The sequence below is a fragment of the Streptomyces sp. NPDC003697 genome (genome assembly GCF_053587115.1).
This window is the reverse complement of sequence record NZ_JBSFNN010000001.1, coordinates 1-115343: the sequence shown is the minus strand read 5'-3', so window position 1 is coordinate 115343 and position 115343 is coordinate 1. Positions and strand designations below refer to the sequence as shown.

Annotated in this window: 91 protein-coding genes and 7 pseudogenes; 46 read left to right on the top strand and 52 right to left on the bottom strand. The window is 73.2% G+C overall.

The features are described from left to right. Nucleotides 1-320: 320 nt before the first annotated feature. From ACWDNY_RS00490 to ACWDNY_RS00475, 4 genes are read left to right on the top strand one after another with little or no spacing between them, the layout of a single operon-like run. Nucleotides 321-692, top strand: a complete 372-nt coding sequence (locus ACWDNY_RS00490; RefSeq protein WP_451643459.1) for a hypothetical protein — start codon at nucleotides 321-323, stop codon at nucleotides 690-692. Between the two features lie 11 nt (nucleotides 693-703). Continuing rightward, nucleotides 704-2287 carry a peptidoglycan-binding protein gene (locus ACWDNY_RS00485; RefSeq protein WP_451643458.1) on the top strand — a complete coding sequence of 528 codons (1584 nt, stop codon included), beginning with the start codon at nucleotides 704-706 and terminating at the stop codon, nucleotides 2285-2287. Continuing rightward, complete coding sequence (locus ACWDNY_RS00480; protein WP_451643457.1) at nucleotides 2247-2780, top strand: protease inhibitor I42 family protein; 534 nt, start codon at nucleotides 2247-2249, stop codon at nucleotides 2778-2780. Before ACWDNY_RS00485 ends, ACWDNY_RS00480 begins: the two co-directional genes overlap by 41 nt. A 46-nt stretch (nucleotides 2781-2826) precedes the next feature. Continuing rightward, nucleotides 2827-3240, top strand: a complete 414-nt coding sequence (locus tag ACWDNY_RS00475) for a hypothetical protein (protein WP_451643456.1) — start codon at nucleotides 2827-2829, stop codon at nucleotides 3238-3240. 209 nt (nucleotides 3241-3449) lie between these two features. Here ACWDNY_RS00475 and ACWDNY_RS00470 read toward each other — a convergent pair whose 3' ends face one another. Beyond that, nucleotides 3450-4289 (bottom strand): MBL fold metallo-hydrolase, encoded by an 840-nt coding sequence (locus tag ACWDNY_RS00470; RefSeq protein WP_451643455.1) that lies wholly within the window; start codon nucleotides 4287-4289, stop codon nucleotides 3450-3452. A 133-nt stretch (nucleotides 4290-4422) separates the two neighbouring features. Between ACWDNY_RS00470 and ACWDNY_RS00465 the strand changes: the two genes are divergently transcribed. The 5 genes from ACWDNY_RS00465 to ACWDNY_RS00445 all read left to right on the top strand — a co-directional run bounded on the left by ACWDNY_RS00465 (nucleotide 4423) and on the right by ACWDNY_RS00445 (nucleotide 9696). Continuing rightward, entirely contained in the window at nucleotides 4423-4839 is a 417-nt protein-coding gene (locus ACWDNY_RS00465; protein ID WP_451643454.1) for a winged helix-turn-helix transcriptional regulator, read from the top strand. 311 nt (nucleotides 4840-5150) lie between these two features. Next, nucleotides 5151-5729: a TetR/AcrR family transcriptional regulator gene (locus tag ACWDNY_RS00460; RefSeq protein ID WP_451643530.1), complete on the top strand. Its 579-nt coding sequence runs from the start codon at nucleotides 5151-5153 to the stop codon at nucleotides 5727-5729. A 120-nt stretch (nucleotides 5730-5849) separates the two neighbouring features. After that, complete coding sequence (locus tag ACWDNY_RS00455) at nucleotides 5850-7028, top strand: GDSL-type esterase/lipase family protein (RefSeq protein ID WP_451643453.1); 1179 nt, start codon at nucleotides 5850-5852, stop codon at nucleotides 7026-7028. Between the two features lie 634 nt (nucleotides 7029-7662). Then, on the top strand, nucleotides 7663-8565 hold the full coding sequence (locus tag ACWDNY_RS00450; RefSeq protein WP_451643452.1) for a universal stress protein: 903 nt from the start codon (nucleotides 7663-7665) through the stop codon (nucleotides 8563-8565). Between the two features lie 132 nt (nucleotides 8566-8697). Next, a complete protein-coding gene (locus ACWDNY_RS00445; RefSeq protein ID WP_451643451.1) occupies nucleotides 8698-9696 on the top strand; it encodes an Acg family FMN-binding oxidoreductase in 999 nt (332 codons plus the stop codon). A 183-nt stretch (nucleotides 9697-9879) separates the two neighbouring features. On the opposite strand, the gene ACWDNY_RS00440 is transcribed toward ACWDNY_RS00445, so the two are convergent. Further along, a complete protein-coding gene (locus tag ACWDNY_RS00440) occupies nucleotides 9880-11559 on the bottom strand; it encodes an HAD-IC family P-type ATPase (RefSeq protein ID WP_451643450.1) in 1680 nt (559 codons plus the stop codon). A 236-nt stretch (nucleotides 11560-11795) separates the two neighbouring features. Beyond that, nucleotides 11796-11987: pseudogene (locus ACWDNY_RS00435) on the bottom strand (cation-transporting P-type ATPase); the annotation flags it as partial. 448 nt (nucleotides 11988-12435) lie between these two features. On the opposite strand from ACWDNY_RS00435, the gene ACWDNY_RS00430 reads away from it, so the two are divergent. After that, on the top strand, nucleotides 12436-13113 hold the full coding sequence (locus ACWDNY_RS00430) for an HdeD family acid-resistance protein (protein ID WP_451643449.1): 678 nt from the start codon (nucleotides 12436-12438) through the stop codon (nucleotides 13111-13113). 451 nt (nucleotides 13114-13564) lie between these two features. Here ACWDNY_RS00430 and ACWDNY_RS00425 read toward each other — a convergent pair whose 3' ends face one another. The 4 genes and pseudogenes from ACWDNY_RS00425 to ACWDNY_RS00410 all read right to left on the bottom strand — a co-directional run. After that, on the bottom strand, nucleotides 13565-13927 hold the full coding sequence (locus tag ACWDNY_RS00425) for a hypothetical protein (RefSeq protein ID WP_451643448.1): 363 nt from the start codon (nucleotides 13925-13927) through the stop codon (nucleotides 13565-13567). 312 nt (nucleotides 13928-14239) lie between these two features. Next, a complete protein-coding gene (locus tag ACWDNY_RS00420; RefSeq protein ID WP_451643447.1) occupies nucleotides 14240-14383 on the bottom strand; it encodes a hypothetical protein in 144 nt (47 codons plus the stop codon). Between the two features lie 526 nt (nucleotides 14384-14909). Further along, on the bottom strand, nucleotides 14910-16031 hold the full coding sequence (locus tag ACWDNY_RS00415; protein WP_451643446.1) for a hypothetical protein: 1122 nt from the start codon (nucleotides 16029-16031) through the stop codon (nucleotides 14910-14912). Between the two features lie 506 nt (nucleotides 16032-16537). Then, nucleotides 16538-16863: pseudogene (locus tag ACWDNY_RS00410) on the bottom strand (ISL3 family transposase); the annotation flags it as partial. A gap of 202 nt (nucleotides 16864-17065) precedes the next feature. Between ACWDNY_RS00410 and panD the strand changes: the two are divergent. Both panD and ACWDNY_RS00400 read left to right on the top strand, forming a co-directional pair. Further along, entirely contained in the window at nucleotides 17066-17491 is a 426-nt protein-coding gene (panD, locus tag ACWDNY_RS00405) for an aspartate 1-decarboxylase (RefSeq protein ID WP_451643445.1), read from the top strand. Nucleotides 17492-17515: 24 nt separating this feature from the next. Continuing rightward, nucleotides 17516-17863: a GNAT family N-acetyltransferase gene (locus tag ACWDNY_RS00400; protein WP_451643444.1), complete on the top strand. Its 348-nt coding sequence runs from the start codon at nucleotides 17516-17518 to the stop codon at nucleotides 17861-17863. A gap of 910 nt (nucleotides 17864-18773) precedes the next feature. Here ACWDNY_RS00400 and gndA read toward each other — a convergent pair. Next, nucleotides 18774-20213: an NADP-dependent phosphogluconate dehydrogenase gene (gene gndA / locus ACWDNY_RS00395; RefSeq protein ID WP_451643443.1), complete on the bottom strand. Its 1440-nt coding sequence runs from the start codon at nucleotides 20211-20213 to the stop codon at nucleotides 18774-18776. Nucleotides 20214-20513: 300 nt separating this feature from the next. On the opposite strand from gndA, the pseudogene ACWDNY_RS00390 reads away from it, so the two are divergent. After that, nucleotides 20514-21209, top strand: a pseudogene (locus ACWDNY_RS00390) (transglycosylase family protein); the annotation flags it as partial. Continuing rightward, a complete protein-coding gene (locus ACWDNY_RS00385; RefSeq protein ID WP_451643529.1) occupies nucleotides 21183-21839 on the top strand; it encodes a M23 family metallopeptidase in 657 nt (218 codons plus the stop codon). The pseudogene ACWDNY_RS00390 and the gene ACWDNY_RS00385, both read left to right, overlap by 27 nt. Here ACWDNY_RS00385 and ACWDNY_RS00380 read toward each other — a convergent pair. Then, a complete protein-coding gene (locus tag ACWDNY_RS00380) occupies nucleotides 21829-23103 on the bottom strand; it encodes a DMT family transporter (RefSeq protein ID WP_451643442.1) in 1275 nt (424 codons plus the stop codon). The genes ACWDNY_RS00385 and ACWDNY_RS00380 overlap by 11 nt on opposite strands. Nucleotides 23104-23482: 379 nt before the next feature. On the opposite strand from ACWDNY_RS00380, the gene ACWDNY_RS00375 reads away from it, so the two are divergent. The 7 genes from ACWDNY_RS00375 to ACWDNY_RS00345 all read left to right on the top strand — a co-directional run bounded on the left by ACWDNY_RS00375 (nucleotide 23483) and on the right by ACWDNY_RS00345 (nucleotide 35609). Then, nucleotides 23483-24250, top strand: coding sequence for a (2Fe-2S)-binding protein (locus ACWDNY_RS00375; protein ID WP_451643441.1), 768 nt, complete (start codon nucleotides 23483-23485; stop codon nucleotides 24248-24250). Between the two features lie 48 nt (nucleotides 24251-24298). Then, entirely contained in the window at nucleotides 24299-25471 is a 1173-nt protein-coding gene (glgA, locus tag ACWDNY_RS00370; protein ID WP_451643440.1) for a glycogen synthase, read from the top strand. 51 nt (nucleotides 25472-25522) lie between these two features. Then, nucleotides 25523-26743 (top strand): glucose-1-phosphate adenylyltransferase, encoded by a 1221-nt coding sequence (gene glgC, locus ACWDNY_RS00365; RefSeq protein ID WP_451643439.1) that lies wholly within the window; start codon nucleotides 25523-25525, stop codon nucleotides 26741-26743. 558 nt (nucleotides 26744-27301) lie between these two features. Next, entirely contained in the window at nucleotides 27302-29914 is a 2613-nt protein-coding gene (locus ACWDNY_RS00360; protein WP_451643438.1) for a PA14 domain-containing protein, read from the top strand. Between the two features lie 52 nt (nucleotides 29915-29966). Next, nucleotides 29967-32288, top strand: a complete 2322-nt coding sequence (locus tag ACWDNY_RS00355) for a GH92 family glycosyl hydrolase (protein ID WP_451643437.1) — start codon at nucleotides 29967-29969, stop codon at nucleotides 32286-32288. A 239-nt stretch (nucleotides 32289-32527) separates the two neighbouring features. Further along, complete coding sequence (locus tag ACWDNY_RS00350; protein ID WP_451643436.1) at nucleotides 32528-33901, top strand: wax ester/triacylglycerol synthase family O-acyltransferase; 1374 nt, start codon at nucleotides 32528-32530, stop codon at nucleotides 33899-33901. A 205-nt stretch (nucleotides 33902-34106) separates the two neighbouring features. Further along, nucleotides 34107-35609 (top strand): SDR family NAD(P)-dependent oxidoreductase, encoded by a 1503-nt coding sequence (locus ACWDNY_RS00345; RefSeq protein WP_451643435.1) that lies wholly within the window; start codon nucleotides 34107-34109, stop codon nucleotides 35607-35609. A gap of 16 nt (nucleotides 35610-35625) precedes the next feature. On the opposite strand, the gene ACWDNY_RS00340 is transcribed toward ACWDNY_RS00345, so the two are convergent. After that, a complete protein-coding gene (locus ACWDNY_RS00340) occupies nucleotides 35626-36084 on the bottom strand; it encodes a hypothetical protein (RefSeq protein WP_451643434.1) in 459 nt (152 codons plus the stop codon). Nucleotides 36085-36558: 474 nt separating this feature from the next. Between ACWDNY_RS00340 and ACWDNY_RS00335 the strand changes: the two genes are divergently transcribed. Both ACWDNY_RS00335 and ACWDNY_RS00330 read left to right on the top strand, forming a co-directional pair. After that, complete coding sequence (locus tag ACWDNY_RS00335; protein WP_361503177.1) at nucleotides 36559-36732, top strand: hypothetical protein; 174 nt, start codon at nucleotides 36559-36561, stop codon at nucleotides 36730-36732. A gap of 51 nt (nucleotides 36733-36783) precedes the next feature. Then, nucleotides 36784-37076, top strand: a pseudogene (locus ACWDNY_RS00330) (hypothetical protein). On the opposite strand, the gene ACWDNY_RS00325 reads toward ACWDNY_RS00330, so the two are convergent. Beyond that, nucleotides 37060-37602 carry a GNAT family N-acetyltransferase gene (locus tag ACWDNY_RS00325; RefSeq protein WP_451643433.1) on the bottom strand — a complete coding sequence of 181 codons (543 nt, stop codon included), beginning with the start codon at nucleotides 37600-37602 and terminating at the stop codon, nucleotides 37060-37062. The pseudogene ACWDNY_RS00330 and the gene ACWDNY_RS00325 overlap by 17 nt on opposite strands. Before the next feature lie 34 nt (nucleotides 37603-37636). Between ACWDNY_RS00325 and ACWDNY_RS00320 the strand changes: the two are divergent. Further along, nucleotides 37637-37760, top strand: a pseudogene (locus tag ACWDNY_RS00320) (VOC family protein); the annotation flags it as partial. Between the two features lie 108 nt (nucleotides 37761-37868). Here the strand turns inward: ACWDNY_RS00320 and ACWDNY_RS00315 are convergent. Then, entirely contained in the window at nucleotides 37869-39215 is a 1347-nt protein-coding gene (locus ACWDNY_RS00315) for an amidase (RefSeq protein ID WP_451643432.1), read from the bottom strand. 304 nt (nucleotides 39216-39519) lie between these two features. On the opposite strand from ACWDNY_RS00315, the gene ACWDNY_RS00310 reads away from it, so the two are divergent. Continuing rightward, nucleotides 39520-42540, top strand: a complete 3021-nt coding sequence (locus ACWDNY_RS00310; RefSeq protein ID WP_451643431.1) for an alpha-mannosidase — start codon at nucleotides 39520-39522, stop codon at nucleotides 42538-42540. Between the two features lie 40 nt (nucleotides 42541-42580). Here the strand turns inward: ACWDNY_RS00310 and ACWDNY_RS00305 are convergent, their stop codons facing one another. After that, complete coding sequence (locus ACWDNY_RS00305) at nucleotides 42581-44002, bottom strand: lipase maturation factor family protein (RefSeq protein WP_451643430.1); 1422 nt, start codon at nucleotides 44000-44002, stop codon at nucleotides 42581-42583. Between the two features lie 216 nt (nucleotides 44003-44218). Beyond that, nucleotides 44219-44332: pseudogene (locus tag ACWDNY_RS00300) on the bottom strand (TetR/AcrR family transcriptional regulator); the annotation flags it as partial. A 3-nt stretch (nucleotides 44333-44335) separates the two neighbouring features. On the opposite strand from ACWDNY_RS00300, the gene ACWDNY_RS00295 reads away from it, so the two are divergent. The 3 genes from ACWDNY_RS00295 to ACWDNY_RS00285 all read left to right on the top strand — a co-directional run bounded on the left by ACWDNY_RS00295 (nucleotide 44336) and on the right by ACWDNY_RS00285 (nucleotide 47642). Continuing rightward, entirely contained in the window at nucleotides 44336-44473 is a 138-nt protein-coding gene (locus tag ACWDNY_RS00295) for a hypothetical protein (RefSeq protein WP_451643429.1), read from the top strand. 96 nt (nucleotides 44474-44569) lie between these two features. Beyond that, nucleotides 44570-46660, top strand: a complete 2091-nt coding sequence (locus ACWDNY_RS00290) for a SpoIIE family protein phosphatase (protein ID WP_451643428.1) — start codon at nucleotides 44570-44572, stop codon at nucleotides 46658-46660. A 115-nt stretch (nucleotides 46661-46775) separates the two neighbouring features. Next, nucleotides 46776-47642, top strand: a complete 867-nt coding sequence (locus tag ACWDNY_RS00285) for an Fpg/Nei family DNA glycosylase (protein ID WP_451643427.1) — start codon at nucleotides 46776-46778, stop codon at nucleotides 47640-47642. Between the two features lie 216 nt (nucleotides 47643-47858). Here the strand turns inward: ACWDNY_RS00285 and ACWDNY_RS00280 are convergent, their stop codons facing one another. The 3 genes from ACWDNY_RS00280 to ACWDNY_RS00270 all read right to left on the bottom strand — a co-directional run bounded on the left by ACWDNY_RS00280 (nucleotide 47859) and on the right by ACWDNY_RS00270 (nucleotide 49865). Next, complete coding sequence (locus ACWDNY_RS00280; RefSeq protein WP_451643426.1) at nucleotides 47859-48509, bottom strand: zf-HC2 domain-containing protein; 651 nt, start codon at nucleotides 48507-48509, stop codon at nucleotides 47859-47861. A gap of 140 nt (nucleotides 48510-48649) precedes the next feature. Next, nucleotides 48650-49165: a hypothetical protein gene (locus tag ACWDNY_RS00275; RefSeq protein WP_451643425.1), complete on the bottom strand. Its 516-nt coding sequence runs from the start codon at nucleotides 49163-49165 to the stop codon at nucleotides 48650-48652. Nucleotides 49166-49316: 151 nt separating this feature from the next. Then, nucleotides 49317-49865, bottom strand: coding sequence for a sigma-70 family RNA polymerase sigma factor (locus tag ACWDNY_RS00270; protein WP_451643424.1), 549 nt, complete (start codon nucleotides 49863-49865; stop codon nucleotides 49317-49319). Between the two features lie 211 nt (nucleotides 49866-50076). On the opposite strand from ACWDNY_RS00270, the gene ACWDNY_RS00265 reads away from it, so the two are divergent. Next, nucleotides 50077-51243: a CapA family protein gene (locus ACWDNY_RS00265; RefSeq protein ID WP_451643423.1), complete on the top strand. Its 1167-nt coding sequence runs from the start codon at nucleotides 50077-50079 to the stop codon at nucleotides 51241-51243. 65 nt (nucleotides 51244-51308) lie between these two features. Here the strand turns inward: ACWDNY_RS00265 and ACWDNY_RS00260 are convergent, their stop codons facing one another. Together ACWDNY_RS00260 and ACWDNY_RS00255 are read right to left on the bottom strand one after the other, a co-directional pair. Further along, nucleotides 51309-52721: an amino acid permease gene (locus tag ACWDNY_RS00260; protein WP_451643422.1), complete on the bottom strand. Its 1413-nt coding sequence runs from the start codon at nucleotides 52719-52721 to the stop codon at nucleotides 51309-51311. A gap of 106 nt (nucleotides 52722-52827) precedes the next feature. Continuing rightward, nucleotides 52828-53292, bottom strand: coding sequence for a universal stress protein (locus ACWDNY_RS00255; RefSeq protein ID WP_451643421.1), 465 nt, complete (start codon nucleotides 53290-53292; stop codon nucleotides 52828-52830). Between the two features lie 177 nt (nucleotides 53293-53469). Between ACWDNY_RS00255 and ACWDNY_RS00250 the strand changes: the two genes are divergently transcribed. Then, on the top strand, nucleotides 53470-54303 hold the full coding sequence (locus ACWDNY_RS00250; protein ID WP_451643420.1) for a polysaccharide deacetylase family protein: 834 nt from the start codon (nucleotides 53470-53472) through the stop codon (nucleotides 54301-54303). A gap of 16 nt (nucleotides 54304-54319) precedes the next feature. On the opposite strand, the gene ACWDNY_RS00245 is transcribed toward ACWDNY_RS00250, so the two are convergent. From ACWDNY_RS00245 to ACWDNY_RS00235, 3 genes are all read right to left on the bottom strand, one after another. Further along, complete coding sequence (locus tag ACWDNY_RS00245) at nucleotides 54320-54994, bottom strand: class F sortase (protein WP_451643419.1); 675 nt, start codon at nucleotides 54992-54994, stop codon at nucleotides 54320-54322. A gap of 263 nt (nucleotides 54995-55257) precedes the next feature. Further along, nucleotides 55258-56391 carry a hypothetical protein gene (locus ACWDNY_RS00240; protein ID WP_451643418.1) on the bottom strand — a complete coding sequence of 378 codons (1134 nt, stop codon included), beginning with the start codon at nucleotides 56389-56391 and terminating at the stop codon, nucleotides 55258-55260. A 267-nt stretch (nucleotides 56392-56658) separates the two neighbouring features. Further along, nucleotides 56659-57423 (bottom strand): bestrophin-like domain, encoded by a 765-nt coding sequence (locus ACWDNY_RS00235; protein ID WP_451643417.1) that lies wholly within the window; start codon nucleotides 57421-57423, stop codon nucleotides 56659-56661. Between the two features lie 985 nt (nucleotides 57424-58408). On the opposite strand from ACWDNY_RS00235, the gene ACWDNY_RS00230 reads away from it, so the two are divergent. The 3 genes from ACWDNY_RS00230 to ACWDNY_RS00220 all read left to right on the top strand — a co-directional run bounded on the left by ACWDNY_RS00230 (nucleotide 58409) and on the right by ACWDNY_RS00220 (nucleotide 62639). Further along, nucleotides 58409-59374, top strand: a complete 966-nt coding sequence (locus ACWDNY_RS00230) for an SCO0930 family lipoprotein (RefSeq protein WP_451643528.1) — start codon at nucleotides 58409-58411, stop codon at nucleotides 59372-59374. A 314-nt stretch (nucleotides 59375-59688) separates the two neighbouring features. After that, entirely contained in the window at nucleotides 59689-60501 is an 813-nt protein-coding gene (locus ACWDNY_RS00225) for an SAM-dependent methyltransferase (RefSeq protein ID WP_451643416.1), read from the top strand. Then, nucleotides 60498-62639 carry a putative bifunctional diguanylate cyclase/phosphodiesterase gene (locus tag ACWDNY_RS00220; protein ID WP_451643415.1) on the top strand — a complete coding sequence of 714 codons (2142 nt, stop codon included), beginning with the start codon at nucleotides 60498-60500 and terminating at the stop codon, nucleotides 62637-62639. The genes ACWDNY_RS00225 and ACWDNY_RS00220 overlap by 4 nt, the downstream gene beginning before the upstream one ends. A gap of 5 nt (nucleotides 62640-62644) precedes the next feature. On the opposite strand, the gene ACWDNY_RS00215 is transcribed toward ACWDNY_RS00220, so the two are convergent. Then, complete coding sequence (locus tag ACWDNY_RS00215) at nucleotides 62645-63529, bottom strand: LysR family transcriptional regulator (RefSeq protein WP_451643414.1); 885 nt, start codon at nucleotides 63527-63529, stop codon at nucleotides 62645-62647. Nucleotides 63530-63612: 83 nt separating this feature from the next. Between ACWDNY_RS00215 and ACWDNY_RS00210 the strand changes: the two genes are divergently transcribed. The 3 genes from ACWDNY_RS00210 to ACWDNY_RS00200 are packed head-to-tail and all read left to right on the top strand — an operon-like array spanning nucleotide 63613 to nucleotide 67017. Next, the gene (locus ACWDNY_RS00210; protein ID WP_451643413.1) at nucleotides 63613-64320 is read left to right on the top strand and encodes a succinate dehydrogenase; all 708 of its coding nucleotides are present in this window, start codon (nucleotides 63613-63615) and stop codon (nucleotides 64318-64320) included. A 1-nt stretch (nucleotide 64321) separates the two neighbouring features. Then, the gene (locus ACWDNY_RS00205) at nucleotides 64322-66271 is read left to right on the top strand and encodes a fumarate reductase/succinate dehydrogenase flavoprotein subunit (RefSeq protein ID WP_451643412.1); all 1950 of its coding nucleotides are present in this window, start codon (nucleotides 64322-64324) and stop codon (nucleotides 66269-66271) included. After that, entirely contained in the window at nucleotides 66268-67017 is a 750-nt protein-coding gene (locus ACWDNY_RS00200) for a succinate dehydrogenase/fumarate reductase iron-sulfur subunit (RefSeq protein WP_451643411.1), read from the top strand. The genes ACWDNY_RS00205 and ACWDNY_RS00200 overlap by 4 nt, the downstream gene beginning before the upstream one ends. Nucleotides 67018-67207: 190 nt before the next feature. On the opposite strand, the gene ACWDNY_RS00195 is transcribed toward ACWDNY_RS00200, so the two are convergent. From ACWDNY_RS00195 to ACWDNY_RS00175, 5 genes are all read right to left on the bottom strand, one after another. Further along, complete coding sequence (locus tag ACWDNY_RS00195) at nucleotides 67208-69571, bottom strand: ATP-binding cassette domain-containing protein (RefSeq protein WP_451643410.1); 2364 nt, start codon at nucleotides 69569-69571, stop codon at nucleotides 67208-67210. 178 nt (nucleotides 69572-69749) lie between these two features. Continuing rightward, entirely contained in the window at nucleotides 69750-70301 is a 552-nt protein-coding gene (locus tag ACWDNY_RS00190; protein WP_451643409.1) for a GNAT family N-acetyltransferase, read from the bottom strand. 60 nt (nucleotides 70302-70361) lie between these two features. Next, entirely contained in the window at nucleotides 70362-71363 is a 1002-nt protein-coding gene (locus ACWDNY_RS00185) for an LLM class flavin-dependent oxidoreductase (protein WP_451643408.1), read from the bottom strand. Nucleotides 71364-71680: 317 nt separating this feature from the next. Continuing rightward, nucleotides 71681-72433, bottom strand: coding sequence for a DUF4142 domain-containing protein (locus tag ACWDNY_RS00180; protein WP_451643407.1), 753 nt, complete (start codon nucleotides 72431-72433; stop codon nucleotides 71681-71683). Nucleotides 72434-72564: 131 nt separating this feature from the next. Further along, nucleotides 72565-72798 carry a hypothetical protein gene (locus ACWDNY_RS00175; RefSeq protein WP_451643406.1) on the bottom strand — a complete coding sequence of 78 codons (234 nt, stop codon included), beginning with the start codon at nucleotides 72796-72798 and terminating at the stop codon, nucleotides 72565-72567. 161 nt (nucleotides 72799-72959) lie between these two features. On the opposite strand from ACWDNY_RS00175, the gene ACWDNY_RS00170 reads away from it, so the two are divergent. Continuing rightward, complete coding sequence (locus tag ACWDNY_RS00170) at nucleotides 72960-73451, top strand: phosphatase domain-containing protein (protein WP_451643405.1); 492 nt, start codon at nucleotides 72960-72962, stop codon at nucleotides 73449-73451. A gap of 25 nt (nucleotides 73452-73476) precedes the next feature. Here ACWDNY_RS00170 and ACWDNY_RS00165 read toward each other — a convergent pair whose 3' ends face one another. From ACWDNY_RS00165 to ACWDNY_RS00140, 6 genes are all read right to left on the bottom strand, one after another. Continuing rightward, a complete protein-coding gene (locus ACWDNY_RS00165) occupies nucleotides 73477-73692 on the bottom strand; it encodes a dodecin (protein WP_451643404.1) in 216 nt (71 codons plus the stop codon). Nucleotides 73693-74134: 442 nt separating this feature from the next. Continuing rightward, complete coding sequence (egtD, locus tag ACWDNY_RS00160; protein ID WP_451643403.1) at nucleotides 74135-75097, bottom strand: L-histidine N(alpha)-methyltransferase; 963 nt, start codon at nucleotides 75095-75097, stop codon at nucleotides 74135-74137. Further along, nucleotides 75094-75885, bottom strand: coding sequence for an ergothioneine biosynthesis protein EgtC (egtC, locus tag ACWDNY_RS00155; RefSeq protein WP_451643402.1), 792 nt, complete (start codon nucleotides 75883-75885; stop codon nucleotides 75094-75096). The genes egtD and egtC overlap by 4 nt, the downstream gene beginning before the upstream one ends. Then, the gene (egtB, locus tag ACWDNY_RS00150; protein WP_451643401.1) at nucleotides 75885-77204 is read right to left on the bottom strand and encodes an ergothioneine biosynthesis protein EgtB; all 1320 of its coding nucleotides are present in this window, start codon (nucleotides 77202-77204) and stop codon (nucleotides 75885-75887) included. The genes egtC and egtB overlap by 1 nt, the downstream gene beginning before the upstream one ends. Further along, on the bottom strand, nucleotides 77201-78574 hold the full coding sequence (gene egtA / locus ACWDNY_RS00145; RefSeq protein ID WP_451643400.1) for an ergothioneine biosynthesis glutamate--cysteine ligase EgtA: 1374 nt from the start codon (nucleotides 78572-78574) through the stop codon (nucleotides 77201-77203). The genes egtB and egtA overlap by 4 nt, the downstream gene beginning before the upstream one ends. 868 nt (nucleotides 78575-79442) lie before the next feature. Then, nucleotides 79443-79889, bottom strand: coding sequence for a type II toxin-antitoxin system PemK/MazF family toxin (locus tag ACWDNY_RS00140; protein ID WP_451643399.1), 447 nt, complete (start codon nucleotides 79887-79889; stop codon nucleotides 79443-79445). 159 nt (nucleotides 79890-80048) lie between these two features. Here ACWDNY_RS00140 and ACWDNY_RS00135 point away from each other — a divergent pair, with 159 nt between their 5' ends. Continuing rightward, nucleotides 80049-80180, top strand: a complete 132-nt coding sequence (locus ACWDNY_RS00135; protein ID WP_451643398.1) for a hypothetical protein — start codon at nucleotides 80049-80051, stop codon at nucleotides 80178-80180. Nucleotides 80181-80482: 302 nt separating this feature from the next. Here ACWDNY_RS00135 and ACWDNY_RS00130 read toward each other — a convergent pair whose 3' ends face one another. The 3 genes from ACWDNY_RS00130 to ACWDNY_RS00120 form a co-directional block, all read right to left on the bottom strand. Continuing rightward, on the bottom strand, nucleotides 80483-82033 hold the full coding sequence (locus ACWDNY_RS00130) for a flotillin family protein (RefSeq protein WP_451643397.1): 1551 nt from the start codon (nucleotides 82031-82033) through the stop codon (nucleotides 80483-80485). A gap of 137 nt (nucleotides 82034-82170) precedes the next feature. After that, entirely contained in the window at nucleotides 82171-82389 is a 219-nt protein-coding gene (locus tag ACWDNY_RS00125; protein ID WP_451643396.1) for a hypothetical protein, read from the bottom strand. Nucleotides 82390-82544: 155 nt separating this feature from the next. Next, a complete protein-coding gene (locus ACWDNY_RS00120; protein WP_451643395.1) occupies nucleotides 82545-83108 on the bottom strand; it encodes an NAD(P)H-dependent oxidoreductase in 564 nt (187 codons plus the stop codon). A gap of 119 nt (nucleotides 83109-83227) precedes the next feature. Here ACWDNY_RS00120 and ACWDNY_RS00115 point away from each other — a divergent pair, with 119 nt between their 5' ends. Further along, the gene (locus tag ACWDNY_RS00115; RefSeq protein WP_451643394.1) at nucleotides 83228-83890 is read left to right on the top strand and encodes a TetR/AcrR family transcriptional regulator; all 663 of its coding nucleotides are present in this window, start codon (nucleotides 83228-83230) and stop codon (nucleotides 83888-83890) included. A gap of 285 nt (nucleotides 83891-84175) precedes the next feature. Continuing rightward, on the top strand, nucleotides 84176-85237 hold the full coding sequence (locus tag ACWDNY_RS00110) for a LacI family DNA-binding transcriptional regulator (RefSeq protein WP_451643393.1): 1062 nt from the start codon (nucleotides 84176-84178) through the stop codon (nucleotides 85235-85237). Nucleotides 85238-85480: 243 nt separating this feature from the next. On the opposite strand, the gene trxA is transcribed toward ACWDNY_RS00110, so the two are convergent. Beyond that, complete coding sequence (gene trxA / locus ACWDNY_RS00105; protein ID WP_451643392.1) at nucleotides 85481-85927, bottom strand: thioredoxin; 447 nt, start codon at nucleotides 85925-85927, stop codon at nucleotides 85481-85483. Nucleotides 85928-86058: 131 nt separating this feature from the next. Here trxA and ACWDNY_RS00100 point away from each other — a divergent pair, with 131 nt between their 5' ends. After that, the gene (locus ACWDNY_RS00100; protein WP_451643391.1) at nucleotides 86059-87489 is read left to right on the top strand and encodes a dihydrolipoyl dehydrogenase family protein; all 1431 of its coding nucleotides are present in this window, start codon (nucleotides 86059-86061) and stop codon (nucleotides 87487-87489) included. 133 nt (nucleotides 87490-87622) lie between these two features. Here ACWDNY_RS00100 and ACWDNY_RS00095 read toward each other — a convergent pair whose 3' ends face one another. Next, nucleotides 87623-88267 (bottom strand): peptide deformylase, encoded by a 645-nt coding sequence (locus ACWDNY_RS00095; RefSeq protein WP_451643527.1) that lies wholly within the window; start codon nucleotides 88265-88267, stop codon nucleotides 87623-87625. Nucleotides 88268-88390: 123 nt separating this feature from the next. Next, nucleotides 88391-88601, bottom strand: a pseudogene (locus ACWDNY_RS00090) (tetratricopeptide repeat protein); the annotation flags it as partial. Nucleotides 88602-88760: 159 nt separating this feature from the next. Between ACWDNY_RS00090 and ACWDNY_RS00085 the strand changes: the two are divergent. Continuing rightward, on the top strand, nucleotides 88761-89726 hold the full coding sequence (locus ACWDNY_RS00085; RefSeq protein WP_451643390.1) for a pirin family protein: 966 nt from the start codon (nucleotides 88761-88763) through the stop codon (nucleotides 89724-89726). A 42-nt stretch (nucleotides 89727-89768) separates the two neighbouring features. Here ACWDNY_RS00085 and ACWDNY_RS00080 read toward each other — a convergent pair whose 3' ends face one another. Then, nucleotides 89769-90821, bottom strand: a complete 1053-nt coding sequence (locus ACWDNY_RS00080; protein ID WP_451643389.1) for a class I fructose-bisphosphate aldolase — start codon at nucleotides 90819-90821, stop codon at nucleotides 89769-89771. A gap of 183 nt (nucleotides 90822-91004) precedes the next feature. Between ACWDNY_RS00080 and ACWDNY_RS00075 the strand changes: the two genes are divergently transcribed. Beyond that, nucleotides 91005-91892 (top strand): universal stress protein, encoded by an 888-nt coding sequence (locus tag ACWDNY_RS00075; RefSeq protein WP_451643388.1) that lies wholly within the window; start codon nucleotides 91005-91007, stop codon nucleotides 91890-91892. 66 nt (nucleotides 91893-91958) lie between these two features. On the opposite strand, the gene ACWDNY_RS00070 is transcribed toward ACWDNY_RS00075, so the two are convergent. The 3 genes from ACWDNY_RS00070 to polX all read right to left on the bottom strand — a co-directional run bounded on the left by ACWDNY_RS00070 (nucleotide 91959) and on the right by polX (nucleotide 95929). Next, nucleotides 91959-92984, bottom strand: coding sequence for a 6-phosphofructokinase (locus ACWDNY_RS00070; RefSeq protein WP_451643387.1), 1026 nt, complete (start codon nucleotides 92982-92984; stop codon nucleotides 91959-91961). A gap of 241 nt (nucleotides 92985-93225) precedes the next feature. Beyond that, a complete protein-coding gene (locus ACWDNY_RS00065) occupies nucleotides 93226-93897 on the bottom strand; it encodes a CBS domain-containing protein (RefSeq protein WP_451643386.1) in 672 nt (223 codons plus the stop codon). A gap of 304 nt (nucleotides 93898-94201) precedes the next feature. After that, nucleotides 94202-95929, bottom strand: a complete 1728-nt coding sequence (gene polX / locus ACWDNY_RS00060) for a DNA polymerase/3'-5' exonuclease PolX (RefSeq protein ID WP_451643385.1) — start codon at nucleotides 95927-95929, stop codon at nucleotides 94202-94204. A gap of 233 nt (nucleotides 95930-96162) precedes the next feature. Here polX and ACWDNY_RS00055 point away from each other — a divergent pair, with 233 nt between their 5' ends. Both ACWDNY_RS00055 and ACWDNY_RS00050 read left to right on the top strand, forming a co-directional pair. Then, a complete protein-coding gene (locus ACWDNY_RS00055) occupies nucleotides 96163-97302 on the top strand; it encodes a site-2 protease family protein (RefSeq protein WP_451643384.1) in 1140 nt (379 codons plus the stop codon). 177 nt (nucleotides 97303-97479) lie between these two features. Beyond that, nucleotides 97480-99285, top strand: a complete 1806-nt coding sequence (locus ACWDNY_RS00050) for a bifunctional metallophosphatase/5'-nucleotidase (protein ID WP_451643383.1) — start codon at nucleotides 97480-97482, stop codon at nucleotides 99283-99285. A 756-nt stretch (nucleotides 99286-100041) separates the two neighbouring features. On the opposite strand, the gene sbnA is transcribed toward ACWDNY_RS00050, so the two are convergent. From sbnA to ACWDNY_RS00025, 5 genes are read right to left on the bottom strand one after another with little or no spacing between them, the layout of a single operon-like run. Then, the gene (gene sbnA, locus ACWDNY_RS00045) at nucleotides 100042-101100 is read right to left on the bottom strand and encodes a 2,3-diaminopropionate biosynthesis protein SbnA (RefSeq protein WP_451643382.1); all 1059 of its coding nucleotides are present in this window, start codon (nucleotides 101098-101100) and stop codon (nucleotides 100042-100044) included. Between the two features lie 37 nt (nucleotides 101101-101137). Beyond that, entirely contained in the window at nucleotides 101138-102205 is a 1068-nt protein-coding gene (sbnB, locus tag ACWDNY_RS00040; protein WP_451643381.1) for a 2,3-diaminopropionate biosynthesis protein SbnB, read from the bottom strand. Then, on the bottom strand, nucleotides 102205-103212 hold the full coding sequence (locus tag ACWDNY_RS00035; protein WP_451643380.1) for a TauD/TfdA family dioxygenase: 1008 nt from the start codon (nucleotides 103210-103212) through the stop codon (nucleotides 102205-102207). Before ACWDNY_RS00035 ends, sbnB begins: the two co-directional genes overlap by 1 nt. A gap of 33 nt (nucleotides 103213-103245) precedes the next feature. After that, nucleotides 103246-106557 carry a non-ribosomal peptide synthetase gene (locus tag ACWDNY_RS00030; RefSeq protein WP_451643379.1) on the bottom strand — a complete coding sequence of 1104 codons (3312 nt, stop codon included), beginning with the start codon at nucleotides 106555-106557 and terminating at the stop codon, nucleotides 103246-103248. A gap of 13 nt (nucleotides 106558-106570) precedes the next feature. Beyond that, nucleotides 106571-109156, bottom strand: a complete 2586-nt coding sequence (locus ACWDNY_RS00025; RefSeq protein WP_451643378.1) for a Pls/PosA family non-ribosomal peptide synthetase — start codon at nucleotides 109154-109156, stop codon at nucleotides 106571-106573. 725 nt (nucleotides 109157-109881) lie between these two features. Here ACWDNY_RS00025 and ACWDNY_RS00020 point away from each other — a divergent pair. Next, on the top strand, nucleotides 109882-110823 hold the full coding sequence (locus ACWDNY_RS00020) for an MIP/aquaporin family protein (RefSeq protein WP_451643377.1): 942 nt from the start codon (nucleotides 109882-109884) through the stop codon (nucleotides 110821-110823). Between the two features lie 222 nt (nucleotides 110824-111045). On the opposite strand, the gene ACWDNY_RS00015 is transcribed toward ACWDNY_RS00020, so the two are convergent. The 3 genes from ACWDNY_RS00015 to ACWDNY_RS00005 all read right to left on the bottom strand — a co-directional run. Further along, on the bottom strand, nucleotides 111046-111945 hold the full coding sequence (locus ACWDNY_RS00015; RefSeq protein WP_451643375.1) for an aminoglycoside phosphotransferase family protein: 900 nt from the start codon (nucleotides 111943-111945) through the stop codon (nucleotides 111046-111048). Nucleotides 111946-112128: 183 nt separating this feature from the next. Continuing rightward, a complete protein-coding gene (gene proP / locus ACWDNY_RS00010; RefSeq protein WP_451643374.1) occupies nucleotides 112129-113634 on the bottom strand; it encodes a glycine betaine/L-proline transporter ProP in 1506 nt (501 codons plus the stop codon). Between the two features lie 558 nt (nucleotides 113635-114192). After that, on the bottom strand, nucleotides 114193-115343 hold a 1151-nt coding region (locus ACWDNY_RS00005), incomplete at its 5' end, for an IS110 family transposase (RefSeq protein WP_451643373.1).

Below are 115343 nucleotides of genomic sequence, written 5' to 3'. Positions count from 1 at the left end.
TGCGGGTGCGACGGCGCAGTTCGACTACGTCCGCATCCAGCGCCCCTGACACCGTTCGAAAGCTCCCGCATTTCAGCAATCTGTGCCTCACCGGTTTGGTTGCGGTGAGGCAACCAGGTTGTCTGAGGGCAAGGGTGACGGCAACATCAGCGGGCGGCGGCTGGGCGTCGGGGCCGTTGCCCGTTGAACCGAGCGCTCAGGCATGTCACGGACCGGGTCATGTGAAGAAGGTATGTATGACGAACGAAGCGTGATCGTCCTCTTCACGCTGCGTGTTAGCCTGCCCGCGGCCGCGATCACATGCGTACGGGGGAGGCACGGTGGGCTCGGACGGCTACCAGGTCAAGGCAGGCATGACCGGGCAGGCCCGGCAACTCGACGACGCCGGCACGGACATGGACGCCGTCGGCTCGGCCGTCAAGTCACGCAGGAGCTACTCGTACGCCGACGTCGGCGGCGACGACGCCGCGTCGGCGCTGAACGCGTTCGTCAAGGCCTGGGAGGCGGAGGCCAGGACGCTGGCGTCGGCGCTGCACGAGCTGGGCGGCAAGGTGCAGTTGGCCCAGAAGACCTACCACGGCACCGACGGCGGGGTGAAGAAGCACGCGGACCGCGTCCACGTCGGCGGCACGAGCGGCCTCACCGGCACATCGACGCAGGGCGGGCGCACCTCGGTCCTGTCGAGCTACTGAGGAACGGGCCGGTGTCCTTCCTTTCCTCGCCCCTCGACTCCGCTTCGTTACGCCTTGCGTGGCTCGCCGGGCTGTCCAAGAAGATGCTCGGTGCCGGGAGCAAGAACGAACTCCTCGACCTGATCGACGACGCCCTCTCGGTGCCCGAACCGGGCGGCGACCCAGCCGTGCTGGAGGGCCTGGCGGGGCTGTACCGCGGCCAGACCGACCAGGTCGGCAGCGTCTTCGACCAGGTCGACCGGGTGGGCCGCAAGGGTCTTCCGGAGGTGTGGGTCGGCGACACGAGCGTCCTCGCCTCCGATGTGGTGAACGCCGCCGGACGGTCCGTGACCCAGATGAGCGAGGCGTTCCAGGGCTGCGCGACGGTGCTGCTGACGTTGGCCGACGCGATCGGCACCGCGCAGCGCAAGGACGAGCAGGGCCGCGGACAGTTGCTGGAGCAGAAGAAGACGCTCGGCGGCAGGGACGGTTTCTTCGACGACCTGTACGAGAACGACGAGGAGGAGTGGGACCGCAAGAACGCCGCCCACCTCGGCTCGTACGCGGTCGACCTGATGCACGCCGCCGTGGCCGACGCGCAGGAGGCCACCCGCGTCGCGGCCCGGGACCTGAACAAGTGGGCCGCCGAGGCACGGGCCGGGAAGATGGAGACGAGCGAACTCACCGCCGTCGACAAGCTGATGCTCGCCGACACCGGCGTCGCCGGCGCCGACCCCGAGCTGAACGAGATCCTCACGGCGGGCGACCTGGCGCGCGCCTCGACGCGTATGGACCTGCTCAGCCTCGACGACGAGACGGCCATGGAGCGGATGCTGGCGAAGTCGGACAGTCCGCAGGAGCGGGCCTACCTGATGAAGGCCCTGGCCGCGGGCCACAGCGTCGCCGAGATCAGGACGTTCCAGGACAAGATCCACGGAAAGGACCCCGACTGGCTGCGTCGGCACCTCACTCCGGTGGTCACCGACGCGGACAGCATGGACGACGAAGGCTTGGCACCGGACGGCTCGAACAACAACAAGGACTACGTCACGTTCGACGGCCAGCGGTGGGTCCAGGGCGGCGACGGCTCCGAGGGCACCTGCGTGGCCTCGTCCACCGTGACGTCCCGTGCCATGGTCGACCCCCTTTACGCGCTCGACCTCACCGGTGGCCCGGACGGGCAGCAGGACGACCCGGACGCCTTCAGACAGCGCCTGGTGGCCGAGCAGCACCGGCTGCACACCGAAGGCGACGGCGGCGAGAACTGGGGCGGCATGGGGCCCGAGGGGCAGGAACGGATCAACGACACCACCGTCGGCAGTGCCACCGGCAGCGACTACGAGCGCCAGGACTTGAGCAATGCCGCCGACCGCAGGGCGGTCCTCACCGAGGTCGAGAAGTCGGTGGCGCAGGGGCATCCGGTACCGGTTGACGTCTCGGGCAAGGAGGGCGCCCACGCGATGACCATCATCGCGCAGGAGGGTGACAAGCTCCAGGTGTACAACCCTTGGGGCTCGACCACCTGGGTCAGCGAGGACGACTTCATCAACGGCCGAATGGGCAAGGCTTCCGACAGTGAACTCCCCAACGCGTACAGCGTCTATCTTCCGCGGTAGCGGAGGCGGTGCCGCGATCGCGGCGGCCGCGCTCCTCGCCCTCGCCACGGGCTGCGGCTCGGGCACCGGCGAACCGGCCGATGACTCCACGAGCCGCCTGACGAGCCACCCGGTGGAGGACACCAGCATCACCGCCCGGCCGGGCGAGCGCTTCACGCTCACCGTCGAGCAGAACGCCTCCACCCGCGAGTACTGGTACCTGGTCGGCCCCGAGCCCGACAGTTCGGTGCTCGTCAGCCGCGGCCGGCACTACGCGTCGGACTCCGGCGACGAGCCGATGCCCGGCGCCGGGAGCCGGCTCACCTTCACCTTCGAGGCCAAGGGCAGGGGGAGCACCCGGTTCACGCTGCTGCACTGCACGTTCACCACCTGCCAGGGCAACACCTCCACCCGGCCGCCCGAGACGACCGGAGCCTCCGCCACCCCGACCACGGGTGCGGCCACCCCCGCCCAGACCCCCGAGCGCATCACCTACACCGTCACCGTCGACTGAGCCGCAGCGGACCAGTCGCATCGGACGAGACACCCGAGGCCCCGCCATGAACGACGACGCCCCGTACCCACCGGACCGCACCGACGACGAGCTGGCCCGGCTCGACGTCACCGTCCTGCTGCGCTACGGCCTCACCGCCGGACCCGGCGGCCGGCGCACCGCCCTGTTCGGCGACGGCGCAGCGGCCGCAGCCGTCATCCTCGACCGCCTCGGCACCGAGCCGCGCTCGGTCGCCTTCCTCGCCGACACCGTGCGCGCCGGCGGACTCGCCCGCGCCGCGGAGCTGCCCGAGCCCCTGCCCCGCCGGGAGGCGGCCGTCCTCGTACGGGAGTGGTTGCGGGCCGGCGCCGAACTCGCGGGCGGGATCCCCGCCGACGACACCGCGGCCACCTGGCTGCGCGCCGTCGCCACCATCATCGAACTGAAGCAGCTGACCCGGGCGCGGGACCGCCGTACATGATCCGGGTGGCCGGTCCGAGCACGGCGGCAGGTGTGCGGCCGGCCGGCGGCTGCCTCGGGCATCCCCCTGGAATCGCGGTCGCACTCAAGTGGTCAAGTGGTCAAGGGCAGTTCAATGACAGGCCCAGTGACGCCGGCCGGTTCAGCGGCCGGATCGTCGGAGTGCGGTTCACTTCCGGGGCGTCAGCCCATGTACTGCGATCGCTGTCTTCACGAGCGCGACGGCGGGCGCCGAAGCGGCCCGGGTCGGTGCGGCCCTGTCTCCGCAGGCCGGCCTTCTGGGGCGGCGAAGCGGGCAAACTCCCACGGGTCGTGAGCGCTGAAGACGGTGACCTCACCCCCGCGGTCGCGGCGCAGGCCGCGCAGTCGATCGCGGGTCACGAGGCGAGCCGCGACATCGACCTGTGCTCCCCGCTGGACCGGCTCGAGGACGGGGTGGGAAAGGGGCGGAGTGTGCTCGATCTCGCCGTGATACATGTACGCGTCGCCCGCGTGCAACAGCCACCGCCCGCTTCCGTCGCGCACGGCGACACCCGCGTGTCCCGCCGAGTGGCCGGGCAGCGGCACCAGCAGCAGCTCGACCGCCAGGCCCCGCGGCCGCGCCACGCCCGGGAAGCCGAACCACTCCATGCCCTCCTCCACGGGGGCGGGTGCCAGCAGCGGGTTGTGCGCCCGGTGTGCCGGCATGAAGCGGTCGAGGCTATGCCGGTGGTGCGCTGCCGCCGGGTCGGTGACGGCCCGGTACTCGTCCGGGTGCACATGCACCCGAGCATGAGGGAAGTCCGGCAGCCCCCCGGTGTGGTCGCGATGCAGGTGGGTGAGCACGATGTGCCGCACGTCCCGGGGCGCGTACCCGAGACGGACCACCTGGCGCAGCGCGCTCTGCCCGGGGTCCAGTACGGGCTGAGCGTAGGCCACCCAGCCCGCACCCAGCGAGCGGTCAGGACTCCGTAAGTCCGTGGTGCCGAGGCCGGTATCCACCAGGACCAGCCCGTCCGAGTCCGTCTCGATGAGCAGGCAATGACAGACAGTGGCCAGTTCGCGGTTCACGACGCCGGCCGTGGGTTCTTCCCGGAGCGGTGGAATCTTCCGCAGAGAGCCGCAGTTGAGATGGTGGATACGCACAACGCCTCCTGGAGGCAAGTCGGCGGGCTGTTCGCGACGGACGTTAGGAGGCCCCTTCGTGACTCACCAAACGGTTGGACACACACCGGCGAACAACCAGGGCGACCCGCTGGCGGACTGTCCGGACAGCGCCCTTGTTCCACCAGGCCCCGAACCGCGATGCCCTGTCGACATCACCCTCGCCACGCTGAGCGGCCGATGGACGCCGCTGGTACTCCGCGAGTTTCTACGGCGCGGCCAGGCCACATACTCCGAGCTGTCCGCCGCCCTGCCCACGCTCTCGGACAAGGTCCTCTCGGACCGGCTGGCCCAATTGACCCGTGCGGGCGTCATCGAGCGCCACCGCACTCCCGGCTGGCCTCCCCGCGTCCGCTACGTTCTGACCAGTCAGGGCCGGGCGCTGGAGTCAGTGGCGCAGAGCATGTGGGAGTGGGGCACGGCGCAAAGGCGCCAGCTGCCGTCGGACCAGCGGTAGGCCTCCACAGCACCCGGATCGGCTTCCGCCAGGTCGAGTACGGCCCGGGCGGGACGGCCGACCTTCGTCACGGAACACGCTCGCCCCTCGCTCCTCGCTCTCCTCGCACGGTTCAACATGTCACGAGCTCAGCGCCGCCGGCGGCACGCTGTGGACCTCGAGGGGCGAGGTGGATCTGCAACGCACGGCCGCGGTGGCGCCACCGCGGATCTCCCAACCGGACGCGCGGCAGAGGAGCGGCAGACGAAGCCGCGGTTGCCAAAAGGCTTTAGGCAAATACGCTATTGTTGTCGCTGGACAGGGGGATGATTATGGCAAGAGCGGGGCTGACTCCCGAGCGGCTGACCGTGGCGGGAGCGGAACTGGCCGACGAGGTCGGGTTCGACCAGGTGACCGTCTCGGAGCTCGCCCGGCGGTGCGACGTCAAGGTCGCGAGTCTGTACTCGCACCTGAAGAACTCCCAGGAACTCAAGACGAGGATCGCCCTGTTCGCCCTGGAGGAACTCGCCGACCGGGTCGCCGATGCCCTGGCCGGTCGGGCGGGCAAGGACGCCTTGGCCGCCTTCGCGGACGCCTACCGGGACTACGCCCGGGAGCACCCCGGCCGCTACGCCGCCGCACGGCTCCGGCTGGATCCCGAGACGGCGGCCGCCAGTGCCGGGGTCCGGCACGCACAGATGACGCGGGCGATCCTGCGCGGCTACGACCTGACGGAGCCGGACCAGACGCACGCGGTCCGGATGCTGGGCAGCGTCTTCCACGGCTACGTCAGCCTGGAACTGGCCGGAGGCTTCGAGCACAGCGCCCCCGACGCGCAGGAATCCTGGGACTGGATCGTGGACTCCCTCGACGCCCTGCTGCGGAACCTGGGCACGCCGCGACCAGGGTGAGGGCCGTGCCCTGACCGACGAGGGCCGGGCCTGACCAGGTGAGGGCCGGCCTGGGCGGTCCGACGCGTCGCGCACCGGCGCACCTGAACAACCCGGCACTTCGATCAACAGGTTGAGGCGATGAGCACCGAAAGCGACTGGATCACCACACCTGTCACCGTGGATATGCTGCGCGGCTTCCTCGATGTGGAAGCGACCGCGCACGGTCTGCTGCCACATCGGCTGCCCTCCCGGGCGCGCCGGCAGATCCCCGACGACCAACTGGCCCTGGCCGAGGCCCAGCCCTCCGGCGTGCGACTGGTCTTCCGCACCCGGGCCACCGTCGTCGAACTGGTCACGCTGCCCACCAAGCGGGTCTACCGAGGGTTCCCGGCCCCGCCGGACGGCGTGTACGACCTCCTGGTCGACGGCCGTCTCGCGGCCCAGGCCACGGTGCCCGGCGGCAACGTGCGCACGATCACCGACATGGTCACCCAGTCCTCCGAACTGTCGGAGGGCCCTGCCGGCACCGCCCGGTTCACCGATCTGCCCGCGGGCGACAAGGACGTCGAGATCTGGCTGCCCCATGCGGAGATCACCGAGTTGATCGCCCTGCGCACCGACGCCCCTGTCGAGCACGCGCCCGACAGCGGGCGCAGGGTGTGGCTGCACCACGGCAGTTCGATCAGCCACGGCTCGAACGCCGCGCATCCCACCGCCATCTGGCCGGCTCTGGCCGCCGCCCGGGGCGGAGTGGAGCTGATCAATCTGGGGTTCAGCGGCAGCGCGCTGCTGGATCCGTTCACCGCCCGTGCGATGCGGGACACACCCGCCGACCTGATCAGCGTCAAGGTCGGCATCAACGTCGTCAACGCCGACGTCATGCGCCTGCGTGCGTTCACCCCCGCGGTCCACGGCTTCCTCGACACCCTCCGCGAGGGGCATCCGACCACGCCGCTGCTGGTCGTGTCCCCCATCCTGTGCCCGGTGCAGGAGGACACCCCCGGCCCGCTCGCGCCCGACGTCGACGGCGGAACGTTGCGGTTCAGGGCGACGGGCGATCCGGCCGAAGTGGCCGGCGGGCGCCTGACGCTCAACGTCATCCGTGACGAGCTCGCCCGGATCGTCGAGCAGCGGGCGGCCGACGACCCGAACCTGCACTACCTGGACGGCCGTGACCTCTACGGCGAGAAGGACTACGCCGAAATCCCGCTGCCCGACGAAATCCACCCGGATCAGGCGGGACACCGCCGCATCGGCGAGAACTTCGGGCGGCTCGCGTTCGGCGAGGGCGGCCCCTTCGCCACCGCGAGCGGCTGACCAGGACTGCGGCACCCGGTCCGCCCGGACCGCACAGTCGGCTGAACGGCACAGCGCCCCGGTGCCCTTCGCGGCGCCCGGCCGACGCGCCCCGAACGGCCTCGTGGACAGGGACGTCGGGCCCCACCGCCGGAGCCGTTCGGCACCCGGCGCCGCACGGCGCACGGCGCACGTCACGGGAGTAGGGGGCGTCGAGAAAGACAGGCTCTGGACATGCCGTAAGGGGTCGGCACCATGGCCGTGCACGAGCACTCCCACCGCAGCCCCGGCCTCCGTCTGTCGTTCCGCAGCGACCGCACCGGCTCCGCGCTCGCCGCGTCGGCAGGCATGGACCCGCACACCGCGCGGGCCCGCGCCCTCGCGACCCTGCGCGGGCACGCGCCGCGGGAAAGAGGACCGACCGGCCCCACGAAACCTCCGGACAGCCCATGGGGTCACCTCGTGATCGGACCGATGATCGAAGCGGGGGGCATGGCGGAGGAGGCCCATGGCGGACGAGACGCCCGACCGGCGGACCGCTCACGCACGGCTCGCGGACGGCACGAAGGGCCCGCCGGGCGCCGCGCCGCGACAACCCCACGGGGCGATCGCACGCCTCCGGCACCGAGGAGCAGACCCCACACAGGAGGACACCATGCCCGCACCGGTCATCGCCAGAGTCGACGGATCCCCCGAAAGCCTCGCCGCTGCGGAATGGGCGGCCCGCGAGGCGGAGAGCCGCCACCGGCCCCTGCGACTGGTGCACGCCCGGGAGTGGAACCCGCGCCCGCACGACGGCGAACCTGCGAACGCCGCACAGCGTCAGCGCGCGCTGCGGGTCCTACGACAGGCGGAGGACCGGATCCGCGGCGCGGTCCCCGGTGTGCGGCTCGCCGCCGAGCAGGTCGAGGGCCCGGCGACCGCGGCTTTGCTGAAGGCGGCCGGACAGGCGCACCTGCTGGTCCTGGGCTCGCGCGGCCTGACCGGCCTCGCCGGGCTCATGGTGGGCTCCGTCGCCCTCGGCGTCGTCGCCCAGGCCACGGGTACCGTGGTGCTGGTCAGGGCGGGGGAGCAGGCCGAGGACGAGCACCTCCCGGCCGACGACGGCAGCGCCGGCGCGCGCACCGCACACCAGGACGTGGTGCTCGGTCTCGACGTCAAGGACCCGTGCGACGAGGTGATCGAGTTCGCCTTCGAGGCGGCCGTGCGGCGGCGGGCCCGGCTCCACGTGGTGCACGCCTGGCAGCCGCCGTCCCCCCTCGGGCTGGGTCCCGGTGACATCGCCCTGGTGGACGCCCCCTGCCGGGCGGAGGAGTGGCGGGGCTTCGTGTCCGCCGTGCTCCAGGTCTGGCGGGGCGAGTACCCCGGCGTCGAGGTCGTCGAGACGGTCGTACGGGAGAAGGCCACGACCGCGCTGGTGCGGGCCGCCTCCGGCGCCGGCCTGCTCGTCGTGGGCCGCCACCTCACCGGCCGGCCGGCGTTCACACGCACGGGTCCCGTCACGCACGCCGCCATCCACCACGTCGGCTGCCCGGTGGCCGTCGTCCCCCACCACTGAAAGGAGCCGACACCCATGAGCGCGCCGTGCCCGACCCGCCGCGACGCGCGGTGCGGCGCGCCGGGGCACACGCGCGGCGAGGGTACCCACAGCGGGCGAGCGGGAACGATCGGCAGGGCAAGGTGAGCACCAGTGGACGACACACTGCAGCCGGACGCGAAGACAGTGGCAGGCCTGGTCGCCGAGGCCGTGACCGCCCCCTCCATGCACAACGCGCAGCCCTGGCGCTTTCGCTTCGTGGCGAGCGAGCGGGTCCTGCTGCTGCTGGCCGACCTCGACCGCGCCATGCCCCGCTCGGACCCCGCCAACCGGGCCCTGCACATCGGCTGCGGGGCGGCGCTGTTCAACCTGCGCGTCGCCGCCGCGCAGGCCGGTCTCCCCCTTGAGGCCCACCTGTTGCCGGACCCCACCGAACCGCTGCGGCTCGCCGCCGTCCGGCTGCGTGAGGCAGGCGCCGCCGTTTCGGCCGAGGACGACCTGGCGCGTCTGTACCCCGCCGTCCGCCGTCGGCACACCAGCCGGTACCCCTTCGACGAGAAGGACATCCCGGAGGACGTCCGGACCGCGTTGCGCGCGGCGGCGAACGGGGAGGGGGCCGACCTGCAGTTCCCCGGACCCTGGCACGTGGAAACCGTCCTCGGGCTGGTGAAGGACGCGGAGAGCCGAGACGCCCTGGATCCCGAGAACATGGAGGATCTGCAGCGCTGGACCAGGCTCGGCGACGAGGCGGACATCGCCACCGACGGAGTGCCGGAGTTCGCCTTCGGACCACGGGTGCGGGACGGCAAGGCCCCGCTGCGCGACTTCGCCGGCCGCCGCCCGGTGGCCGACCGCGGCACGACCTCGTTCGAGAGGAACCCGCACCTCGCGCTGCTGAGCACACCGGGCGACGCCTCCGCCGACTGGCTGCGCGCCGGCCAGGCCCTGGAACGCGTCCTGCTGGAGGCGACTCTGGCGGGACTCGCCACGTCCCTGACCTCCCACGCCCTCGAGAGCCGGGACCTGCGCCTGCTGGCCCGTGAGCCGGTGACCGGCACAGGCCACGTCCAGATGGTGCTGCGCCTCGGTTTCGGACCCCAGGGCCCCGTGACGCCCCGCCGCCCCGTCCGCGAGGTCCTCGAGGTCGTCTAGACGCCTTTCGAGGGGGGCATGCGGGATCGGTGACGGTGGGGGAGCCGGGCCGGGGGACGGTGCCCGCGGGGGCGTACTGGGCTGCCTGCGCGCCGAACATCGCGGCGTAGCGCCCCTGGACGGCCATGAGCTCGTCGTGGCTGTCCGGGGACGTTGGTGACACGCGTGCAGGATTCCGGGGGATCAGGAGGATGAGGTTCGGGAAGTCGGCGAGGAGGGTGACGCGGTGCTGCCCGTCGGGTGTGGGCCGTTCGCCGGCGGACGGCGGAGGACTCGCGGGCGCGGCAGGCGGGTCATGGTGCTGAACCGTGCTGCGCGGCGACGCAGATGACGGTGGCCGAGAGCGGGTTCGGGGCGAGTGGGGGGCCGCGTGGTCCGGTAGAAGATCCGTTTCCCGAGTTCGACGAGGAGCAGGTAGACGGCCACCATGGCGGCCACGGCGGCGAAGAAGGCTGTCGGCAGGGGCTGGAAGCCGAGGACGTGGGCCAGGGGCGTGGCCGGCAGGGTGGCGCCGAGGGCGACGACTCCCAGCGCGGTCAGTGTCAGAGGCAGGCTGGGGCGGCTGCGCCAGAACGGTGAGCGGCGGGTGCGGATGGCGAAGATCACCAGGGTCTGTGTGGCGAGGGACTCCACGAACCAGCCGGTGTGGAACTGGGCGGCGTCGGCGTGGAAGACGCCCAGCATCACGGCGAAGGTGACGAAGTCGAACACGGAGCTGATGGGCCCGAAGCAGATCATGAAGCGCCGGATGAAGGAGATGTCCCAGTGCGCGGGGCGGCGTACCTGCTCCTCGTCGACCTCGTCGGTGGGGATGGCGAGCTGGCTGGTGTCGTAGAGAAGGTTGTTGAGCAGGATCTGGGAGGGCAGCATCGGCAGGAAGGGCAGGAACAGTGAGGCTCCGGCCGCGCTGAACATGTTGCCGAAGTTGCTCGATGTGCCCATCAGGACGTATTTGATGGTGTTGGCGAAGATCCGGCGTCCCTCGGCGACCCCGTCGGCCAGGACACCGAGGTCCTTCTCCAGCAGGATCACGTCGGCCGCGTCTTTGGCCACGTCGGTGGCCGAGTCCACCGAGATGCCCACGTCGGCTGCGTGCAGCGCGAGAGCGTCGTTGACGCCGTCGCCGAGGAAGGCGACGTCGCCGCCGGTCTTCCGCTGGATCCGCACGATACGGGCCTTCTGCTCGGGGCTGACCCGGGCGAAGACGGTGGTGTCACGGATCGCGGTGACGAGCCGCTCGTCGTCCAGGGCGTCGAGGTCGGAACCGGTCAGTACACCGGCGCTGGTCAGCCCCAGGTCGTGGCAGACCTTGACGGCCACCGCGGGGTTGTCCCCGGTCACGATCTTCGTCGTGATGCCGAGCGCGTCCAGTTGTCCCAGCGCCTCGGCCGCGTCGGATTTGGGCGGGTCGAGGAAGACAAGCAGACCGGTCAGACGGAGGTCCCGCTCGTCGGCGGCACCGGGTGCGGTCGCCGGGCGGGCGGGCCGAGTCGCCACCGCGACGACTCGGTTCCCGGCCGCGAACTCCGCGTCCAGTGCCTCACGGACCGGCTCGGGGACCTCCGCGCAGCGTTCCAGTACCGTCTCCGGAGCGCCCTTGGTGATGAGCAGGGTGTCACCGACGGGGTCGGTGACGGTGACGGAGACCATCCGCCGCTCATGGTCGAAGGGCAGGGTGCCGGCCCGCTTCCAGCCGCTGAGCGCCGGGCGCTGGGCTGCGGCGGCCGGTGAGTCCCACAGGGCGTCGTCGAGGGGGTTTCCGCCCATCGGCCGGTCTTGGCCGTCCACGTCCGATTCGGTGCACAGCAGCCCTCGCTGCAGCACTTCCTCCGCCGAGGTACCGGTGACGGGTACGGCGCGCATGAAGTCGATGCGGCCTGTGGCCGCCCGTCGCGCAGCACGACCGCGTGGTGCCGGATCTTCGCGTGCAGCGCCTGGGCGGTCTTCTCCGCCCGGAACTCGTTGACGAAACCGAGGCCGACGGAGAGCGCGACGATCACCCCGATGATCACGGCGTCGCTGTGCTCCCCGACGAAGTACGACACGACCGCCGCGGCCAGCAGCAGGCCGAGCAGCGGCGACCGGAGCTGATGCCACAGCACCAGCCACGCTCGGGCCCGGTGGGAGTGGACGGCGTTCGGGCCGCAGTGCTTCAGCCGTCGTGCCGCCTCCTCCGACGACAGGCCGCCTCCCGGCACCTGGAGGTCACGGAGCACTTGCGCGCTGGGCAGCGCGGCCGCCGAGACGGCACGCCCCCCGGCCACCGGCCTCGCCCCGACAGCGGTCACCATCGGCGGCCACCGCCCGGGCGTCTGCACTCTCGCACAGCCGAACGCGCCGGCACCGAGCCGGACGAACGTCCGGCAGCGCTGAGCGGACGGAGGGACGGGCCCATACACGGAGCACCTGGCAGCGGCCTCACTTCCCCACCTTCCACCCTTCGACGCTCACACCCCAATGGGGCCTTCGTCCTTCTGTCCGGGACCTGCCGCCCACCGTGCGGTGTGCTGGTGCATGTGCTGTGGCCGCTGGATCGGCCGGTCCGAGGACGTTGCACCTCGGGCGCCCGCAGAACGGAGCGTGACCACCGGGCAGCCACCTGTGAGCACCGCCCGGAGGAGATTGTTCGTGTCATGCCTTCCGCGCCGTGAACCCTGTCCTCTCCAGCGCGCAACGTGAGGCCCATCGGGTGACGATGGACATGTACTGACCACGCTCTCTCAGAAGGAGCTAGCTGCCATGACGTCTCCTTCCGCTTCCCCCGGCCCGGTTCCTTCACGCGGAGCCGAACCACAGGAGGGCCCCCTGACCGGAGGCATGGCCGCCCTGGCGAACGCGGGCTGGCAGCTCCTGTTCACCATGGGCGTCGCCACGACCGCCCTGGGCGTCATCGCCCTCGTCTGGCCGGGACCGACACTGCGCGTCATCGGCCTGCTCTTCGGCGTCTACCTGCTGGCCACCGGTGCCTTCCAACTCGCCGCCGCGTTCGGCGTCCACGTCCCCGGGCACCTTCGCGTCGTGCACTTCCTCGCCGGCGCGGCCACCATCGTGCTGGGACTGATCTGCTTCCGGAGCACCCTGGAGTCGCTCTTCCTGCTCGCGCTGTGGATCGGCTTCAGCTGGGTGCTGCGCGGCACCCTGGAGACGGTCGCCGCGGCCTCCGATCAGACCATGCCGGCGCGCGGCTGGCACGTGGCCTTCGGCATCATCGGTGCTCTGGCCGGCATCGTGATGATCGTCATGCCGTTCGTCTCCATTGCGGTACTCACCCTGGTAGTGGGCGTCATGGCCATCGTTCTGGGCCTGACCGAATTGGTCCGCGCCGTCATGACACGCATCGAGATCAGCCGCCTCACCGCAGGTACGGCCCGCGAGCGGCGGCCCCTGTTCCACGCACGTCCGCACGCCCAGCACTGATCGGCGAAACCCCCGCGTAAAGATCCCACAGCCGGCCGGGCCTCGGGGGCAGCCGCCGAACGGCCGCCCCGAGGCCCGCGGGCAGCAGAGCGGCGGCGGCGACCCGGTCGGTGTCGGCCGCGCGCCGGACGGACAGGGCGAGTGTCAGCGCCCGTCCGACGGATTGGCCGGGCGCCCCGCCGTGACCAGCCCACGACGTGCTGCGCAGCCGGACCGTGCCGTCCGCCGCCTCGTGGTCGCGCAGACGGTCCGTCAGGGTACGGCGGACACGAGCCTGCGCGGTCCGGTCGGCCTGGTGCAGCAGCCGGCGACCGGGTCCCGTCCCCAGCAGGAACTGTGCCGCGTCCTCGGCCCCACGCCCCCAGACCCCGTACGCCTGCACCTGCGGCACCAGCGCCACTGGACGACCCGTCGCCGGGGGCCGGGTGCGGGTGCACTTATCCCGGTGCTGTCACCGGTTCCCGGCCCGCCTGCCGTCCAGCATTCCGTGCAGGTGCGCGGCGGCGTTCTCGATGTCCGCGTATTTCTGCTGTCCGGCGCGTACCTCGGCAGAGAGCACACCGCAGCGGTGGACGCGCTCGAAATCGCCGTAGGGGAACTTGTACCGGCCCTTGGTCTCCTCTCCCATCTCGTCATCGATGCCCAGGTACCACCTGGCGTACTCGTTGAATCCGTGCTCCTCGAGGTAGGCATTCTCGTCCGCTGCCGAAGGCCGGTGCTCGCTCCACTCGTCCCGGTCGTCCAGGACGATCCGGCCTTCTTCGGTCAGTTTCTTTGCGTGGTTGAACGCCCTCGCGTTCAGTTTCACCGTCATGCTGTTCACCGCCCCATCGACAGTCGTGTTCAGGTGTCGGCTGCTGCCGCCCGGATATCCTGTCCAGCCTGCCCCATCAGCTCGTTCAGGTCGCCGACCTCAGGGGCGAGTTCCCGCGCGCGGCGCGATCTGCTGCAGCCATGCCGCAGCGGCCAGGGCCAATTCGACGGCCTCCCGGGTCCGCTCCTCGCGGAGCAGGTTCTCGACCTTGAAAAGCAATGCTCGCGAGCGTGTTGTCATCGGTGCAGGCACCAACTAGGGCTCCAGGCCCGGCGGATACAGTGTCCGCTCCCGGTACTCACGCATCCGCGGTCACGACCGCGGGCGCCGCGCTGTACCTGTCGGGAGGCCCATGAAGACGTACAGGCGGGCCACCAGCCGTGGCAGGCCGGGGTGCTGATGCAGCCAGGCCATCAGTTCGCGCAGATCACCGACGTGGCCCATGATCTGCGACATGCATATCTCGACCATATGCGCGAAACCCGTGATCGCGCCCGCTGGGCACATGGCCGGTTCCCATCGCCGTGTTTACCGCGAGGGCCGCCGCTTTCCTGACGACGCCCCCCCCAGGAGTCGTTGCCGGTGCCCATAGGCGAGCGTGCCGATCCGTATCAGGGGGCCTTCCGGTGCGGCCCGGGCCAGGCTCCGGATCGTGGGGTTTCGGTGAATGTCCTTAACGGACACGAAAGACATGTCCCTGCGCTTGCTGACCCGGGCGCAGACCGAGGGTGCGAAGAGCCTGACGCTCGGAAGTGCTGCGACGGAGTCCGTGGCTCCGGCACGCCTCTGCGGGCCGTTCACCTGGATCAGGTGGAACGGTCGTTTTGCCGCCGGCCCGCCAGGCGAGCTTCGGCGCTCCGGCGGCGTGCCGTGCGGATCCCCGTCGGCCCCCGAGGCGAGACAACCACGCACCGACCGATCAGCGCAATCTCCCGACCCGGACGACCACCAACCGACGGCACATCCCCGATGAGGTAACCCGCTAGTCACCGTGGTCGTCCTGCAGCACGCTGCGACGCTCCTGTTCGCGCTTGGAGTAGGCGGCTGCCCGGATCGCCTCCTCGCTCTCCAGGCCCGATCCCAGCGCGCCGCCCACCGTGGCGACCGAAGCGACGAACCAAGACAGCGTCCAGTACTCCGTGACGTGCAGCGGCGTTCGTGTCGCGGAAGCGTACAGGCGGTCGTTGAGGAGGAACAGCGCCCACCCCAAGTTGATGACCACCAAACCCGCGTAGCAGACGATCACCCCGATACCCACGGTCACGACCGTCGAGGCGTTGTAGAGAGCCGCCCTCTTCCTCGCCTCCGGCGAAACCTCATCCGTTCGATGCCACAGGTTCGCGTCCACGATCAGCCAGCCGATCATGAGCGCGACAGACCCGACCATGGCGATCACTAGGCGTGGCGTGCTCAGGGAGGTGGCCAGGGTCCAGATGGTGGAGTTCACGGTGGCGACTGCTCCCGTGGCGAGTGCGGCCGCCAGGGCTTTCGACAAGCCCGGCACCAAGCGCCACGGCCGGTTGGCGCGGACCATACCGCTGAGCACCCTCAGGTTGCCGCGCGGCCCACTGACGACGTACCGCAGGTCGGCGATCTCCTCCTCACCGACCTGGCCCGGATGGATGGGCGCGAGACGACGGATGAAGGGCCCCCGCAGCGGCTGACTTCCCGGAGGTCGTTCAGGCCCAGTGGCCTGCGGGCCCGCCAAGCTGAGCACGGCTTCTTCCACGGCCTGCCGGGCCCTGGTCTGCAGCCGGAAGCCCCCCAGCGCGGGAAGAGACAGCAGCGCCAAGCCGTGTTCGTGACTCAGATCCACCACGAGCTTGCGCCCATGTGAGTGCAGCGGAAGGTCGGTGAGGGCCACGACGATGTCCCAGTTCCCCTCACTTCCGCGGTCCATGACCCGGCGCGTCAATGTGGACAGGTCATCGGTCCCTGCTGTGAAGGGCTCACTGACCACCTCGACGTCGAACCGTCGTCCCTGGCCTGATCTGTTGGCGAGCCGATCAGGAAGCATCTGGGCCATGCGTTGCGCGATCTCCGTCGGCGCATCCGGATCCGCCAGAAGAGCCACGACTGTAACGTCCTGCGACGACACCCGCATGACTCCTTATCGTCGGCTGCCCCCGCGATCGGACGTGGCCACAGGATGCCTCCGAGGTAACGCCGACGCCGCGTGACACGCTGGCCCCTGCCGGCAGGTGTAGGAGGTACGGTCAGACCTCCTCGTCTTCCCCCGTGCAGGACCTGCCCCACCACCGGGCCACACGGTTGCGTGCGCCACCGCGATCAGCGGGTCCACCCGGTCGAGGAGGCGGTGCGCGCCGTGGCCGGCGGCTGACGCCGCATTCCGCCCTCGCCCGGGTGCGGGTGACTCACACCCGGGCGCTTTCGAAGGCGCTGCGCAGCGAGTCCGACACGGTGTGTTCCCGCAAGCTGAGGGACATCGCCGCGCCGAGCGGTACACCCTTCGAGCACCAGTCGTTCGGCCACACCTTCGGGCACGTTGAGGCGATGTTGGATAAAGGGGCACATCCAGGGGGCCCGGGACAAGCTGGACTGGCTGAATGTGGCTCCAGGTCCGTGATCTCCACAACCGCGACGGCGCGCCGGGGCAGCTTCCTCCGGCTCGCGCAGCAGGGCGCGGTGCTGGATGACCGTCTTCTTGACGGCCTCAACGAGGTTCTTCCAGATGTGCCAGCGTCCGCGACATGGACAGCGTCCGGGGCGCCGAGCCGTCCGGCCTCGGCATAGGCGGAGCGGCCCCGGCAGATCCCCTCGATGCCAGGATGATCGGCGAGCCACCCGGCCACCATCGAGGTGTCCCGGCCGGGCAGTAGATCGACCGGCTGGCGCGTCTCGATGTCCACAAGGATCGTGCCGTAGTTGTGCCCCTTGCGCAGCGCGAACTCATCCACCCCGAGCACTCTCGGCGTGGACATCGCAGCCGACCAAGTGGTAGCGGCCGTTGGCGACGGCATAGCAGCCTGGTTCGTGCGGAAGCGCAGGCAGGGAGCCTGCTGGCCAGAGTGAAGCGAGGTTCCTCACAATCATCGACTCCAACGCGTGCCCGTGTACAGTAAAGACCGCCCTTGACCTGCACAAAGCAGGCAGGGAGCCGTCTTAGAGGAGTCCACAGTGCTGCGTACTCTGTTCAAGTCCAAGATCCACCGGGCCACCGTCACCCAGGCCGACCTGCACTACGTGGGATCGGTGACCATCGACGCGGACCTGCTCGACGCCGCCGATCTGCTGCCCGGTGAACTCGTCCACATCGTCGACATCACCAACGGGGCCCGGCTGGAGACCTACGTCATCGAGGGGGAGCGCGGTACCGGTGTCGTCGGTATCAACGGAGCCGCCGCGCACCTCGTCCACCCCGGTGATCTCGTGATCATCATCAGCTACGCTCAGGTGACCGACGCGGAGGCGCGAGCGCTGAAGCCCCGGGTCGTGCACGTGGACCGCGACAACCGGATCGTGGCGCTGGGTGCGGACCCGTCCGCGCCGGTGCCGGGCTCGGACCAGGAGCGCAGCCCTCAGGCCGTCGCGGCGCGGCCGTAGCACCACCGGACCAGGAGCGGGCCCGTGAGCGACGACATCGAGATCCGCGACGACCGTGCCGCCGGGCGGCTGGAGGCGGTCGGCGGGGGCGAAGTGGTGGGCCGCATCGAGTACTTCGTCCTCGACAGCCCCGGGCGCGCCCTGGTCCCGGTTCACACGATCGTGGAACCGGCGCACGAGGGGAAGGGCATCGCCGGCTCGCTGGCACGCGAGCTGTACGGCCTCGCCCGGCGCGAGGGTGTCGCCGTGGCCCCGCTGTGCCCGTACGTGGTCAAGTGGGCCGAACGCCACCCCGACCAGGCCCCGCCGGCCGACCCCGGGTTGCTGCTCGCCGCGAAGGACTGGCTCAAGGCCCACCCGGGACGTTTCTGAGCCGGCCACCCTGCCGTGCTCGCCCTCCCGTACACCTCGCCCGCCCGCGTTCCGGACTTCGACGCCCATGGGAACACCCCGGCCCCGCTGGTGGCACCGGCGGCGGTTCCGCGCCGGCACGGGCCTCGTCAAGCACGTCCCGTGACCCCACCCGGGCCCTCGGGGTGGTGCTGCCGGGTGACCACCGGGTGACTGAGCGCGCCGACGTCGGGTAGGTGGAGGATGAGTCCAGAGCCGATCTCCACCGACTGGCGGGAGGACGCCATGACAAACCCGTATCCCGATCCCGTCCCGCCCTCGCCCACGCCGGGCCCGGGGCCGGAACCCACGCCGGGCGGCCCGGACCCCGAGCCTCCGCACCCGGTTCCGGCACCGGAACCGCCGCCGGCCCCGCACCCGCCGCCCATGCCGGGTCCGGTACCGACCCCGCCGCCGGGACCGCATCCCGGCCCGCCTCCGGAACCGTCCCCGTCCCCCATTCCGCCGGGACCGGAGCCGGTGCCGAACCCGGAGCCGGGACCGCCGTTGACCTGAGCCAGCACCGGGGCGGCCGGGTCGCGGCAGGGAGCACGTGCGCGCCGGGTCCCGGCCCAGTGCCCGGCTCATCGGCCTCGGCTCACCGGCCCCCGTGCGCCGGGAACGTGCCCGTGACGCCGGGTCCCGGCTCAGTGCCCGGTCCCCGTGCGCCGGGAACCGCCCCCGTCACGCCGGCCCGGCCCGCCGGCCCCGGCAGGGTCCGGCGCCCCGGCCCCGGTTCACCGATTCCCCGGCCGACCGCGTACAACAAGACGGTGGGCGTCCCAAGGGACGCCCACCGTCTTCCCTTACCAGAGGCCGATCGGCCTCAGCGGCCGCGGAGACCGATCGGCCTACCGGCCCGTCGTCGCCCGCAGGCCGCGGACCGCGGTGCTCACGCCTTCACCTCCGACCGGTCACCGCCCCACAGCGTGTGGAAGGTGCCGTCACGGTCGACGCGGCGGTAGGTGTGCGCGCCGAAGAAGTCCCGCTGCGCCTGGGTGAGGGCGGCGGGGAGGCGCTCTGCGCGCAGGGCGTCGTAGTAGGCGAGGGCCGCGGCGAAGCCGGGCGTCGGCACGCCCTGGCGGGTCGCGGCGACCAGCACCTCGCGCCAGTCGTCCTGCGCAGCGGCGATCTCTCGCGCGAACGTCTCGTCGGACAGCAGGCTCGGAAGATCCGGCCGGGCGTCGTACGCGGCGCGGATGCGGTCCAGGAAGGCCGCGCGGATGATGCAGCCGCCCCGCCAGATCGCGGACACGGCACCGAGGTCGATGTCCCAGCCGTACTCCTCGCTGCCCGCGGCGATCTCGTGGAAGCCCTGCGTGTAGGAGACGATCTTCGAGGCGTACAGCGCCTGTTCGACGCGGTCGGCGAACGCGGAGGCCTCCGCCTCGCCGAGCGGCGCGGCCTTCGGCCCGGCCAGGTCGCGTGAGGCCTCCCGCAGCTCGGCGTGCCCGGACAGGGAGCGGGCGAAGACGGCCTCGGCGATCCCGGACACGGGCACGCCGAGGTCGAGCGCGATCTGCACCGTCCAGCGGCCGGTGCCCTTCTGCTCGGCCTGGTCCACGACCACGTCCACGAACGGCTTACCCGTCTCCGCGTCCACGTGGGACAGCACCTCGGCCGTGATCTCGATCAGGTAGGAGTCCAGCCGGCCGGTGTTCCAGGTGCGGAAGATCTCCGCGATCTGTGCGGGGGAGTACCCGGCGACGTCGCGCAGCAACTGGTACGCCTCGCCGATCAGCTGCATGTCGGCATACTCGATGCCGTTGTGCACCATCTTCACGAAGTGCCCCGCGCCGTCCGGACCGACGTGCGTGACGCAGGGCGCGCCGTCCGCCGCCTTCGCGGAGATCTTCTCCAGCATGGGGCCCAGCGATTCGTACGACTCCGCCGAGCCGCCCGGCATGATGCTCGGCCCGTGCAGGGCGCCCTCCTCACCGCCGGAGATGCCCGTGCCGACGAAGTGGATGCCCTGCTCGCGCAGCTCGCGCTCCCGGCGCCGGGTGTCTGCGAAGTGCGCGTTGCCACCGTCGATGATCATGTCGCCGGGCTCCAGGAGCGGGGCGAACTCCTGGATCACCGCGTCGGTCGGCTCGCCGGCCTTGACCATAACGACCAGGCGGCGCGGCCGCTCCAGCGCCGCCACGAACTCCTTGGCGGTCTCGGCCGCGACGAAGTCGCCCTCGTGCCCGAACTCCTCGACCAGGGCGTGCGTCCGCGACGCCGTCCGGTTGTGCACGGCGACCGTGTAGCCGTTGCGCGCGAAGTTGCGGGCGAGGTTGCGGCCCATGACCGCGAGTCCTGTGACGCCGATCTGGGCTGTAGTGCTCATACCGCCTGCTCCCTTGAAGATCCTGTCCATCGCCTGCGTCCTGCCGGGGTGCCGGTCGTGCCGGTCAGTATCGCCTTCGACCATCCTGACGTGCCGCAACGGCGACCGCACCACGCCACCCCGTGGACTCCATTACGCGCGGGAGGTGCCGCACGCCTCAGCGCGGGCGCCACCGATCCGGACAAGGGGAGCGCCATACCGGCCAGTTGGGGCGGCCAGGCGGCGAAAACCCGTCTTGTGGTGGCCTGTTCGCCGCGTTTACTTTTGCCGCTCCTGACGCACGCCGAGGGGGCTTCAGACATGGCCGCACGCGGCCGGCACCGCCGGTACCAGCCCAACAGGATCAACCGCGCCTCGCTCACCGTCACGGCGGGCGGCGCGGGCATGGCACTCCCGCTCATCGGCGCCGGCGCCGCCCAGGCGGCGGACGTGGCCACCTGGAACAAGGTGGCGGCCTGCGAGTCGAGCGGCAACTGGGGCATCAACACCGGCAACGGTTACTACGGCGGACTGCAGTTCACCCAGTCCACCTGGGAGGCCTACGGCGGCACGAGGTACGCCCCGCGCGCCGACCTGGCCACCAGGGACCAGCAGATCGCCGTCGCCGAGAAGGTGCTCGACGGGCAGGGGCCCAGCGCCTGGCCGGTGTGCTCGGCACGCGCCGGACTCACCTCCGGCGGGGGCACCGGAACCCATCCGGACGGCGCACCGCCGCGCGGCACCAAGAGCGCCACGGACGGCCGGGACGCCGACACGGCCACGGCCCGGAGCACCAGGGCCGCGCGGACGTCCGTCCGGGACGTGCAGCCGCAGACCACGCCCCAGTCCCGGGCCGGGACCGCGCAGATGTACACGGTGGTCCGCGGCGACACCCTCTCCGGCATCGCCGACGAGCGGGACGTCGACGGCGGCTGGCGGCGGCTGTACGAGACGAACCGCGCGACGATCGGCGGTGACCCGGATTTGATCATGCCGGGGCAGCGGCTCGCGCTGCACGAGACCTCGGCCGTGTCGCGTGCGCCGCACACGGCGCACAAGGAGAGCAAGGCGCCCTCCGCGCACCCGCCGAAGACGGAGCGGCACGCCACCCCGTCGAAGAAGAGCGAGAAGCACACCGCTGCGAAGACGGAGAGACACCCGGCGGAGAGACACCCGGCGGAGAAACACACGACGGAGAGACACACCACGCCGTCGAGGACGAGCCGGTCGCATACCGCCTCGCACGCCCGTGTCGCCCCCGTGAGCGGCCCGCTGGGCACGTCCTACCACGCGACGGGATCGCACTGGTCGAAGGGCTACCACACCGGCGTGGACTTCGCCGTGGCCACCGGCACCTCGGTGAAGGCGGTCGCCGGCGGGCACGTGGTCGCCGCCGGCTGGGGCGGCGCCTACGGCTACCAGGTCGTCATACGGCACTCCGACGGCCGCTACAGCCAGTACGGGCACCTGTCCGCGATCGCCGTGCGCGACGGCCAGACGGTGACCGGCGGCCAGCGCATCGGCCGCTCGGGAGCCACCGGGAACGTCACGGGCCCGCATCTGCACTTCGAGGTGCGCACGGGGCCCGGATTCGGTACGGACATCGACCCGGTCGCCTATCTCCGGGCCGGGGGCGTCACGATCTGACCCGGGCGCGGACGCGGGCGCCGTCCCGGTCGTCGAGGAACGGCACCGGGACGTACGGGCCGCCGTGGAAGGGGCCGAGGACGAGGGCCCCCGCCAGCGGCTGGAGTTGGCGCGGCGGTGCCGGCAGGAAGACCGCCGGCACCGGGGTCCCGGGGTGCCCGCCGGAGGGGGCGGGAAGCACCGCCGACGGCTTCCGCGCGGGCCCCGGTCCGGCGGGACCCGCCGGAGGCGCGGCATCCCCGTCCGCCGGCTCCGCCGCGGACAGCGAACCCGTCCCGCCCGCAGGCTCCGCCACGGTCGGAGAACCCACCACGTCCGTGGGCTCCGCCGTGGCCGACGGCTCCGCCATCCCCGACAGCTCCGCGATGGCCGACAGCTCCGCCATCCCCGACAGCTTCGCGATGCCCGACAGCTCCGCCACGTCCGCGGCCTCCGTCCGGCTGAGGCGTTCGGTGGTGAGCAGGATCAGCCCGCCCGCCGCCACCACGCCGCAGCCGAGGGCCAGCACGGTGCCCGTGCTGCCGTAACGGAAGGTTTCTCCGAACATCGTGATGCCGACCGCTGCCGCCGCCACCGGGTTGACCACGGTCAGCGTGGCCAGCGGCGCCGCGAGGCCACCGCTGCGGTAGGAAGCCTGCGACAGCAGCATGCCGGCCGTGGCGAGGACGCCTATCACCGCGAGGGAGGGCAGCTCGGCCACCGTCACGCCGCCGGCGACGTCGACCGCGACGGTCTTGGTGAACACCGAGGACATGCCGAACGCGACGCCGGACGCGCCGGCGAGGAGCATGCTGCGCACCGCCGGGTGCCGGTGGGCGGCCCGGCTCATGATCACCAGGGCCACCACCGCACCGGCGGTGACCGCGGCCACGGACACGCGCTGGGGGCCGGTCAGCGACTGCGCGCCGGAGGCGCCCACCACGGACAGCAGGCCCGCGAGCCCCACCGTCGCCATGATCGCGCCGCGCCACGCGGCGGCCCCAGCCCGGCGGCCGACGAACAGCGCCGCCATGGGCAGCGCGCAGACGATGGTCAGGGCGCCCAGGGGCTGCACCAGACTCAGGGGACCGTAGGCCAGGGCCACCACGTGCAGCAGGCCGCCGAGTCCGTTCAGCCCGACCGCCGCCCACCAGCCGGGACGGCGCAGCGGCGCGTACCGTTCGTTGGGGGAGGACACCGCGACCCGTTCCTGCACGATCGCTCCGCCGGCGTAGGCGACGGCGGAGACGAGCGACAGCAGCACGGACAACGCGAGGGCGCTCATGGGCGGCTCCTCCGCGTGAGGCGGGGGCGGTGACCCCTGCATGACGAACGCTCGGCTTCCATGGGCAACACCCTGCCGCGCCGGGCCCTTCGCGTCGTCGTCCCTGAGCACCCACTGGGTCATACTGCCGATGGAGTACGGCCCCGGCGTCGTCATACCCGGGGTGGGGAACAAGGGGCGGCCGACCCCGAGGAACACGGGTCTCCGCGACGGGCGGACCACCTCGGCGGGCGCGTGCGTGCGATCGTCCGGTGCTCGGTGCTCGGTGCTCGGTACCTGGCGCCTCGTCGGCCGGCACCGCGCCGTCCCTCACGGCGCCCCCCGGTGGCCGGGCTCCGCCCGTCCGCCTCGCGGAGGGGCTCTGGTACTACTGCTCGTCGTGGACCTCGATCCTGATCTGGCGGCGCTGGCGCCCCTCGGTGGCTTCTTCGTGCTGCGCACCGGGCGGGCGCCCCACCGGCCGCTGCCCACGCTGGCCCGCGCCTACGGTTCCCCGCACGAGGACGCCGGCACCCGCGGCGGGGAGGGCCCGGACGCCCACGACGACCCGCTCGCGTTCCGGGTCCGGAAAGTGGCCGGCGCCCTCCGTACCGCCGAACCGCGCGTCGCCGCCTCCGTGGCGCACCAGGGGCTGGCGGCGCGGTTGTGGTCGGCCGCGCTGGGCTGCGCCGCGCTGTACGGCAGGGTTCCCGACCTCGACGCCGGTCTGCTCGGCTGGGACCCCGACGGCAGCGCCCCGGACGATCTGTGGCTCGCCGAGGTGCGCCCCCTGCCCGCCGACGCCGAGACGCTCGCGCGGGTCGTCCTGGACGGCCACCTCGCACCCCTGGCGGCGGCCGTGTGTGCCCGCCACCGGATCGCGCCCGCACTGCTGTGGGGCAACGCGGCGTCCGCGCTGGCGGCTGCGGCGCGCCTGCTGGAGCGGTGGGCGCTCGGCAGCGGCCACGCGGGGGCGGGCGCACACGCCCGCGACCTGTCCGCCCGCCTTCTGGCCCACCCCCGCCTCGCCGCGACCGGCACACTCACCCGCGGCGGGTTCCGGCGCCGCAGCTGCTGCCTCTACTACCGTGTCCCCGGGGGCGGTGTCTGCGGTGACTGCTGTTTCCCATGTGCCCCGGGCTCTTCCCCGCGCGCCGCATCTGGGTGACCATGATGACCATGAAGTGACCGGGCCGGTCGGACAGGGGGCACTGCTTTGCGAGTGGGACTGCTGACCCGTGAGTACCCGCCGGACGTGTACGGCGGCGCGGGCGTCCACGTCGAGTTCCTGGCGCGCGAGCTCAGGACGCTCGTCGACCTGGAGGTGCACTGCTGGGGCGAGCCGACGGCGGCGGAGCGGGCGGCCGGCGTGGTGCGCCACCGGCCCTGGCCCGCGCTGGACACCGCCAACGACGCGCTGCGCACCTTCTCCGTGGACCTGTCCGTCACCGCCGCGCTCCAGGGCCGCGAACTTCTCCACTCCCACACCTGGTACGCCAACCTCGCCGGCCACCTCGGCAAGCTGCTGTACGGCGTCCCGCACGTGATGACCGCCCACTCCCTGGAGCCGCTGCGTCCCTGGAAGGCCGAGCAGCTCGGCGGCGGATACGCCCTGTCCAGCTGGGCCGAGCGCACCGCGATCGAGGCCGCCGACGCGGTGATCGCCGTCTCCGGCGCCATGCGCGAGGACATCCTCGGCTGCTACCCCGACCTGGACCCGGACCGGGTGCACGTCATCCACAACGGCATCGACACCTCCCTGTACCGTCCCGACCACGACACCGACGCCCTCATCCGCGCCGGTGTGGACCCCGACCGCCCGTACGTGCTCTTCGTCGGACGCATCACCCGTCAGAAGGGCGTCCCGCACCTGCTGCGCGCGGTACGCGGCATCGACCCCTCGGCGCAGGTCGTGCTGTGCGCCGGCGCGCCCGACACGCCGGAGATCGACCGGGAGTTCCGCGAACTGCACGACGAGCTCAGCCGGGCGCGCGACGGCGTCCACTGGATCCCGAGGATGCTGCCCCGCACGGACGTGATCCAGCTCCTCACCCACGCCGCCGTCTTCGTGTGTCCCTCGGTGTACGAGCCGCTCGGCATCGTCAACCTGGAGGCGATGGCGTGCGGCACCCCCGTGGTCGCCTCCCGGGTCGGCGGCATCCCGGAAGTGGTCGAGGACGGCCGTACCGGGCTACTCGTGCCGCTGGACGGCGGCGACGAGGCGTTCGAGGCAGGTTTGGCCCAGGCGCTCGACCGGGTGCTCGGCGACCCGGAGGCCGCCCGGCGCATGGGCGAGGCCGGGCGGCGGCGCGCGGTCGAGGAGTTCGGCTGGGACGCGGTCGCCCGGCGCACGGCGCGGCTCTACGAGAAGATCGTCGGACAGGCTTAGTCCTCCCCGCCCAGGGGCACTAGTGGGTTCAACAGGGTGAGGGGAGCGGCCATGCGTCGTGGTGGACCTTCGGTCCTCGGGATCGTCCTCGCGGGCGGGGAGGGCAAGCGCCTGATGCCCCTGACCGCGGACCGCGCCAAACCCGCGGTCACCTTCGGCGGCACCTACCGGCTCGTCGACTTCGTCCTGTCCAACCTCGTCAACGGCGACATCCTGCGCGTCTGCGTGCTGACCCAGTACAAGTCGCACTCCCTGGACCGGCACATCACCACCACCTGGCGCATGTCCAGCCTGCTGGGCAACTACGTCACGCCGGTGCCGGCGCAGCAGCGGCTCGGTCCCCGCTGGTACCTCGGCAGTGCCGACGCGATCCTGCAGTCCCTCAACCTGGTCTACGACGAACAGCCCGATTACGTGGCCGTCTTCGGTGCCGACCACGTCTATCGCATGGACCCGCGGCAGATGCTGCAGCAGCACATCGAGGGCGGCGCGGGCGTGACGGTCGCCGGTATCCGGGTGCCGCGCGCCGAGTCGGCGTCCTTCGGCGTGATCACCCCGGCCTCCGACGGGCAGACCGTCGAGCGGTTCCTGGAGAAGCCGGCCGACCCGCCCGGGCTGGCCGACGACCCGGAGTGCGTCTTCGCCTCCATGGGCAACTACATCTTCACCACCAAGGCGCTCGTCGAGGCGCTGCACCGGGACGCCGAGGACGCGCACTCGGTGCACGACATGGGCGGCTCGATCCTGCCCCAGCTCACCGACCGCGGCGAGGCGCAGCTGTACGACTTCAGCGACAACCACGTGCCCGGCGAGACCACCCGCGACCAGGGCTACTGGCGCGACGTGGGCACGCTCGACGCCTACTACGAAGCCCACATGGACCTGATCGCCGAGCGTCCCGCCTTCAACCTGTACAACCGGGACTGGCCCATCTACACCCACTCCGCGCAGCTCTCGCCGGCCCGCTTCAACGCCGGTGGCATAGCCGGCGAGTCGATCATCAGCGCCGGCTGCCTGATCCGGGGGCAGGTGACGCGGTCCGTGCTCTCGCCGGGCGTCGTGGTCGACCCCGGGGCGGTCGTGCAGGGCTCGGTGCTGCACGACAACGTGCACATCGGCCGGGGCGCGATCGTCCGCGGGGCCGTCCTGGACAAGAACGTCGAGGTGCCGCCCGGCGCGACGATCGGGGTCAACCCGGAACGCGACGCGGAGCTGTACACCGTCTCCAAGGGCGGGGTGATCGCGCTGGGGAAGGGGCAGCGGGTGCCATAGTGCCGGCGGCCCCGCCGCGCAGGGCGGCCAGGTGCGCGCCCATGTGGGCCGGCTCGCCCCCGCGCCCTTCCCTTCGGTACCGGGACCGCCGGCCGCGCACGCCGGCCACCCACCGCCGACGCCGGCCGCGCCCGGGCTCGAGCCGCCGCACACGCCTGCGCCGGTGTCGCGGGTCTCAACACCGGTTACTCCAGGCACCGTTCGGAGCACGGGAACGCCTGTCGCGCCCGAATCAGGCGCCGGTGACGTCGCGACAGATCACACCACGCGGAAGCGACGTCCGCCCGGAGGCGACGTCCGCCCATGCACGCGCCCCGCGGTCGAACGGCCTGGGGGCGGCCCGGAGACGGCCGCGGGGAACCGGCCCGGAAGCCGACCGCGCATCCGCCCGTTGCGCCACCGGCCTGCCCGATCACCGTCTGTCTTGTCATGTCCCTGGACGGTAAGCGGATTCCGTGCTGTCATGCCCACTGCTGCCCATGACAACGTTGCCGGGACCCGGTCCCCGCCGCCAGGGCACGAGCAAGAGCCGCCCGTTCCTTCCGTCCAGGAGGATGTGTGCGCACTCAGCGCCTCAGAAACCGACTCGTGCTGCTGCTCGCCGGGGCCCTCGGCCTCGCCGGACTCACCGCGTCGCCGCCCGCCTCGGCGGCCGCCGACGATCCGGCCGAGGTCCACGGCCTGAAGGGCGAGTACTACACCCAGTCCGCCCCCGGCGCCTTCGACTTCCACACCCGCAAGGCCACCGCTGTCGACCCGGACCTCGACTTCGACAACCTGGAGCCGCGTCTTTCGTTCACCACCGGGCAGTCGGACGACGTGAGCGTCCGCTGGACCGGGCGGCTCGTCCCGGAGGAGACCGGCCCCCACACGTTCTCGATCACCGGCGACAACGGCTTCCGCCTGCTGATCGACGGCCGCACCGTCATCGACCACTGGGTCGACGACTGGGACCGCGAGCAGACGTCCGCGCCCGTCGAGCTGACCGCCGGCCGGTCCTACGACATCAAGGTCGAGTACTTCGAGCACTACGGCGGTTCCAACCTGCACGTCCGCTGGACCCCGCCCGGCGGGACCAAGGAGCCCGTCCCGCAGTCGGCCTTCCGGCTGCCCGAGGGCTTCGGCTACGACGGCGCGACCACGACCGCCGTCCTCGGCGACGGCCGCACCCTGAGGCTCGGCTTCGCGCAGCGGCTCGCGCCGCCACCCGCCGGCCTCGACGGCCACCTCCGGGCGGTGATCGGCGGCGCGGCCTGGCCGCTGGGCGCGGCCCGCCTCGACCCCGCCGACCCGCGCGCCCTGCTCGTCGCCCTGGAGGAGCCCGTCGTCGGCAACCGGACCGGCACCGCCCGAGGCACGGCGGACGTCCGCTACGACGGGAAGGGCGGCCTGGCCGCGGCCGACGGCAAGGCCGTCGGCGACTTCCTCAGCAGCGGCGCCAACCGCTCCACCCACGAACTGCGCACCCGCTGGGCCGAGCAGGTCGGCCCGGACAACGCCCTCCCCGAGTACCCGCGCCCGCAACTCACCCGCACCGCCTGGCGCAACCTCGACGGACGCTGGGAGTTCGCCGCCGCCCGGGCGGGCGAGCAGCCGCCCGTGGGCCGGACACTGCCCGAGCGCATCCTGGTGCCCTACCCCGTGGAGTCGCAGCTCTCCGGCATCGAGCGCCACGAGGACCGCATGTGGTACCGCCGCACCTTCACCGTCCCCGCCGGCTGGCACATCGGCGCGGGCAAGCGGCTGCGGCTCAACTTCGGCGCGGTCGACTGGCAGACCGAGGTGTACGTCAACGGCATCCAGGTGGCCCGGCACAAGGGCGGGTACGACAAGTTCAGCGCCGACGTCACCGACGCGCTGAAGCCCGGCCGCACCCAGGAACTCGTCGTCGGCGTGTACGACCCGACCGACGCGGCCGGCGGCGAGAACCCGCCGCTGGGCAAGCAGCGCCTGGATCCGAGCGGCATCTGGTACACGCCCACCTCCGGCATCTGGCAGACGGTCTGGATGGAGCCCGTCGCGCCCGACCACGTCGACTCGCTCAAGCTCGTGCCGGACGTGACGCACGGCCGGCTCACCGTGGAGGCCAGGGGCGTCCGGGACGGCGTGCCCGTCACGGCGACGGCGTACGACGGCCGGCGACCGGTCGCCACCGCGCGCGGACGCACCGGCGGCCCGCTCACCCTGGTGATCGACGACCCGCACCTGTGGTCGCCCGACGACCCGTTCCTGTACGGCCTGAAGGTGCGTGTCGGAACCGACGACGTGGGCAGCTACTTCGGCATGCGCTCCGTCGCCGTCGAGCACGTGAACGGCGTGCCGCGCACCCTCCTGAACGGCGAGCCCGTCTTCATGATGGCCACCCTCGACCAGGGCTTCTGGCCCGACGGCCTCTACACGGCGCCGACGGACGAGGCCCTGGCGTACGACCTGAGGGTGCACAAGGAACTCGGCTTCAACGCCGTGCGCAAGCACATCAAGGTCGAGCCGGACCGCTGGTTCTACTGGGCCGACCGGCTCGGTCTGATGGTGTGGCAGGACATGCCGGCGACGACCGCCGGGGTCGACCCGTCCACCGCCGCCCGCGCCGAGTACGAGCGGGAGATGAAGGAGGTCATCGACGAGCACGTCAGCAGCCCGTCGGTCGTCATGTGGGTGACCTTCAACGAGGGCTGGGGCCAGTACGACGTGGGCCGTGTCGCCGAGCAGGCGGCGGCCTGGGACCCCACCCGCCTCGTCAACAACCAGTCCGGCCTGAACCTCGGGGCCGACGGCGGCGCCGGCGACATCATGGACGAGCACGGCTACCCCAGCCCGGCCCTGCCGCCCCACCCGGACGGGCGGCGCGCCCTGGTCAGCGGCGAGTACGGCGGCCTCGGCCTCGCGGTCCCCGGCCACGCCTGGCCGGTGCAGCAGTCGTACGTCGACGTCGACCCGGCGACGTACACCGACGACTACCTGGCGAAGCTGGACGAGGTGCGGGCGCTGGTGTGCCGCGGCGGCAACGGCGCGGTCTACACCCAGATCAGCGATGTCGAGGGCGAACTCAACGGCCTGCTGACCTACGACCGCACGGTGCTCAAGCCGGATGCGGCCCGGCTGAGGGCGGCTCACCGGACGCTGATCCGCGACGCGTCCCGGGCGGCACCCGCGGGATGCCCGGCTGACTGACCCTCAGGCCTGATCATGCAGGGACCGACGTCCCCTTCCGGAGGTCCCCCGCATGAGATGGACCCGGCGCCTGCGCCTGTGCGTGGCGGGTGCGGTGGCAGCGTCCGCGCTGACCGCCGCACCCGCCACCGCACGGGCCGCCGCACCCCGTGACGGCAGGCTCACCGACCTGGTCGACCCGTTCATCGGGACCGCGCACGACGGCAACACCTTTCCGGGCGCGGCCGTGCCCTTCGGCATGGTCCAGCTCTCCCCGGACACCGGCCACTTCGCCGGGTACCACCACGCCCACGACCGGATCCGCGGCTTCTCCCTGGTGCACCTGTCCGGCGTCGGCTGCCGCATCGGCGGCGACCTGCCGGTGCTGCCGACCACGGGCGAGGTCACGCAGACGGACTACGCGAAGTACGCGGCCCGGTTCCGCCACGGGAACGAGACGGCGAGCCCCGGCTACTACCGCGTCGGTCTGGACTCCGGCATCGACGCCGAACTGACCGCCACCGCCCGCACCGGGGTGCAGCGTTACACCTTCCCCGCGACCGACCGGGCCAACGTCCTGCTGAACGCGGGGCAGGCCTCGCACCGCACGGTCGCCACAGAAGTCGAGATCCTCGACGACCGCACCGTGCGCACCGCCGTCACCGGCCGCGGCTTCTGCGTCGACACCCTGCCGTACACCGTGTACACCATCACCCGCTTCGACCGGCCCTTCACCGCGTACGGCACCTGGGACGGCAGCACCGTCACCGCCGGTGCCACCTCCGGGCACGGCGGGGCCTACGTCCGCTTCGACACGACGAAGGACCGTACCGTCGAGGCGACCACCGCCCTGTCGTACGTCGACGCGCGGGGCGCCGCCGGGAACCTGGCGGCGGAAGGCGGCCGTTCGTTCGACTCTGTGCGCCGCGCGGCCCGCGGGACATGGGAGCGGCGGCTCGGCGTCGTGCGCGTCCGCGGCGGCGACCACACCCTGAGCCGCACGTTCTACTCGTCGGTGTACCGGTCGTTCCTCGCACCCAACCTGGGCAGCGACGCCGACGGCCGCTACACCGGCTGGGACCGGCGCGTGCACCGGGCGCGGGGCTTCACGTACTACCAGAACTGGTCCCTGTGGGACACCTACCGCACCCAGGCGCAGTTCCTGTCCCTGTTCGCGCCGCGCGAGGCCCGTGACATGGCCGTCTCGGTCGTCCGCGTGGCCGAGGAGAGCGGCTGGCTGCCCAAGTGGGGCTACGCCACCGTCGAGACGAACGTCATGACCGGCGACCCCGTCACCCCGTACCTGACCAACGCCTACCAGCAGGGACTGCTGAAGGGGTACGAGGAACGGGCGTACCGGGTCCTGAGGAGGAACGCCGACGGCGTGCCGCCGGCCGTGTCCCCGGCCGTGGGCCGCGACGCCGGCCCGGACTACCTGGCCAAGGGGTACGTGCCGTACACGGCCGGCCACAAGCCGGTCAAGCCCGGCCACTCGGACTACGCGTTCGGGGCCTCGGCGACCCTCGAGTACGCCCTGTCGGACGCGATGCTCGCCCGGATGGCGCGCGGCCTCGGTCACCGCGCGGACGCCGAGCGCTACGCGGCCCGGTCCCGCTCCTACCGCAACCTCTTCGACCCCTCGACCGGATTCTTCCGGGCCCGCGACGCCTCGGGCGCCTTCACCGGCCCTGCGGACCCCGCCCGGAGCGTGGGCTTCCACGAGGGGACGGCCTGGCAGTACCAGTGGCTCGTGCCGCAGGACGTGCCCGGTCTGGTGGACCTGCTCGGCGGCGCCCGGAGCACCAACGACCGGCTGGACGCGTTCTTCGCCCACGACCGGCTGCTGCGGGACCCGGCCCGCACCGCGCGCGAGGTGTGGGTGCACGAGCCCTACGCGTACTACGGCAGCGCCACGTACAACCCGCAGAACGAGCCCGACCTGCTCGCCCCCTACACCTACCTGTGGACCGGGCAGCCCTGGAAGACGACCGACGTGGTGCACGCCGCGCTGACCCTCTTCACCGACGAGCCGGCCGGCCTGACCGGCAACGACGATCTCGGCACCATGTCCGCCTGGCACGTGCTGGCGGCCATCGGGCTCTTCCCGGTGCAGCCCGGCTACGCCACCTGGGGCCTGTCCACGCCCGTCTTCGAGCGCGTCGACCTGGTCCTGGACCGCCGCTCCTACCCGCGCGGCGGCCTGACGATCACCGCCCCGGGCACCTCGGACGGCGGCCGTTACATCCAGACGGCCCGCACCGACGGGGTGACACTCGACCGGACGTATCTGACCACCGGCGCGCTGCGCTCCCTGCGCAGGCTCGCCTACACCGTCGGCCCGCGGCCCTCGGTGTGGGGCACGTCCGCGCAGGCCGCGCCCCCGGCGCTGCGGTGACACCCGTCCGCACCGGCGGCGCCGCGGTGATGCCGAACGCGTGCCCGACGTGACGCGCCACCCGGCGGAGGCGCCCCCTCCGCCGGGGAAAGTGGCACCATCTGCCCCATCCGTCCTGTCTTCTCCCGCGGAGGGGACGTAATCTGCCGTTAACCGAGCGTAGCGTTTCCGCGCTTGACCGTAATCGGTCAAGAGCGGTTGACCGCAGGCTCACCCACCGTCGACGCGAGGCAAGCACATTGACTTCCGACCTGCTGGCTCCCCTCGACCTGGCGTTCTGGAACATCGAGTCCGCCGACCACCCGATGCACCTCGGCGCACTCGGGGTGTTCTCGGCCCACTCGCCGACCGCCGGTGCCCACGCGGCCGATCTGCTCGCCGCCCGCGCGGCCGCCGTCCCCGGCCTGCGCATGCGCATCCGGGACGTCTGGCGACCGCTCGACCTGCGGCAGCCGCTGACGCGCGGACTCAGGCAGCCGCTGTCCTTCGGCGGCGCGGCGCGCGAGCCCGACCCCGGATTCGACCCGCTGGACCACGTCCGGCTGCACGCCCCGACCGCCGACTTCCAGGCCCTGGCCGGCCGGCTCATGCAGCGGCCGCTGCAACGCAACCGGCCGCCGTGGGAGGCGCACGTGCTGCCCGGGGAGGACGGGGTCTCCTTCGCCGTGCTCTTCAAGTTCCACCACGCCCTCGCCGACGGCCTGCGCGCGCTCACCCTCGCCGCGGCGATCCTCGACCCGATGGACTGGCCCGCACCGCGCCCCCGCCCCGCAGAGCCCCCGCGCGGCCTGCTGTCCGACGTGCGCAGGCTGCCCGGGCTGCTGCCCGGACTGCTGCGCGGCGCGCTGTCCGACGTGGCCCGCGCCCTGGACATCGGCGCCTCCGTCGCCCGTTCCACCTTCGCCACGCGCTCCACGCCCGCCCTGACCGCCGAACCGACCGGCACCCGCCGCACCGCCGGAGTGGTCGTCGACATCGACGACGTGCACCTGGTCCGCAAGGCCGTGGGCGGCACCGTCAACGACGTGCTGATCGCGGTCGTCGCGGGAGCCCTGCGCCGCTGGCTGGACGAGCGGGGCGACGGCAGCGAGGGCGTCGCGCCCCGCGCCCTCATCCCGGTCTCCCGGCGCCGCCCGCGCAGCGCCCAGCCGCAGGGCAACCGCCTGTCCGGCTACCTGATGGAGTTGCCGGTCGGCGACCCCGACCCGCTGCGCCGCCTCGACGCCGTCCGCACGGCCATGGACCGCAACAAGGACGCCGGCCCCGACCGGGGCGCGGGCGCCGTCGCGCTGCTCGCCGACCACGTGCCCGCGCTCGGCCACCGGCTCGGCGGACCGCTGGTCGGCCAGGCGGCCCGGCTCTGGTTCGACATCCTGGTCACCAGCGTGCCGCTGCCCGGCCTCGGTCTGCGGCTCGGCGGACACCCGCTCACGGCGGTCTATCCGTTCGCACCGCTCGCCCCCGGCCAGTCCCTGGCCGTCGCCGTCTCCACGTACCGCGGGGCCGTCCACTACGGCCTGGTCGCCGACGCCAAGGCCGTGCCGGACCTCCACCGGCTGGCCGGCGCCGTGGCCGAGGAGGTGGAGACCCTGATCACCGTCTGCGGGCCCTGAGTACCCCGTTCCCGGGCGCTCAGCGGCGTCGCGGCCCGTGCCCGGGGCGGCCGCGCCGGGCCTCCCGGCGGTCACCGCGCGGCCGGCCCGTCCCCGGGCTGACCGCGATCGGGTTTGGCGGTGCGGCCCGGCGCTCCGTACAATCCCCGGTTCGAAAGCGGGCGCGAGTCGGAGCGCTGCGCGGGTGATCAGGAACGGCAGCGCGATGACGGTGACAGAGGACGGCCCGGCGACCACGGCGGACGTGGCGACGCCCACGCCGGGCGACGAGGCGGCGCACGCGCCGGGCATCGACCCCGAACGCCTCGCCGTGTGTCTCGGCGTGCTGGAGGAGCTCGACCGGCTCGACGTCGACCACCCCGACGCCGTCAGGGTGCGCCGGGCCACCTCGCACATCTACCGCACGGTCAAGCAGCGCCGCCGCCAGGAGCGCCGGGCCGCCAAGACCGCGCACGACCGGGCGGTCACGGAGGCCACCGCCACCGGCTCCGCCCAGCGCATCGACGACGAGACGGAAGGCGTCCTGCCCTCGTCGGCGACGCGCGAGGGCCAGATCGCGGGCATCCTCCAGCGCCCCCGCTCCTGCTACACCTGCAAGCAGCGCTACGTCGAGGTCGACTACTTCTACCACCAGCTCTGCCCGGCCTGCGCCGCCGAGAACCGCGCCCGCCGCGACGCCCGCGCCGACCTCACGGGCAAGCGCGCCCTGCTCACCGGCGGCCGCGCCAAGATCGGCATGTACATCGCGCTGCGGCTGCTGCGCGACGGCGCGCACACCACGGTGACCACCCGTTTCCCCAACGACGCGATCCGCCGCTTCAAGGCCCAGCCGGACAGCGGCGAGTGGATCCACCGGCTGAAGATCGTCGGCATCGACCTGCGGGACCCGGGCCAGGTGGTCGCGCTCGCCGACTCGGTGGCGGCCGAGGGCCCGCTGGACATCCTGATCAACAACGCCGCCCAGACCGTACGGCGTTCCCCGCAGGCCTACAGCGAACTGGTCGCCGCCGAGTCGGCCCCGCTGCCCGCCGGTGAGCTGCCGGCCGCCGAGGTGATCGGCACCTTCGGCTCCGGCGCCGTGGCGGAGCTGCCGGTCGCGGGCGGCGGCGCGCTGACCGCGCAGGACGTCACCGACCTCGCGCTGGTCTCCGGCTCGGCGTCCCTGGAGCGCATCGCGGCCGGCACGGCGATCGACGCGGGCGGCCTGGTGCCGGACCTGCACGACACCAACAGCTGGATCCAGACGGTGGAGGAGGTCACGCCCGTCGAGCTGCTGGAGGTCCAGCTGTGCAACTCGACGGCGCCGTTCATCCTCATCAGCCGTCTGCGCCCGGCCATGGCGGCCTCGTCGGCCCGCCGGACCTACATCGTCAACGTCTCCGCCATGGAGGGCGTCTTCGACCGCGGCTACAAGGGCGCGGGGCACCCGCACACCAACATGGCCAAGGCCGCGTTGAACATGCTCACGCGCACCAGCGCGCAGGAGATGTTCGACACGGACCGCATCCTGATGACGGCCGTGGACACCGGGTGGATCACGGACGAGCGCCCGCACCCGGACAAGATCCGCCTCGCCGACGCCGGCTTCCACGCCCCGCTCGACCTGGTCGACGGCGCGGCCCGCGTCTACGACCCGATCGTGCGCGGCGAGGCGGGCGAGGACCTGTACGGCGTCTTCCTGAAGGACTACGCGCCGGGCAAGTGGTGACCCTCGCGGTGGAGGGTCAGTCCATTGCGCCCAGCCGGGCGCTGCCGGCCGCCACCAGATCGAGGACCGTCCGCCAGTCCTCCAGGACCCCCGCGTCGAGCCCGGCCGTCCGGGCCTCCTCGCTCGCCTGGCGCAGGCTCTGCACGTCGTCGTCGGCCGGGCCGCCGCTCCCGTCCGCCGGGCATGCGCGCACGAGCCGGGCCACGCGGTCGCCGAGCAGGGCGCGCACCGCGGCGGCCGCCCGGTCCGCGCCACGCTCGGCCCCCGCGCCCGGCCAGAGCAGCCGGTCGATGCCGTGCACGAGCCCCGCGACCTGCAGTTCCTTGTCGGCGGGGCGGCGCCGACGCAGCAGTGCCGCGGTGCGCAGCGCGTGGTCGTGCAGGTCGGCCCCCCGGTCCCGGCCGTCCGGCGGCAGGGCGGCGCCCCGGCAGGTGTACAGCAGGTCCATCAGCTCCTCGACGCCGCGCAGTTCCATGCGTCAGTCCAGTCCTCTCGCGGGGCGGCCGTTGTGGTGGGGGCAGCAGAACAACACGGTGGGCTTGCGGCGCGGCCAGCGTCAGGCGAACGGCGCGACCTTCGCGGTGCTCCGCGCGACAGCCGCGCTCACGTAGCCCGAACGAGTGAATCCGGCCGAGTCGCCATCGGGTGAAACCGCCCGAAAGGGGTGCAATAAACACGGTTGACTTGGGATAGTTACCCATTGTTTGCAGCCCCATCGAGCGCGGGGGTGCTCATTTGGTTAATCTGGAGTAGACGGGCAGCATCAAAGGGGTTGCATCCACACCCGTGGTCCGTCCCGGGGCAAGCCGGTGCACAGCGGCCTGCCCGGACTCGAGTCGCTGGCGCCACCGCGTCCGACCCGCCTTGACCAAGACCCGAGCGGGCGTCAGGCGCCGGACAGTGAACTGGCCCCCCGCCCCGAGGGTGACCGACACATAAGGAGTGCGCGGTGACACCGGAGAAGACGAATCGCGAACAACGCCCCAAGGACCGTGCGGAGCGCGCGGGCCGCCGGCCCGGAGAACTCGGCAGCCTGGACGTGTGGGCCAGGTCCGCCCCCATCCGCCTGGCCGGATACGAGGACGACCTGGCCGAACCCCACATCCTGCCCAGCGTGGACTGACGGGCGGGACGCCGCGATCGCCGACCGCATGGGCGTGCGAGACTCGCGCCCATGCTGATCAGAGAGGCCGTGGCCGACGACTGGCCGCGGATCCGGCCCTTCTGGCACCGCATCGTCGCGGCCGGCGAGACCTGCACCCGGGACCCGGCACCTCGGACGCCGAGCACGCCCTGAGCGCGGCCAGGGCCGTCGGCTACCGGGGCATGGTCTTCAACACCGTCGTCGAGACGAGTCCGGCCGTCGGCCTGTGGACCTCGCTCGGCTTCCACGTGCTCGGCACCGACAAACCTGCGGTCCGCTACGAGGCTACCGTCCTCGTTGCCGCCGTCAACGAGTGGTTGTGACGTACTGGTCCGACAACTTCTCGAACACCCGTACTTGCCGGCCACCCGTGGGATTCACGGCCTCACGGAAAAGATGCATCCCCAGCTTGGTCATGATCCGTTCGGAGGCGCCATTGCCCACTTGAGCGATGCTGACGATCCGCTCCAGCCCGCGCTCTTCGAACCCGAACCGTACAGCGGCCGCAGCGGCCTCGGTGGCCAAGCCCTGCCCCCAGTGGGAACGTCCCAGCCGCCAGCCGACCTCAACCGCCGGCAGTACCTCCGGCAAGAAGTTGGGCACCGAAAGGCCGGTGAACCCGGCCAGCTCGCCAGTGGACCGGATCTCCACGGCGAACAGGCCGAAGCCCTGTGACTCCCACTCGCTCTCCCATACCTGGACCCTGCCGCGAGTCTGCCGTTCGTCAAGGACCCTGCCGTCGCGGATCCACCGCATGACCTCGGGGTCCGCATTGATGGCGGCCATGGGCGCAATGTCTTCCTCGCGCCAGCGACGCAGGATCAAACGGGGAGTCTCAAGCGTGACCATTTCATCATCCTGGATCTCAAATGGGCTCCGCAGTGATCCCTCAGGTGTGGGTCCGCGCCTTTACTTCCAGTGCGTCCCGGAAGGCAAGATCGTCAAGAATCGGGTGCATCTCGACGTCCGGGTCGGCAGGGCTCGTGGGGGACGAGCGCCTCGCCGCGAGGTGGTGCAGCCGGGCGGTGGGAGCACGGCTGTGTGAACGTCGTCGCCTGTCAAACGGCAGTCACGAAGGATCTTCCCCTCCCGGGTCCCGGGGACGAGCGGTCCGTTCAGCCGCCCAGTGGCGCCGTCCGCTGCCAGGGGTGCAGGTGCTCGATCTGCTCCGCCAGGTCCAGCAGGGCCGCCTCCGAGCCGGGCCGGCCCACGAGCTGGACGGCGCAGGGCGCACCCGAGGGCAGGGTGCCGAACGGGACGGCCATCGCGGGCCAGCCGGTCAGGTTCCAGGGCGGCGTCATGGGTGAGTAGGCCGTGTTCGCCAGGAGGTTGCGCAGCCAGCCCCGCTCGTGCCAGGGCCCGGCCTGCGGGGAGCGGCGGGCCAGCGCCGGAGTCACCAGCACGTCGTGCTCCGTGAAGAACGGCTCGAGGCGCCGCCGCAGCCGCTCCCGCGCCGTGCCGGTGCGGACCCCGCTCAGGAACCGGCGGCCGACCGCGGCGTGGACCCGCGTGCGCCGGGTCAGCCGCCGCGGGTCGAGCGCGGCCGCGTCCACCGCCGTGCCCGCCGTCCAGTGCCGCACGGCCGTGACGCCGAGGTCCGGCGGGTAGGGCGGGTCGGCGCGGCGCACCCGGTGGCCCGCCTCGGCCAGCAACCGGGCCGCCTCCCGGGCGGCGTCGGCGTAGGGCCTGCTGACCGTGACCCCGACGAGGGGACTGCGCAGGGACACGGCGATCGACCGTACGGGAGGATCCTCCTGGCGCACCACGTCGGTGCCCGCGAGGACCGACAGCATCAGCCGGGCGTCCGCGACCGTCGTGGCGAGCGGGCCGTTCTCGGACATGCCGAACCAGTCGCCCTCGCCGATGCCCGCCGGCACCACGCCATGGCCCGGCTTGATGGTGACCAGGCCGCAGTTGGCGGCCGGGATGCGCAGCGATCCCATGCCGTCGTTGCCGAGGGCGAGCGGCACCATCGCGGCGGCGACGGCCGCGGCGCTGCCGCCGGACGAGCCGCCCGCCGTGCGCGAGGTGTCCCACGGGTTGCGGGCGGTGCCGTGCACGCCCTCGGTGGTGCCGAAGACGCACAGCTCGGGCACGTTGGTCAGCCCGACGACCACCGCTCCCGCCGCCCGCAGCCGGGCCACGGTGACGTGGTCGTCCGTGACGGGCGTGTCCGGGGTGGCGGCCGACCCGACCCGCAGTGACTCGCCCCGGACCGCGAGGTTGTCCTTGACGGCCACCGGCACCCCCGCGAGGGGCAGTCCGTCCAGGTCGGGCCGGGCCCCGACCTCGTCGGCCTCGGCGAGGGCCGCCTCCGCGCGGACGGACCGGAACGCGCCGATCCGGCCGTCGAGCCGTGCGATCCGGTCGAGGTGCTCGGCCACCACCTCGCGCGGCGTGGCCCGCTTCTCGCGTACGGCGGCGGCGATCTCGGCGGCACTCCGGCCGACCCAGCTGGTCACGGGCGCTCCTCGGAAGGGGACGGGCAGGTCAGTAGGCCGCGAGGCCAAGGTCGTACTCGCGAGTACACAAGAGAACTGTGCCCCGTCGCGGGCGCCGCGTCGAGAGTTGCCGCACTCCCGCGTACGACGTTCCCGCCCTGCGGGCACGGCGCGCATCGGTCCGGGCGGCCCGGACCGGCACCGCGGGAGCCGGTGGCACGGTTCGCACGCCCCGTGGCGGGGGAGCAGTACACCTCGTCGGCCCCCGCGACCGTCGCCCCACCCCGGCAACCGCCCGCTGACGTACGACCTGTGGAGCAGCCGCATGCATGACGACCGCAGCCTGGTCGAGGCCCGCCTCCGGCGCGTGCTCGACGAACGCATCCGCCCCGCCGTCCATCCCGAGTCCGTGCCGCTGGACGTGGCGGTGTGGCACGCGCCCGGCGGCCCCGTCCCGGTCGCGGAGGGAATCGCGGCCGTGACCGAGCCGATCACGGTCGGCACCCGGTGGGGCGCCCCGTGGGGCACCAGCTGGTTCCTGGTGACCGGGACCGTGCCCGAGGCGTGGGCCGGGCGGACCGTGGAGGCGCTGCTGGACCTCGGCTTCGACGGCGGCATGCCCGGCTTCCAGTGCGAGGGCCTCGTCCACCGGCCCGACGGCACCCCGGTCAAGGGCCTCAACCCGCTCAACCAGTGGGTGCGGATCGGCGCGCCCGTCACGGGCGGCGAGGAGGTGCGGCTGCACATCGAGGCCGCCTCCAACCCCGTCGTCCTCGGCGGCCGCCCGTTCACGCCCACCCACCTCGGCGACCTGGCGACCGCGGGCAGCGAGCCCCAGTACACGCTCGCCCGCACGGACCTCGCCGTCTTCGACGAGACCGTGTGGCAGCTGGTGATCGACCTGGAGGTGCTCGGCGAGCTGATGGCCGAGCTCCCGGCCGAGTCGGGACGCCGCTGGGAGATCCTGCGGGCGGTGGAGCGGGCGCTGGACGCGGTCGACCTGCGGAACGTGGGCGGGACGGCGGCCCGCGCCCGGGCGTGCCTGGCCGGTGTGCTCGCCGCGCCCGCCTCCGCCTCCGCCCACCGCGTCAGCGCCGTCGGGCACGCGCACATCGACTCGGCGTGGCTGTGGCCGCTGCGCGAGACCGTGCGCAAGGTGGCCCGGACGGCGGCGAGCATGACCGCGCTGCTCGATGACGACCCGGACTTCGTCTTCGCCATGTCGCAGGCCCAGCAGTGGGCCTGGCTGAAGGAGCACCGTCCCGAGGTGTGGGCGCGGGTGAAGAAGGCCGTGGCGGGCGGGCGGTTCGTGCCGGCCGGCGGCATGTGGGTGGAGTCGGACACCAACATGCCCGGCTCCGAGGCCATGGCCCGGCAGTTCGTGCACGGCAAGCGGTTCTTCCTCGACGAGTTCGGCATCGAGAACGACGAGGCATGGCTGCCCGACACCTTCGGGTTCGCCCCGGGGCTGCCGCAGATCATCCGGGCGGCGGGCTCCACGCGGCTGCTGACGCAGAAGATGTCCTGGTCGCAGACGAACAGGTTCCCGCACCACACGTTCCTGTGGGAGGGCATCGACGGGTCACGCGTGTTCACCCACTTCCCGCCGGTCGACACCTACAACTGCGCCATGCACGGCCGCGAGATCGCGCACGCGGCCCGCACCTTCCGGGACAAGGGCGTCGCCCGGCACTCCCTGGCGCCCACCGGCTGGGGCGACGGCGGTGGCGGCACGACACGCGAGATGGTCGCCAAGGCGGCCCGGCTGCGCGACCTGGAGGGCTCGGCGCGGGTGGCGTGGGAGACACCCGCCGCCTTCTTCGCCAAGGCCGAGGCCGAGTACCCCGAGCCGCCGGTCTGGGTGGGCGAGCTGTACCTGGAACTCCACCGCGGCACGCTCACCAGCCAGGCCGGGACCAAGCGCGGCAACCGGCGCAGCGAGCACCTGCTGCGGGAGGCGGAACTGTGGGCGGCGACCGCCGCCGTCCGCACCGGCTTCCGCTACCCGTACGAGACGTTGGACCGGATCTGGAAGACGGTGCTGCTCCACCAGTTCCACGACATCCTGCCCGGCTCATCCATCGCCTGGGTGCACCGCGAGGCAAGGGAGGTCTACGAGCGGATCGCCGCCGAGCTGGACGCGATCGTCGTCGCCGCCCAGCGGGCTCTGGCCGGTGAGGGCACCGTCCCCCTGGTGTTCAACGCGGCGCCGCACGCCCGGGCCGGAGTGCCGGCGGGCGGCGCGGCGACCGGGTCGGCCGGGGGTGCGACGGCGCTCGCGCCCCGCGAGGGCGGCGGCTTCGTCCTGGACAACGGGCTGCTGCGGATCGAGGTGGACGGGCAGGGCCTCGTGGTGTCCGCGTACGACCTCGCCCGCGACCGCGAGGCGATCGCCCCCGGCGGCGCGGCGAACCTCCTGCAGCTCCACCCCGACCTGCCGAACAAGTGGGACGCGTGGGACGTGGACGCCTTCTACCGCAACACGGTCACCGACCTCACCGGCGCCGACTCGGTCACGGCCGGCGACGACGGCGTGTCCGTGCGGATCGTCCGGTCCTTCGGCGCCTCCCGGGCCACCCAGGTGCTGACGCTGCCACCGGGGGAGCGGCGCCTGGTGGTGGACACGGAGGTCGACTGGCACGAGACGGAGGCGTTCCTGAAGCTCGCCTTCCCGCTCGACGTGCACGCCGAACGGTACGCCTCGGAGACCCAGTTCGGGCACCACCACCGGCCCACGCACACCAACACCTCCTGGGACGCGGCCCGGTTCGAGGCGTGCAACCACCGCTTCGTGCACGTCGCCGAACCCGGCTGGGGCGTCGCGATTGTCAACGACTCCACCTACGGGCACGACGTGACCCGCTCGGTCCGCACCGACGGCGACCGGGGCACGACCACGACCGTCCGCGTCTCCCTGCTGCGTGCCCCGCGCTTCCCCGACCCCGGGACCGACCAGGGCGTGCACCGCTTCCGGCACGCGCTGGTGCCCGGGGCGGACATCGGGTCCGCCGTGCGCGAGGGCTGGCGCGTCAACGTCCCGGAGCGGCGGAGGACCGGCGCCGCCGAGGTCGCCCCGCTGGTGACGGTCGACGACGACGCGGTCGTCGTGACGGCGGTGAAGCTGGCCGACGACGGCGGCGGAGACGTCGTGGTCCGTCTCCACGAGGCCCACGGGGGACGCGCCCGCGCCACCCTGACGGCGGGCTTCGAGGTCGCGGACGTCCTGGTCACGGACCTGCTGGAGCGGCCGCTGCCCGACGTGACGGCACCCGAGAGGGACGGCGGCCGGATCGCGCTCCGGCTGCGCCCGTTCGAACTGGTGACACTGCGGCTGCGGCGCGGCTGAGCCCGGACGGCGGACGGCCCACGCCGCCGTGAACGCGGGCTCAGCCCCGTTCGGCCACCGCCGACAGCCGGGTCGGCGGCAGGTACTCCCGCACGTAGGTCCGGTCCCACCAGGCGCCCGTCGCGCGCAGCTCCTGCCAGGTGGTGAAGCGGTACCGGAAGAGGCGGGCGCGGATGTGGCGCGGCGGTTCACCGGGTGGGAAGGGGGAGCGGCGCAGCAGCCCGAGGGTGTCCCGGTCGTTCTCCAGCAGCCGCTCCACCAGGGCGCCGAACCAGGCGCCCGCGTACGCCGGGGACAGGGCGGCGAACCACATCATCCAGTCCAGCCGCAGGTGGTAGGGCGCGAACTGGCGCGGCAGGCGCCGTGGGTCCCCGGGCTTGCCCCTGAACTCGTACTCCCGCCAGTCCGAGTCCTCGCGGGGCACCTCGTCGAGCGTTCCCTCGATCACCACCTCGTAGCGGACGCGGCTGATGCTGCCGAACGCGCCGTAGGTGTTCACCAGGTGCAGCGGGTCGAAGGAGCGGTTCATGACCTGCCGGCGGGAGACCAGGTTCAGCGCGGGGCGGTAGCTGAGGAACAGCACGAGGGCGGCGACCGCGAGCACCACCACCTCGTACCACAGCGGGGGGCCGGCCACGGAGGGCGGCCGCGCCGGGAACCGGACCGCCGACAGCGCCAGCACGATGGTGATCCAGTTCAGCCAGGCGAAGTTGCCGGAGAGCACCAGCCAGAGCTGGGTGAGGATCATCAGCGCGGCGGCGGCCGTGGCGACGGGCTGGGGCGTGAACAGCAGCACCGGCACGACGAGCTGCGTCACGTGGTTGGCGGCGACCTCCACGCGGTGCAGCGGCCGCGGCAGCCGGTGGAAGAACCAGCTCAGCGGGCCGGGCATCGGCTGGGTCTCGTAGTGGTAGTACAGGCAGGTCAGCTGCCGCCAGCAGGGGTCACCGCGCAGCTTGATCAGACCCGCGCCGAACTCGACGCGGAACAGGACCCAGCGCAGCAGGAACAGCACGAGGACGGGCGGGGCCACCTCGTCGTTGCCGAGGAGGACGGCGAGGAAGCCGGTCTCCAGCAGCAGCGACTCCCAGCCGAAGGCGTACCAGGTCTGGCCGACGTTCACGATCGACAGGTACAGGGCCCACGGCAGGAGCCACAGCAGCATGGCGCCCCACAGCGGCAGCCAGGAGTCCAGCCCCGCCAGCAGGGCCGCCGACACGGCACACCCGGTCCACGCGCAGAGGGCGAAGAACCGGTCCGAGTAGTGCAGGTGGAACAGGCTCGGCGCCCGCCTGAACGGCACCCGCGCCACGAAACGGGGTACGGGCAGCATGCCGCGCTCGCCCAGCAGCGCCCGGAACTGCAGGGCCGCCGTCAGGAACGCGACGAGGTACACCGCCGCCAGGGCCCGCTGGAACACCAGCCGGGTCAGCCAGTAGTCGGGTGCGGTGAACCACTCCACGGCCGTGCGCTCCTTTCCCGACCGGCCCCGGCCGGCCCGCCCGCCTCGTCCGGTGGGGCCCGAGTGCCCGTCCCGACGTCACCCCTACCCCGTCGCGCGACCGGTCTTCGGGCCCGCGCCGCGTCGCACGAGGTCGGCGGCCCCCGGGACTCCGGGCCGCGCGCCGAGCGGCCCCCGCGCCCGGCTGCCCGCCGACGGCCGGGCGGGCGGCGCCTGCTCCGCCGCCACGATGCGCTCGACCGCGGCCGTCACCAGTTGCTCGCGTTCCGCCTCCGTGAAGACTTCCGGCAGGGTGAGCTGCTCGACGATCAGCCAGTTGATCACGACCAACCGGTGATCAGGAACCACCCGGTGGGGGCCGGCGCCGGCATCCCGCTCTTCGACGGCGCCCTCGACCCCACCGTCCTCGACGTCCGCGAGCGCACCGCCTTCGCCGCCGGCGTCACCCTCACCCGCCGCCCCCGCCGCTGAGGCGGCCGGCGGGCCCTCACCCGCCGCGATCCGTGCCCCACGACCCGCTTCCGGCCACCACTCGAAGATTCCGGCAAACCCTGGCAAGGTGGCTCCATGACCGAACGGGGAGCGAGCGCCCTGTCACTCCCGGAGGACTGGCCCGCCCACCCGGACCCGATCCTGGCGCTCAACCGCATGGGCAGCTTCGACTGGGACCTGGACACCGGTCTGATCGCCATGGACGCCCAGGCGCGGGAGATCTTCGACCTGTGCCCCGGCGAGTTCGACGGCCGCCCCGAAGCGTTGTCCGTCCGGATGCCGCGCGCCGAGAGCCACCGCCTCGACACCCTGATCGCGCAGGCCATCAAGAACGGCCGGGAGAACTACGGCGCCTACTTCCGCCTCCGGCGCCGCGACGGCACCCTGCGCTGGGCCCACACCCAGGGCTACATCCGGCGCGACGAGACGGGCCGGCCCCGCCGGATCATCGGAATCATCCGGGACGCCACCCAGGAACTCATGGAGGGCGCGGCCCGCGGGCACGAGGCCGCGCCGGGCGTCCGGCGCGACCAGACCGGCGTCGTGGAGGTCGCCACCGCCGCCCTCGCCCACGCCCGCACCGTGCAGGACGTCGTCGACGTCGTCACGGAGGCCCAGGGGCTGACCCTGCTCGGCGCCAAGAGCCTGGTCCTCGGCCTGGTCGAGGCCGGCCGCATCCGCATCATCGCCGAGGGGCCCGCGGGCAGCTCCGTGCCCGGCACCGAGCTGACCGGGATCGAGGAGCCGTATCCGATGAGCGTGGCGGTGCGGACGCTCAGTCCCTGCTTCATCGAGTCCCCGGAGGACTTCGCCGAGCGCTTCCCCGTGCTGTGGCCGCACATCACCGGCCTGGGCATCACCTCGGCCGCCTATCTGCCGCTGATCGCCCAGGCCCGCCCGATCGGTGCCTTGGGCCTGCTCTACGACGACCGGCGCGGCTTCTCCCCCCAGGAGCGCAACGTCCTCGTCGCCCTCGGCAGCAGCATCGCGCAGGGCCTGCAGCGGGCCATGCTGTACGAGCAGGAGAAGGACCTCGCCCAGGGCCTTCAGCAGGCCATGCTGCCGCGCACCATCCCGAGCGTGCCCGGCGCCGACGTCGCCGTCCGCTATCGCGCCGGCCGGGCGGGCGGCGTCCCCGGCCGCGACATCGGCGGCGACTGGTACGACCTGATACCGCTGCCGGGAGGCCGTGTCGGTGCCGTCATCGGCGACGTGCAGGGCCACGACACGCACGCCGCGGCCGTGATGGGCCAGCTGCGCATCGTGCTGCGCGCCTACGCCGCCGAGGGCCACACACCCGCCACCGTGATGGCCCGGGCCTCGGTCTTCCTCCACGAGCTCGACACCGACCGCTTCGCGACCTGCCTGTACGCGGAGGCCGACCTGTCCACCGGTGTGGTGCAGGTGGTGCGGGCCGGCCACATCGACCCGCTGGTGCGCGGCACCGACGGCACCTGCCGCCGGATCGCCGTCGAGGGCGGTCTGCCCCTCGGCCTGTCCGCGGAGTTCGGCAGCCTGGAGTATCCGGTCTCCACGCTGGAACTGGACTCCGGAAACACGCTGGTGCTGTGCACCGACGGCCTCGTCGAACAGCCCGGCGCCGACCTGGACGACGGCATACGCGAGCTCGTCTCGCTCGTCGCCGGCGCCCCGGAGGACGTCCACGACCTCGCCGACCGGCTCATCGACGTGGCCGAGGAGCGCGAGGGCGACGACGACGTGGCACTGCTGCTCCTGCGCCGGCGCGGCCTGGCCGAACGGCGGCCCGTCGGCCGGCTCCAGCAGCACGTCGCACCCGGTGACCCGCAGGCCCTGGCCGAGGCCCGGCACACCATCCGCACGGCCGTCCGCGCCTGGGGCGCCCGGGAGCGCTCCGAGGAGATCGAGCTCGTCGCCGACGAGCTGATCACCAACGCCCTGATGCACACCGAGGGCGCCGCGACCGTCACCCTGCGGGTCCTCACCGGCATCCACCGCGAACGGCGGCTGCGGATCGAGGTCGAGGACTCCTCCAGCGTCCTGCCGCGCCGCCGGGAGCCGGGGGAGGCCGGTGTCTCCGGCCGGGGACTGCTCCTCGTCGACCGGCTCACCGACGTGTGGGGCGTGGAGGCCCGGGGCGGCGGCAAGTGCCTGTGGTGCGAGTTCACGGTGCCGGACCGGGACTGAGCACGCCGGTCTCGCCCCACGGTGCACACGCCGGGCCCGCCGTACGCCGCGTGCACCGGCTCCGTGCGCGCCCGGCTTCCGTGGCGCCGGCGGCGCCGGGTGGCACTCTGGACGTATGCCGGAGCTGCCCGAGGTCGAAGCGCTGAAGGACTTCCTGGCCGAGCACCTGGCCGGCCACGAGGTGGTCCGCGTGCTGCCCGTCGCCATCAGCGTCCTGAAGACGTACGACCCGCCCGTGACCGCCCTGGAGGGGCACAAGGTCACCGCGGTGGCCCGGCACGGCAAGTTCCTGGACATCGGCACGGACGGCGGCCTGCACCTCGTGACGCACCTGGCCCGCGCGGGCTGGCTGCGGTGGAAGGACCGGCTGCCGGACGGCCCGCCCCGGCCCGGCGGCAGGAACCCCCTCGCCCTGCGCGTCGCCCTGGAGACCGGCGCCGGCTTCGACCTCACCGAGGCGGGCACCCAGAAGCGGCTCGCGGTGTACGTCGTCCGGGACCCGCGAGAGGTGCCGGGCGTGGCCGGCCTCGGTCCCGATCCGCTCGCCGACGGCTTCGACGAGGCGCGCCTGGCGGGCCTGCTCGCGGGGGAGCGGCGCCGGATCAAGGGCGCGCTGCGCGACCAGAGCCTGATCGCCGGTGTGGGCAACGCCTACAGCGACGAGATCCTGCACGCGGCGCGGATGTCCCCGTTCAAGCTGGCCGCGTCCCTGACGCCGGAGGAGACCCGCCGGCTGCACGAGGCGCTGCGGACCACCCTCACGGAGGCGGTCGACCGCTCGCGCGGCCTGGCCGCCGGACGGCTGAAGTCGGAGAAGAGGAGCGGCCTGCGGGTGCACGGCCGCACCGGCGAGCCCTGCCCGGTCTGCGGTGACACCATCCGCGAGGTCTCCTTCAGCGACTCCTCGCTGCAGTACTGCCCCACCTGCCAGACGGGCGGCCGGCCGCTGGCGGACCGCAGGATGTCCCGGCTGCTGAAGTGACCGCCCCCGCCGGGCCCTGTCGTCGAAGTCGCGTCGTCGCCGGAAGGGGCCAAGGGCCGTCCCGTGATCCCCGGCGGGCGCACGACGACAGCCACGGCACCTCGCCGCGTTGCCGGATCGCCCTGATACGCCCCGTATGAGGGCGACTCTCCGCCCTGCGATGCACCGCGCCCGATGCCGCGCGCCGACCCACCGCGGATCACGGGACGACAGCCCTCAGGGGGAGGTGAGCGTCACCAGGGAGTGCCCGTCCTCGGTGCGGACCTCGAAGCGGGCGATCTGGTCGGGGTGCATCGCCGCACCGCCTGCCATCGTGTTCGGCCGGGTGTCGTGCGAGGGCACGGTCCAGCTGGTCACCGTCTGCTCCGAGCCGTCCCGGCCGACGGCGACGAGCCGGCACGGGCGGGGCCCGGCCCCGTCCCTCACCTGGACCTCCACCGAGCTGCCCCAGTCCGCGTCCTCGGCCCTGACCTGCGCCCACACCCCGGTCGTCGCGTCGGTGGCCGCCACCCGGACCGGTCCGTCCCCGTGTCCGGCGGTGACCGCGATCGCGGGCCCGCCCACGGCGAGCACCACACAGGCGGCCAGGGCCCACAGCAGGCGCCGGCGGCCGGCCCGGTGCTGCCGGGCCACCTCGCCGACCAGCCGTTCCAGCAGCCGCGGACCGGGGTGGGCCATGGGGTGCACGAAGCGCGGCGTCGCCCGCCGGTACAGCAGCAACTGCCGTGTGGTGGGACCGAATTCGGTCACGTGCGCCGCGCAGCGAGGGCACTCCATGAGGTGGTCCTCGAAGCGGAAGGCCTCCGCCTCGTCCAGCACGCCGAGCGCGTACGCGCCGACGTCGCGATGCCTTTCCAGGGACCTCATGCCGAATCCTCGTGCCTATGGGTGCGGGTGGGGTTACTCCTTGCTCCCACCCGTACGCAGCCGACGGCCGAATCACTCAAGGCCCCGGGGAATCGCGGCCAAGATGTTCGGAGCGGCCCGGCCCGCGGATTGGTCGGGTTCTAGAAAAGGTGGATGGCGAGGTGACCGAGGGGCAGTCCGAGCTGCCACGCGGGGGTCCAGACCTGCGGTCCTTCGTCCTCGCCGGCCAGGCCGGCGCCGTCGGGGACCGCGTTCAGGTCGGGGGCCAGCAGCTCGGTCTCCTCCAGCCAGCGCCAGGCCGCCTCGGCCAGCGCCAGGTCCGGCGACGGCTCGCCGCAGGCGCGCGCGTCGGCCGTGAGACGGGCCATGCGCTCCGCCACCCAGTCCTGCCACGGCTGTTCGTAGGCGGTCAGTGACAGCCAGGTGTCCAGCTGCGAGACCACCCGGATGCCGGGCAGCTCGCCCCCGGTGTCCGACAGGAAGATCGTCAGCGCCAGGGCGTCCCGCCCCGCGCGGAACTCGAAGGACGTCGGCGGCATCAGATCGCCGGTGCGCAGCAGCTCGTCGGCGATGTACTCGGCGTAGAACCACGCCATGGGGACGGCCGGTTCACCGTCACCGGTGCCCTCCGTGCTCTCTTGCCCTCTGTGCAGCATCCCTTCCTGCCTCTCCTCCGGTGCGCGCGCGTCGCCCGACTCCCGGGCCCTGGGGAGCAGGGCCCCGTCCGGAACACGGATGAGGACAGCCGATTACTCAACCCCGGTCCTCGGCAAGGGGCTTTACGGAGGCTTGACCCGAGGGCCGGTTTCACCGCAGGTCGGCCGTGTATCCCGGAAGCACCCGGCGCAGGGCGCGCAGCGCGTAGTACGCGCGGGACTTCACGGTACCGGGCGGGATGCCGAGGGCCTCGGCCGCTTCCGCCACGCTCGCCCCCTGGAAGTACACCAGCACCAGGACCTCACGGTGCTCGGGGGTGAGTGTCTTCACAGCCTCGCGCACGTCCAGCGTCGCGGCGGCCCGCTCGGCGTGGTCGGCGATCACCCGCGCGTTCTCGAGCACGGCGTCCCCGACCTCCGGAGGCCGGGCCTGCCGGGCCCGGCGCGCGTCGATGGCGAGCCGGCGGGCCACGGTCAGTAGCCACGGCCGGACCGAGTCGAAGGCGTCGGCGCGCAACGCCTCGGGGTGCTGCCAGGCGCGCAGCAGCGTCTCCTGCACGAGGTCCTCGGCGCGCTGTCGGTCGCCGTCGCACAGCCGCAGCAGCAGTGCGAACAGCGGCCGGCCGTGCTCGCGCTGCAGCGCGGCGAGCTCGTCCTCGGCGGTCGTCGTCCCGCGGGCGGGGGAGGCTGTGGCCGTCATGGCCGTATGGCAGCGCAGGGCGGTCGGCGGGGACAGGGCGTGCGCACGGCTGTGCGGCGGACGGTCGATCGCGTCGGCGAACGGTACGACGAACGGTCCCCTCCGCCGGGTCACCGCACCCGTACGGGTTAACCCGGATGCCCATTCCGTTTGCGGAGGGCCGCGATTTCGTACCCATGTGTCTGTCCTACGACCGCAGTGAGGTGAACTGATGATCGCACGCAGACGGCAGGCGGCCCTGCTCGTGACGGCCCTCCTCGCCGCGGCCGCCGCCTGCCAGGCCCACAACCGGGCGCACGACGACTCCGCCGGGCACCTGGGGCCGTCGGCGGGCCGCGGCTTCACCCTCGTCGCCACCGGCGACGTGATCCCGGACGACTCGGTCCTCGAGCGGGCCTCCCACGACGCGAGGAGCGCGACGGGACCGGCGGGCGCGGGCCACGACTTCGGGCCGATGCTCGCAGGGGTCAGGCCGCTCGTCTCCCGTGCCGACGTGGCCCTGTGCCACATGGAGACCGCGTACGGCGCGCAGGGCGCCTACAGCGGAGCCCCCCTCTACAAGTCCCCGCCCGAGGTGGCACGCGCCCTCGCCGCGACCGGCTACGACGGCTGCTCCACCGCGTCCGAGCACACCCTGGACGACGGTGCCGCGGGCATCCGGCGCACCCTGGACGCCCTCGACCGCGCGGGCGTGCGGCACGCCGGATCGGCGCGCACCGAGGCCGAGGCAGGCCGCGTCACACTCCTGCGCGCCGGACGGGCGCGGCTGGCCCACCTGTCCTACGGCTACGGCTCGAACCGGCCCCTTCCGCCGGGACAGCCGTGGGCCGTCGACCTGATCGACGAGGCGCGGATCGTCGCCGACGCCCGGGCCGCCCGGCGGGCCGGCGCCGACGTGGTGGTGGTGTCGCTGCACTGGGGCACGGACCGGCAGGAGGCCCCCGACCAGCAGCAGCTGGCCCTGGCCCGGCGGCTGACCGCCTCCCGCACGGACGGCCGTCCCGATGTCGACCTCCTCCTCGGCACGCACGTGCACGTCCCCCAGGCCTACGAGAAGGTCAACGGCACGTGGGTGGTCTACGGCATGGGCGACCAGATCGCCGGGCAGCTCACCGACGGCCGGGGCACCCCGGACCCGCGCGGCAACCAGAGCACGCTGGCCCGGTTCACGTTCGCACCGCCCGCGCGGCCCGGCGGCCGCTGGGAGGTCACCAGGGCGGAGTTCGTCCCGCTGGTGTTCGACCCCGGCGCCGGCCGCGTGGTGGACGTGCAGGAGGCCCTCACCCGGGGCGCCGGCCTCGCGGGCGTACGTGACCGGATCCGCGCGGTCGTCCTCAGCCGGGGCGCGGCGAAGGACGGTCTGACGGCGGGCCGGTGACCGGGGGCGGCGTCGCCGGCCCGCCGGGCAGGACTGCCGCCGGGCAGGACTGCCGCCGGGCAGGCCTAACGCCGCGCCAGCGCCGACCGCTTGTACGAGTAGCCGAAGTAGATCACGCACCCGACGAGGAACCACACAGCGAAGCGCACCCAGGTCTGCCACTGCAGGAACGTGATCAGCCAGATGGAGAAGACGGCACCCAGCGCGGGCACGAAGGGCATCCACGGCGTGCGGAAGGTGCGTGGCAGGTCCGGCTGCCGGTAGCGCAGCACGATCACCGCGGTGCACACCACCACGAATGCCAGCAGGATGCCGATGTTGGTCAGTTCGGCCGCCTCGGCGATCGGCAGGAACCCGGCGATGGCGGCCGACGCCGCCCCGACGATCCACGTCACGCGCGTCGGCACGTGCCGCGTGGGGTGCGTCTTGGCGAACCACCGGGGCAGCAGCCCGTCCCGGGACATGGCGAACCACACCCGGGTCACGCCGAGCATGAACGTGAACATCACGGTGAGGATGCCGATGATGGCGCCGACCGCGACGACGTCCGCCAGCCCGCTCAGGCCCACCGACTCGAACGCGGTCGAGAAGCCGCTCTCCTTGTCGATGTCCTTGTAGTTCTGCATGCCCGTCAGCACCAGGCAGGCCGCGACGTACAGCACCATCGAGATCACCAGGGAGTAGATGATCGCCTTCGGCATGTGCCGCTGTGCGTCCTTCGACTCCTCCGCCGCCGTCGACATGGCGTCGTAGCCGAAGACCGCGAAGAACACCGTCGCCGCCCCGGTGAACACCCCGCCGATGCCGTACGGGAAGAAGGGGTGGTAGTTGGCCGTGGTGATGTGGAAGACGCCGACGCCGATCACCAGCAGCACGACCAGGACCTTCAGGGCGACCCCGAACGTCTCGAAGCGGGCCGCGCTGCGGATGCCGAGGTTCAGCAGCCACGCGATGAGCAGGCACAGCACGGCCGCGAACAGGTCCACCCGGTGCCCGCTGCCGGTTCCCGGCGCCCCCAGCATCCACGGCGGCAGGTCGGCGCCCAGCGCGTCGACGAGGAAGCCGAAGTAGCCCGAGATGCCGATCGCGACCACCGCCACGATCGCGGTGTACTCCAGCAGGAGGTCCCAGCCGATGAACCAGCCGGCGAACTCGCCGAGCACCGCGTAGCCGTAGGTGTAGGCCGAGCCGGCCTTGGGGATCAGGCCCGCGAACTCGGCGTACGACAGGGCCGCCGCCGCGCTGGCGAGACCGGCGACGAGGAAGGAGACGACCACCGCGGGACCGGCGGTGCCGTTGGCGACCGTCCCGGCCAGGGTGAAGATGCCCGCGCCGATGATGCCGCCCACGCCGATGGCCGTCAGCTGCCACAGTCCGAGCGACCGTTCGAGCCGGGGGCCCTCGCCGACTTCCGTCTCCTCGATGTGTTCGATGGGTTTGCGGCGGAGAACGCCTTCACCCATCCGGAGCCCGGCCATGCGCCTCACCTCTTCGCGGACGGCAAACGGCTGACGGTCGGATCATGCCCGCGTACGGAAGACGGCACGCACCACCCCTCCGCCGCGGCCGGACCGGTGCGACGGCTCAGGGCACCACCGTCACCGGCCACCGCCCGGCCTTCACCAGACGGACCGCGACCGAGCCGATGATGCGGTGCCCGGCCTGCTCGGAGGCACCCACCACCACGGCGTCCGCCTTCAGCTCGTCGGCCGCCCGCACGAGGCCGTTGTAGGGGTCGCCGCGGAACGTGTGGAACTCCCACCGGACCTCGAATATCCCCTTCAGCCGCCGGGCCGACTCGCGGATGTGCTGGACGAGTTCCTCGGCGATCTCGTCGGTCGTCCCGGACACCGGCGCGCCGAGCGCCGCCCCGGCCGTCATCACCGGCTGCACGTAGACCACGGCGAGCAGCGCCCGCTGCCGGCGGGCCAGACCCGCGGCGTAGGCGGCGGCCCGCATCGAGGACTCGGAGCCGTCCACCCCGACGACGATCACCTTCGGGCCGTCCGTGCCCCGCTCGAACCGGTGCGAGTGCTGCTGTTCCGTCACGGCGGTGAGGCTATCGGAGCCCGCGGAACGTCCCGCTCCGCGGGGACGCGCGGCCCGCCCGCGGGGGACACGGCCGGCCGCCGGGTCCGGCGCCGCGCGGCCGTGATCGCTGGGCCGGGCGGGTACTTCCCGTCGCCGCACCGGTGCCGTGACGGCCCATCGGGCGAGTGATTAATCATGAAAGAGGATCAGATGCTAACGCGGCGCCGGGCATTGCTGGCCGCGGCCGCCGCCCTCGGGGCGGCCGGTACGGCCGGGGCCCTGCTGTCTGGTTTCGGCTCTCCCGCCCGGCCGGCCGCCCCGGCCGCGGGCCCCCCGGCGCGCGGCGTCCCCCGGCCGTCCGCCTACCGCCTCCGGCCGCTGGCCGGTGCCGGCCCGGGCGAGTCCCTGCCCGGACCGGCCCGCGTCCGGCACGAACCGGTCATGCGCGTGTCCGGACGCGGCCGCAGCATGCTCCTGACCTTCGACGACGGCCCCGACCCCCACTACACCCCACAGATCCTGGAGACCCTCGCGAGGTACGACGTCCGCGCGACGTTCTTCGTGTGCGGCGAGATGGCCGACTGGAACCGGAAGCTGCTGGCTCGGATGGCCGACGAGGGACACGTCGTCGGCAACCACACCTGGTCCCACCCGCTGCTCACCCGGCTCGGCCGGGCACGGATCCGCTCCGAGATCGAACGCACCAGCGAGCTCATCGAGAAGACCTGCGGCGAGCGGCCGCTGTGGTTCCGCGCCCCCTACGGCGCCTGGAACCGGGCGGTCTTCCAGTTCGGCGCCGAGCTCGGCATGGAGCCGCTGGCCTGGACCGTCGACAGCCTCGACTGGACCAGACCCGGCACCCGCACCGTCGTCGACAACGTCCAGAGCGGCGCGGCGCCCGGGGTGATCGTGCTCTCCCACGACGCCGGCGGGGACCGCTCGCAGACCGTCCGTGCGCTGCGGACCTACCTTCCGCGGCTGCTGGACGACGGCTACCACCTCACCGTGCCGCGCCGCGCTTACCTGTGACGGATCCGCGGAGCGCTCAGCAGACCCCCACGAGACGGGCGAAGACGACGACGTTCCCGTCGTACCCGGTCCCCTCGGAGAAATCGCCGCCGCAGGTGATGACCCTCAGCTCCGGAGTCCCCCTGGAGCCGTAGACGCGGTCGCCGGGGAAGCCGTCCTTGGGGACCACCTCGACGCCGTAGACCTCGAACACGGCCGTCTTCCCGTCCCGGCGCGCGATCTCGACGTGACGGCCCTTCCCCAGCGCCCCGAGTCCGTAGAACACGGCGGGCCCCGCAGCGTTGTCGACGTGTCCGACGACGACGGCCGTCCCCTTCTCACCGGGGGAGACCGCGCCGGTGAACCAGCCCGCCAGACGGGGATCCTCCGGCGGGGGCGCACTGATCCAGCCGTTGGCGTCCAGACCCACCGGCGTGACGGGCGCGTCGACGTGGATGGCGGGGATCCTGACCCGGTCGGGCACCGCGTACGGCAGCGGACGCGCGGCGGCGGCCGTGGCGCCCGGTGAACGGCCGCTGTCCGGGGCGACCGCCGTGACGGGCTGCGGCGGTCCCGCGCCGAACCCTCCCGAACCACTCCTGACGAGCGCTATTCCGCTGATCAGAACCAGCGCTGTCACACCCCACGAGACCCGCTTCCCGGGCGGCTCCCGACCCTCCTCGGTGGTTGCGGACAGCTCGCTCACAGACATGCGCCATCCCTTCCCGGCCCGCCGGCACCCGTCCTCCGCGACGCATACCGGAACGCTAGACCGGGCGCGGGGGACCGGCGACGGGGCGGATGCGAACGGGTGGACCGGTTGCGCGGTGCGGTGCGGTGCGCTGCGGTGCCGTGCGGTCCGGGCCGGACGGCCGTCGCGGGGCCGTGCGGCGCCGGTGCCGTCCTGACGCCGGTGACCCGCGGTGCCGTCCGCCGGCGCCATGCCGGGCGTGCCGTCCCAACGGGCCGGGCTGCTCAGACGCCGTCCGTGTCGCCACGGCGGCGTGCGAGGTAGTACGCAGCACCGAGCGACCCCCCGACGAGCGCGGTGCCCATGCCGACCTCCCCGAGGTCGAAGCCGGCGAGGGTGCCGCCCTCACCGGCTTGGACGTCGTGCCGGGAGGGCCCGGGCCCGCCGCCGTCCTTGCCGGTGCCGCCGACGATCCTCAGATCGGCCGAGCGGGTGCCGCCGTCGCAGACGAACGTGACCTGGTAGACGGCACCCGGCCTGGCGTCCGGGTCGACCCGCGCCGACTCCGATGCCCGGCCCGGCGGAACGGGAACGGTGTCGAAGACGCCCGAGGACACCGTCGCCGCCCCCCGGCAGCCGTCGCGGCCGCGCTCGACCCGCAGGGTGACCTGCCCGCCGGGCGCGACGCTGGACGGCAGGACGCCGAAGCCGAACGTCCCCCGGTGCAGACCGCCGTCACCACCGTCGGGCGAACGGCTGCCGCCACCGCCCTCCGCCGAAGGGCTCTCGCCGCTTCCGTCTGCGCCGCCGCTTCGGTCTCCGTCCGTGCCGCCTTCGCCGCCGTCTGCGCCTCCGCCCGTGGCGCGGTGGCTGCCGTCACCGTCCTGCGCCGAGCGGCTGCCGCCGCTTCCGTCTGCGCCGCCGCTTCTGCTTTCGTTCGTGCCGCCTTCGCCGCCGTCTGCGCCTCCGCCCGTGGCGCGGTGGCTGCCGTCACCGTCCTGCGCCGAGCGGTCTTCGCCGGAGCCGTCCGGCGAACGGTTCCCACCCCCGTGGCTGTCGCCGTCCTCCGTCCACGGACGGCCCTCACCCCCGTCCTGCGCCGTGCCGCCGCCACTGTGGCCACCGGCGCCGCTTCCGCCCCGGTGACCGCCTCCGCTGCGGTCGGAGCCGCTGCCTGGGCCGTCCCCGAAACCGCCCGCATGGCCGTCGGCTCCGCCCGCGTCGCCACCGCCCCCCGAGCGGCTTCCGGCGCCGCCGGGGTGGCGGAGGCCGTGGCCGTGGGGCCCGTCGGAGGGGCCGTGCGGGCCGAGCGAGGGGCCGTACGAGGGTCCGTCGTCGTTAGCGATGACGGCAGGGGCGCACAGGGCGAGGGCGCCGACGCCCAGCAGCGCGGCCGCGGCACCGCGGATCACCCGCATGATGTGTCCTCCGGGTCCCCGAGGAGCCGCTGCGGACCTGTTCCGCTCGCGCCGGATGTGCACCTCGACGTTCGGAACGCTAGGAAGAGGCGCACTCCGGCGCGATCGCACCGGGGCGAACGGCGCAACGGCGTCGGCCGGACGGGGGAGACGTTCACACGCCCGGAGCACCCCGGCGCGACATCCCGCGGACGGGCGTCCGGGAGGCGCCGGCGGTGACGCCGGACCGGACGCGGCCCACCGGCGCGGGGCTCGCCCGTCAGCCCGTCACCCCGTCACGTGCGGGAAGAAGCTCAGGAAGGCGTCGGCCGACGCGGACACCCCCCGGCTGTAGGGGGCGTCGAAGTCCCAGATCAGGAAGAGCAGGAAGGCGATCAGCGCGGAGAACAGCCCGGCGAGGATCAGTTCCCGTGCCGTGCGCCTGATCTGCAGCGCGAACACCATGCCGATGGTGACCACGGCCCCCGCCACCAGGCCGAACCACACCACGCCCGGCATGGTCGCCCCCGTCGAGTCGGCGCGTGCGGCGCGGGCCTGGTCCGCCGCGGTCACCTGGTCCACGAGCGGTTGGTAGGCCTGTGCCTCGAAGTCCGAGGCCGGCCGGTAGTCCGTCACGTCCGCGCGGACCCGGTCGAGCAGTTGGCCGCCCCGCGCGGTGACCCGCCCTTCCTCGGCCATCGCTTTCCACTCGGTGGTCACGACGTGTCCGACATAGGTGTTGACGTCGGAGCGGATGCGGTCACGGACGTCGGCCGGGTAGACCCGGACCCGCTCGGAGATCTCGTGCAGCGCCTGCGCCTCCGCCTGGACGTGGTCCTGGGCGGCGACGCGTGCCTCCCAGACCCCCGCGATGGCCAGGCCCAGCACAATGGCGTACACGACGCCGATCCACATCGTCATGTACTCGATGACGTCCGGGGTCTCACTCGGGTCCTCGTCCTCTGCCGCCGTGCGGTGCCGTACCAGCGTGACGACGACCACTACGGCACACGCGGCCAGCATCGCGAGCGTGAGAACAAGCCATTCCGACAACGGGTGCCTCCAGGAATCAGCGCGGACGGAGCGCGGCGACCGCCGCGAGGGCCGGGATCGCCACGAGCAGGACGTAGGTGAGGGGCGACGGACCGTGGTGCGGCGGCCGGCCGTGCGGCCGCGGGTGGTACCGCGGATAGGCCACCTGTGAGGCCGGGGGACTCGGACGGGGCGCACTGGACGGCCGGGCCGGGGCCGGCGCAGGCGGCGCAGGCGCGACGGCCGGCCGGGGCGGAGGCGGCGGCGGAGCCGGCCGCGGCGGCGGTGGGGGCTTCTGCCTGGGCTCCGGCGTCGGCGTGGGTGGTGGTGCGAGCCGGGGAGGGGGTTCCGGCGGCGGAGGCGGGGATGGCGGGGGTGGCGGCGGTGGCGTGGTGGGGGTCGGGGTGGGCGGAGGCGGTGGAGGCGGTGTGGGGCCGGGACAGGGCGGTGGCAGGGGCATCCCGCGCGCGGTGAGCTCGGGGAACGGCCGCAAGCCGCTGCCGGCCACCGCCACCGTGCCGTCCGGGCCGGTGGAAGCGGCGGCGAACTCGGGGAACGGCCGCAAGCCGCCGCCGGCCACCGCCACCGCCACCGTGCCGTCCGGGCCGGTGGAGGCGTACGCGCAGGCGTCGGCCGCGGCCGGTCCGGCCGGCGCGCCCACGCAGGTCCACACCAGCGTCAGCGGCGCCAACAGCCTCGCCGCCAGGCCGAATCGGTTCGGTTCGGGTCGATGCACGACGAAGATCATGAGCCCCGGACCCGGCCGGGCGTGCCGGGATGCCCGGCGTTTGCCCCGAAGGTGGGGCGTGTGGCGCCCGCCGGTTTGACCGGCCGGACGGTGGCCCCCCGGGACCACGCACACATGTGCGCGTCGACGGCCCTCCCACAGGTTCCGGAAAGAAAGTCCCGCCGCGCTTGAACACAACCAGCGTCCCCGTGCGTACCCAGTGTCGTGCGGCGGCGCAGCAGGGCGCTGCGACACCCTTGGGATCATGGGGAGTTGACGATGAAGACCTCCTGGCGGAGCGCCTCACTCGTGGCGGCGGCCGCGGCCGTGCTGGCATTGACGACGGCGTGCGGTCAGGACAACGGCAGCCAGGCGGCGGGCAGCCAGAACGTGGGTGCGACCGCCGCGGCCGGCGGCTACGGCAACTCAGGCCTCGGCAGTGCCGGCGTCGGGACCGGGACGGGCGCCGGCAACGGCTACGGAGCCGACGGGCAGGCCGCCGGCGGCTCGAAGTCCGCGGGCCGCCTGGGGGTTGCCGCCAACGCGGAACTGGGCAAGGTGCTGACGGACGGCGCGGGGATGACGCTGTACCGCTTCGACCAGGACACGGCCGAGCCCGCCAAGTCCAACTGCGACGGCGACTGCGCCAAGGCCTGGCCGCCGGTGCCCGCGGACGACGCCACCGCCGGGGCGGCGATCGACAAGGCGCTGCTCGGCGAGGTCACCCGCTCCGACGGCACCAAGCAGCTGACGGTCAACGGCTGGCCGGCGTACCGCTACGCGAAGGACACCAAGGCCGGTGACACCACCGGCCAGGGCGTCGGCGGCAAGTGGTACGCCCTCGCCCCCGACGGCAAGAAGGCCTCGCTGGCGAGCCTGCCCGGCCTGTCGGTGAAGAAGAGCACCGAGCTCGGCGACATCGTCGTCGACAAGAACGGCATGACGGTCTACCGCTTCCTGAAGGACAAGGCGTGGCCGAAGTCGGTGTCGGCCTGCACGGGCGCCTGCCTGGAGAAGTGGCCGGCGGTGGCTCCGGTGAAGGCGGAGGACACCAAGGGCGTCGTGAAGAAGGGCCTGATGAGCTTCACCCGGCCGGACGGCGTCAAGCAGATGACCGTCGACTGCTGGCCGATCTACACCTTCTCCGGGGACAAGGCCGCCGGGGACATCAACGGTCAGGGCGTCGGCGGCACCTGGTACGCCGTGTCCCCCGACGGCAAGCCGGTCGGCGCGCCGGCGAAGTAGGGATCGCCTCCCCAGGGTCGATCACCACCCCCCCGACTCGTGCCGGGACACAGCAGGGACAGTCGCCACAGGCAGGGCCTGCAGGACGAGAAACCCGGCGCGCACGGACCGGACCGCCCCCTCCGCACCGCACGGAGGGGGCGGTTCGCCGTGCCGTCGTCCTTCCGCGGTCCGCCCGCGGCGGGCCGCCGGCCGCTCTGCGCCGCAGGTGATGACCGGGAACGGATGGTCAATTTCCGGTTCGGCTACCCCCTTTGGCGGGCGATCAGTAGCCTCTGCTCGAACACCGGATCGCCTACGCCTTGGAGAGAGAGATGGAGCGTCCCGCCTGGGCCCCACGGAGCATCGACATCTCGGTGCCGAGCGTCGCTCGCATCTACGACTACTACCTGGGCGGTTCGCACAACTTCGAGGTGGACCGGGAAGCGGCCCGCCGGGCCATGGACTTCATGCCGGGCCTGCCCAAGGTCATGCAGGCGAACCGGGCGTTCATGCGCCGCGCCGTGCGCTACGCCGCCGGTGAGGGCGTCACCCAGTTCCTGGACATAGGTTCCGGCATCCCGACGTTCGGCCCCGTCCACGAGACGGCCCAGCGGACGAGTCCGGGTGCGCGGGTCGTCTACGTCGACCACGACCCGGTGGCGGTCGCGCACAGCCAGGCGGTGCTGGCGGGCAACGACGGCGCGGACGTCGTCGCGGCCGATCTGCGCAAGCCGCAGGAGATCCTGACGAGCCCCCAGGTGCAGCGGCTGATCGACCTGAATCGGCCAGTGGCGCTGCTTCTCGTTGCCATACTTCACTTCGTGGAGGACGAGGACGACCCGTACGCTGCGGTGGCCGAGTTGCGTGACGCGCTCGCGCCCGGCAGCCTGCTCGTGCTCACGCACGCCTCGTACGAGGGGATCCCGCTGCCGCCCGAGCGGAGCGAGGGCACGGTCGACGTGTACAGGGACATCCGCAATCCGCTGATCATGCGCTCGCGCGAGGAAATCGCGCGGTTCTTCGAGGGGTACGACATGGTGGAGCCCGGACTGGTGCCGATGCCGCACTGGCGGCCGGAGACGGCACCGGAGGACGAGGATCCCTACGCGTTCTCCGGTTTCGCCGGCGTGGGGCGTACCGCGTGACCGCGGAACCGGACGGACCGGAGGACAGACTGCGCCGGTTCGCGACCATCTGGAGCCGGGCGGTGTTCCCGGTGACCTCCACCTCGCTGACCCGCGTCGAGCTCGAGGAACGGCTGCTGCCGCTGGCCCGGCGGCTGAGCGACGCGCTGCGCGCCCGGGCCTTCGAGGCCGGGGAGGGCGAGGCGGTCGGCGCCGGGCTCGTCGACGCGCACTGCACCGCCCCCGACGCGCTCAGCCGGTCCCTGGACTGCGTCGACGCCTACCTCGTCCTCTACTGCGGCGAGGGCCGCTCCCAGGAGGACCTGCGCGCCCGCTCGGCACGGCTCCAGCACGCCATGGCCGCCGGGTTCGCGCGGGCACTGCGCGAGCGCACCCTCGCCGAACAGGAGTCGATCGCCCAGGCCGCGCTGCGCGCCCAGGGCGTGGTGGCACAGGCGCTGCACGCGAGCGAGGCCCGCTTCCGCGCGGTGTTCGAAGGCGCCGCGATAGGCATCGGGATCGCCGACCTGGAAGGCAACGTCCTGCAGGTCAACGGGGCGTTGCTGCGCATGTTCGGCGGCTCCGAGCACAACGTGCGCGGCCGCAACGTGCGGGAGTGGACCCACCCCGACGACGCGCCGCAGGTCTGGCGGCTGTACGAGGAGCTCGTGCGCGGCGAGCGCGAGCACTACCACGTGGAGAAGGCCTACTACCGGCCCGACGGAACGGTCCTGTGGACCAACCTCACCGTCTCCCTGCTGCGTGACGCCGACGGCGCCCCGCAGTACCAGCTCGCCCTCGTCGAGGACACCACCGAGCGGCGGCTGCTCAACCTCCGGCTGCGCTACGAGGCCACGCACGACGCGCTGACCGGACTGCCCAACCGCACCCTGTTCTTCGAGCGTCTGGAGAAGGCGCTGAACGCGGGGGAGGGCCGGCGCTTCGGCCTGTGCTACCTCGACCTCGACGGCTTCAAGACCATCAACGACAGTCTCGGCCACGCCGCCGGGGACCGGCTCCTCGTCGAGGTCGCCGACCGCCTGCAGTCGTGTGCGACCGCCGCCGGGGAGATGGTGGCCCGGCTCGGCGGCGACGAGTTCGTCGCTCTTACCACCGGCCCGGACACCCGGCGCGAGGTCGACGACCTCGCCACCCGCATCCTGAACGCGCTGGCCTCGCCCGTCAGCGTCGAGGGCCGGCAGCTGAGCGTGCGCGGCAGCATCGGCGTCGTCGAGGGACCGGTGGGGGAGCGCAGCGCCGCGGAGGTGCTGCGCAGCGCCGACATCACCATGTACCGGGCCAAGTCGGCCGGCGGCAACCGCTTCGAACTGGCCGACCCGGAGGCCGACGCCCGCGCCATCACCCGGCACGGCCTGACCACGGCACTGCCGACGGCCCTGGACCGGGGCGAGTTCTTCATCGAGTACCAGCCGCTGGTGCACCTCGGCGACGGCAGCGTGCGGGGCGCGGAGGCGCTGGTGCGCTGGCTGCACCCGCAGCACGGCGTGCTCGGGCCCGACCGGTTCATCCCGCTCGCCGAGCACACGGGACTGATCGTCCCGCTGGGCCGCTGGGTGATGGAGCAGTCGGTGCGGCAGGCCCACGAGTGGCGGGAACGGTTCGGCGACCGCGGCGGCGCCCCGCTGCGCATCAACGTCAACGTCTCCCCGTGCCAGCTCACCCACCCCGGCCTGGTCCAGGACACCGTCGACATCCTGGAGCGGGCGGGCGTCGCGCCGGACGCGCTGTGCCTGGAGGTCACCGAGTCGGCGCTGATCGGCGCCGACGACGACCTGCTCAAGCCGCTGCGCCGGCTGGCCGAGATGGGCGTCGACATCGCCCTCGACGACTTCGGCACCGGCTACTCCAACCTGGCCAACCTGCGGCGCCTGCCGGTCAGCGTCCTGAAGCTGGACCGGTCCTTCACCCAGGGCATGCAGCAGTTCCCGGCCGACCCGGTCGACCTCAAGATCGTCGAGGGGATCGTCTCCCTCGCCCACAGCCTCGACCTGGCGGTGACCGTCGAGGGCGTGGAGACCGGCGCCCAGGCCGAACAGCTGCGCATACTGGGCTGCGACACGGCGCAGGGCTGGTACTACGCCCGCCCCGGCCCGCCGGAGCGCCTGCACGAGCTGGCCCTGGTGGACGCGGCGGGCTGAGCCGCTCAGCGCTCCAGCAGCATCCGCTGCAGCTCCCGCGCGGCCCTCGGCGGGGCCACGTCACTGCGGTGCGCCAGGGCGATCGTGCGGTGCAGTCCGGGCCGTTCGAGCGGGGTCACACGCATCCCCCGGCCCGACCGCGCGGCCACCATCCTCGGGACGACGGCCACGCCAAGCCCGGCCCGGACGAACCCCAGGACCGCGTCCATCTCCCCGCCCTCGACCGCGAAGTCCGGCTCGAAGCCCTCCGCACGGCACGCCGCGACGGTCAGCTCGCGCAGGTCGTAGCCGTGCCGGAACATCACCAGGCGCTCGCCCTCCAGATCGGAGATGCGGACGGCGCGCCGCCCCTGCCCCGGCCCGGGCGCCTCCGGCGAGGACACGACCACCAGGTCCTCGCGCAGCAGCTCCACCGTCGTCAGCGCCGGGGACGGCGTCGGCAGCGGCAGGACGACCAGGGCGAGGTCCAGGGCGCCGCGGGCGAGCTCCCGCACGAGGTCGTGCGAGCCGCCTTCCTCGATCAGCAGACGGATGCCGGGATACCGGTCGTGGAAGGCGCGCAGCACGTCAGGAAGCAGGCCGGTGCACAGGCTCGGGGTGGCGCCCAGCCGCACCCGGCCACCGCGCAGCTGCACCAACTCCTGGACCTCGTGCCGGGCCGTGTCCGCGTCGGCGAGGATGCGCCGCGCCAGCGGCAGCAGGGCCTCACCGGCGTCGGTCAGCGTGATGTTGCCGCGCGCCCGCAGGAACAGGTCCGCGCCCAGCTCCCGCTCCAGCGCCTTGATCTGCTGCGACAGCGACGGCTGGGCGACATGGACCCGCTCCGCGGCCCGGGTGAAGTGCCGGGTCTCGGCGACCGCCACGAAGTACTGGAGCTGCTGGAACTGCACCCCCTCATCATAGGGCAGGACTATCGAAACGAGCCGGACCATGTCTTGGACCGATGAGGTCGTTCGGCCCTAGCGTCAGCAGCATGGCTCTGGCAACGCGGACGGACCGACGGCCGTCCATGGCGCGCACCGTGTGGGACTCGACCGTCGGCAAGAAGACCGTGATGGCGGTCAGTGGGCTTGTCATGCTGCTGTACCTCGTCGCCCACATGATCGGCAACCTGAAGATCTTCTTCGGGGCCGGTGAGTTCAACCACTACGCCCACTGGCTGCGCACCGTCGGCGAGCCGTTCATGCACTACCAGTGGATGCTCTGGCTGATCCGCGTCGTGCTCGTGGCCGCGGTCGTCGCCCACGCCGTCTCGGCCTACCAGCTCAGCCGGCGCGACATCAGGGCGCGCCCGACCAAGTACGTGCACGCGCGGCCCCGGGCGAGCTACGCCACCCGCACCATGCGCTGGGGCGGCATCATCCTCGGCCTGTTCATCGTCTGGCACCTGCTCGACCTGACCACCGGGACCGCCCACCCCGGCGCCTTCCAGTCGGGCCGCCCGTACCAGAACGTGGTGGGCACGTTCTCCACCTGGTACGGCGACGTGATCTACATCGTCGCCATGCTGGCGCTCGGCCTGCACATCCGGCACGGCTTCTGGAGCGCCGCCCAGACCCTCGGCGTGGGCAGCCGCACCTGCGACCGCGCCCTGAAGACCCTGGCCAACGTCCTAGCGCTGCTGCTCACGGCCGGTTTCGTCGCCGTGCCCGTGGGCGTCATGACCGGAGTGGTGAGCTGACATGACGACCTACGCCGACTACACGACGGGCGACCCGGTCGCCGACACCAAGGCACCGGCCGGCCCGATCCACGAGCGCTGGGACACGCGCCGCTTCGAGGCCAAGCTGGTCAACCCCGCCAACCGGCGCAGGCACACGGTCATCGTCGTGGGCACCGGCCTCGCCGGCGGCTCCGCGGGCGCCACCCTCGCCGAACAGGGCTACCACGTCGTCCAGTTCTGCTACCAGGACTCCCCGCGCCGCGCCCACTCGATCGCCGCGCAGGGCGGCATCAACGCCGCGAAGAACTACCGCAACGACGGCGACTCGGTCCACCGCCTGTTCTACGACACCGTGAAGGGCGGCGACTTCCGCGCCCGCGAGTCCAACGTCCACCGCCTGGCCCAGATCTCCGTCGAGATCATCGACCAGTGCGTGGCGCAGGGCGTGCCGTTCGCCCGCGAGTACGGCGGCCTCCTCGACACCCGCTCCTTCGGCGGCGTCCAGGTCTCCCGCACGTTCTACGCCCGCGGCCAGACGGGCCAGCAGCTCCTCCTCGGCGCCTACCAGGCGCTGTCCCGGCAGATCGCCGCGGGCAACGTGGAGATGCACCCGCGCACCGAGATGCTCGACCTGATCGTCGTCGACGGCCGGGCCCGCGGCATCGTCGCCCGCGACCTGGTCACCGGACGGATCAGCACCTACTTCGCGGACGCCGTCGTCCTCGCCTCGGGCGGCTACGGCAACGTGTTCTACCTGTCGACCAACGCCATGAACTCCAACGCGACGGCCGTCTGGCGGGCGCACCGGCGCGGCGCCTACTTCGCCAACCCCTGCTTCACCCAGATCCATCCGACCTGCATCCCGCGCACCGGCGACCACCAGTCCAAGCTCACCCTGATGAGCGAGTCGCTGCGCAACGACGGCCGGATCTGGGTGCCGAAGGCCAAGGGCGACGACCGCCCGCCGAACCAGATCCCCGAGGACGAGCGCGACTACTACCTGGAGCGCATCTATCCGTCCTTCGGCAACCTCGTGCCCCGCGACATCGCCTCCCGGGCGGCCAAGAACGTCTGCGACGAGGGCCGCGGCGTCGGTTCCGGCGGCCAGGGCGTGTACCTCGACTTCGCCGACGCGATCCGGCGGATGGGCCGCCGGAAGGTCGAGGAGAAGTACGGCAACCTCTTCGACATGTACGAGCGGATCACCGCGGAGAACCCGTACGAGGTGCCGATGAGGATCTACCCCGCCGTGCACTACACGATGGGCGGCCTGTGGGTCGACTACGACCTGCAGACGACCGTCCCCGGCCTGTTCGCGGTCGGCGAGGCCAACTTCTCCGACCACGGCGCCAACCGCCTCGGCGCCTCCGCGCTGATGCAGGGCCTGGCGGACGGCTACTTCGTGCTGCCGGCCACCGTCAACGACTACCTGGCCCGCAACCCGCACCTGGACCGGGTCGGCGAGGACCACCCGGCCGTGCAGGAGGCCGTCTCCGAGACCGAGGACCGGCTCAACCTGCTCCTGTCCATCGACGGCGACCGCACCCCGGACTCCTTCCACCGCGAGGTCGGCGAACTCATGTGGGAGCTCTGCGGCATGGCCCGCACCGAGGCCGGCCTGCGCAAGGCGCTGGAGCGCATCCCGCAGATCCGCGAGGAGTTCTGGCGGCGCGTGAAGGTTCCCGGCACCGGCGAGGAACTGAACCAGTCGCTGGAGAAGGCCAACCGCATCGTCGACTACCTGGAGCTGGCCGAGCTGATGTGCCTCGACGCTCTGCACCGCGCCGAGTCCTGCGGTGGCCACTTCCGCGAGGAGTCCCAGACCCCCGACGGCGAGGCGGCGCGCAGGGACGACGAGTTCGCCTACGCGGCCGCCTGGGAGTTCACCGGCACCGGCGAGGCCCCCGTCCTGCACAGGGAAGACCTCGTCTTCGAGTACGTCCACCCCACCCAGCGGAGCTACGCATGAAGCTCACCCTGCGCGTCTGGCGGCAGAAGAACGCCGACGCCGACGGCGCCATGTCCACCTACGAGGTGGACGGCATCTCGCCCGACATGTCCTTCCTGGAAATGCTGGACGTCCTCAACGAACAGCTCATCCTCTCCGGCGAGGACCCCGTCGCCTTCGACCACGACTGCCGCGAGGGCATCTGCGGCGCGTGCAGCCTGGTCATCAACGGCGACGCGCACGGCCCGGAGCGCACCACCTCCTGCCAGCTGCACATGCGGTCCTTCGAGGACGGCGACACGATCGACATCGAGCCGTGGCGGGCGGCGGCCTTCCCGGTCGTCAAGGACCTGGTCGTGGACCGCTCGGCCTTCGACCGCATCATCCAGGCCGGCGGCTACATCACCGCCCCCACCGGCTCGGCCCCCGAGGCGCACGCCACGCCCGTGCCCAAGCCCGACGCCGACCACGCCTTCGAGCACGCCGAGTGCATCGGCTGCGGTGCCTGCGTGGCCGCCTGCCCCAACGGCGCGGCGATGCTCTTCACCTCGGCGAAGATCAACCACCTCAACGTCCTGCCGCAGGGCGCGCCCGAGCGCGAGACCCGGGTGCTGGACATGGTCGCCCAGATGGACGACGAGGGCTTCGGCGGCTGCACCCTCGCGGGCGAGTGCGCGACGGCCTGCCCGAAGGGCATCCCGCTCACCTCCATCACCAGCATGAACAGGGAGTGGCTGCGGGCGACCCGCAGGGCGGCCAAGCGCTGAGGGCCGTTACGGCCCACCGGACGTTCGCCGACAGGGTGCGGACGGGCGGGACCGGGAGCGGTGCTCCTCCCGGTCCCGTCAGGCACCCGGCATTCGGCGACCCCCTCACCCCAGGTCGAGGTCGGCCCCGCCGGTGCACGGCGGCCACGAGCGGCCGGCTGCCCGCTGCGCGGGGACGGGAGCGCGGTGTTCAGCGACCCGTCGCGCTCGGCTCCGCGTCCGGTCGACCCAGCGCCCGCGCCAGGTAGGGGGCCGTCGCGCTGCCCGCCGCGCGGGCCACCTCCGACGGCGGTCCCGCCGCGACGACGCGGCCGCCCGCCTCGCCCCCGCCCGGACCCATGTCGATCACCCAGTCCGCCCCCGCGGCGACCGACATGTCGTGCTCGACGACGATCACGGTGTGCCCGGCATCGACGAGCCCGTGCAGCTGCCGCATGAGCACCTCTACGTCCGCCGGGTGGAGACCGGTGGTGGGCTCGTCGAGGAGGTACAGCGTGTGACCGCGGCGGCCGCGCTGCAGTTCGCCCGCGAGCTTGATCCGCTGGGCCTCGCCGCCCGACAGCTCGGTCGCGGGCTGGCCCAGGCGCAGGTAACCGAGGCCCACGTCGAGCAGAGTGGCCAGACTGCGGGACACGGCCGGGGTGTCCGCGAAGAACTCCGCCGCGCTCTCCACCGTCAGGTCGAGCACCTGCGCGATGTTCCGCCCCCGGTAGGTCACGGCCAGCGTCTCCGCGTTGTAGCGCGCCCCTCCGCACTCCGGACACGGCGCGTACGTGCTCGGCAGGAACAGCAGCTCGACGCTGACGAAGCCCTCCCCCTGGCAGGTCTCGCACCGCCCGCCCGCCACGTTGAACGAGAACCGGCCCACGCCGTAACCGCGGGCCCGGGCCTCCTCCGTGGCCGCGAACACCTTCCGCACGGTGTCGAACAGCCCCGTGTACGTGGCCAGGTTGGAGCGCGGGGTGCGGCCGATGGGCCTCTGGTCCACCGACACCAGCCGCCCGACACCCGGCAGGTCCTCGGTGATCGCGCCGATCAGCGTGGACTTCCCGGAGCCGGAGACACCGGTGACCGCGGTGAAGACGCCGAGCGGGAACCGCACGGACACGTCGCGCAGGTTGTGCCGGGTGACCGGGCCCACCTGGACCTGCCCGCGCGGCTCCCGGACGGCGCGCTGCGCCGCGGGGGAGCGGCCGAACAGGAAGCGGGCCGTCGCCGACTCCGCGACCGGGGCCAGCTCGGCCACCGGCCCGCTGTGCAGCACCCGCCCGCCGTGCTCGCCCGCGCCCGGTCCGACGTCGACGAGCCAGTCGGCGCCCCGCACCACGTCCAGGTGGTGCTCCACCACGAACACCGAGTTGCCCGCCGCCTTCAGCCGCTGCAGCATCACCAGCAGCGCCTCCGTGTCCGCCGGGTGCAGACCCGCGGACGGCTCGTCGAGGACGTACACCACCCCGAACAGGCCGGAACGCAGCTGTGTGGCGAGCCGCAGCCGCTGCAGCTCGCCCGCCGACAGGGTGGGTGCGGCGCGGTCCAGACTCAGGTAGCCGAGGCCGAGTTCGAGAACGGGCGCGATCCGGGACTTCAGGTCGTCGGTGAGGACCCGAGCGGTCCCGGACGTGCCCCGCAGCAGCCCGGCGAGCTCGGTCAGCGGCAGCGCCGCCAGCTCGGCGATCGTCCGGCCCGCGAAGGTCACGGCCAGGGCCTCGGGGCGCAGTCTGCTGCCCCCGCACGCCGGGCAGGGCGCGCTGGTGAGGAAGCGCTCCGCCTTCGCCCGCAGGGTGGCGCTCCTGGAGTCGGAGAACGTCTTGAGCACATACCGCCGGGCGCTCATGTACGTGCCCTGGTAAGGCCGTTGGATGCGGCCGGCCTCCCGGACCGGGTGCACGGTCACGACCGGCTGCTCGTCCGTGAACAGGATCCACTCCCGCTGCTCGGCGGGCAGTTCGCGCCACGGCCGGTCGACGTCGTACCCGAGCGCGTCGAGGACGTCCCGCAGGTTCTTGCCCTGCCAGGCGCCCGGCCACGCGGCGATCGCGCCCTCGCGGACCGACAGCGAGGGGTCGGGGACCAGCAACTCCTCGCTGGTGCTGTGCACCCGGCCGAGCCCGTGGCAGCGAGGGCACGCCCCGGCCGCCGTGTTCGGGGAGAACGCGTCCGAGTCCAGGCCTGCGGCGCCCGGCGGGTAGTCCCCGGCGCGGGAGAACAACATCCGCAGGCTGTTGGACAGGTTCGTCACCGTGCCCACGGAGGACCGGGACGTCGGCACCGACCGCCGCTGCTGGAGCGACACCGCGGGCGGCAGCCCGGTGATCTCCCCGACCTTCGGGGCGCCGACCTGGTGGATCAGCCTGCGGGCGTACGGCGCGACCGACTCGAAGTAGCGCCGCTGCGCCTCCGCGTAGATCGTGCCGAACGCCAGCAAGGACTTCCCGGAACCCGACACCCCGGTAAAGACGGCCAGCGTGTCCCGCGGGATGTCGACGTCCACGCCCTTCAGGTTGTGCTCGCGGGCACCGCGCACGCGGACGTACGGGTCGTGGGGGCTGTGCATGGCGGGGCTCCGTACGGGGACTGCTGCCGGTGAAGGGACAAACCCTGCCATCCTATGGCGGCGGCCCGCGCCGGGTGGCGGCTGTCCCGGGCTCGGTCTGCCGTGCGGCGCGGGCGCCGGCGGGCCGGGCGGGTCCGCCCGCTGCCTGCGCGGGCTCGGCTCCCGACCGCTCCCGCGGTCAGCGCGCCGCGCCGGGCCACTCCTCCCGCACCATCCCGAACAGCACGGTGTCGTACCGCCTGCCCGCCACGAGCACGGCACCACGGCGGCGGCCCTCCTCGCGGAAGCCCAGCCCGGTGAACGCGCGGACGGCCCGTTCGTTGCCGCTCCAGGTGTCGAGTCCGATCCGGTGCAGCCCGAAGGAGCCGAACAGGTGTGCCACCAGGAGCCGCAGCGCGTCCGAGCCGTGGCCGCGGCCCCAGCGGTCGCGCTCCCCGATGGTGACCCCGACCGTGGCCTGCCCGGCGATCGGGTCCAGGTCCCGGTAGTCCACCATGCCGATCACCGTGCCGTCGGCCAGGTCCTCGACGGTGAGAACGGCCGACTCCCTCGGGTCCAGGCGCAGCATCGTCTCGAAGCCGAGTGCGACGGCCTCGGCCGTCACCGGGCCGAAGCGCGGGTCCCCACCGGTGGCCCAGTGCACCACCTCCGGGTCGTTGCGCCACCGCACGTGGTGTTCCGCGTCCTCCGCGCGCAGTGCGCGGAGCCTTACCGTCTTGCCTTCGATCATCCGGGGATCGTATGTCGGCCACCGCCCGGAGCGGCCGGGGGCCTCCTTCGCCGGCGCGCGTCAGCGGGAGGAGAAGACGCCGGCGAGCCGGCGGTAGGAGTCCAGCAGGGCCGCCCGGTCGTACGTGCTGGTGGTGACGAGGACCTCCTGCGCACCCGTCTCCTTCAGGACCGTCTCCAGTTCCTGCGCGACCTGCTCCTCGGTGCCGGCGAGCCCGCCGGCCAGCCCGGACTCGTACAGATCGCGCTCCTTGCCGGTCATCCGCCGGGACTCGACCTGTTCGGCGGGCGGCAACGGCGGGAAGGTGCCGTGCGTCCGGGCGTACGCCATCGACCACGCCTCCGGGACCAGCAGGCGCCCGGCCTCCCGCGCGGTGGCGGCCACGGCGACGGTCCCGGAGATCACGACGTACGGCTCCTCGGCCCAGGGGGAGGGCCGGAACTGCGTGCGGTACCGGTCGATGCCGCGCCGCATCCGGTCGCGGTCGCGCAGATCGCCGATGACCACCGGCAGGCCCGCGCGGGCCGCGATCGCGGCGCCCTCGCCCATCGCCAGGACGAACGGCGGCACCCGCAGCCCCTCGGCGGGGCGCGCGTGCACCCCCGTCGGCGACGAGCCCAGGAACCAGCCGAGCAGTTCCTCGAGCTGCGCCCCGAAGTCCTCGGCGTCGCCCCTGTCCCGCCCGAGGGCCTTGCGCACGCCGCCGGTGAACCCCACGGAACGGCCCAGCCCCATGTCGACGCGGCCGGGGAACAGCGACTCCAGCACGCCGAACTGCTCGGCGACCACCAGCGGCCGGTGGTTGGGCAGCATCACCCCGCCCGTGCCGACGCGGATGGTGCGGGTCGCGGCGGCCACCGCGGCGGCCAGCACCGTCGGCGCGGATCCGGCGACCCCGGGTACGCCGTGGTGCTCGGACACCCAGAACCGGTGGTAACCCAGCGCCTCCACCTCCTGCGCCAGCCGCACGGTGTCCCGCAGTGCCTCGGCGTCCGGGTGCCCCTCCCGCACGCGTGAGCGGTCGAGCACGGAGAAACGGGTCGAAGCGATCAGCGAACTCACACAGGGGTCAACGCGATGGGCGGCCGGGGATTCCCGCTGGGTGTCCGCAGTGCGGCACGCCGGTGGCGCCGGCCACCCCGAGGCCCGCAACCGCCTGCGGAGCGGACCTCGGAGACCTCGCGGGCCTCGCGAACCGTGACGGCGGCGTGCACGCGCACGGCGGGCGGCCGGGAGCCGCTGCCACGGCGCCCCCGAGGACCTCGGCGGTTTCTTCGCCGTCCTGTCCGTCCCGCCCGCCCCCCTTCCCCGAGTCGATCCACGGGCGGAAGGTGTGCGGGGTGGTGTGGTGCCGCACCGGCGAGCCCGCCGGCCAGGGCTCAGCCGGCAGACGGGCTGGGGGCCGGGCCGGGCGTCGGGGTGGCGGTGTTGACGCCGAGGTCCGGGCGGGGGGTCAGGACGACCATCGGCGCGCCGGGCGGGGGCGGGGGAGGGGTGAGCTGGTCCTTGGGCAGCTTCGGCGGCGACGTCTGCTGGAAGTTGACCTGGCCGAAGTTGACCGTGCCGGTGTTCTCCAGCACGGTGATGTGGTCGAGCACGGTGTCGTTCGCCAGGTTCGCGAGCTGACGCACCAGGCTGTTCTCGGTGCTGGCCCGGATCTTGGCGATGGCCGGGAAGATCTGGCCGTGCGTCACCCGCATGATGTTGGCGGCGGTGGAGTCGAACTGCGCGCCGGACTGGGCCGCAGAGGTCGCCACGAACTGCTGCTGCTGCGGGGTGGCCTGGTTGGGCAGGGTGATGCCCAGCTCGGGCGCTATCTTGCGGCACATCGCGTCGAGTCCGGCGTGGCCGACGATCAGGTGCTTGCCCGCCTCCTTCATCTGCGGCGTCGAGCCCTTCTGCAGCGCGATCTCGCCGAGGGGGTACTCCCACAGCCCGGCCGAGCGGACCTTGACCACGAAGTCGCGGTCGGCCTCGGTGAGCGGGCCGTACGGGGTGTTGGCGATGATGCGGTTCGGGGAGCCGGTCGTGTTCTGCACCCCGAGCATGGAGGGGTAGGCGAGGGCGGTGAGGGTCAGACCCAGCGCACCCACGACGAAGACGGTTCCGATCGTGTTGCGGGACATGGGCATGGTGCCTCCAGACGCGAACGGCGTGTACGCCAGGAGGTACGGACGCGTCAGGTGAACGGATCATCGCGCGGGGAAAAACTTCCGCCATCCGGTGTGATGTGTGTCACAGTGAGGCGGGCCCGGATGAGTGTTCAGGGCAGTTCCCCGACCGGCTCCGGTCCCCAGTACTCCGGTCCGCCCCCACGCCAGTCGATCAGCGGAGAGACCGTCACCTCCACGGGGTCGACGTCCAGCCCGGCACGGCGGAGGAACTCGGCGACATCGCCGACGTTGTAGGCGAGGCCGAGTATCTCGCCGTTCACGCGGACGCGCCGGCCGCCCGTCGGTGAGGGCGGGTGGACGATCACGGGCAGTGGTCCGGACATGTTCCCAGCATCGGACGTACGACCCGCCCACGCATCCGGGCGGGGGCTGCCCGGACGCCGTGCGGAGTGGGCGCGGGCGCATCGCCGCGGGCCGGGCACGGCGCAGTGCCGGACGGCCGCGGCGGGGCCCTTGTGCGTACGCGGCTCTTACGCTGGGCGGTGTGACGGACAGCAGCAAACGGCCCCTGGCCGTGTTCGACCTGGACAACACGCTCGCCGACACGGCGCACCGGCAGCGGTTCCTGGAGCGCAGGCCGCGGGACTGGGACGCCTTCTTCGCGGCCGCGCCGGCGGACCCGCCGATCCCCGAGGGCGTGCGGTTCGCCCGGGACAACGCGGAGGAGTGCGAGGTCGTCTACCTGACCGGACGGCCCGAGCGCTACCGCCGGGACACGCTCGACTGGCTCGCCGCCCACGGCCTGCCGCAGGGACGCGTCCACATGCGCCGGGACCACGACCGCAGGCCCGCCCGCCGTACCAAGCTGGAGACCCTGCGCAGCCTCGCCCGGCACCGTGAGATCCGTGTGGTCGTGGACGACGACGAGCTGGTCTGCGCGGACGCGGAGGAGGCGGGTTTCCGGGTCCTGCGGGCCCGCTGGGCGGCGCCCTCGGCGGAGTTGGAGGACGCGCAGGAGCGGGAGGGGCGGACCTGAGGCGGATGCCGTGGCGCGGCGGCGGTCAGTCCACGTCCTCGATGCGGAAGCCGACCTTCAGGCAGACCTGGTAGCACTGGATCCGCCCGTCCTCGATCCCTCCCCTGACCTGCGTCACCTCGAACCAGTCCAGGTTGCGCAGGGTCTGGGAGGCGCGGGCGATGCCGTTCTCGATGGCCTTGTCGAGGCCCTCCCGGGAGGTGCCGGCGATCTCGGTGAGCCGGTAGGTGTGGTCGGTCATGCGAGCGCTCCTTCCCAAGGGACGCGGACACCGCGTCCGCCCGTGACGCACATACGGCGCGTCAGTCCACCGTCCCGCACGACAGGTCACCGCGCGAGGCGAGGACGGGGCGGGTCGGCGCCATTCGTCGTCGCTCGCCCGTCTGTCGGCCGCGGGCCGGACGCCGGCCGTCGCCCGTCTGCCTGCGGCGGAGCGGGTGACGGCCGTCGTCACTTGCCGGGTGCGGGCCGGGGGACGGCCGCGTCGCCCGCGAACCGGCCGCCGTCAGCGCCGGCGGCACCCGCCCGCGGAGTCGGCGTACACCGGCGCCACCGGGCGCACCGCGGGGTCGCCGCAGCGCGGTCGCGCCGCGCCCGGATGCACCGGGAGTGCGGCCGGCTCTCCCGGCCTCCTCCCGGTGCGCCCGGCGGGCGCGCGGACGTCCTCCGCGGCGGCCCCGGAGCTACCCGGCCACGCTCAGCGACAGCGCGAAGCGGCTCTCGCGGTCGGTCCACCACCGGGCCAACCGCAGCCCGGCCGCCGCCAGTTCGGTGCGCACGCCCTCCTTCCGGAACTTGGCCGAGACCTCCGTGCGCAGGTCCTCCCCGGCCGCGAAGTCGACGACGAGACCCAGCGCGGGCACCTTCACGGTCTGCGCCACGGAAGAGCGCAGCCGCATCTCGATCCACTCGTAGCCGGCGTCCCACAGCGCGACGTGCCCGAAGGCTCCGGGGTCGAAGTCGGCGCCCAACTCCCGGTTGACGACGGCCAGGACGTTCCTGTTGAACGCCGCCGTCACCCCGGCCGCGTCGTCGTAGGCACGGACCAGGACCTCCTCGTCCTTGACCAGGTCGGTGCCGAGCAGCAGCGCGTCGCCGGGGGAGAGCAGGCCGCGCACCGCGGCCAGGAACGCGGCGCGCTCGGCGGGCAGGAGGTTGCCGATCGTGCCGCCGAGGAACGCGACCAGCCGTGGACCGGGCGCGGGGGGCAGCGACAGCCCCGCGGTGAAGTCGGCGATGAGCGCGTGCACGTCGAGCCCCGGCCGCTCGGCGACCAGGGCCTCGCCCGCCTGGACCAGGGCGCTCTCGCTGACGTCGACCGGCACGTACGTGCGCAGGCCGGTCAGCGCGTCGATCAGGTGGCGCGTCTTCGCCGAGGATCCGGAGCCCAGTTCGACCAGGGTGCGGGCGGGCAGCGCGGCGGCGATCTCGCCCGCGCGGGCGAGGAGGATCTCCCGCTCGGCGCGCGTCGGGTAGTACTCGGGCAGTGCGGTGATCTGCTCGAACAGGTCGCTGCCGTGCGCGTCGTAGAACCACTTCGGCGGCAGCGTCTTGGGCAGAGAGGTCAGGCCCTGTCGGACGTCGGCGCGCAGAGCGGCGGCCGTGGCGTCCTCGGGCAGGAGGCGGGTGACGTGGAACGCACTCACGTACGGGGCTCCTCGGTCGGTGCGGATGCCGGATCCTGGTGGAGGTCCTTGAGCGGGGTGAGCAGGACGTCCGTGCGGTTCGCCGCGAGCAGGGTGCGCTCCGGGACCTCGGTCCAGCGGGGGTCGTCGTCGTAGGGCTCGGCGGCCACGGCCGTGCGGTGGCCGGGTTCCAGGAGGTACCACAGGGTGTCGCCCCACGCGGTCGCGGTGATGGTCTCGCCGTCGGTGAGCAGCAGGTTCAGCCGGGAGTCCGGGGCCGCCGCGGCGACCTCCAGCACCGTGTCGGTGAGCGCCTGGCCCGCCTCGTCGCCGCCGCGCAGTCGCGCCAGCACCAGCGCCCACACGAGCGCGGAGTCGGTGCGGGCCTCCAGGGACAGCAGGTCCCCGGGCGGCAGGGTCCGGGACACGGCGGCCAGGGAGTCCGGCCAGCCGGTCACGGCACCGTTGTGGCTGAACAGCCACCGGCCCGCCGTGAACGGGGCGGCGGCCGCCTCCGCGTCCGCGCCCGCCAGGGTCGCGTCCCGCACCGCGGCGAGCAGCGCGGTCGTCCGCACCACCCGCGCCAGGTCGGCGAAGGACAGGTCCGCCCACAGCGGCCCCGCCCGGCGGTAGCGCGCCGGCACCGGGTCGCCCTCCGCGTACCAGCCGACTCCGAACCCGTCGGCGTTGACCGTCCCGTTGCGCTGGTGCCGCGGCGCCCACGCCTGCCGGTACAGGCTGTGCGGAGGGTCCACCAGGATCCGGCCGAGCGGCTCCGCCGGTCCCAGGTAGGCCAGGTGACGGCACATCAGCGTCCCTCCGTGGAGCGGGCGGTGCGGAACCCGGAGAAGATCTGCCGCCGCACCGGGTAGTCCCAGTTGCGGAAGGTGCCCCGGCACGCCACCGCGTCCACGGCGAACGAACCGCCGCGCAGCACCTTGTACTCGGGGCCGAAGAACACCTCCGAGTACTCCCGGTACGGGAACGCGGCGAACCCCGGGTACGGCAGGAAGTCGCTCGCCGTCCACTCCCACACGTCGCCGATCAGCTGCCGGACGCCGAGCGGCGAGGCACCGGCCGGGTAGCTGCCGGCGGGAGCCGGGCGCAGGTGGCGCTGGCCCAGGTTGGCGTGGGCCGGGGTGGGGTCGGCGTCGCCCCACGGGTAGCGCGTCGAGCGGTCGCCCTCGGGATCGTGGCGGGCGGCCTTCTCCCACTCGGCCTCGGTGGGCAGCCGCCGTCCGGCCCAGCGGGCGTAGGCGTCGGCCTCGTACCAGCACACGTGCAGCACCGGCTCGTCCGGCGGCACCGCCTCGGTGACGCCGAAGCGCCGCCTGAGCCACTGCCCGCCGTCCCGGCGCCAGAACAGCGGCGCGACGATCCCGTGGCGCCGGATGTGCGCCCAGCCGTCGGCCGTCCACCAGCGGGGGTCGTCGTAGCCGCCGTCCTCGACGAATGCCAGGTAGGCGGCGTTCGTCACCGGGGTGGTGTCGATGAAGAAGGGCTCGACGTCGCGCACGTGCGCGGGCCGCTCGTTGTCCAGGGCCCACGGCTCGGCGGAGGTGCCCATGGTGAACGGACCGCCGGGCACGAGGACTTCCGCCGGGCCGGTGAACGGCGGAGCGGGGTCCGGGTCGGGGGCGGTCAGGGCCTGCGGTCCCCGGCGGAGCTGATGGGTGATCAGCATCGTCTCGTCGTGCTGCTGCTCGTGCTGCGCGATCATCCCGAAGGCGAAGCCGGCCTCGGTCAGCCGCGTCCCGTGGAACGCGGAGGCCTCCAGCAGGTCCGTCACGCGGCCGCGCACCTCGGCCGCGTAGCGGCGGGCCTCGTCCGGCGGCAGCAGCGGCAGCGAGGGGCGTTCGGCACGCGGATGCCCGAAGGCGTCGTAGAGGCCGTCGATCTCCGGCCGGATCGCCTCCTGCCCGCCCACCGCGCGCAGCAGCCACTGCTCCTCCTGGTTCCCGATGTGGGCGAGGTCCCACACCAGCGGGGACATCAGCGGGGAGTGCTGGGCGGTCAGGTCGGGCTCCTCGACGCAGGTGGTCAGGAGCGTGGTGCGGTCACGGGCCGTGGTGAGCGAGGTCAGCGCCCGCTCGCGCAACGTCTCGGCGTCGTGGGCGGCTTCGGTCATGGGCCCATGTCCTTCCCGTTGACTGTGGGGCCTGCGGGGTCTGCGTGGCAGGTCGGGCCGGTGGTGCCTCCCCCGGCCGGGCGACGTCCGGGCCGGGGGAGGTCCGTACCGCGCAGGCTGTCGAGGAGGTCGTCGGCGGGGCAGCGGCCCCGCAGGACGTAGCGGTCCCGGAACGCGGCGACGGCGGCCGTGACCTCGGACGTGGCGCCGAGCCGTGGCAGGGCCTCCAGCGCGGTCGTGAAGCAGGCGACCGCCACGTCGCGCAACTCGGGGTCGGCGAGCCCGGACCGGGCCGCCTCCCGCCACAGCGGACTGTGCGGGGCGGGCTGGGACCGCGCCCGTTCGGCGAGCGGCTTCACCGCCCGGTAGGCGGTCTCCGCGGCCCCGGGATCGTCGAAGAGCGCGGCCGTCACGGCCAGCGGCACGATCCACCCGTCGTCGCCGGGCTGCGCGTCGATCATGCGCAGTTCCAGGTGGCCGCGCGGTCTGACCGGCGGGAACAGCGTCGTGAGGTGGTAGGCGAGGTCGTCGCGGGTGGGTGGCCGCGGCTTTCGCGACCGGACCCACTCCCGGAACGTGAGCCGCTCCGGCACATGCCAGGGACCCTCGTCGCCCCGGACGCACATCACCGGCGCGTCCAGCACGTGGCGGGTCCAGGCGGTGCGGGGATCGCCGTCCAGCGGGGGAGCGCCCGCCCGTCCCGGGCCGATCTGCGTCCACCGCAGCTGCCGCGTGGAGAGCCAGCCGGTGGGCCGGCCCTCGGCGAGCGGTGAGTTGGCGAACGCGGCCACCAGCACCGGGCCGAGCTGGTGCGCGAGCCACCAGCGCCGGCTGTGCCCGAGCGGTCCGGGTTCCTCGTGTCCCGCGTCCAGGCTCACCTGGACGGAGGCCGAGGCGCACATCATGTGGCGGCCCGCCGGACCGGTACGGTCCAGGCACCTCTCCATGGCCTCGTAGCGCCGCTCCCGCAGGAACCGGCGCGGCGGGTGACGGGGGTCGTGTCCCATGCCGACGAGGCCGAGTCCCTCATCGGCGAGGACGGCGCGGACGGCGTCGAGGTCGGCAGAGACGGTGCCGATGCACTCCGTCAGCGAGCCGGCGGGCGGCGAGCTGAGCTCCAGCTGTCCACCGGGTTCGACGGTGAGCGCCGATCTCAGGGGCACGCCCCGCAGAGCTGCGTAGGCAGCTTCGAGTCGTTCGAAGGTGACGGGGAGGTGGGGCGCGTGCGGCGCGTGGACGAGCCACTCCACCTCCACCCCCAGGACGCGGGGCGGCCCCGTCTTGAAGCAGATGCCGTGGACCAGGGCCTCGATCTCGGCCTCGGTCACGGCTGTTCGAAACTCCGTACAGCCGCTCGTTTCGTCGGACATGCCAGGATCCTCCTGAGCTTCCAGGATGTCGCCCACCCGTCGGTCCAGGTGGCGCGGAACGGCGTCGTTCCGTTCCACCCAAGACCCTTGGGCGGCTCCGCACAAGAGCGCGCCTCGCGTCGGCGTCCTCGTGCGCCCTCTCCCTTCCGGGCCCGCTGCCCGCCGGCCCTCGGCTACCCGAAAACTGCGTTGCACAGCAGGACAAGCATCGCTCACGATGCGTTCACGGGCACGGCGGGAGAGCGCACGACCGTACGTCTCGTGGCGTCCACGGGGGTGACGCCACGGACGTGCGCCGGCGCGGGGCCGCCGCGGCGGAGGGGTTGTTTCCGGCCCTGTCGCGGCGGCGCGGCGGCTCGCGGTGCCTGCCGCGTGGGTGGCGCGCGCCGGGGGGCTTCGCCGCAATCCGGCGCGCGCCCCCCCCGGCGCGGTCCCGCTCCCGGGGTGCCGCCCGTCCGGGCGGGGGCGGTTTCAGGCCAGGTCGGGAGCCGGTGGGGGCGCTGCGGTGTCACGCGCGCGCCCGCCCCTCATGGCGCCGGTGCCGGCGTGGGCGGGCGCCGGCCCGCGGGCGCACGTGTTGGGCAGGACGACGGTGCGCTGGGCTGGAGGCTCCACGGGGACGGTCCGCCGGGCGGGAGGCTCCGCCGGGCCGGCCGGTGCGTCGAGCAGCGGTTTCCCGGACTTCACGCTCCACCGGGCTGGACGCTCCACCGAGCAGTGATTTCCCGGGCTGGACGGTCTGCCGGGTAGGGCGGTGCCCCGGGTCGGGCGGTGCCGGGCCGGTCGGGCCCGGCACCGGGCCCCGGGGGCGGGAGGATGCCGGAGCGGTTCGCGGCGTGCCGCTCCGCCCGTGGCGTCCCGGGCGCGGTCAGCGCCAGCCGTAGCGCTCCCGGAGCCGGTGCACCACGAGGTTGAAACGCATCCGGTCCAGGGCGCACGCCTCGCGCCGCATGCCCTCCTCGTGCAGCCGCAGCACCCGGTCGACGTCCACCCAGGAGTCGCGCCCGGACCGGTCCCACGGGCCGCTGCCGATGGGCACCCACTCCCGGTCGCCGTCGTGCCGCTTGCTGGAGAGCTGGACGGCGAGGAACGTGCCCGCGGCCTCCCGGGCCACCACCAGCACCGGCCGGTCCTTGCCCCGCCCGTCGTTCTCCTCGAAGGGCACCCACGTCCAGACGATCTCCCCGGGGTCGGGGTCGCCGTCGTGCGCGGGCGCGTACTCGGTGCGTATCCGGCCGACCTCGCGGGGATCGGCCTCGGTGGTGGCGGAGCGGCCGTGGCGGCCGGGAACGTCTTGATCGGTAAAGGCGGTCACGAGGGCACCCTAATGGCCCCGCCATCCGCATCAGGCGCCGCCCGCCAGGTCCTCGGGCCGGACCGGGCGCCCGCGTAAACAGGCATCCGGAGAGGGCGCCGACGGACCCCCGGGGAGCCGGCGTGTGCGTCGGCGGGACCGCGTTTCAGGGCCCCGGGCGTGACCATCCCGATCGGGCTGGGCATCGGCCGGCCGGTGTTCCGGGCGCTGAACGCGGTGGAGACCGTCCTGGCCGCCGCCGTGTTCGTCGCCGTGGCGTGGGCTGGGCGTCCGCCGGGATCGCGGCCCTGACGGCGGCTCGTGGTCCTGCTGCTCGCCGGCCGGCCGGCCGTGGTGCGTCCGCGTCTCAACCACAGGTCCGACCGGGTCCTCGCCGGCGAGGACCTGCCCCCCTCGCGCGGCCACTTCCCCTGCGCCGGGCTGGAGTCGGCGAAGGTCGTCGCACTGACCGCCCTCGGCGTGAGCCTCCTCGCGGTCCGACCGCCGCGTGTGACGGGGCGGGCGCCGACGCGGCGGCCGCCCCGTCGCGGCGCGCACCGCTCCCACGAAGCCCGCGAGTTCCGTGGGAGCGGTGGTCCGGCGGGGTCCCGCTCCTACTCGCCGCCCTCCACCGGCACCCTCTGCGCCCCGGGTGCCGGGTGACCGTCCGGCCCCGGCGAGGACGCCCCGCGCGAGGACGTTCCGTGCCGCGGAATCCCGCCGGGGCCCTGGCCGTTGCCCTGCGTGCCGTCGTGGTGCGCCCCGTCCGGATGCGTCGACGCGAGCAGCCGGCGCGCGAGGCCCAGCCCCGTACCGCCCATGGTGAGGGCCTTGGCGAAGAGGTCCCCCATGCCGTCGGCACCGTTGAGCAGCACCATGTTGTCGACGTTGCCGAAGGCCGACGCGCCGGCCTGCACGATCTCCGGCCACCTCTCGGCCAGTTGCTGGGCGACGACGGCTTCCTGGTTCTCGGTGAGGGCGCCCGCCCGCGCCTTGATGGCCGCCGCCTCCGCGAGGCCCTTGGCCCTGGCCGCCTCGGCCTCCGCCAGACCCCTGGCCTGCACGGCCGCCGCCTCGGCCTCACCGGTGGCCCGAGTGGCCGAGGCCGTGGCCGCGCCCCGGGTCTTCGTCGCCTCCGCCTCGGCACCCGCTGCCGTCTTCACCCGGGTCGCCTCGGCCGCCGCCGCGAGCTCCGTCTCCTTCGCCTGGGCCTGCGCCGCCGAGATGCGGGCGTCGCGGTCGGCCTCCGCCAGGGTGCGCTTCTCGTACGCCGCGGCATCCGCGGGCTTGCGCACGTCCGCCTGGAGCTGCTGCTCACGCCGGTGGGCCTCCAGCTCCGCCACCCGCGTCTCCTGGACGACCACCTCCTGCCGGGCCGCCGCCTCGGCGAGCGGACCCGCCTGCCGGGCCTTCGCCGCGGCCTTGTCCCGCTCGGCCTGGTAGCCGGCCTGCAGGATCTCGCTGTCCCGGGTGGCCTCGGCCATCCGCGCGAACGACTGCTGCTCCGCCTCTGTGGCCAGCCGGTTGGCCTCCGCCTGCGCGATGCGCGCGTCACGCTGCACGGCCGCCGCGTGCGGCATCGCCAGGTTCTGGATGTAGCCGGTCGGGTCCTCGATCTCGTGGATCTGCAGCGAGTCGACGATCAGGCCGAGCTTCTCCATCTCCGTGCCGCAGGCGGCCCGGGTCTGCCCGGTCAGCTTCTCGCGGTCGCGGATCATGTCCTCGACCGTCAACCCGCCCACGATGGACCGCAGATGACCGGCGAAGACGTTGTGGACGCGCTCCGCCATCAGCTTCTGCTGGTCCAGGAAGCGGCGCGCCGCGTTGGCGATGGACACGAAGTCGTCGCCCACCTTGAAGATGACCACGCCGCGCACCTTCAGCGGGATGCCCTGGTGCGTCACGCAGTCCACCCGCAGCTCGGTCTCGTTCAGATCGAGCGAGAGCTTGCGCACCGCCTGCACCCCGGGCAGCACCAGCGTGCCGCGCCCGGTGACGATGCGGAACCCCATCCCCTCCTCCAGGCCCTCCGTGCGGTGCTTGGAGCCGGAGATGATCAGCGCCTCGTTCGGCTCGGCGACACGCCACATCATCTTGAACAGGACGATCAGAACGAGCACGGCGGCGACCGCCGCCCCGGCCACGACGCCGACGATCACCGGCATACGTTCCCCCTCTGCCTGGTGCCCTCTCGGCACCGAACGAGGGCGAGTGTGCTCCCGCGGGGGCCGCAGGGTGAAGACGCCGGACCGCCCTTGTAGCAGTCTTGACGCTTACCGGTCCGGCCCGTGGCGCGGCGGGCTCAACCCCCGTACGCCTCGGTGACGTAGACGGTCCTCGGCGGCAGGTACTCCACGACGGTCACCACCGTGCCGGGCTCCATGCGGCCCGACCCGTGGGCAGGGTGGGCGAGGAAGTGCTCGGCGCCGCCCCGCACCCGGACGATCACCTCACCGACGAGCCCGGGTCCGACCGTCCCGGTGACCCGCCCCAGCAACCCGACCATCGACGCATCCCCCATGGCGCCAGGGTACGGGCGGACCGCCGTACCACCACCCGCGAGGACGCGACGGAATGCGGCCGCACCGCGCCCGCTGACGGTGCACGGCGCCGGGCCGGACACGCGGAAGGGGCCGGGGCCCAGAAGGCCCCGGCCCCTTCGGCCGGTGTCGCGGATCAGGCGGCCGCGACGTCGCCGACGGTGCCGTGCAGGCGGGCGACGACCTCGGTCAGCTGCGCGGCGACCTCGGCGTCGTCGACCGGGTGCGTGTTCGCGAAGCGGGTCACGGAGCCGGGGATGGACAGCTTGATGTCCTCGACCACCTTGCCGCCGGCGATGCCCACGGCCTTGCGGGTGTCGTCCTGCGCCCAGACGCCGCCGTACTGGCCGAAGGCGGTGCCGACCACGGCGACCGGCTTGCCGCCCAAGGCGCCGGCGCCGTACGGGCGCGACAGCCAGTCGATGGCGTTCTTCAGCACGGCCGGGATGGTGCCGTTGTACTCGGGGGAGAAGAGCAGGAACGCGTCGGCGGCCTGCGCCGCCGCACGCAGCGTGGCGGCGGCGGCCGGCACGCTGCCCTCGACGTCGAGGTCCTCGTTGTAGAAGGGGATGTCGGCCAGGCCCTCGAACAGCTCGACCTCGGCGCCCTCGGGCGCGAGCTTGACGGCGGCCTCGGCGAGCTGGCGGTTGTGCGAGCCGGAGCGAAGGCTGCCGACGAGCGCGAGGATGCGAACAGACATGGGGGGACTCCAAGGGGCTGAAACACTGCGGTTATGATCCGGACCGAGGTCCGTTTAAATTTCTACCAGACTAAGCGGACCGCGGTCCAGTTACCCCTTCCATGCTTTACGCTGTGTTCATGTCCAGCGCGCTGCCGCCCTTCCCGACACCTCAGGAGCCCGCGGGCGAGCCGGTTCTGCTCGAACTCGGCACCGGCGGGGACGAACCGTGCCTGCGGGCCGACGCCGCGCGCAACCGCGCCCGGCTGCTGGACGCGGCCGCCCGCCTGGTGGCGGAGCACGGCGCGGCCGGCGTCACCATGGAGGCGGTGGCCTCGGCCGCCCAGGTGGGGAAGGGCACCGTCTTCCGCCGCTTCGGCGACCGTACCGGTCTGCTCACGGCCCTGCTGGACCACTCCGAGAAGAAGTTCCAGGCGGCGATCCTCGGCGGTCCGCCGCCCCTGGGTCCCGGCGCGCCGGCCGTGGAACGGCTGCGGGCGTTCGGCTGTGCCGCGCTGCGTCGCGCCGCCGACGACCTGGAACTGCAGCTGGCGGCCGAACCGTGCCCCGAGCGCCGGTTCTCGGTGCCCGCGCGCCGCGTCCGCTACGGCCACGTCCTGATGCTCCTGCGGCAGGCGGTGCCGGACGCGGACACCGAACTGCTCGCGCAGACGCTGATGGGGTATCTCGACCCCGTGCTGATCCACCATCTGACCAGGCAGTGCCACATGCCCATGGAACGGCTGCAGTCCGGCTGGCACGACCTGGTCGCACGCGTCACGTCCGCGGCACCGGCCCGGTAGACCGCCCACCGGCTCCCACGGCACCGGCCCGGTGACCGGCTCCCGCGGAGTCGGCCCGGTGAGCCGCCGGCCGGCTTCGGACGACGGGCCCGCGCACAACGGCCGTCGAGGACGAGTCCGCACTCCGGGCCGAGCGGCCGCGCGGACCGTCCCGCGCGGCGGCGACTCCTCGGCGGGCGGCCGGAGCCGCCCCGGCACCACTGAGGTGTGTGTCCGGCCCCGTGTCGCGGCTCCGCGCGGCGGCGTGCACCCCCGCCCCGACCGGCCGCCCGGGCTTCTGCCAGGATGCCGTACGTCATGGTGCAGATACCGACATCACCCGCGCCGTCGTCCCCCGCGCCGTCGTCTGCCGCGCCGCGGCGTGTGCCCACGAGCGCCGATGTGGCACGCCTGGCCGGCGTCTCCCGCGCGACCGTCTCCTACGTCCTGAACGACACGAGCGCCGTCCGCATCAGCGAGCCGACGCGCCGCCGGGTCCGCGAGGCCGCCAGAGAACTCGGGTACGTGCCGCACGCGGGGGCCCGCAGCCTGCGCGCCGGGCACAGCCGCATGGTGCTGATGCCCGCCCCGGCGGTCCCGGTGGGTCCGCTCTACGGCCAGTTCCTCAACGACCTGCAGTGGGCGCTCAGCCGCCTCGACTACACCGTCGTGCAGCACGGCAGCCTCGGCCTGCGCGGCGACGAGGCCGCCCGGGCCTGGGCGGAACTGCGCCCCGTCGCCGTCCTCGCGCCCGGCTCGGGACTCGGCCCGGAGGCGGTGGCGGTGCTCAAGCGGGCCGGCGCCCGTGCCGTGCTCACCCTGGGCCCCGAGTCCGTCGACGGCGCCCACGCCCTGCTCATGGACCACCGGGCCGTCGGCCAGTGCGCCGCCACCCATCTGTACGGCCGCGGCCGCCGCCGCATCGGGGTGGTCGTGCCCGAGGAGCGCGGCCTGGAGGCGTTCTCCACGCCCCGCCTCGACGGCGTCCGTCGCGCCCTGCACGACACCGACGCCACCGTGACCCCGCTGCCCCTGGCCTACTCGGAGCAGGACGCCGTCCGGCTGGCCGCACGCTGGCGCGACCTCGGTCTGGACGCGGTGTTCGCCTACAACGACGAGTACGCGATGCTGCTGATGCGCGCCCTGCAGGACGAGGGGATCGGCGTCCCCGGCGAGGCGGCCGTCATCGGCGCCGACGACCTCATGCTGGGCCGGCTGCTGCGGCCCCGGCTGAGCACGGTGCGCATCGAGCTGCCGTCCGGCCACGACCTAGCCGAACTGGTCGACCGCGCCGTACGCGACCCCGGCGCCCCGCCCGAGACGCATCCGGTGCTGGGCGCCACCGTCATCCACCGCGACTCCAGCTGAGGCGCGAGCGGCGCCGGGCCGGCCCGGACGGGACCTGCGGGGACGACTGGGGGCGTGGGCCCAGGCCGGCTGGGGCGGGGTTGCGGACACCGGCCGGGTGCGGCCCGCGCAGTGCGGCCGCGGAACGGCTTCGCGCACGGGCCGAGGCGAGGGCACGAAAGAACGGTGGGCTCCTTCCCCGTCAGGAAGGAGCCCACCGTTCGTCCCGGCGCCCGCTGTGCGACGGAGTGGCGTCCACGGACCTCACCGACCGTCCTGGTCCGCCTCCGTCTGGGCCTCCGTCTGCGTCTGCGCCTGCGCCTCCGTCTGCGCCTGCGCCTCCGCCTGCGTCTGCTGCTCGGCGACGGCCTTGCGGACCTCGTCCATGTCGAGATCACGCGCCTGCCCGATGACGTCCGTCAGCGCGGACTCGGGCAGCGCACCGGGCTGCGCGAAGACGGCCACCCGGTCCCGGACGATCATCAGCGTCGGAATCGACTGGATGCCGAAGGCCGCGGCCAGCTCGGGCTGGGCCTCCGTGTCCACCTTGCCGAACACCAGGTCCGGATTCTCCTGAGCGGCCTTCTCGTAGACGGGGGCGAACTGACGGCACGGCCCGCACCAGTCCGCCCAGAAGTCGATGAGGACGAAGTCGTTGTCCGTGACCGTCTGGTCGAAGTTCTCCTTGGTGAGCTCCACGGTGCTGCTCATGGCGATTCCCTCTTCCTGGTATGGCTTCCCGGGGCGGGACGAAGCCGTCGGCACAACGCGGCCGACCCCACGGCGTATTCCGCGCACGTACCCGTGTGGCCGACACGCACACCACCCACCAGACTGACCCCATGACGGAAACGGAAGCCATCGCGTACGACGTCGTGGTGCTCGGGGCCGGGCCCGTGGGGGAGAACGTTGCCGACCGCACCCGCGCGGCCGGCCTGACCACCGCGGTCGTGGAGAGAGAGCTGGTCGGCGGGGAGTGCTCCTACTGGGCCTGCATGCCCAGCAAGGCCCTGCTGCGCCCGGTCATCGCCCGCGCCGACGCCCGCCGCCTGCCGGGCCTGAGCCACGCCGTGCGGGGCCCGCTCGACACGGGCGCCGTCCTCGCCCGCCGGGACGAGTACACCTCCCACTGGCACGACGACGGCCAGGTCGGCTGGCTCGAGGGCATCGGCGCCGACCTGTACCGCGGTCACGGCCGCCTCGCCGGGCCTCACACGGTGACGGTCACCGGCGCCGACGGCACGCGGAAGGTGCTGACCGCGCGGCACGCGGTCGCCGTGTGCACGGGCAGCCGCGCCCGGCTGCCCGACCTGCCCGGCCTCGCCGACGTCGGACCGTGGACCAGCCGCGAGGCCACCAGCGCCAAGGAGGCGCCGGGCCGGCTGATCGTGGTCGGCGGCGGTGTGGTCGCCGCCGAGATGGCCACCGCCTGGCAGGGTCTCGGCTCGCAGGTCACCGTCCTGGTGCGCGGCAAGGGGCTGCTGCCGCGGATGGAACCCTTCGCCGGCGAGCTGGTCGCCGAGACGCTCACCGAGGCGGGCGCGGACATACGTACCGGCACGTCGGTGGAGTCGGTGACCCGCGAGAACGGCACCGTCGTGGTCGTCACCGGCGGCGGCGACCGCATCGAGGCCGACGAGATCCTCTTCGCCACCGGGCGCGCCCCGCGCACCGACGACATCGGCCTCGACACCGTCGGCCTCGAACCGGGCTCGTGGCTGGAGGTCGACGACACCCTCCGGATCGCCGGCACCGACTGGCTGTACGCGGTCGGCGACGTCAACCACCGCGCCCTGCTCACCCACCAGGGCAAGTACCAGGCCCGCATCGCGGGGGACACCATCGGCGCCCGCGCCGCGGGCGTGCCGCTGGGGGAGCCCGCTCCCTGGAGCGCCCACGCCGCCACCGCCGACCACCACGCCGTCCCGCAGGTCGTCTTCACCGATCCCGAAGCCGGCTCCGTGGGCCTGTCCCTCGCGGAGGCCGAACAGGCCGGGTACCGCGTCCGGGCCGTCGACGTGGACCTCTCCTCCGTCGCCGGCGCGGGCCTGTACGCCGAGGGCTACCGGGGGCGCGCCCGCATGGTCGTCGACCTCGACGAGGGCTTCCTGCGCGGTGTCACCTTCGCCGGCCCCAACGTCGGCGAACTGGTCCACTCGGCGAGCGTCGCGGTCGCCGGGCGGGTGCCGGTCGACCGGCTGTGGCACGCGGTGCCCTCGTATCCCACCATCAGCGAGGTGTGGCTGCGGCTGCTGGAGGCCTACCGGGGCTGACCGGGCCGAGCCGCGCGGGGCCGCGCCGTACCACGTCCCGGTCGCCGGAGGCGGGCTGCGGCCCGGTCCGCGCGGGCCCCGCTCCCTGCCCGGCCGGGCGTCCGCACGGACCGGCGGAGTCCCGGCCGGGCCGTCACGGCAGGGTGAAGCCCAGGGCGTTCGCGGCCGCCGCCGGCGTCGGCTGCGCCCAGCGCTGCGCCACCGCCTCGGCCGAGGACAGGGACCGCAGCTCGGCCCGGTCCAGGTAGAGGGTGCCGTCGAGGTGGTCCGTCTCGTGCTGCACGATCCGCGCGGGCCAGCCGGCGACCAGTTCGTCCACCGCGCTCCCGTGCTCGTCCGACGCCCGCAGGCGCACGCCGGCGTGCCGTGCCACCACCGCCTGCCAGCCCGGCACGCTCAGACAGCCCTCGAAGAACGCCGCCCGTGCGGTGCCGGCCGGCTCGTACGACGGATTGACCAGCACCCGGAACGGCAGCGGCACCCGCCCGCGCGCCAGCCGGACCTCCTCCGGCACCGTCGCCGGGTCCTCGATGACCGCGATCCGCAACGGCACACCGACCTGCGGAGCCGCGAGGCCCACGCCCGGTGCCGCGCGCATGGTGACGCGGAGCGCCTCGACGAAGCGGGCCAGCAGCGCGGGGTCCAACTGCCCGTCGAACGGCTCTGCGGCGCTCCGCAGCACGGGGTCACCGGCCGCGACGATGGGCAACGGGCCACCGGGGGCCAGGAGTTGCTCGACGTGCTCGGCAAGGGGCATGCGGTCACGGGAGGATGCCATCGCGTCAGCATGCCACGACCGCGGCGACGCCCGCCCCTTGCTGCCGGCCCCGGAAGGGACGACGGCCCGGCTCCCCGGCGTCCGGCGTGACCCGGGCCCTCGAACCGCTGCCGTGGCCGTGGGTTCGAGATCCCCCGCGAACGCCGAGGCGATGCGCGGTGGGACTCCGCCTTTTCGTGGCGGCCCTGCCGCTGGAGGGTGCGTCCCAGCATCAGCCGGGCGTGGTGCTCCACCGGGTCGCGTTCCACGACGACGCGCAACTCGGTCCCCGCACGCCGCAGTTGAGCCGAGTGGTAGCAGGAGCGGGCAGCAGCGGGCGCGGTCCGGTCTGCTCACGGAACCTTGGCTTGAATCTTCCACTACGCGTCCGTGGCGGGCGGAGCGCCCGTGCCGGGCCGCCGCGCCGGAGGCCGTGCCGGACGCCGGATGGGGAGACGTGTGCGAGCGGCAGGGGACGATGACGCGAGGGCTGGTGCGGGCTAGGTTGGACGGCATGAGCAATCTCGATCGCACGGCGACTCCCGCCGTGTGCGGCGGCCGCGGCTTCGTGGTGGCGGACCCCGTCCGTGAACTCCTCAGCCCGCGCCGCGTCCCACTCGGCGCGTCCACCGAAGTCCGGCGGCTGCTGCCCAATCTGGGTCGCCGCATGGTGGGGGCCTGGTGCTTCGTCGATCACTACGGCCCGGACGACATCGCCGAGGAGCCCGGCATGCAGGTGCCCCCGCACCCGCACATGGGGCTGCAGACGGTGAGCTGGCTGCACGAGGGCGAGGTGCTGCACCGCGACTCGACGGGCAGCCTGCAGACGATCCGCCCCGGCGAGCTGGGACTGATGACCTCCGGCCGGGCGATCAGCCACTCCGAGGAGAGCCCCAGGCCGCACGCCCGCTTCCTGCACGGGGCGCAGCTGTGGGTGGCCCTGCCGGACGGCCACCGCCACACCGACCCGCACTTCGAGCACCACGCCGAGCTGCCGGTCGTCACGGCGCCGGGCCTGAAGGCCACGCTCATCCTCGGCGCACTCGACGGCGCCCGCTCGCCGGGGACGACGTACACGCCGATCGTGGGCGCCGACCTGGCGCTGTCGCGCGGCGCCGAGGTCCGCCTCCCGCTGGAGGCGGACTTCGAGTACGCGGTGCTGTCCATGTCGGGCGAGGCCCACGTCGACGGGGTTCCGTTGGTGCCGGGTTCGATGCTCTACCTCGGCTGCGGCCGCACCGAACTCCCGCTGCGGGCCGAGTCGGACGCGGGTCTGATGCTCCTCGGCGGAGAGCCGTTCGAGGAGGAGCTGATCATGTTCTGGAACTGGATCGGCCGGTCCCAGGAGGAGATCGAGCAGGCCCGCCGGGACTGGATGGAAGGGACACGGTTCGGGGAGGTGAAGGGGTACGACGGTGCCCCGCTGCCGGCTCCGGAGCTCCCTCCGGTCCCGTTGAAACCGCGGGGAAGGGCCCGCTGACCACGCGGAGGTCGTGCCCCGGGAGTCCCTGGCCCGCCCGAGTCAGGCCACGGTGACCTGGTCGTCGAGGTACACGTCCTGGACGGCGTGCAGGAGTTCGACGCCTTCGTCGGTGGGACGCTGGAAGGCCTTGCGGCCCGTGATGAGGCCGGTGCCGCCGGCCCGCTTGTTGATCACGGCTGTCCGTACGGCCTGCGCGAGGTCCCCTTTGCCGGCCGATGAGCCGCCGCTGTTGATCAGTCCGATCCGGCCCATGTAGCAGTTGGCCACCTGCCAGCGGGTCAGGTCGATCGGGTGATCGGTGGTGAGCCTGTCGTACACGGCCTTGTCGGTGCGGCCGAAGTGCAGTGCGGTGTAGCCGCCGTTGTTCTCCGGCTGCTTCTGCTTGACGATGTCGGCCTCGATGGTCACGCCGAGGTGGTTGGCCTGTCCGGTGAGGTCGGCCGAGACCGCGTAGTCCACCCCGTCCTTCTTGAACGCCGGGTTGCGCAGGTAGCACCACACCACGGTGAACATGCCCAGTTCGTGAGCGCGCGCGAAGGCTTCGCCGGCCTCCCGCAGCTGGCGGTCCGCCTGCTCCGAGCCGAAGTAGACCGTGGCACCCACGCCGGCCGCGCCGAGTCCGAAGCACTGCTCGACGCTGCCGAACATGATCTGGTCGTAGTGGTTCGGGTAGGTCAGCAGTTCGTTGTGGTTGAGCTTCACGATGAAGGGGATCTTGTGCGCGTAGCGCCGCGACACGGCGCCGAGAGCGCCGAGTGTGCTGGCGACCGCGTTGCAGCCGCCCTCGAGGGCGAGTTCGACGATGTTCCTGGGGTCCAGGTAGCGCGGGTTCGCGGCGAAGGCCGATGCCGCGGAGTGTTCGATGCCCTGGTCGACCGGCAGGATCGACAGGTAGCCGGTGCCGGCCAGACGGCCGTGGTCGAAGAGGGACTGCAGAGCGCGCAGCACCTGAGGTGAGCGGTCGGTGTCGGTCATGGTCCGGTCGACGAAGTCAGGACCCGGCAGGACCAGGTCTTCCTTGGGGATCCCCTGGGCGGTGTAGGTCAGCAGGTCCTCGGCCTCGTCGCCCAGCAAGCCCGGTATGTCGGTCATCGGCTCGCCTCTCCGGTCGTTCGTGGTGCCGGGGGAGTCATGCCCGGGTTCCCGCCGTCGCCGGGGCCATGCCGCACCGCCCGGCATCCGGTCCGGGAGCCCGAGCGGTCGTGCCGTGGAACAGTGGAGGGGCCAGACCCGTCTGGCACCGGCGGAGGCTCGGGCCGGGCGAAGGAGGGCACGATGAGTCACCCTGTGCTGGCGGGTGTCGACGGCTCCGAACGCAGTTTCGCGGCGGCCGACTGGGCGGCGGGGGAGGCCGTGCTGCGCGGCGTTCCGCTGCGGCTGCTCCACGCCTCTCCACCGCTGCCGGGCACCGCCGTACCGGACCGGGCAGCGGACAGGCTGCGGCAGGTGGGCGCGCGCACGCTCCAACGGGTGGCCGCCGAACTGGGCGACCGTCACCCGGGCCTGGAGGTGCGGGCCGAGCAGTCCGGCGACGCGCCGGTCACCGCCCTCCTCGCCGCCGCCCGAGATGCCGCGCTCCTCGTCGTCGGCACACGGGGGACGGGCGGATTCGAGGGTCTCGCGGTCGGCTCGGTCGCCCTGCGCATGGCGGCGGCGGCTCCTTGCCCGGCCGTGCTGGTGCCTCAGCCCTCCGGCACGTTCCCCGGAGGGACGGTGCCGGCACCCGGGACGCCGCGGTTCGTGGCGGGGTTCGACGCGCATCACCCGGTCGGTGAGGTGGCGGACTTCGCGTTCTCGGCCGCCGACGCGCACCGGGCGCACCTGCGGGTGGTCCAGGCGTGGGCCCTCCCCGCAGAGTCCGTGTCTCCCCGGACCCTGGTGGTGACCGAGGAGGACCGCGCCACCTGGGAGGACCAGGAGGTCCTGCGCCTCTCCGACGCCCTGCGCGCCTGGCAGGAGAAGTACCCCCGCGTGGCGGTCCACAGCGATGTCGTGCTGCTCCACCCCGCGGAAGCACTCCTGAACACGTCGCGGGGCGCGGACCTGCTCGTCGTGGGGCGCCGTGCCGACCCGAGCGCGGCCGAGGGCCGGCTCGGCCCGGTCACGCACGCCGTGCTGCACCACGCCCGCTGCCCGGTGGCGGTCGTCCCGCACACCGGGTGACGGCCGGCCGGCGGCCGGACAGCCGACCGGCCGGGGTCGTCGGGGGTACGGGACCGCCCGGGCCGGTCAGCCGAAGAACACCTCGAACTCGTCGTACAGCGACGGATCGACGACCTTCTTCTCGGCGGTGACGTCGGCGAGGGGGGTGCGGACGATCCGGGTGCCCCGCAGGGCGACCATGACGCCGAAGTCACCGTCCTTGACCGCGTCGACGGCGTGCAGCCCGAAGCGTGTGGCCAGCCACCGGTCGAAGGCGCTCGGGGTCCCGCCGCGCTGGACGTGGCCGAGGACCGTGGTGCGGGCGTCCTTGCCGGTGCGCTTGCTGATCTCCTGGGCCAGCCACTCGCCGATGCCGGACAGCCGCACATGGCCGAACTCGTCCAGCGACTGGTCCTTGAGGACCATCTGCCCCTCCTTGGGGACGGCCCCCTCGGCGACCACGACGATCGGCGCGTAGTTGATGTCGAACCGGCTCATCACCTGCTCGCAGACCTGGTCGATGTCGAAGGGCCGCTCCGGGACGAGGATGACGTTGCCGCCGCCCGCGACGCCGGCATGCAGGGCGATCCACCCCGAGTGCCGCCCCATGACCTCCACCACCAGGGTGCGCATGTGCGACTCGGCGGTGGTGTGGAGCCGGTCGATGGCCTCGGTGGCGATCCCGACGGCGGTGTCGAAGCCGAAGGTGTAGTCGGTCCCGGACACGTCGTTGTCGATGGTCTTCGGCACCCCCACCAGCGAAATGCCCTGCCGGCTCAGTTCGGTGGCCACACCGAGGGTGTCCTCCCCGCCGACCACGACGAGCGCGTCCACGTCGTTCGTCGCGAGGGTGTCCCGCACGCGGCGTATCCCGTCCTCGTGCTGGAACGGGTTGGTGCGGGAGGAGCCGAGGATGGTCCCGCCGCGGGGGAGGATCCCCCGCACGGCGGAGATGTCCAGCGGTACGACGGCACCCTGGAGCAGACCCAGCCAGCCGTCCCGCACGCCGACGAAGTCGAAGGCGTACTCCTGGACCCCCTTGCGGACGACGCTGCGGATCACGGCGTTGAGGCCGGGGCAGTCACCGCCGCCGGTCAGCACTCCGACCTTCATGGGCTTCCTCCCGTCAGCCGGCCACCCCGCCTGGCCGCGTCCCTCGCGGCGATCCTGAACGGGTGCCGGCGAGGCGCCCGGACCGCCTCCTCCCAGCCTCCCTCCATTCGGTCCACGATGGCCACCTGAGGTTCATCCGCGCGCATCCCCGCCGCCCTGAGCCACAGCCGGCCGGAGCGGCAGGCGCGGTCCGGGAGCGTGGAAGCCGCCGCGCCCCGGCGGCAGGGCGGCGGCAGCCGGGTCACTGCCGTGGCGCGTCGACCGGGGTGCCGGGTGCGGGACGAAGGTGATTCGTGACGTCGACGACACCGTCGACGCTCTCGGACAGGCGCACGGCGATGGGGATGAGGTTCTCCTGGGGCACGGTGCCGCCGAGCGTCACCCGGCCGTCGGTGACCTGGACGGTGACCGTGCCGGGGGCCAGGCCGAGGGTGCGGGTGAGGACGTCCCTCGTGATCTCCTCGCCGATCGTGAGGTCCCGCCGCAGGAAGACCCGCAGCAGGTCGGTACGGCTGACGATGCCCACCAGCCGGCCGGCGTCGTCGATGACGGGCAGTCGTTTGACGTGGTGGCGGGCCATGGCGCGGGCCGCCTCGACGACCGACCACTGCGGCCGGGCCGTGACGGCGGGGGCGGTCATCAGCCCCTCGGCGGTCAGCGCGTGGGCCTTGGCGCGTTCCGCGGGAGGCAGGTGGGCGGCGGCCAGACGCCCACCCGGATCCGCCTGGCTCTCCTGCTTCCACAGCAGGTCCGCCTCCGACACCACGCCGACCGGGCGGCCCTGGTCGTCGACGACGGGTACCGCGGTGATGTCGTGCTCCGCGAGGTGCTCGGCGATGTCCTTGAAGCTCGTGTCCCGCCGCACACTCACGACGGCCGAGGTCATGAGGTCTCCGACCAGACGATGCAGCATGTCTCGCTCCCTTCGCGCACGCTCGCGCCGAGGTCCTCCCTCCACTGTCCGCTCCTCGGGAGGCGTCCGCACCGCCGACGCGCACCGGCCACGCCTGCCTCCCGGCCCCGGCCAAAGAAGTCCCCAACCGTCCCGGTACAGGAAACGCCGGGCGGCGACACGGCGGCTCCCCTTCGCCCGGCAGCGCTCCCGCCACCTGCCACCAGTACGACCTCGGATGGCGGACGCCGCGACACGCGCGGACACCCACGCGACGGTCTGCCGCGCCCCGCCGTCGGCTCGGCCTGCCGGGGCGCCCCCGGCCTCAGTCCGCCCGGTCCTTGCGCAGGAACCGGCGCAGTCGTCGCAGCGGCCAGGTGTTGATCACGTCGTCGGGGGTGAGCCAACCGCGTTGTGCCGTGCCGATTCCGTAGCGGAGGTACGCGAGGGTCGGCACCGAGTGGGCGTCGGTGTCGACGGCGAACTTCGCCCCGTGACTCCTGGCGCGAAGGATGTCCTCATCGCCCAGGTCGAGGCGGTCGGGCTGGGCGTTGACCTCCAGCGCGGTGCCGGTGCGAGCGCAGGCGGCGAACACCTCGTCCCAGTCGGCGTCGATGCCCGGTCGTCTGCCGATCACGCGGGTGGTGGGGTGGCCGATCACGTTGACGTGCGGGTTCTCGCAGGCGCGGACGAGCCGCCGGGTCATCGCGTCCCGGCCGAGGTTGAAGTGGGAGTGCACGGCGGCCACGCAGATGTCGAAGCCGTCGAGGAACTCGCCGGGCCAGTCGACCTCCCCGTCGGGGCCGATGTTGAGCTCGGTGCCGTGCAGCAGCCGCATCCTGCGGTGCCTGCCGTCCAGCGACCGCACCTGCTCGCGCTGGGCGAGGACCTTCTCGTCGGTCATGCGCTGCATGGACAGCCTCGGTGCGTGGTCGGTGACCGCGTAGTACGCGTAGCCTCGCTCGGCGGCCGCCGCGACCATCTCCTCCAGCGGGGCGAGGCCGTCGGTGAGGTCGGTGTGCGTGTGCAGGTCACCGCGGACGTCCCGCTCGGTCACCACCTCGGGGAGCTCGCCGCGCAGGCCGGCTTCGATCTCCCCTCGGTCCTCGCGCAGAGTGGGCGGGATCCAGGGCAGGCCGAGCCGGGCGTACACCTCGTCCTCGCAGCGGGACGCGACCCGCTTGCCGCCGTCGGCCTCGAACAGACCGTACTCGGAGAGCTTCAGGCCCAGGTGGACGGCGATCGTGCGGGTGCGGATGTTGTGCCCCTTGGAGCCGGTGAAGTACTGCAGGCCGGCGCCCCACGCGTTCGGACGCACCACGCGCAGGTCGACCTGGACGCCCCTGTCGGTCCGGACCGAGGTCTTCTTCTCGCCGTGGGCGATGACCTCGGCCGTGGTGGGCAGTCCGGTGAGGGCGTCCATGAAGGGTGCCGCCCGGCCGGCGGCGACCAGGATGTCGATGTCGCCGACGGTTTCCTTCATGCGGCGCAGTGAACCGGCGTACGCGCACTGCTCACAGCCGGTGATCCGGGACAGGCCGGCGACGATGTCCTCGGCCGTCTCCATGGCCGCGCTCAGCCCGATGCGCCCGCTCGCCTGCCGCATGAGGGCGATGCCGTGCAGGATGTTCGCCTCGGTCTTCTCGCCGAAGCCCTTCAGGTCGCGCAGCCTCTCCGCCTCGATGGCGTCGGCCAGTTCGCCCACCGAGGAGATGTGCAGGTCCTCGTAGAGCGCCATCGCCTTCTTGGGGCCGAGGGTGGGGATGGTGATGAGCTGTCGCACTCCGGCGGGGATGCGGGCCCGTCTCTCCTCGACCGCCGTGACCTGGCCGGTGCGGAAGTACTCGATGACTTTCTCGGCGATCGACTTGCCCACGCCCGGGATCTCTCTCAGACCTGCGACGTCCAGGTGGGAGACATCGGCGGGATGGCCGCCGATCGCGCGGGCGGCCTTCTCGTAGGCGCGCGCCTTGAACGCCTCGCCTCCGGTGATGGCGATGAGGTCCGCGTACTCCTGGAGGAGCGCCTCGACCTCCTCGTTGGGCCGGGCCACGTCCCAAGTCTAGTGCCGCGGCAGGCAACGTCTGCCCGTCAGGGAGCGGCGCGCCGCGCGGCCGCCCTGCGGGCGACGACGCGAATGGTCGGACAGGCCCTGGGGGCTGTGCCGCCCCGGCGTGCTCCGGTCGTCGGGCCCCTCCGGCGCGCGGAGCCGCCGGGCCGAGGGTGTACTGGGACCGGGTGGGCCGACGGTCCGCGGCGGGTGACGGTTCGAGCAGGGAGGGCGTGGTGCGGGCGACGTTCGTTCTGGGCCGGATCGCCGGCGTCCGGGTCGGCGTGCACTGGAGCGTGCTGTTCATCTTCGGCATCATCGCGTTCGGCCTGGCCCGGGGCCGCCTGCCGCAGACGTATCCGGGGCGTGCCTGGGCGGTGTACTGGGCGGCCGGCGTGTGCACCGCTGTGGTCTTCTTCGCCTCCCTGCTCGCCCATGAGCTGGCGCACGCCGTCGTGGCGCGGCGCAACGGGGTCGAGGTGGACGACATCGTGCTGTGGCTGCTGGGCGGAGCGGCCCGGCTCAAGTCCGAGGCGTCCAGCCCCGGCAGGGAGCTGAGGATCGCCGGTGTCGGCCCCCTCGTCAGCCTCCTGCTGGGCGGGCTGTTCACACTCGTCACCTGGCTGCTCGGACTGGCATCCGTCTCCGTGATCGTGCGGGAGATGGCCGCCTGGCTCGCGGGCATCAACGTGCTGCTCGCCGTCTTCAACGCGCTGCCCGCCGCCCCGCTCGACGGCGGCAGACTGCTGCGCGCGTTCCTGTGGTGGCGCACGGGAGACCGGCTGCGGGCGACCGCCGGCGCCACCGCGGCGGGGCGGGTCCTCGGCTGGCTGCTGGTGGTCGTCGGGCTGGTCGCGTTCATGAGGACCAGTTCGTTCGGCGGTCTGTGGCTCGCACTGATCGGCTGGTTCCTCATCACGGCCGCCACCGCCGAGGGACGGCAGGCCCAGGTGCGCAGCGCGCTCGCCGGCGTCCCCGTGCGGGACGCCATGACGCCCGGCCCCCTCACCGTTCCCGCGGACACCACGGTCGCGGGCTTCCTCACCGATGTGCGGTACCGCTACCGCCACTCGGCCTTCCCGGTGACCGAGGACGGGGCCGCGGTCGGGCTGGTGACGCTGGACAGCGCCCGCAAGGTGCCGGAGGCCGGGGCCCGTTCCACGACGGTGGGGGACGTCATGGTGCCGTTGTCGCGGACCACCGTGGTCGAGCCGGACAGCCCGCTGGCGGATCTGCTGCCGCGCATGGAGCCGGGGGCCGAGCACCGGGTCCTGGTCGTGGAGAACGGCAGGCTCGTCGGGATCGTCTCGCTCTCGGACGTCAGCCGCACGGTGACCTGGCTGATGACCACCACCGGGCGGCGCGGTGGCCCGTGAACCGCGGCCCGGTGTCCCCGGGCGGGCCGTTCCCCGACAGGCGGCCACCCGGCGGATCGCCCGGCGTGGTCCGGGCGGTGAATTGCCGTCACCCCGAGGCTCCTGACAACTACGCGCGTGGACTCTAGGCTGCCGCCATTCGCCTGTTGGTTGATCAGGTCACGTCAGAGGGGAACCATGTCACCGACGCAGTCCCGCCGCCCGGCTCCGCGAAGAGCCGTCGTCGCGGCCCTCGCCGGCGCCGCCGCGCTCGCGACCCTGGGGGCTCTCGCCACGGCCGGGCCCGCCGAGGCCCGGCCCGGCGCCGGCCACCCGGGCCACACCACCGACCTCCAGCTCCTCGCGGTCAACGACTTCCACGGGAACCTGGAGCCGCCGGCCGGCTCCTCCGGGCGGGTCGCCGAGCTGCAGCCCGACGGCACGACGAAGAACGTGGACGCCGGCGGCGCCGAGTACCTGGCGAGCAGCCTGCGCACCGCGCGTCACGGGCACGTCCGCTCGCTGACGGTCGCGGCCGGAGACATCGTCGGCGCCAGCCCACTGCTGTCCGGCCTCTTCCACGACGAGCCCACCGTCGAGGCGATGAACCGGCTCGGCCTGGACGTCACCGGGGTCGGCAACCACGAGTTCGACGAGGGCAAGGACGAGCTGCTGCGCCTGCAGAACGGCGGCTGCCACCCCGTCGACGGCTGCTACGAGACCGGGCGCACCTTCACGGGGGCGGACTACCCGATCCTGTCGGCCAACGTGGTCGACGACAGGACCGGGAAGCCGCTCCTGCAGCCGTACGTCGTGAAGAACGTCAAGGGCGCGAAGGTCGGGTTCATCGGCGTCACCCTGGAGGGCACCCCCGACATCGTCTCGGCCGAGGGTGTCAAAGGCCTGAAGTTCCTCGACGAGGCCGACACGATCAACCGGTACTCGGAGCTCCTGGAGCGCCGGGGCGTGCACGCGATCGTCGCGCTGATCCACGAGGGCGGCTTCCCGAGTTCGGCCGCCTACAACTACGACTGCGACGCGGGCGGCAGCGGTGCGGGCCTCAGCGGCCCGATCGTCGACATCGCGAAGAAGGTGTCCCCGGCCGTCGACACGCTCGTCACCGCCCACACCCACAACGCGTACGTCTGCACGATCCCGGACCCCGCGGGCCGTCCGCGCCTGGTGACCAGCGCCGCCTCCTACGGGCGGCTGTTCACCGAACTGGACATGCGGTACGACTGGCGCACCCGCGACATCGTCCGCGCCACGGTCAAGGGCTCGAACCACGTCGTCGACCGCACCCGGAGCAGGGCGGCGGACATGACGCGGCTCATCGACCACTGGCGGACGCTCGCCGCCCCGGTCGCGGACAAGCCGATCGGCTTCATCTCCGCGGACGTCACGCGCACCTCCGCGAACAACGCCGAGTCGCCGCTCGGCGACCTCATCGCCGACGCGCAGCTGGAGTACGCCAAGAGCCTCGACAGCGGCGCCGACCTCGCACTCATGAACCCCGGCGGCATCCGCGCGGACCTGGTCCACGCGGCCTCGGGCAGCGAGGGCGACGGTGTGGTGACCTACGGCGAGGGCTTCGCCGTGCAGCCGTTCAGCAACACGGTCAACCTGCGGACCCTGACCGGCGCCCAGCTCATCACCGCACTGAAGCAGCAGGTCAGCGGCAGCAACGCCACCGTCCCGAAGATCCTGCAGATCTCCGGTGGCCTCACGTACACCCTCGACCTGACCAGGACCGGCGCCGACCGCGTCGTCACCGACTCCGTCAGGCTCAAGGGGGCGCCGATCGACCCGGCCGCCACCTACCGCGTCGCCATGAACTCCTTCCTGGCGGGCGGCGGCGACGGCTTCAGCGAGCTGGCGAACGGCACCGACCAGCGGGTCGGCGGCGACGACCTGGCGGCCCTGGTGGACTACCTGCTGGCCCACTCGTCCGCCTCCGCGCCCTACCGGCCGACGGCCGCGGACCGGATCACGGTCGTACGGTAGCCGCGGCGCAGCACGTCCGGCGCACGAGGGCGGCCCGCCGGGCCGCCCTCGTGCCACGTCGGCCGCCCGTGCGCCGGACCGTGTGTCGCGGAGGCCCGACGAGGGGACTCGGTGCGGTGTCCGGCGCAGGTCGCGGACGTGGCAAGACGTCCGCCCCTCGACTCCGGAGGTGCGCACGGTGCGAACACGACGTCTGCGAACGGTGGGCGCGGTGGGCGCGGTGGGCGCGGTGACGCCGGTCCACGGCGCGGTCACCGTGTACCGGTCGAACTGGCCGGCCCGTGTCACGGGACGGACGGATCCGGAGGGGCACACCGGGCCGCACACCGCCATCGTCCTGCGGCCGCCGGCCCGGCGGGACGCCGTGAGCGGCCTGGCCCTGCCGGTCGCTCCCCCGGGCCCCGCCCTGACCACGGCCACCGCGCTGCGCATCGCCTCGGACGTGGGCGACGCGGTCCTGCTCGGCGACACCGTCCCGGGGCGCACCCGCCGCTTCGGGACCGTCGGCAGCGCCTGGGCTGGGCCGCTCCGGCGGCGGCCGGCCTGGTCGGCGACCGCTGCGCCTGCGGCGGACTGCGTCCCGACGCACCGTGAAGCGGCGGCGCCCGAACCGGTGGCAGTGCGGAAGCCCCGGCCGCTGACCGGGGCTCCTCCCGTGGTGCGGGCCGCACCCTGGCGCGCGGCCGACGCGCCCGCCGTCGCTCCCGGCCGACCGCACCCGGACGGGGCGTGCGGGCCTGCGCACCGCCGGCCCCGCTACGGTTCCCGCCGGCGGCCCGCTCCCCGGGGCAGGACCTCCGCTCCGCCGCGGCAACCGCCGGCCGGCAGGTCCGGCACATCCGGGATCTGCGGCACCTCCTTCGGTTCGAGGACGTCGTCGCCGTACAGGCCGTGCAGCCACGTGGTCTGGTAGATCGTGTCGAGGTAGCGCTCGCCGAGGTCGGGGGCGATGGCCACCGCCGTCAGGTCGCGCGTGCCGTGCCGGGCCAGCCAGTCCATCGCGCCGCTGACCACCGTGCCGGTGGAGCCGCCGAACAGGAACCCGCGCCGGGCCAGACGGTGGCAGGCGCGGATGGTGTCCGCCTCCTCGACCTGCACCACCTCGTCCACGTAGGACTCGTCCAGCAGCGGCGGCCGCATGCTCATGCCCAGGCCGGGGATCATCCGGCGGGCCGGCCTGCCGCCGAAGGACACCGACCCCACGGTGTCCACGGCCACGATCCGCACCGGCCGGTGCCACTCGCGGAAGTAGCGCGCGCAGCCCATCAGGGTGCCGGTGGTGCCCGCCCCGACGAACAGCACATCCAGCCGCGGGAACTGGTGGGCGATCTCCGGCGCCGTCCTGCGGTGGTGGGCGCGCCAGTTGCCGGCGTTGGTGTACTGGCTGAGCCACACGTACCGCTCGTCGGAGGCGCACAGCGCGCGTACGTAGTCGATCCGCGCGCCCAGGAACCCGCCGTTGGCGTCCAGGTCGGATATGACGTGCACCTGGCTGCCCAGTGCCTCCATCAGCAGCCGGGCCGACAGGTTGCAGCGGCTGTCCGTCACGCACAGGAAGCGGTAACCCTTGCTCGCGGCGATCATGCTGAGCGCCACGCCCAGGTTGCCGGAGGAGGACTCGACCAGGACGGAACCCGGTGTCAGGATCCCGTCCCGTTCGGCGGTCTCCACCATCTCTATCGCGGCCTTCAGCTTGATCGATCCGGCGAAGTTGAATCCTTCGCACTTCAGGTACAGCGAGCGGCCGAAGATCGGCTGAAGGTCGACGTAGAGCTGACTTTCGTTGAAGGCGTGGGGAGCGGAGATGACGGGCACGCTGGCCTCCTGATGCCAGGGCTGGGCGGACGCCGAATCAGCCGTACCTGCGCAGCTCGTGGAAGAAGTCGTCGATGAGGTGGAGGTCGTCCGTGCGGGCCACCTCCTCGTAGACGTAGGCGCCGACGGCCAGGTCCAGGACGCCGAGCCCGAACGGTGAGAAGACCACCGTCCGGTCCGCCGGCGGGGTCGCCCGCCCGGTCATGACGTCGTCGAGGGTGCCGTCGAGGAAGTCGCGGCTGCCGGTGAGCTGCTCGGTCAGGTGGGGGGAGGTGTCGGCCTTGAGGCAGTGTTCGACGTCGTCGACGTAGTTGGCCGCGGTGAGCAGGACCGCGGGGTCGAGGTCCCGCAGGGACACATGCAGGACCACGGGGTGGTGGGAGAACCAGGCCGGGTCGGTCACGTGGGGCCGGCCGGCGACGGTGGCGAAGACCACCAGGTCGCTGGAGCGGATCAGCTCCTCGGCGCTGTCGTGGACGACGACCCGCGCGGCCGTGTCCGTCTGCCGCAGGTAGCCGCTGAACCCGTCGGCGCTGTCGGCGGACACGTCGTGCACGCCGACGGTGTCGAACGACCAGCCGGTGCCGGCCAGGAAGCCGTGGACGTACCGGGCGATCAGGCCCGTGCCGAAGAATCCGACCCGGGTGGGGCGCGACCGGGTGCGCGTGAGCCGGTCCGCGGCCAGCGCGGCCGACGCGGCGGTCCTGGTGGCGCTGATGATGGAGCTCTCCAAGCAGGCGAAGGGGTAGCCGGTGCGCCGGTCGTTGAGGATGAGCACCGCCGAGGCCCGCGGCAGACCGGCCGGCACGTTGTCGGGGAAGCTGGAGATCCACTTCAGCCCGTCGACGCCGACCGACCCGCCGACGGAGGCGGGCAGCGCGATGATCCGGGCGGTGGGGCGGTCGGGGAAGCGCAGGAAGTACGACGGGGGATTGACCGAGTCGCCGGCGCCGTGCAGCCGGTAGGTCGCCTCGACCAGCTCCACGATCTCCTTCTCGCGCCCGGCGAGCGCTCGCTGCACCTGGGCGCCGGAGATCACCGCGAAGGTCGGTGCGGTGGACGGGCGGGTCGCGGTCCGCCGGCCGGCGGGGGAGGACGAGCTCATCACCGGCTCACCTCCGCCTCGGCCGGGGCACCGTCGGTCAGGCGCCGCGGCTCGGCCAGGGCCACCAGGATCTCCCGCTCGCCGGAGAAGGCCTCCCGGCTGTGCGCGGTGCGGATGTTGTCGACCAGCATCATGTCGCCGGGCTGCCACGGCTCGCGCAGGGTGTGCTCGTCGTAGGTGGAGTTGAGCAGCCGGACGACGTCCTCGTCGATCGCCGTGCCGTCCCCGAAGCGGGTGTTGAAGGGCAGGCCCTCCTCCCCGTAGACGTCGACCAGGTACTCCCGCACCTCCGGGGCCAGCGTCCACTGGTTGAGGAAGGCGATCTGGTTGAACCAGCAGCGCCGTCCGGTGAGCGGGTGGCGCACCACGGCCCTGCGGCGCTGCCGGGTCCTGAGGGACCCGTCGGGCTGCCAGTCGAAGTCGATGGCCTGGGCGCGGCAGTAGCGTTCGATCGCGGCCGGGTCGTCGGTGCCGAACGACTCCTCCAGGGAAGCCCCGATCTCGTCGTTGTAACTGCGGGTCAGCAGCCAGCCCACCCGCTCGAACCGTTCGGTCACTGCGGCGGGCAGGGCCCGCAGCACGGCCTCCGCGTCGGCCACCGCGGTGGCCCCGCCCTGTGCGGGCGCGGTCAGGCACGCGAAGAGCAGCAGGCCCGGCACGTCGAGCGCGTAGCTCAGTTCGTGGTGCATGCACATCGGCTGGTTGGCGGGCCAGGCGGCGGAGGAGTACAGGCCCCGGCCCCGGACCTGCCGGGGCGCGAAGGCCTCCCGCTCCGTCATCAGGTCACCGGTCAGTGCCGCGAAGACGGCACCGACCTGGTCGGCGCCGCGCAGCCCCAGGCCGCGGACGAGGACCACACCGTGCTCGGTGACCTGTGCCCGCAGGGCGTCGCGGTGCTCGGCCGCCCAGCTCGCCGGATCACCGGAGAAGGCATCGGCCCGCGCGATCGGTGGTCTGCCCGGCTGCGACTCGGCGGCCGGCGGTGACGCCACGGATGAGGACGACATCTCGGGTTCCTTTCGGTTGCTCGGCGGGCGGCTTCACACGGCGCGGGAGGGGGCCGGTGCGATGGCGTCCAGGACGGCGCGGGCCGCCCCGGCCGGCCGGGTCCGCAGGAAGTAGTGGCCCCCGTCGGGTAGTTCGTGGAGGTCCACGTGGTCGGCGAACCTCTCCCAGTCGCGGTAGCGTGCCCCGGCCCCGGCCGTGACCGGGTCGTCGGCGGCGACCACCACGGTGACCGGTGCGGCCAGCCGCGCCGCCGACGGGGCCTGGAGGGCGGCGGCGAAGTAGTGGTGAGCGCTGACGCAGTCGTGCCGGTAGGCGGCGGCCACCCGCTCGGCGTGCCGTGCGTTCAGCTCACCGAGTTCGGTGTGGCCGCCGTCCGCGCTCAGCCGCGCGGCGATCTCCGCGTCGCTCGCTTCGGCCAGTTGGTCCGCCGCGGCGCGCCGGGCGCCGGCCGTGCCGGGCAGCTGCGCGGCGACGAACACCCGCGTCACCCGCACCCCGCGCTCCCCCAGGAGCCGCGCCGTCTCCACGGCGAACGCGGCGCCCGAGGAGTGGCCCCACAGCATGACCCCGTTCAGGCCGCGCCGGGTGATCTCGTCGGCGACCCGCCGTGCCACCCGCGGCAGCGGCGCGAAGGGCTCCGCCCGGGCAGCCGGGTCGTGACCGGGCAGGTCGACGGCGTAGACGGCGGTGCCCCCGCCCGCCAGAGCCGCGGCCATCGGCCGGAAGTTGACCGCGTTGCCGCCCGCGTAGGGGAAGCACACCAGGGCGCACGCCGGGGCCCCGTCCCCCTCCGACAGCGGCTGGAGCAGCTCGCCGGGCCGCTCGGCCGCGCCGTCGAGGAGCGCGGCCAGGTCGGCGAGCACCGGATGGCGGGTGATGTCCTTGAGGGACACCGCGCGGTCCAGGGCGACGGTCAGCTTCACCGCCGTGAGCGAGGTGCCGCCCGATTCGAAGAAGTGGTCCCGGCGCCCCACCTGGTGGGCCGGGACGCCCAGCAGTTCGGCCCAGACGCCGGCCAGCCGCCGTTCGGCGTCGGTGCGGGGGGCCCGGTCGTCCTGCCCGGCGGTGTCCGGCCGCGTGGCCGGCGCGCCGGGCTCGGAGCGTGCGGCCCGTGCGGCGAGGGCGGTGAGAGCCTTGCGGTCGATCTTGCCGTTGGCCGTCAGCGGCAGGCCGTCCCGCCACTGGAAGGCCGTCGGCACCATGTAGGCGGGCAGCTCCGCCCCCAGCGCCTCGCGCAGGACGCCGTCCCGCAGGCGACGGCCGGTGTAGAAGGCGATCAGGTGCGTGCTGTGCCCGGCGAGCTCGGTGGTGACCACGGCCGCGTCCCGCACCCCGTCCACGCGCAGCAGGGTGTTCTCGATTTCCCCGATCTCGATGCGGAAGCCGCGGATCTTCACCTGGTTGTCGCGGCGGCCGAGGAACTCCAGCCTGCCGTCGGGGTGCCAGCGCCCCCAGTCACCGCCGAGGTACAGCCGCTCGCCCGGCCGGTACGGATCCTCCCGGTAGCACTCGCGGGTGCGTTCGGGATCGTTGACGTACCCGCGCCCCACGCACACCCCGGAGAACGCGATCAGTCCGGGCGCGCCCAGGGGGACCAGCGACAGGTGCTCGTCGACGACGAGGACGCGCACGTTGTTGACGGCGCGTCCGAGCAGGACCCGTTCGGGGACCGCGCTCAGCATCTCGTGGTTGGTGTCGTCCGACGTCTCGGTCAGGCCGTAGGCGTTGAGCAGGCGGATCCCCGGCTGGATCGCGAACCAGCGCTGGACCAGCTCCCGCTTCAGCGCCTCGCCGGTCACCGACACGCACGTCAGGTCCGGCAGGGCGCGGGGGTGGCGCTCCAGACAGGACACGACCACCTCCAGGTAGGACGGCACGACCTGGACCACGCCGACCCGCTCACGCACGAGCGTGTCGACGAACCGCTCCACGTCGACGACGGCCTCCTGCTCGACGAGCACGGTCCGCCCGCCCACCAGCAGGCCTGCCAGCAGTTGCCACAGCGAGATGTCGAAGCACTGCGGGGCCGTCTGCGCCACCACCCGGCCCTCGCCGATGCCCAGGTCGTCGATCTTGGCGAAGAGGTGGTTGAGCATGCCCGCGTGCTCGCACATGGCCCCCTTCGGCTCCCCGGTCGAGCCGGAGGTGAAGTAGATGTAGGCGAGCTGGCCGGGCGCGACCTCGACGCCGACGTCGTCGGCGGCGTGGTCCTCCGCGTACGCCGTCTCCACCAGCAGGCGCTCCACTCCAGGAACCGCGGCCAGCGCCTCGTCGAGGGTCTCCGTACTGCCGGACTCGGTCAGCGCGAGCCGGCAGCCCGAGCGCGACAGCGTCGCCCCGATACGGCCTGCCGGGAAGTGCGGCTCGATCGGCAGGTACACGCACCCCGCCTTGAACACCGCCAGCACCGCCGCGAGCCAGTCGAGGTGGCGTTCGGTGACCACCGCCACCACGTCCTCACGGCCCAGGCCCCGGCTCAGCAGGGCCCGCGCCAGCCGGTTCGCGCGCGCGTTGAGCTCGCCGTACGTCCACGAGTGCGCGCCCCGCACCGCGGCGACCGCGTCCGGGTGCGCCCGCACCCGCTGCTCGAACAACTCGTGCGCCCGCGCCTCGGGCAGGGGCCGGTGCCGACCGGCCAGGCCCTCCAGCTGGTGGCGCACCTCCCGGGACGACAGCAGGCTCTGCCGAGCGTGCCCGGCGTCCGCGTCGGCCGCCGCCAGCGCCAGCGCGGTCAGGTGGTAGCCGGCGACGCGCTCGGCGCACTCGGCGTCCAGCGCGTCCGTGCGGTACCGCAGCCGCACCGTCAGGCGACCGCCCCGGTCACGGCAGCCCACCACCAGCACCACGTCCCCGGCGGGCTCGCCCCCGTCCTCCCCGCCGCCCCCGTGGTCCTGGTCCTCGAAGGCGAACACCACCTCGTACGACGGCCCCGTCACCCCCAGCTCCCGCCGCAGCTCGTCCACCGGGAACCCCCGGTGCGCCAGCAGCTCCGTCTCGGCGCGGTGGGCCTCCGACACCAGCAGGCGCCAGGACGCGGGTGCCACGGACAGCCGGCACGGCAGCGGAGCGCGCCCCGCCCCGGCGACGTGACCCGTCACCACCTCCCGCTCACCTGACAGGACGGCCAGCACCTTGGCGTGGGCGGCCAGCAGGACCGCGCTCAGCGGCACACCCCACTCCGCCGCCCGTTTGTGCAGGGCCCGGGCCACGTCGTCCGGCACCTCCGCCTCGAACACGGCGACGCCCGCCGCCGGCTGCCGGGTCCACCGGGGAACCGCGGTGGCGCCGCCGGCGGTCAGCACACCGCTCCAGTACTCCCGGTCCGCCTGCACCTGGGCCTTCATCGCATGGCCATCCTCAACTCGACGTCGCCGCGGCGCCGTTCGCCGAGGCCGGATCAGTCGCCGTCGCCGCGCCGGCGCCGCGGGGCGCCCCGGGGCCGTCCGGCATCACCGCGGCGGGGTTGCCTCCCCACCGCGCGTGCGGGGGCACCTCCTCGCCCTTCATGAGGAAGGAGTCGGGTGCCAACACGGCCCCGTCGCCCACCGTCACGCCGTAGTGCACGTGGGCGGCGACCCCGAGGGTGCAGCCCGCGCCGATCCTGCTGTGGTCGGACTTGAAGGTGCCGTCCTCCTGCGAGTGGCACTGGATCTTGGATCCGGCGTTGAGCGTGCAGCCGTCGCCGATCGTGGTGAGTGTCCGCTCCGTCAGGTAGCAGCCGTCGTCGAAGACCCCGCGCCCGATGCGCACCCCGAGCAGCCGCCACACCAGGGCCTTGAAGGGGGTCCCGTTGAACACGTTGAGGTACTCGTCCGGCACCTTCCACAGACGCTCGTGCCACCAGAAGTAGGGATCGTAGATGGAGCACAGCCGGGGGCTCAGCGGACGGAACGACGCCATCACGCGTTCGACGAGGACGTAGTAGGCGGTGGTGAAGGCGAGACCGAGCGCGAGGTCCGCGGCGATCACCGCATGCCCGAGCGCGCCGTACATGCCGGCGGAGACCAGGGCGAGCGCCGTCAGGACGAAGGCGTGGAACCACCGCAGGAGCAGGTGACAGGCCATCGAGCGGAGGTTGTAGCGGTTCTTCGCGGCCAGGTTGCGCCGCAGCGCGTCGCCCTCGCGCAGATGGTCGAAGCGCAGGTCGCGCTCCACCGACCGGGGGATCTCGAAGCACGGCGAGCCGAGCAGCCCCACCCCCTCGCGGACCGCGCCGTCGAGGGGGACCATCACCTTGGTGGCGAGCAGGCAGTTGTCCCCCGTCCTGGCACCGGCGGGGTAGGCGATGTTGTTGCCGAGGAAGCTGTGCGCCCCGATGGACGCCCGGGACACCTTGAACGACGTGCTCGAGTAGTCCGCGTTGATGAGGGAGAGCCCGTCGGCCACCATCGTGCCGGAGCCGACGGATGCCAGGAACGGGGTGTCCTGCTGGACCTCCGACCCGAAGTTGGAGCCGGTCTGCTCGACCCTGGACAGGTCGTAGCCGAGGCCGATCAGGTAGTGGACGATGTAGGAGCTGTCGCCGAAGAGCCAGGTGAAGAACTTGAGGTTCGTCAGGCCGGCGATCGCCCGGTGCACCGCGTAGTGGAAGCCGTAGAGCGGATAGACCCGGTCCGGCTCGATGGCCAGGTTCAGCAGCCGCGGCACGGTGAGCAGGGCGGCGAGGCCCACGACGACGAAACCGAAGAACAGCACCAGGGACACCACCAGGGTGTCGACGAGGAGTTCCGGCCCCGTCGCCCCCGCCGCCGTCGGACCGAACCGCTCGCCGAGCGCCGGGATCTCGGCGAAGACCATGTACAGGCCGCCGACGGCCACGGGGATGTAGAGGAGGAACAGTTGCAGCACGGTGGTGACGCCGAACAGGGCCCGGCGGGCCGTGCCGCACCGGGCCGGTGGCACCCGAACGTAGTCCGTGCGGGTGGGCTGTGCGGGTGAACCGTGCCTGCGCTCGCCGTCCGGCACGCTCTGGCCCCGGTACAGGGCGGAGGAGTGGCCCAGTTGTGCCCCGTCGCCCATCGACGTGTCGATGTCGAGCACCGTCTTCGAGCCGACGTGCACGTCCCGGCCCAGGGTGATCCGGCCGGTCTGGATGCGCCCGTCGTGGGCCCGGTAGCCCAGGAAGAACACGTCCTTGCGGATGACCGTTCCGTCGCCGATCGTCAGCAGGTCGGTGCAGACCGGAACGGAATGGGAGAGGATCGTGACCCCCTTGCCGATCCGCGCGCCGAGAGCCCGCAGATACAGCACGTACAGCGGGTTGCCGACGAAAAGGACGACGGGATTGGCGTGCAGCAGCGCCTTCACCGTCCAAAAACGCAGGTACGTCAGACCCCACACCGGGAATTCGGCGGGTTTCCAGCGGCCGACGAGAATCCACTTGGCCGCCACGGGAAAGGCGCACACGGCGGTGAAGGCGATTCCGCCGAACAGGAAGGACCGCACGTACACATCGGCGAGCCCCGAACCGGCGGCGACCCATTCGTATCCCTGGGAGGCGGCCCACCCCGCCGCGAACGAATATCCGAGGAAAAGCAGCGCCTGGAGCGTCCCGCAGAGGACGTGACCCGGCGCCCGGGCCGGTCCGTGCACCGCCGGCGCGGGGGCGGGGGCCGGCTGGGCGGCGGACATGGAGGCGGCGCCGGCCAGGGACGCCGCCAGGCCCCGCACGGTGGGGTTCCGGTAGATGTCCCTCATGGACACGGACGGCAGGTCCGGCCGCTTGCGCACCCGCGCGCAGAACTGCGCCATGACCAGGGAGTTGGCACCCAGGTCGGTGAAGAAGTCACTGTCGGCCCCGACGTGGTCGACGCACACGACGTCCGCCAGGACCTCGGCGAGCCTCCTCTCGACGTCAGCCGTCGCCGGGCCGGTACCGCCGGGCTCGGCGGCGCGTAATCCGTCCGGCCCGGACATCAGGACGTCGGCGGGCTTCTCCACCATGCGTGCTCCTTGAGAGGAAAAGTCGTGAACCACCGGCGACCGGCCGGTGCCCTCGCGCCCGGCGCTTTCCTCACCGGGCCCTCGGGAGGCGAGCGACCATGCGCTGCCTGGTCACGACGGCATGTGCCTCAGTTTCGTGCGGAGATCGCCGGGTTGCCACTCGGGACATTGTGCCGACGCCACGACAGCAAGGCGCCCAGCGCCCGTAGTTCGCTCCTGCCGCACCACCCGATTGGGCTGAACACCACCCGTCCGGACGATTACTCCGGGGCGGTGCGGGGCTCGGGAGAAAAAGGGCAGGGAAAGGCGGGGGGGCCGGATCCGGCGCCCCTCCGGCGCGGCGGGGCGCCCGCCGGCATTTCCACAAGCGCACTGCGGGTGGCGGACCGTGACGATGAGCGAGTCGCCGGGGTACGCGTCATACTCGGTCATGTGCCTCCACCGAGGGCAGGATGGGAGCGCACGTTCGATATACGGCACGCCGCCGGCCCGGCGGGTGCCAGGTACTGCCCGGTACAGGCGGTACCAGGTGGCCGGTGTCCGTGAGCCGTCCCCGCCCGGTCGTCGCGGTGAGGCGGACGTCATCACATGCGGATACTCAGGCCCGGACGGGTGGCTTCGGCCCGCCCCGGTGCGCGGACGGACAGGTGCGCGGGGCCGTCCGGGGGACGCGCCGCCGACCGTCGCGCCGGCCATCCGCCGGACCGTTCGTTGAGGGGGCCGACATGGCCGTGGAAATCCCGCCCCTCGTCAAACCCTCCCGGCTCAAGGGCCGCGGGGGTTTGTGGGGTGAATGTCTCGCAGAGTTCCTGGGGACCTTCGTCCTCGTCTCCTTCGGCTGCGGCGTGGGCGCCACCGCGGTCGCGGCGCTGCCCGGCTCGGGCCGCACGGAGAGCCCCACGACCATCTTCCTCGGCGTCGGCGACTGGCTGCTGATCACCTGGGGCTGGGGGCTGGCCGTGGCCCTCGGCGTCTACGTGGCCGGAGGCGTCAGCGGTGCGCACATCAATCCGGCGGTGACCCTCGCCTTCGCCGTGCGGCGCAGGTTCCCCTGGGTCAAGGTGGTCCCGTACTGGATCTCCCAGCTCCTCGGCGGGTTCACCGGAGCGGCGCTCGTGTACGCCGTGTACCACGACGCCATCGGGGCCTTCGACGCCGCCATGCAGGGGCCGAAGACCAATGGGCACACCCTCGCCTCGTTCTCCATCTTCGGCACCTTCCCCGCCCCCTACTTCGGCGGGGGCAACTGGGGACCGCTCGTGGACCAGATCGTCGGCACGGCGTTCCTGGTCATGTCCATCGCGGCGCTCATCGACCTGCGCAACACGGCCCCGAGGGCCAACATGGGTCCCCTGCTCATCGGCTTCGTCGTCGCGGCCGTCGGCATGTCCTACGGGGCGAACGCCGGATTCGCCATCAACCCGGCCCGCGACTTCGGCCCGCGCCTGTTCACCTGGGCCGCCGGCTGGGGTGAGCTGGCGATGCCGGGGTCCCTGGCCGGAGCGTTCAGCGACTTCTGGTGGATTCCGATCGTCGGGCCGCTGGTCGGCGGGGTGGTCGGGGTGCTGGCGTACGACCTGTTCGTCGGGGACGTGCTGCATCTCCGGGCCCGGCAGGCCATGGGTCCGGAGACCGGACGCACGACGAGCACGGGGGACGGGGAGTAGGGGACGACCGCGGCGACCGGCGCGTGCCGTGCCCGCCGGTGCGAGGCCGCGGGCGGGGCGCCGTGCACGCCGCCTGCCGTCCGCGCCGCGAGCACTGCTCCGCCGGGGTGACCGTGCCGGAGACGCTCCGGTCCGACCGGCCGGCCCCGCCCGGTCGCCGCCTCGCCCGTACGCGTTCCCGGCGCCCGGTGGACCACCGGCCGCCCCGGCGGTGGAGGGAGGTCAGGCGGCCCGGTCCCGGACGGCCAGCAGGCCGTCGACGACACGGTGGGCGACGGCGGTCATGACCGGGTCGGTCTCCCGGTAGTACCGGAGCTCGGCGAGCGCGATCGACAGGGCCCAGCCGCGCCCACGGGCCCAAGCCGCCTCGTCGGCGTCCACCGCCGCCCGGAACACCTCCCGCGCCCCGGCCGGCAGGACGTACCACGCGGCGATGAGGTCGACGGCGGGGTCGCCCAGACCCAGGCAGCCGAAGTCGATGACGGCGCTGAGCCGCCCGCCGTGCACCAGCAGGTTCCCGGGCTGGAGATCGGCGTGGACCCACACCGGCGGACCCGCGGGGCCGGGCGCCCGCAAGGCCTCGTCCCAGGCCGCGGCGGCCGCCTCCGTGTCGACGGCGCCCTCCAGGCCCGCAAGGTCGGCGCGGGTCGCGGCGTCCCGGGAGGACAGGGGCTCCCCGCGGTAGGAGGGCGGTCCGCCCGTGGGGTCGAGCCGGTGCAGGGCGGTGACGAAGTCCGCCAGGTCACGCGCGAGCGCAGCGGGATCGGCGGGATCCGCGGCGGCCGCGCTCTCGCCGTCCAGCCAGCGGTAGACGGACCACGGCCACGGATAGCCCTCGCCCGGCGCGCCCCGGCCCAGCGGGACGGGGACGGCCAGGGGCAGTGCCGGAGCCAGCCGGGGGAGCCAGGTGTGCTCCTTGTCGACGTCACCGGCCGCGCCGGCCGTGCGCGGGAGCCGCACGACCATGTCCTCGCCCAGCCGGTACGTCACGTTGGAGGTGCCGGCGGACCGGACCGGCGTCACGCTCAGGTCCGCCCAGCGCGGGAACTGCGCGGCGACCAGCCGCCGTACGAGGGCCGCGTCGATGTCCGGTTCGCCGGCGTGCAGCCTGCCTGTGGCCATGGGGACCTCTCTCCGCAGCGGTGACCGCGGCGCCCGGTCCCGGCACGAGGCAGGACCGGGCGCCGCGGACGTCGGCCGAGGCCCATCGAACGGTCGGGGGACGCCCTGCGTCAACGCGTTTTCCGCACGGCCGCACCATGGCCGCAAGCCGGTACGGCCACCGGCGGAGACCCGCGCCGGTGGTCAGAACCGGGGCACCGGGGCCTGGCTCTCCACCAGCCGGGCGGCCTCCTCCTCGGTCGCCACGGACGGTGGGGAGCCCGCCAGCGGACGGCGCGCCGTCTCCTTCATGCACGCCACGGACACCACGCCGACGAGGGCCGCCGCCATGGCGTAGTAGGCGGGCATCAGCTCGCTGCCGGTGAGGGAGATCAGCGCGGTGATCACGAGGGGGGTCGTCCCGCCGAAGAGGGAGGCGGAGAGGTTGTAGCCGATGGAGAGGGAGCCGTACCGCACGGGGGTCGGGAAGAGGGCGGGCAGCGCCGCGGACATCGTCCCGAGCAGACAGACCAGGGACAGCCCCAGCATCAGCATGCCCGCGGACACCGCCGCCAGGCTGCCCTGCTGGACCAGCAGGAAGGACGGAACCGACAGCACGAGGAAACCGAGCATCCCGCCCATCAGGAGCGGCTTGCGGCCCAGCCTGTCCGAGAGCCTGCCCACGGTGTTGATCACCAGCATCAGCACGACCATCGTGACGATCAGGACGAGCAGGCCGTGCGTCTCGGAGTACCCCATCTCGTCGGAGAGGTACGTCGGCATGTACGACAGCAGCATGTAGTCGGTGATGTTGTAGGCGCCGACCAGGCACACGCACAGAATGAGGGTCGGCCAGTACTCGCGGAAGATCCTCGCCACGTCCCCCTTGGCGGTCGTCTCCGCGGCGGACGCCTCGGTCGCCCGGTGGCCGGACGAGTCCTCCAGCTTCCTGAACGCGGGTGTCTCGTCCAGCCGCAGCCGCAGGTACAGACCGACCAGGCCGATGGGACCGGCCACCAGGAACGGGACCCGCCACCCCCAGGACTCCATCCCGCCGTTGCCGAGCGCGGCGGTCAGCAGGGTCACCAGGCCGGCCGCGCCGACGTAGCCGGCCAGTGTGCCGAACTCCAGGAAGCTCCCGAAGAAACCGCGGCGCCGGTCGGGCGCGTACTCGGCGATGAAGGTCGACGCGCCTCCGTACTCGCCGCCCGTGGAGAAGCCCTGCACCAGCCGGAAGAGGATCAGCAGGGCCGGGGCCCAGAACCCGATGGTGGCGTACGAGGGGATCAGGCCGATGGCGAACGTGCCGACCGCCATCATGATCATGGTGAGGGCGAGGACCTTCTTGCGGCCGATCTTGTCTCCCATGGGGCCGAAGACCAGGCCGCCGAGCGGGCGCACGAGGAACGACACCGCAAAGGTGGCGAACGACGACAGCAGCTGCACGGTGTCGTTCCCGGACGGGAAGAACACCCGTCCGATGGTGACCGCCAGATAGCTGTAGATGCCGAAGTCGAACCACTCCATGGCGTTGCCGAGTGAGGCCGCCTTCACCGCCCGCTTGACGGCCCCCTCGTCGGTGACGGTGATGTCGGTCCGCCGCAGCGGCGGATTCCGGCGCCGTCTCACCGCCCGGAACAGCGCGGGGTGCCGCTTGAGCGCTCCGGGATCCGCGTCGATCACCGGAGGATCGGCCTCGCTGCCCGCCATCGAAAGCTCCTCTCTGCCGGCGCACGAACGTCCTCGGACCACCTGCTCACTCGTGGCTTCAGCAAACGGCCTGATCGCCGAGAGGGAGGTACGTCACCTTCCGTTCGCCGGCGCCCGGGGCCGCGGGAGTCGTCGCACGCGGGCGTGAGGCACCGTCCCGGTGGGCCCCGGCCGGGGCGGGGGCCGGTGCCCAGCGTCGTGGCGAGGCCCGGCGCGACGTCGGCCCGTCACGGGGTGAGGGCCGGTGCTCGCCGGGGGAGTGGCCGCGGCGCGGCGGCCCGGCCGGGTCCGCAGGGCCGGTCGCCCGGTCGCCGGGTGCCCGCGCCGGACGGCCCGGGGGAGCCCGGGCGGAGCCGGGCCGGCGCACGGCACCTCGCCCCGTGCGGGATCGTCGCGGGGGCAAAGCCGGACGGCTTCCCCGGCCGCGTCCGTGGCCCGTTCCGCCGGCCCGACGGCGGCCGGCGCGCCCGCTCCGGTCCGGGGTCGCGTCATGCCGTCCTCGCCCGTCCGCGGGAGGCGCCGTCCCTGCGTGGCGGGGGGGTGCCTCTATGTCCTTCGTCAAGCAAGCCGTGGGGTTCTGGGTTGGTAGAAGGTTCCGTCGCGGAGCATGGCGAAGAGGACGCTGATGCGGTGGCGGGCGAGGCGGAGGAGTGCCTGGGTGTGGGTTTTGCCGCGGGCTCGGCAGCGGTCGTAGTAGCCGCGGGAGGCGGGATCGTGCAGGGCGGCGAACGCGGAGAGGAACATCGCCCGTTTCAGCTGCCGGTTCCCGCCTCTGGGGGCGTGTTCGCCGTGGATCGAGGTGCCGGACTGCCGGGTGGCCGGGGCGAGACCCGCGTAGGAGGCCAGGTGGGCGGCGGTGGGGAAGCTGCTGCCGTCGCCGACGGTGGCCAGGAGGACTGCGGCGGTCCTGACTCCGATGCCGGGCATCGAGGTCAGGACCTGGGAAAGAGGGTGAGCCTCCAGCAGGGCCTCGATCCGGGCCTCCAGGGCCCGGCGTTGTTCATGGACGGCGGCCAGCGACTTCGCCAGCGACGGGACGATCACGTCGAGAGTGCCGGTGCCCGGGACGACGACGGTCTGCTCGTCGAGCGCGGCGAAGATGTCGTCGACCAGCCGCTCGGCCATGCGCGGTGCCCTCGGCCGGACGACCTCGACCAACTTGCGGCGGCCTGCCTTGCGCAGAGCGGCCGGGGATCCGTAGCGCTCGAGCAGCCAGGTCACTGCCGGGTGGTCCAGGCGGGGGCCGAGGACGCGTTCGAGGCTGGGGTGGAACTGGGTGAGCAGGCCGCGGATGCGGTTGGAGGTGCGGTTGGCCTCGCCGGCGAGGTCCTGGTCGAAGCCGACGAGCATGGTCAGCTCGGCGGTGACCTCGTCGGTCAGATCGAGGGTGCGCAGGGTGTGGGGCATGGTGCGGGCGGCGTCCGCGATGACGGCCGCGTCCTTGGCGTCGGTCTTGGCTTCGCCGGGGTAGAGGTCGGCGATCCTGCGCATCGCCAGTCCGGGCAGGTAGGCGACCTGACAGCCGGCGTCCCGGGCGACGGTCAGTGGCAGGGCGCCGATGGAGGCGGGCTGGTCCACGACCACCAGGACGGTGCCGAACTTGGCCCTCAGCTCGTCGAAGAGGGCCCGCAGCTTCGGTTCGCTGTTCGGCAGCGGCTTGTCGAAGACCGTCTTCCCGGCCGGGGTCAGCCCGTGGCCGTGATGCGTTT

Coding starts and splice junctions, on each gene's coding strand:
- ACWDNY_RS00035 (WP_451643380.1), bottom strand. CDS start 103,212: ATGTCGTCCTCATCCGTGGCGTCACCGCCGGCCGCCGAGTCGCAGCCG.
- ACWDNY_RS00420 (WP_451643447.1), bottom strand. CDS start 14,383: ATGTCGCAGATCATGGGCCACGTCGGTGATCTGCGCGAACTGATGGCC.
- ACWDNY_RS00425 (WP_451643448.1), bottom strand. CDS start 13,927: ATGACGGTGAAACTGAACGCGAGGGCGTTCAACCACGCAAAGAAACTG.
- ACWDNY_RS00020 (WP_451643377.1), top strand. CDS start 109,882: ATGGCCGTGGAAATCCCGCCCCTCGTCAAACCCTCCCGGCTCAAGGGC.
- proP (WP_451643374.1), bottom strand. CDS start 113,634: ATGGCGGGCAGCGAGGCCGATCCTCCGGTGATCGACGCGGATCCCGGA.
- ACWDNY_RS00015 (WP_451643375.1), bottom strand. CDS start 111,945: ATGGCCACAGGCAGGCTGCACGCCGGCGAACCGGACATCGACGCGGCC.
- ACWDNY_RS00125 (WP_451643396.1), bottom strand. CDS start 82,389: ATGGGGGATGCGTCGATGGTCGGGTTGCTGGGGCGGGTCACCGGGACG.
- ACWDNY_RS00085 (WP_451643390.1), top strand. CDS start 88,761: ATGAGCAATCTCGATCGCACGGCGACTCCCGCCGTGTGCGGCGGCCGC.
- ACWDNY_RS00340 (WP_451643434.1), bottom strand. CDS start 36,084: ATGGAACTGCGCGGCGTCGAGGAGCTGATGGACCTGCTGTACACCTGC.
- ACWDNY_RS00080 (WP_451643389.1), bottom strand. CDS start 90,821: ATGACCGACATACCGGGCTTGCTGGGCGACGAGGCCGAGGACCTGCTG.
- egtC (WP_451643402.1), bottom strand. CDS start 75,885: ATGTGCCGTCACCTGGCCTACCTGGGACCGGCGGAGCCGCTCGGCCGG.
- ACWDNY_RS00345 (WP_451643435.1), top strand. CDS start 34,107: ATGACGGTGACAGAGGACGGCCCGGCGACCACGGCGGACGTGGCGACG.
- ACWDNY_RS00110 (WP_451643393.1), top strand. CDS start 84,176: ATGCCGTACGTCATGGTGCAGATACCGACATCACCCGCGCCGTCGTCC.
- ACWDNY_RS00475 (WP_451643456.1), top strand. CDS start 2,827: ATGAACGACGACGCCCCGTACCCACCGGACCGCACCGACGACGAGCTG.
- ACWDNY_RS00260 (WP_451643422.1), bottom strand. CDS start 52,721: ATGGCCGGGCTCCGGATGGGTGAAGGCGTTCTCCGCCGCAAACCCATC.
- ACWDNY_RS00205 (WP_451643412.1), top strand. CDS start 64,322: ATGACGACCTACGCCGACTACACGACGGGCGACCCGGTCGCCGACACC.
- ACWDNY_RS00030 (WP_451643379.1), bottom strand. CDS start 106,557: ATGAAGGCCCAGGTGCAGGCGGACCGGGAGTACTGGAGCGGTGTGCTG.
- ACWDNY_RS00290 (WP_451643428.1), top strand. CDS start 44,570: ATGACCGAACGGGGAGCGAGCGCCCTGTCACTCCCGGAGGACTGGCCC.
- ACWDNY_RS00130 (WP_451643397.1), bottom strand. CDS start 82,033: ATGCCGGTGATCGTCGGCGTCGTGGCCGGGGCGGCGGTCGCCGCCGTG.
- ACWDNY_RS00115 (WP_451643394.1), top strand. CDS start 83,228: ATGTCCAGCGCGCTGCCGCCCTTCCCGACACCTCAGGAGCCCGCGGGC.
- ACWDNY_RS00280 (WP_451643426.1), bottom strand. CDS start 48,509: ATGAGGTCCCTGGAAAGGCATCGCGACGTCGGCGCGTACGCGCTCGGC.
- ACWDNY_RS00025 (WP_451643378.1), bottom strand. CDS start 109,156: ATGGTGGAGAAGCCCGCCGACGTCCTGATGTCCGGGCCGGACGGATTA.
- ACWDNY_RS00245 (WP_451643419.1), bottom strand. CDS start 54,994: ATGTCTGTGAGCGAGCTGTCCGCAACCACCGAGGAGGGTCGGGAGCCG.
- ACWDNY_RS00070 (WP_451643387.1), bottom strand. CDS start 92,984: ATGAAGGTCGGAGTGCTGACCGGCGGCGGTGACTGCCCCGGCCTCAAC.
- ACWDNY_RS00065 (WP_451643386.1), bottom strand. CDS start 93,897: ATGCTGCATCGTCTGGTCGGAGACCTCATGACCTCGGCCGTCGTGAGT.
- ACWDNY_RS00075 (WP_451643388.1), top strand. CDS start 91,005: ATGAGTCACCCTGTGCTGGCGGGTGTCGACGGCTCCGAACGCAGTTTC.
- ACWDNY_RS00385 (WP_451643529.1), top strand. CDS start 21,183: ATGCCGGGGCAGCGGCTCGCGCTGCACGAGACCTCGGCCGTGTCGCGT.
- ACWDNY_RS00380 (WP_451643442.1), bottom strand. CDS start 23,103: ATGAGCGCCCTCGCGTTGTCCGTGCTGCTGTCGCTCGTCTCCGCCGTC.
- ACWDNY_RS00180 (WP_451643407.1), bottom strand. CDS start 72,433: ATGCCCATGTCCCGCAACACGATCGGAACCGTCTTCGTCGTGGGTGCG.
- ACWDNY_RS00165 (WP_451643404.1), bottom strand. CDS start 73,692: ATGACCGACCACACCTACCGGCTCACCGAGATCGCCGGCACCTCCCGG.
- trxA (WP_451643392.1), bottom strand. CDS start 85,927: ATGAGCAGCACCGTGGAGCTCACCAAGGAGAACTTCGACCAGACGGTC.
- ACWDNY_RS00275 (WP_451643425.1), bottom strand. CDS start 49,165: ATGCTGCACAGAGGGCAAGAGAGCACGGAGGGCACCGGTGACGGTGAA.
- egtA (WP_451643400.1), bottom strand. CDS start 78,574: ATGTCCGACGAAACGAGCGGCTGTACGGAGTTTCGAACAGCCGTGACC.
- ACWDNY_RS00270 (WP_451643424.1), bottom strand. CDS start 49,865: ATGACGGCCACAGCCTCCCCCGCCCGCGGGACGACGACCGCCGAGGAC.
- ACWDNY_RS00100 (WP_451643391.1), top strand. CDS start 86,059: ATGACGGAAACGGAAGCCATCGCGTACGACGTCGTGGTGCTCGGGGCC.
- ACWDNY_RS00265 (WP_451643423.1), top strand. CDS start 50,077: ATGATCGCACGCAGACGGCAGGCGGCCCTGCTCGTGACGGCCCTCCTC.
- gndA (WP_451643443.1), bottom strand. CDS start 20,213: ATGAGCACTACAGCCCAGATCGGCGTCACAGGACTCGCGGTCATGGGC.
- ACWDNY_RS00050 (WP_451643383.1), top strand. CDS start 97,480: ATGTCACCGACGCAGTCCCGCCGCCCGGCTCCGCGAAGAGCCGTCGTC.
- ACWDNY_RS00200 (WP_451643411.1), top strand. CDS start 66,268: ATGAAGCTCACCCTGCGCGTCTGGCGGCAGAAGAACGCCGACGCCGAC.
- ACWDNY_RS00095 (WP_451643527.1), bottom strand. CDS start 88,267: ATGGCATCCTCCCGTGACCGCATGCCCCTTGCCGAGCACGTCGAGCAA.
- ACWDNY_RS00285 (WP_451643427.1), top strand. CDS start 46,776: ATGCCGGAGCTGCCCGAGGTCGAAGCGCTGAAGGACTTCCTGGCCGAG.
- ACWDNY_RS00240 (WP_451643418.1), bottom strand. CDS start 56,391: ATGCGGGTGATCCGCGGTGCCGCGGCCGCGCTGCTGGGCGTCGGCGCC.
- ACWDNY_RS00325 (WP_451643433.1), bottom strand. CDS start 37,602: ATGGTCACGCTTGAGACTCCCCGTTTGATCCTGCGTCGCTGGCGCGAG.
- ACWDNY_RS00210 (WP_451643413.1), top strand. CDS start 63,613: ATGGCTCTGGCAACGCGGACGGACCGACGGCCGTCCATGGCGCGCACC.
- ACWDNY_RS00430 (WP_451643449.1), top strand. CDS start 12,436: ATGACGTCTCCTTCCGCTTCCCCCGGCCCGGTTCCTTCACGCGGAGCC.
- ACWDNY_RS00195 (WP_451643410.1), bottom strand. CDS start 69,571: ATGCACAGCCCCCACGACCCGTACGTCCGCGTGCGCGGTGCCCGCGAG.
- ACWDNY_RS00225 (WP_451643416.1), top strand. CDS start 59,689: ATGGAGCGTCCCGCCTGGGCCCCACGGAGCATCGACATCTCGGTGCCG.
- ACWDNY_RS00230 (WP_451643528.1), top strand. CDS start 58,409: ATGAAGACCTCCTGGCGGAGCGCCTCACTCGTGGCGGCGGCCGCGGCC.
- glgC (WP_451643439.1), top strand. CDS start 25,523: ATGCGTCGTGGTGGACCTTCGGTCCTCGGGATCGTCCTCGCGGGCGGG.
- sbnB (WP_451643381.1), bottom strand. CDS start 102,205: ATGAGCTCGTCCTCCCCCGCCGGCCGGCGGACCGCGACCCGCCCGTCC.
- ACWDNY_RS00450 (WP_451643452.1), top strand. CDS start 7,663: ATGCCCGCACCGGTCATCGCCAGAGTCGACGGATCCCCCGAAAGCCTC.
- ACWDNY_RS00415 (WP_451643446.1), bottom strand. CDS start 16,031: ATGCGGGTGTCGTCGCAGGACGTTACAGTCGTGGCTCTTCTGGCGGAT.
- ACWDNY_RS00455 (WP_451643453.1), top strand. CDS start 5,850: ATGAGCACCGAAAGCGACTGGATCACCACACCTGTCACCGTGGATATG.
- ACWDNY_RS00310 (WP_451643431.1), top strand. CDS start 39,520: ATGCATGACGACCGCAGCCTGGTCGAGGCCCGCCTCCGGCGCGTGCTC.
- ACWDNY_RS00250 (WP_451643420.1), top strand. CDS start 53,470: ATGAAAGAGGATCAGATGCTAACGCGGCGCCGGGCATTGCTGGCCGCG.
- ACWDNY_RS00190 (WP_451643409.1), bottom strand. CDS start 70,301: ATGATCGAAGGCAAGACGGTAAGGCTCCGCGCACTGCGCGCGGAGGAC.
- ACWDNY_RS00355 (WP_451643437.1), top strand. CDS start 29,967: ATGAGATGGACCCGGCGCCTGCGCCTGTGCGTGGCGGGTGCGGTGGCA.
- ACWDNY_RS00175 (WP_451643406.1), bottom strand. CDS start 72,798: ATGTCCGGACCACTGCCCGTGATCGTCCACCCGCCCTCACCGACGGGC.
- egtB (WP_451643401.1), bottom strand. CDS start 77,204: ATGACCGAAGCCGCCCACGACGCCGAGACGTTGCGCGAGCGGGCGCTG.
- ACWDNY_RS00440 (WP_451643450.1), bottom strand. CDS start 11,559: ATGCGCGCCGTACCCGTCACCGGTACCTCGGCGGAGGAAGTGCTGCAG.
- ACWDNY_RS00460 (WP_451643530.1), top strand. CDS start 5,151: ATGGCAAGAGCGGGGCTGACTCCCGAGCGGCTGACCGTGGCGGGAGCG.
- ACWDNY_RS00120 (WP_451643395.1), bottom strand. CDS start 83,108: ATGTCTGTTCGCATCCTCGCGCTCGTCGGCAGCCTTCGCTCCGGCTCG.